We start from the raw sequence: 108,487 nt of genomic DNA, 5'->3' as shown, positions 1-108,487 counted from the left end.
CCCCGCTCACCTCTCCCTAACAAACCCCCCATCACCCCCTCCCCGGCCGCGCGCCGTGCCGCCGGACCACGGCACGGCGCGCGACACCGACCCGAAGGCACCGACATGTCCACCCCCCGCCACACCCACCGCCACACCCTCGCCCCGTCCAGGGCCTACGCACTCGCGACCGGCATCATCGGCCTCGCGCTCCTCGCCTCGGTGACCCCGTCGCCGATCTACCAGACCTACGCCGCGTCCTGGGGGATCTCGCCCCTCACCCTCACCCTCGTCTACGCCACCTACGCCGTCGGCGTCCTCGTCACCTTGCTCGTCGGCGGGTCGATCTCGGACGACGTCGGCCGTCGTCCGGTCCTGCTGGTGTCGCTCGGGGCGCTCCTGGTGTCCACCGTGCTCTTCGCGCTCGCGTCGTCGGTCGCCTGGCTGTTCGTCGCGCGCGGGTTGCAGGGCCTGGCCACCGGCCTCACGGTCAGCGCCGCCAGCGCCGCGGTGCTCGACCTGCACCCCCGGCGCGACCCGTGGGCAGCCGGCCTCGCCAACGGGGTGGCGAGCAGCGCGGGCATCGCCCTCGGCATCCTCAGCGCCTCGGCGCTGGTCCAGCTCGACCGGGCGCCACGGGTGCTCCCGTACGTCGTGCTGCTCGTGCTCCTCGCGGCGGCGATCGCGGGCGTCGTACGGATGCCGCAACCGGCCACGCCACGACGGGGCATCCGCCTGCACCCCGCCCGACCGCACGTCCCGGTCGAGGTGCGCGGCCCGTTCCTGCTCGCCGCGCTCACGGTGGTCTCGTCCTGGTCGCTCGGCGGCCTGTTCTTCAGCCTCGGGCCGGCGCTAGGCGCGCGGCTCCTCGAGACGACCAACGTCGTGCTCGCCAGCAGCGGCATCGTCGCCCTCACGACCGCGGCCACGATCGCCCAGCTCCTGGTCGGACGCACGGCCCCGTGGCTGTCCGCGCTCCTGGGCTCCGCGGCGCTCGCGGCGGGGGTCGCGCTCCTGGTCGTGGCGACGGCGACCGGCTCGGGCGCGCTCTTCCTCCTCGGCTCGTCCATCGGCGGCGCCGGGTTCGGCATCGGGTTCCTCGGCGGCCTCCGTGCCCTGGCGGGCGCGATCCCGGCACACCACCGGGCCTCGGTGATGGCGGCGTTCTACACGGTCGCCTACCTCGCGCTGTCGGTACCGGCAGTGCTCGCCGGGCTCCTCGTCGGACGCCTCGGGCTCGACACGACCTTCGAGGTCGTCGGGGCCGCCGTCGTGCTGGTGGCGAGCGCCACGGCGGTCGTCGCCTGGAGCACGCGCCCGGCCCGCACCCCAGTGGTCGCACCTGCGGCGACGGTCAGTCGTCGGCCTCGGCGCGGCGCTGACCACTGAGCAGCAGGAAGCCGCCGACGCCGACGAGGCCGAACCCCAGCAGCACCAGCCACCGCGGCAGTCCGCGGGGAGCCCCGGAGTCGGCCGGACCGTCCTGGTCGCCCTGGTCGCCCGGGTCGCCCTGGTCCTGCTGCTGGTCGGCGAACGACACGACCTCGGCGTACGTCGCCGGCCGGACCGTCGACGCCGAGGACGGACCTGTCGGCACGAGCACCAGCGTCAGCGTCGCGGCCAGGAGGACAGCCGCGACGGCTCCTCGTCGTGCGCGCACGTGCGGCCCCGCTCTCCTCGCGCGCCGACCCCCCGCCGGCGCGAGACGAGGGTGGCACGGATCACACCGGTCCCTCAGTCGTTCGGCGCAACACGTGTCTAGAGCGGGCTCTCGGCCGGCGGCGTGCGACCGCGTTCGCCCTTGGAAGCAAAGGTGCGGTCGGGGAGCCAGACCACGAACGTGCTCCCCTCGCCGGTCTCGCTGAACACCGCGAGCCGTCCGTCGTGGGCCTCCACGATCTGGCGCGCGATCGCCAGGCCGATGCCGTGCCCGCCGTTGCCGTTGCGGCTGGTCGCGGCGTTGCCGTTGGCGGGGTGGTCGGTGCTGAAGAACCGGTCGAAGACCCGCGCCCGGTCGGCCTCGGGGATGCCGGGGCCCTGGTCCCGGACGGCGGCCCAGGCCCACCCCTGCCGGCTCCCGACGGCCACCGACAACCGGCCGCCCTCGGGTGAGAACCGGATGGCGTTGGAGATCAGGTTGCGCAGCGCGCGCACCAGGGCCTGCTCGTCGGCGTACACGACGGGTCCGGCGTCTAGCCGGACGCCGAGGTCGAGCCCGCGCTCGGTGATGAGGACGCCGTACTCGTCGACGGCACGCCGGGCCAGCTCGCCGAGCTCGACCTCGCGCTCCTCGAAGGCGCCCGAGCGCTGGCGGGCCGCCGCGAGCAGGTCCTCGATGAGCAGGGTCATGCTCGACGCCGCCGAGGAGACGACGGCGGCGGCGCGGGCGCGGTTCTCGGGGGTGGCGTCGGGGTCGGAGAGGACCGCGTCGACGTTGGCGGTGATGACGGCGACCGGGTTGCGCAGCTCGTGCGAGACGTCGTCGGTGAGCGCGCGCTGGGCCGCGAACTCCTCCTCGAGCCGCTCGAGCATCTGGTCGATGGTGTCGGCGAGCTCGCGCAGCTCGTCGCGGGGCCCGGTGGCCCCGATCCGCCGGCTGAGGTCGGTGGCGGTGATCTCGCGCGCCGTGGCGGTGACGGCCCCGAGGGGACGCAGCACGCGTCCCGAGACCCACCAGCCGACCAGCAGGCTGAAGACGAACAGGACGGCGAGCCCGCCGAAGGAGTACTCGCGCAGCCGGTCGAGGGTCCCGGCGTTGACGGCCTGCTGCACCAGGTCGAGGTCGGAGGCGCTGACCAGGTCGCCGTCGTCGCCCGACTCGTCGAGGAACTTCACCTTGCCCGAGTCGGAGACGTAGAACTTCTGCTGCTCCGCCTCCGACAACGGCCGGGCGTCGGTGGACGCGGCCACCGCGACGTAGACCAGCACCAGCACGACCGCGGCGATGCCGAAGACCAGACCGGAGTACGTCACGGCGAGCCGCACCCGCACGGTGGTGGCCCAGGCCGGCAACCGGTGCAGCACGCCGCTCAGCCGCTCTCGGCGAGCGGGGCCTCGCGCAGGCGGTAGCCGCGGCCGATCACGGTCTCCAGCAGCGGCGGCTCCCCCGCGGCGCCGAGCTTGCGCCGCAGGTTGCCGACGGTGACGCGGACGGTCTGGGTGAACGGGTCGGCGTTCTCGTCCCACACGTGCTCGAGCAGCTCCTCGGCCGCCACGACGTGCCCGGGCCGGCGCATCAGGTAGCGAAGCACCGCGAACTCCTTGAGCGTCAGCGGCAGCTCGCGGCTCCCGCGGAAGGCCAGCTGCCGCGCGCTGTCGAGGCTGAGCTCGCCCACCCGCGTCACCGCCGAGTCGGCACGCACCTCGCGGCGCAGCAGGGCGCGCACCCGCGCCGCGAGCTCGGGGAGCGCGAACGGCTTGACCAGGTAGTCGTCGGCGCCGACGTCGAGCCCCCGGACGCGGTCGTGCAGCGCGCCGCGGGCCGTCAGCAGCAGGATGCGCACGTCGCTGGGCGTCGCCGCCTCGTCGAGACCCTCCCCGCGGGCGGCCGACCCCGCGCGGACGTCCTCGGCCAGCGCGTAGCCGTCACCGTCGGGCAGGTTGACGTCGACGAGCAGGACGTCGTAGGCCACGAGCGCGATCTTGGCGCGCGCCTCGGTCTCGGTCAGGGCGACGTCGACGGCGTACCCCTCGCGGGCGAGCCCGATCTGCAGGGCGGAGGCCAGCCCCGCCTCGTCCTCGACCACCAGCACCCGCATGCTCCGAACCTAGTCGGCGCGGCCGGATCCGTCGCGCCCGCTTTCGATCGGCTTTCGTCGGCGCTTCCGCTCGATTTCGCGGCCGGAGGTTGGACTGAGGTCATCAGCCACGTCGAGAGAGGCCACCCGATGACCCAGGACCCAACCACCCCACTGCCCCCGCCGCTGCCCCACGAGAGCGCCGTTCTCGAACGCGCGCTCTTCGAGGTCAAGCGGGTCGTCGTCGGCCAGGACGCCATGGTCGAGCGGATGCTCGTCGGGCTGCTGGCCCGCGGTCACCTGCTGCTCGAGGGCGTGCCCGGCGTCGCGAAGACCCTGGCGGTCCGCACGTTCGCCGACGTCGTCGGCGGCACCTTCTCCCGCCTGCAGTTCACCCCCGACATGATGCCGGGCGACATCGTCGGGACCCGCGTCTGGCGGCCCTCGACCGAGACGTTCGACACCGAGCGCGGACCGGTCTTCGCCCACCTCGTGCTCGCCGACGAGATCAACCGGGCCCCTGCCAAGGTGCAGTCGGCGCTGCTGGAGGCGATGGCCGAGGGCCAGGTCAGCATCGGCGGGACGACGTACCGCCTGCCGCAGCCGTTCCTGGTGCTCGCGACCCAGAACCCGATCGAGTCGGAGGGCGTCTACGAGCTCCCCGAGGCCCAGCGCGACCGGTTCCTGCTCAAGGTCGACGTGCGCCTGCCCGACGGCGCCGAGGAGATGGCGATCCTGCAGCGGATGAGCGTCGCCCCACCGCGGGCCGCCCAGGTCCTCGACGTCGCGCAGGTGACCGCCCTCCAGGCCGCCGCCGACCGGGTCTTCGTCCACCACGCCGTCGCGCAGTACGCCGTCGACCTCGTGATGGCGACCCGCGACCCCGCCGCCCACGGCCTGCCCTGGCTCGGCGAGCTGGTCGAGTCGGGCGTCAGCCCCCGCGCCACCCTCGGCCTGGTCGCCGCGGCCCGCGCCCTGGCCCTGATGCGGGGGCGCGACTACGTGCTGCCGGCCGACGTCGTCGCGGTGGCGCACGACGTGATGGCGCACCGGCTGCCGCTGACCTTTGACGCCCTGACCGACGGCATCGACCCCCGGGTCGTGGTCGGCTCGCTGCTGGCCGCCGTGCCCCGGCCCCGGGTCGCCCCGCACGAGAACGACGCCGACGAGCCGGCCGAGTCCGCCGAGTCGGCGGCATGACCGCGCGACGCTCCCGCGACGCGGTCGCGGCGTTCCGCTCCGTCGGCCTCCCCGTACGCCGCCGCGCGGCCGGCCGGCTGCAGGGCGACCACCCCGGGCGTCGGCTCGGGCCGGGCAGCGAGCCCGAGGAGGTGGTGCGCTACCGGCCCGGCGAGGACGACGTGCGGCGCATCGACTGGAACGTCACCGCGCGCACGGGTGAGGTGCACGTCTGGCGCACCCGCGCCGACCACGAGCTGGCGACCTGGGTGCTCGTCGACGAGACCGCCAGCATGGACTTCGGCTCCGACGAGCTCGAGAAGACCGACCTCGCCCAGGCGGCGGTGGCCGCGGTCAGCACCCTCGTCGCCGCTCCCGGCAACAAGGTCGGCGTGCTGCACCTGCGCACGGACGGCCTGCGCTGGTCGCGACCGGTCGCGGCCTCGGCCGCGGCCCGACGCGCCGTCCGCGACGACACCGGCCCGCACGAGCGCGAGCTGCGCACCGGCGCGGCATCGACCTCGCTGGCGCACGCGCTCGCCGCCCTCGACCGGCGTCACCCGCGACCGGGGCTGCGGGTCGTGGTCACCGACCTGGTCGAGCCCGACGGCCGCACCGAGCGGCCGTTCCCCTGGGAAGCCGCGCTGCGCCGGCTCGCCTCCCGGCACGACGTACTGGTCGTGGAGGTCGTCGACCCGCGCGAGCTCGAGCTGCCCGACGTCGGGCCGCTGGTGGTGGTCGACCCCGAGTCGGGGCACCGCTGCGAGGTCTGGACCTCGATGCCCGGCCTGCGCGAGCGCTTCGCCGACACCGCCGCGGCCCACCGCGCCGCGGCCGCCGCCGCCGTCCGCGCCGCCGGCGCCGGGCACGTCGTGCTGCGCACCGACCGCGACTGGGTGCGTGACCTGACCCGGCACGTCTCCGCGCGTCGCCGCTCCCCCGCCCGCCCCGCGAGAGGACCCCGCCGATGACCCTGCAGTCGCCCTGGTGGCTCCTGCTCCTGCTGCCCGTCACCCTGCTCGCCGCGTCGTACGTCGTGCAGCAGCGCCGGCGCGGCCGCTACGCCGTCCGCTTCGCCTCCGCCCCCATGCTCACCCGGCTGCTGCCGCTGCGGCCCGGCTGGCGACGACACCTCCCGATGGCCGGGATCCTGGTCGCGTTCGGCCTGCTGTCCCTGGCCGCCGCACGCCCCGAGATGGACCTGCGCGTGCCGCGGGAGCAGGCGACCGTGATGGTCGTCGTCGACACCTCACGCTCGATGGAGAACGACGACGTCACCCCCACCCGGATCGAGGCCGCGTCGGAGGCCGCCTCGGCCTTCGTCGCCGACCTGCCCGCCGACTTCGCCGTCGGCATCGTCACCTTCTCCGACGGCGCAACCGTGCTCAGCCCGCCCACCACCGACCACGTCCGGGCCGCGGCGACCCTGCAGGACCTCGCCCTGCGGACCCAGACCGCCATCGGCGAGGGGGTGCTGGCCTCGCTCGACCAGATCGCCGCGGAGTGGCGGCTGGCCGGCAACGACGACATCCCCGCCCGGATCGTGCTGCTCTCCGACGGCCAGAACACCACCGGCCGCACGCCCGCCCAGGCCGCCCAGGCGGCGGCGGACGCCGGGGTGCCCGTCTCGACCATCGCCTACGGCGCCTCCAACGGCGGCAACGGCGGCGCCACCGGCGCCGACACCCTGGCCGCGCTCGCCGAGACCAGCGGCGGCACCGCCTACACCGCCGGGAGCAGCGACGAGCTCGAGGACGTCTACGCCGACGTGCGCACCCAGCTGGGCTGGCGCACCGAGGCGCGCGAGGTCACGCCGTACGTCTCCGCGATCGCGCTGCTCGCCGGCCTCGCCGCCGTCGGGCTGTCCCTCCGCTCCTCGACCCGACTCCCCTGACGACGACGACAAGGAACCCACCATGAGCGACCACCGGCACGACCAGACCTGGCCCGGCCTCGGCATCCCCTCCGGCCCGCGCTTCGAGCCCGCACCACCGCGCGCCACCGCGAACGCGACGGTGCTCCCACCGCCCCCACCGCCGTCGCCGCCGTCGGCCCCCGAGCCCGCCGCCGGCCCTGGCGCGACCGTGAGGAGGCGCCCGCGGCGGGCACCACGCGTCGCGGCCCTGGTCGCGGTGGCGGCGGTCGCGGGCGGGGCGACGGGCTACGCCGCCGGCGACCGTCCCGGGGAGCGGCCCGTCCCCGTCGCCGAGGGCGGCGTGCCGGGCGGCACGGCGGAGTCGGCGGCCGCCACCGTGCTGCCCAGCGTCGTGCAGGTCCGCGCCGGCTCGGGCACCGGGTCGGGCTTCGTGCTCGACGACCAGGGGCACGTGCTGACCAACCACCACGTCGTCGAGGGCGAGACCGAGGTCTCGCTGCAGCTGGCCGACAGCCGCGTCGTCCGGGCCACGGTGGTCGGGAGCGACGCGGCCAACGACGTCGCGGTGCTGCGCACCGACCCCGGTGGGCTCACCCCGGCGCGGCTGGGCCGGTCGACGACGCTGCGCATCGGTCAGCCGGTGATCGCGATCGGCTCCCCGTTGGGGCTCAGCGGGACCGTCACCGCGGGGATCGTCAGCACCACCGACCGCGACGCCCGTATCGGCGGCGGCTCCGGCCGGGTCGTGCAGACCGACGCGTCGATCAACCCGGGCAACTCGGGCGGACCGCTCGTCGACCTCGACGGCCGCGTGGTCGGCGTCAACACCGCCATCGCCACCCTCTCCGACGGCGAGTCCCGCGCCGGGAGCATCGGCATCGGGTTCGCCATCCCCATCGACCGGGCGGTCCGGGTGGCCACCGGCATCATCTCCGGCGCCTGAGGACCCGGGGCCTAGGGCTCGACCACCATGACGGGCGCCGGGCTCTCGCGCAGCACGGTGCGGACCACCGAACCGAGGTGCGACCCGACGGACAGGGCGCGGTTGCGTCGTCCGAGCACCAGCAGGCCGGCGGACTCGGCGGCGTCGGCCAGGGCGAGGGCCGGCGGCCCGTGGACCACGGTGGTCCTGGTGGCGACGTCGGGGTGGTCGCCCTGCACGGTCTCGAGGTCGGGGGCGAGGTCGTGGACGAACCGCTCCCGCTCCTCCTGGCGCATGGCGTCGTCGACGACGACGCTGTCGTAGCCGTTGGCGAGCCACCACGCGTGGACGACGCGGACGTCGGACCCGCGCTCGGCGGCCGCCTCGAAGGCCGCCCGCAGGATCTCGCGCGACCGGGCGGCCTCGTGCACGCCGACCACGACCGGGCCCGCGCCGTCGCCGTCGGCCGGCCGCGCCCAGGCCTCCGGCACCGACACGACGGGGGCGTGGGCGCGCGCCGCCACGCCGTGGGTCGTCGACGCGCTCGTCATCCGTCGTACGCCGGTGAGCTGGCGGCTCTGCAGCACGACCATCCGGGCGCCGGCACTGCGCTCGGCGAGGACCGACACGGGCGTCCCGGCGGTGACGAGCTCGGAGGTCACCGCGCCGGCGTCACCGACGCGGGCCGTCGCTGCGGCGACGGCGCGGCGCAGCACCTTGGCGCCGTACTCCTTGGCGGCGTTGTGGGCGACCGCGTAGGACTCCGGGAGGCTGGGTGGCATCCGGACGACGTGCACCAGGTGGAGGGGGCTGCCGCCGATCTCGGCCTCGCGGGCCGCGAAGTCGAGCAGCGCCTCGCTGCTCTCGGCGCCGACGGCGACCACGACGGGTCTACTGGTGGTGGTGTCCATGGTGCCCACTCTCCTGTCTCGGGTGGATGGCTTCAACCTGCCAGGCGCGCGGCTCGCACGGCAGGGACCGGCGACCCGCGTCGCGCCGGACACCTCGGGACCAAGGACCCGGTCGGACCGGTGACCCCTGGCCCTGCCGGTGACCGCCTCCAGTGGCGAGGGTGGAGCCATCAGCAACCGGCACCACCCACAGAGAGGCCTCGCCATGACCACGACCGCGCACCACGCCGCCCCCCAGCACGACACCGCAGGCCGGCCGGAGCACCAGGTCGTCGGGACCTTCGCCCGCCGCGCGCTCGCCGTGACCCGCCTCGGCTTCGGCCTCACCTTCTTGTGGGCCTTCCTCGACAAGCTCCTCGCCCTCGGGTTCTCCACCGGCCGCGACGAGACCGGCACGGTCGACCGGTTCGGCGACGCCGCCTGGGTCAACGGTGGCAGCCCCACCGAGGGCTTCCTCAAGTTCGGCACCGACGGCCCGTTCAAGGAGCTCTACAGCTCCATCGGCGGCACCTGGTACGCCGACACCCTCTTCATGCTCGGCCTGCTCGGCATCGGCCTCACGCTCACCCTCGGCATTGGGATGCGCGCAGGTGCCGCCGCCGGCGCCCTGCTCTACGTGCTCATGTGGACCGCCGTCCTGCCCCCGGAGAACCACCCGGTCCTCGACGACCACCTCCTCGGCGCCGCCACCCTCGTCGTCCTCGGCGCCCTCCTGGCCGGCGACACCTGGGGCCTCGGCCGGGTCTGGGGCCGCATCCCGTTCGTCGAGAAGAACCCCGTCCTCCGCTGAGGACGAGCCCCCACGAGCCCCCCGCACCGCTGCCCCCGACCGCCCCGCGGTCGGGGGCGGCGCTGTCCTGGGGCCGGCCGAGGTCCCGGTCACTGCGTGTCGACTACGCGTTGCGGCCCGTCTGCAGGTCGGCCAGGAGCCGCTGCAGCTCACCGAGGACGCGACCGACGGGGACGGAGTCGTCCGGGGTGAGGGTGTCGCTCCTGGTCCAGGTCTCGGCGGCGGCGTGCAGGACGGCCATCGCGTGCTGCCGCTGGTCGGAGCTCATGCCGGCGATGACGTCGGCCACCGAGCCCAGGGTCGCCACGATGCGGGGGTCGGCCTGGCCCAGGGCGGCCCGACCGGCCTGGACGGCCCGGGCGAAGGCGAGGTCAGTCATGACGGCACGCCAGCTGCGGTGCCGCTGCCCGGCGGCGCGGCCACTCCCGTGCGCCCGCCGTCGACGGCGGTCCGTCGACGTCCCGGGCGAGGGGTGGGTACGGCTCCGGCCAGCCGGCCTCGGCGTCGCGCGGTCCGAACCGCCACCGCTTCGTCACGCTCCCGTCGGCGTGCCGCTCGCGCCAGACCAGGACCTGGTGGAGGGCGTCGCGCTCCACGTCGAGGCCGACCGCCACGGCGTCGGGGACGACGCCGTGCTGGGTGAACCACCTCGCGAGGCGCAGCCGGGCCGGCGGGGCGATCTCGTCGAGGGGACGCAGGAGCCTCAGCACGTCGTCGTCGAGGCAGAAGTCGGGGGTCACCGGTGTCTCCGTGGGTGGGGGGCGGTGGTCGCGCGAAGGCGAGCGGGGGTGACCCGCTCCCGATGTCAACGCAGACGACCGGCCTTCGTTACGTGGTTCGGCGCCGGCGGCCACCCGGATGGGTGCGGAGATCGACGGATTCGCCGCTGGCTAGGACGGCACCGCCGGGAGGCTCGCGGGCAGGGTCGCGAAGCCGCGCAGGATGCGGGTGTCCCGGCGGCGGGCTCCGGCCTCGAGCCGGAGGTCGGGGTAGCGCTCGAACAACCGGCGCAGACCGACCTCGCCCTCCATGCGTGCCAGGGCGGCGCCGAGGCAGTAGTGCCGGCCGCTGGAGAAGGAGACGTGGTCCGCGGCGTTGGGCCGGGCGACGTCGAAGGTGTCGGGGTCGGTGAACACGTCGGGGTCGCGGTTGGCCCCGGCCAGCAGCGCGGTCACGACGGCACCGCGGCGCACCGGCGTGCCGGCGATCTCGGTGTCGCGCACGGCGGTGCGACCGGTGAGCAGCACGGGCGGGTCGACGCGGAGCACCTCCTCCACGGCGGCGGGCCACCGCTCGGGCTCCTGCCGCAGCGACGCGAGCTGGTCGGGGTGGTCGTGCAGCAGGGCGATGCCGTTGCCCAGCAGGTTGACCGTGGTCTCGAAGCCGGCCGCCAGGACCAGCCCGGCGGTGGCCCGGAGCTCGGCGTCGGTCAGGGCGACGCCGTCGTCGTCCCGGGCGGCGACCAGCTGGCTCAACAGGTCGTCGCCGGGCTGGCGACGCTTGAGCGCGAGGTGGTCGGTCAGCCAGTCGTCGAAGCGGGACAACGCGCCCTCGACGGTGCGGAACTCCGACCACGAGAGTCCGAGGTCGAGGCTCGGCGCCGCGCCGCTGCCGAGCTCGAGGACCCTGCCGCGCTCTGCCTCCGGGACCCCGAGGACCTCGGCGATCACGGTCACGGGGAGCAGGGCGCAGTAGGACTCGACCAGGTCGACCCGGTGCGCGCCGGGCTGACCCCCGCTCCCGGCCGCGGTCGCCAGCGAGTCGAGCAGCTCGTCGGCGATCTGCTCGGTGCGCTCCCGCAGGCCCTGGACGGCCCGGACCGTGAAGACCCGGGTGACGAGCTTGCGCATGCGGGTGTGGTCGGGCGGCTCGGTGACCAGCAACGACGGCGGGGTGAGCGGCCCGAGCGGAGCCGTCGTCGCGGCCCACCGGCCCAGCCGGCCCAGGGGTCCGGGCCCGCTGGCGAGGTCGACGCCGGCCCGCAGGTCGGGACTGGCGAGGGTCTCGCGCACCGCCGGCAGGCTGGCGGTGACGTAGGCGTACCTCGACCGCTGGACCGGACCGGCCGCCCGGATCTGCGCGAAGAGGTCCAGCGGGGCGTCGCTGCTCGCCCTGGTGGCGACCACGAGGCGCGCGTGCAGGTCGCCCCGGGCCGCGGCGCGGGACATCACCCACGTCGGCAGCGCGTGCTGCAGCCCCCAGCGGACCGCGGCGCGCAGGCGCTCGACCGGACGGGGCGGGAACAGGGCTGCGGTACGGGTGAGCATGGACGCTCCAGGGGCCAGGGGTTCGATACCGACGAGTATGCAGTACCCGTGGGTATCGTGCTCGGATGGCCGACACCCCTGCCCCTCCCGGTCGGCGCCGTCGACCGTCGCGGGACCAGGTACGACGGGCCCTGCTCGACTCCGCGGCCCGGCTCTTCGCCCGGCAGGGCATCGAGGGGACCTCCCTCGACGACGTCGCCACGGACGCCGGCTTCACCAAGGGAGCGGTCTACTCCAACTTCGGCAGCAAGCAGGGCCTTGTCGCCGCGCTGATCGAGGACCGCACCTCGGCCTACCTCGACCTCGGCATCCGAGCGGTCGACGGGCTCGAGGGGGCCGACCACCCGATGGCCGTCCGCGCCCAGGTACTGGGTGACCGGCTGACGGCGGCGGGCGAGGAGCAGCGCGACTGGCACCTGCTCTTCTTCGAGCTCTGGCAGCGCGCGGTGCGCTCCCCCGACCCCGACGGCGCCCTGCAGCACCAGCGCAGGTCCCTGCGGTCGGCGGTGACCGACGCGATCGGGGAGCACGCCGACAGCGCCGGCACCACCCTGCCCCTGCCGGCCGCCGACCTCGCCGTCGTCCTGATGGCCCTGACCAACGGCCTGGCCATGGAGCGGATGATCGCGCCCGACGACGTGTCCCCCGACCTGATGGGCCGCGTCCTGGCGCTCCTCGTGGGAGACGACGACCCCGTCCCGCACCCCGACGCCGCCCGCGCCGGCACGAGCCGGCAGTAGGACGCCGCCACGGCACTGCAGGTCGGGCCGTCGGCGTCCTGGTCGGATCGCGGCCGCGTCGCGCCACAGCCTGGGTTCACGGACAAGGGTTCGTGACATCCTCGCGGTGTGAGTGGGATCGAGCGTCGTGTCGAGGCTCTCCATGTGGAGCCCGACTACCAGTCGTGGACCTTCGACGAGACCGAGCGAGATGCGCGGCGCCACCGGTCCCGGGTCGGTGGCAGGTGGGACGAGATGGGCCGACTGCAACGCGACTTCCTCATCACCCAGGGACTCGCGCCCTCCATGCGATTCCTCGACGTCGGATGTGGGTCACTACGTGCCGGACGGCTACTCGTCCCCTACCTCGACCCTGGCCACTACTACGGCGTCGACATCGGTACCGACGTCGTCGAGGCGGGCTACGAGCGGGAGCTCGACGACGAAGCCCGGGCCCGTCTGCCGCTGGCGAACCTGCGTTCCACCGACCGGTTCGACGCCGACTTCGGCGTGAAGTTCGACATGGCCATCGCGCAGTCCGTGTTCACCCACGTGTCGCTGAACCACATCCGGCTCTGTCTCCACCGAGTCGCCCAGGTGATGAAACCCGGAGGCAAGTTCTACGCGACGTTCTTCGAGCGAGGGCCGAAGTACCCGATCGACGGGATCCGCGGCCGCTACTACACCGAGCGCAACATGTTCTGGTACTACCGGAACGACCTCCGATGGGCAGCTCAACGCGCGCCGTTCTCCTTTCGCTACATAGGTGACTGGGACCACCCGGTGAACCAGAAGATGGTCGAGTACACACGCCTCGAGGACTGAACAGCGCCGGGTGATCGGGTGCATTTGCCGATGGGTAGGCGCATACTCCAGGCATGGAGATCGACCGGGTCTTGTGGAACCAGGCCGCTACGAGGGTGCAACGCGCTCAACGGGTTTCCCAGCTGCTCTGTGTCACAGCAGTCCTGGTGCCACCACTCGTGGCGCTGACGTTCGTCGAGTCCTCCCTGGCGTCCTTCCTGGTGGCGCTGCTCATCTCCGCACTGTCGCTCGTCGTGGTGCGCCGCGTCGCCTTGGGTGTCCTTGCAGGCGGAACCCTCTCGACGATGCAGGATGCGACTCGACCGTCGGGATCCGACCTCAGTCGGCTCCAGGTCGCGCAGCTCCTCCGGGACGGCATGGCCCCAGGCGATGGCTGCCTGTGGGTCACGCGGCACGAGGGCGCCGTCGTCCACCTGACAGCGGAGGCGAGAGAACCCGGCACGATTCCCCGTTCGTCGTCGCCCTGGGTCTGGGCGATGGGCGGCGGAGGGGCGTAGCGCCGCGGACCGCCGCAACCGAGCGGTCGCGGCGTGACGGTTGCCGTCACGAGCGTCGACAGCGAGGGGTGCCGTACGAGCTCACGTCGACGAGATGCCGACGGGTCGGTCCCCGGCCCTACGCGCCGCTCGCGGGCAGCTCGGTCAAGGCGACCTCGGGGTGGTCGCGGGCGGTCGTGGAGGCACGCCACTTGTCCACGAACAGCGCGAGGTGGACACCGTCGGAGCGCAGCAGCACCTCGACCCCGCGACTCCCGCTCAGGGCGGCCGCGCCCTCGGCGTCGGTGGCCCGCGCCACGGTGTAGGACAGCGACTCGAGACGGACCGGCGTACCGAACTCGGCCTGCATCCGGGCCAGCACCACCTCGAACTGCATCGGGCCCACTGCGGCCAGGATCGGGCTCTGGTCGCCGCGCAGGTCCGAGCGCAGCACCTGGACGACGCCCTCCTGGTCGAGCTGCTCGATCCCACGGCGGAACTGCTTCGCGCGGCTGGTGTCGGGGGTCGTGGCGACGCTGAAGTACTCCGGCGCGAACGACGCGATCGGGGGGTACTGCACCGGCTCGCCGGCGTAGATGGTGTCGCCCACGCGCAGCGCTGAGGCGTTGACCAGCCCGATGACGTCGCCCGGCAGAGCTGTCTCGACCGAGGTGCGCTCGCGACCGAAGACCGCCTGGGCGTACTTGGTGGCGAAGGGCCGCCCGGTGCCGGCGTGGGTGACCACCATCCCGCGCTCGAACTGCCCCGACACCACGCGGGCGTAGGCGAGGCGGTCGCGGTGCGCGGAGTTCATCCCCGACTGGACCTTGAACACGAAGGCGCTGAAGTCGTCGTCCGGGTCACGGCTGGTGCCGTCGACCGAGGCGGTCGCCCGCGGCGGCGGAGCCAGCTCCACCAGCAGCTCGAGCAGCTGCGCGACGCCGAAGTTGAGCAGCGCCGAGGCGAACATCACCGGCGTCGTCCGCCCAGCCAGGAACCGGTCGTGATCGTGGTCGGCGCCATCGGCCGAGAGCAGGTCGTGCTCCTCCAGCGCGGCCCGCCAGGCCTCTCCCTCGGCCTCCTCCGCGGCCTCGGCGTCCATCCGGCGCTCGGGCGCCCTGGTCGCGCCGCCCGAGGTGCGGGCGTAGGCGATGAAGTCGCCGTGACGCCGATCGAGTACGCCGCGGAAGTCACCGGCGACGCCGACCGGCCACGTCAGCGGCGTGGGGCGCAACCCGATCTCCTGCTGGATGAGGTCCATCAGCTCCAGCGCGTCGAGCCCCGGCCGGTCCCACTTGTTGATCACGGTCAGCACCGGGATCCCCCGCAGGGCGCACACCTTGAACAGCTTCATCGTCTGCGGCTCGAGGCCCTTGGCCGCATCTACCAGCATCACCGCGGAGTCGACAGCTGACAGCACCCGGTAGGTGTCCTCGGAGAAGTCGCTGTGACCAGGGGTGTCGACCAGGTTGACCACGTGGCCGGCGTACTCGAACTGCAACGCGGCCGAGGTGATCGAGATGCCCCGCGCCCGCTCCATCTCCATCCAGTCCGACACCGTGCCGCGGCGACCGGCCTTGCCGTGCACAGCCCCGGCCTCCGTGATCGCCGCCGCATGCAGGGCCAGCGCCTCGGTCAGCGTTGACTTCCCGGCGTCGGGGTGACTGATCACGGCGAACGTGCGGCGGGGGCGCCCGTCCGGGTGCACTGACATTGAGCCAACGCTACCGCTGCGGTGACTGCCAGGATCACAGCCCAACTGGCAAGCCGTGGGGCAGGTTCGTGACCGACCACATCTTGGTCCGGCCGGCGAGAAGGGGTGGGCGCGGGCGTCGTGGACGAAACTCAGCCCTACGGCGGAGCGAGCGGAGGCGGGCACCTCGAGCCCTGCACGATCGTCGAGTCGCCGCGCGGGTTGGCCGCGAGGAGCTCGCCGGCCGCACGGGCAGCGTTGTTGTCGACCACGTCAGCCTGGGCATCTTCTGACCCGGCTGGTGCAGGCTGAGAAGATCGGCCCCGTGCCTGCCCTCCCCGCCCCCGGCGACGCCGTCGGCCGGTACCGGCTCGACGCGGTGATCGGGCGCGGCGGGATGGGCGTGGTCTATCGCGCGACCGACACCACCCTCGGCCGCACTGTTGCTCTCAAGGTGATCGCGGCCGCTCTGGGCGGCAACCGCGACTTCCAGCGGCGCTTCGAGCGCGAGGCCGCCGTCCTGGCCCGCCTGAACTCGCCTCACGTCATCGCCATCTACGCCTACGGCGACCACGAGGGCGCGGCCTACATCGCCACCCAGTTCGTCGGCGGTGGCGACCTCGGCGCGCTGCTGGCCCGCCACGGGCGGTTGGCCCCGGGGGTGGCGATGCCGCTGTGCGCGCAGGTGGCCGACGCGCTGGACGACGCCCACCGGGCCGGCGTGGTGCACCGTGACGTGAAGCCGACCAACGTGCTGCTGCGCGAGTCCTCCCGGGCCAGCGGTGCGCCCGAGCCCGGCCCCGACCTGCACGCCTACCTGTGCGACTTCGGCATCGCCCGCACCGCCGACGCCCACACCGACGCGCTCACCGACCAGGGCGCCGTCGCCGGCACCTGGAGCTACCTGGCGCCCGAGTGCGGCCGCGGCGAGCCGGCCACCGCCGCCTCCGACGTCTACGCCCTCGGCTGCCTGCTGTGGGCGTGCCTCACCGGCTCGCCTCCCTACGGCGGGAGCGAGGTGCAGATCGCGATCGCCCACCAGCGCGACCCGGTCCGACAGGCCCCGGGCGACGATGCGGCGACGCAGGCCGTCAACGAGGTGCTGCGCCGCAGCATGGCCAAGAGACCCGAGGACCGCTACCCCGACGCCGACTCGCTCCGCCGGGCTCTGCTCGCGGCTGCCGAGGTGCCGGGTGCCGACCGGCCGCTGTCCGCCGTCCCGCCGCTCGCGCCGACGTCCGCCGCGCCCCCTCCACCCGCTCCCACTGCGCCCCCGGTCACTGCGATCCCGCCGCCGATCCGGAGCCCGCGCCCCGCTGGACGACGCCGCGGCGCCCTCGCGGGTCTGGCGGTCCTGGTCACGGTCGTGGCTCTCGGCGCGGGCGGCTACGCCCTCGTCGGATCGGACCCGGCCCCGCGTGACGAGACCACCGACGAGGCCACCGAGGACGTCGCCCCGTCGACCTCTCCCGACACCGGCGGCGAGACCGCGGTCGCGCCGACCGCCGCGGGACCGACGACCGGCGACCTCGACGGCGACGGGCTCGGCGACCTCACGGTCGACTACAGCCCCCGCGACGCCGCGGAGACGGTGCGCAGCGCCACCTGGACCTCCACCGGCAAGGCGTTCGAACCGGACGGCGACCGCGAGCTCGCCTCCGCCGGCGAGGGCGACGGCGTGTGGCGCCTCGCCGGCCACCTCGACGACGACGAGACCACCGACGTGCTCACGTTCCGTCAGCCGGGCGGCACCGGGCCGGTCCGGGTCGCCGGCACCCTCTCGCGAGGTGGGCGGGTCGCGACGACGCTGCCCGGGGGTACGCGGCCCGAGCGCACCTTCGACGCACTCGCCGACGTCGACGGCGACGGGCTCGCCGACCTGCTCACGATCGAGGTCGCCGAGCGAGCCGGTCGGCAGCCGATCACCGTCAGCACCTGGCGCTTCGACGGCGAGAACTTCGACGCACCCACGTCCGGAGCCGTCGTGCAGCTCGCGCCTGTCACCGACCGCATCCGCGCCGACGACGTCGACGGCGACGACCGGGCCGACCTCGTGATCGTCGAGACGGCGTCGGAGCGGAACGCCGGCGGACGCCTCGACGCCCCGATCCGGGTGCTCCGGGGCGACGGCGCGGGAGGCTTCACCGACCTCGCCGAGGCCACCACCGACCTCGAGTCGAGGGATTTCGTGCTCCGCACGGGCGACGTCGACGGCGACGGCGCCGCCGAGATCATCACCGCAGACCCCGCCGAGGGCTACTTCGACCTCGGCGTCCACGACCTGGAGGACGGCGTGATCGAGACCAGACCAGCGGCCGGCAGCCTGTGGTTGTCCGAGGAGAGCGCGCTGCGCCCCGACCTGGCTGTGATCGACGTCGACGGCGACGGTCGCGACGACGTCGTCAGCGTGGACACCGTCCGGCAGGGCGGCACCGGGCGGGTCACCGTGGCCGTGGCCACGGAGGCCGGCACGCTCGTCGGACGTCGATGGCTCACCTGGGAGCAGCGCTTCGCCGACGGCTACGGGCCGGCGCGGTTCGAGGCCGTGGACGGTGCCCGATGGTGAGCGGGCCGTCCCTGGCACCCGGCGCCTCGTTCGGCCACTACCGGGTCGACCAGGTCCTCGGCGTCGGTGGCGCCGGGGTGGTCTACCTGGCCACCGACCTGCGCCTGGGCCGTCCGGTGGCCCTGAAGGCCCTGCTCTCGCTGCAGGGCCACGGGTCCGCGACGGCGCGCTTCGAGCGGGAGGCCGCGGCGCTGGCCCGGCTGGAGTCCCCGCACGTGATCCAGATCTTCGACCACGGCGTGCACGAGGGCACCGCGTTCCTCGCGATGCAGCACGCCGCGGGCGGCGACGTCGGCCGGGTGCTGCGCGAGCGCGGGCCCATGCCGCCGATGCTCGCCGTGCGGCTGTGCTCGCAGGTGGCCGAGGCCCTGCGCGACGCGCACGACGTCGGCGTGGTGCACCGCGACGTCAAGCCGGCCAACGTGCTGCTGCGCGACGGCCGGCTCGACCGACCGCACGCCTACCTGGGTGACTTCGGCCTCGCGCACACCGACGACGACCCGGCCTCCTCGCTGACGGCACCGGGCGTGGTGGCGGGCACCTGGAACTACCTCGCCCCCGAACGCATCGCCGGCCGACCCGCGACGGCCGTCAGCGACGTGTACGCGGTGGGGTGCCTGCTGTGGGAGACCCTCACCGGGCAGCCGCCCTTCGGGGGCTCCAACGTCGCGGTGGCGATGGCCCACCAGCACGCACCCGTCCCCCAGCTCGCCGGTGACGACGAGACCACCGTCCGGCTCAACCGCGTGCTCGCCGGGGCGCTCGCCAAGGACCCGGCCGTCCGGACGCCGTCGGCGGCGGCGCTGCGCGCCGAGCTGCGCGAGCTGGCCGGCATCGGCTCCACGTCGGGCGATCGGCCGCTGCCGTCACTGGCCTCGGCGAGCGGCGCCGCACCCATCGCAACCACGGCGGCTACCTCGGTACGCCCGCCGTCGTCGCCGCCCGGCACCGCGGCCACCGGCCGCCGGTCGAAGCGAGGTCGATGGGTGCTGCCGGCCGCCGCCGCCGTGGCGGTGGCGCTCGTGGCGGGCGGGATCGCGATCGTGGTGGGCTCCGACGACGGCGGCGACGCCCCGACCGCCGAGGCCGGCGCCAGCGAGTCCGGCGCGCCCGCCGATGCGACGGAGTCGGCGGACACCCCCGTCACGGACCGGCCGATCCGCGGTGATCTCGACCGCAACGGCTTCGGCGACGTCGCCCTGCTGACGCTCCGCAGCGGCCTGCAGGTGCTGCGCTCCGACGGCAGCAGCTTCCGCGACGCCCAGGTACGACCGGCCGTCGACGTCGTCGGCCTCGTCGGCGACGTCGACGCCGACGGCCGCAGCGACGTGCTCCGACTGCAGGGCGACCCGCCGCGACTGACTGTCTCGCTGGGGCTGCCCGGCTCGCCCACCTCCCCCGTCCGGCTCCCCGACAGCCCAGAGGTCCTCGGGCTGTTCGAGGTCCGGGCGGCACTCGGCGACGTGACCGGCGACGGCTTCCCCGACCTGGTGGTGATCACCCCGACCGGCGACGGCGAGCTGCAGGTCGACGTCTCCGTCGGCGACGGCGCCGGGGTCTTCGCGCCCGCCGTCCCCTGGTTCACCGGCACCCACCCGGCCCACCAGGTGGCCTCGGCCGACGTCGACGGCGACGGTCTCGTCGACCTGGTGCTGCTCGACGACGGCAGCGAGGGCGAGGGCGGCGTGCGCGGCGAGGTCTCGGCCACGGTCCTGGGGTCGACCGGTTCGGCGTTCGAGGCCCTCGGCGAGCAGAGCCCCGTCGAGGACGGCCTGTTCGGCATCCACGCGATGCGGGCGGGCGACCTCGACGGCGACGGCGTCGACGAGGTGATCGCGCTGTCCGGGGGCTATGCCCCCACCATCACGGCGTGGACCTGGGAGGATGGCGCGTTCACCGAGGAGCCGTTCATCGACGACGGGCACTCGCTGCTCGACGACTCCAGCATCCTCTCGTCCGAGCTCACCGTCTCCGACGTCGACGGCGACCGCCGTGACGACGTCGTTCTGGTGCTGCAGAGCAGCACGTTGGAGGACGGCGGGTTCGCGAAGCGGTTCGCGGTCTACACCTCCGACGGGCAGACCGTGACCCACGAACCCAGCTTCGACCGCGAGGTACCGGTGCCCGAGAACGAGTCCGTCAGCGTCCTGGACAGCGTCGCCGGCCCGAGCTGACGGCCGAACTGACGACGGGCCGACTCGTCAGACGAGGTCGTGGCGGACGATCGTGGCCGCGCGGGACGGGCCGACGCGACCACGAAGATCCGGGCGCCTGACGTGGCCTCGACGGCCTCGACGTACGCCGTCGCACTAGCCGGGAGCTCGTGGGCATCTCGTCCGCAGCGGCAGGGCCGGTCGGTCGGTCGGTCGGTCGTGGTGCTGTACTCGGCGCCGGTCTTGCGGAGGTGCTCGCCGGAGTCGTCGTGGAGCTCGGTGGGGAGGGGGCCCTCGCCGACGCGGGTCGTGCAGGCCGTGACCCCCCTGGCGCGCAGGGCGTCACGGATTTCTTCAGGACGTTCTGCGACGGCGCGCCTGGTGCTGGCGGAGCGTGCTCGTGCGCCCCCGTGCACGCAACTGCAACCGAAAACTGCAGCTGGACCAACCCTCTCGTGAGGGCTGATCCAGTCCACAAGGCTCTGACCTGCTGAAACTCTGAGCCGCCTGTCAGAATCGAACTGACGACCTAATCATTACGAGTGATTCGCTCTACCGACTGAGCTAAGGCGGCCTGCTGCGCACGGGCAGCGCGAACCACTATAGGGAGTGACCGCGACGCCGGGGAAACCGGCGGGCCCGGGCGGGCGGCGCGACCTCCCGAGCGCGTTGCCGGGGAGGGCTCCAGTCGGGGGCCGGACGTGCCGATGGACCTGGTGGACCCCCATCCGACCGCTCGACCCACCCCCGGAGCTGCTCGTGCCCCCCACTGCTGACCTGTCGACCCCGGACCTCGCCGAGGCCGAACCGCTGTCACGCCGCGGCCTGGGCCGCGGGCTCGTCGTCGGCCTGTCGACGGCCGCCGTGGTCGGTACGGCGACGGGCGGGGCCGAGGCCGCGGCGCCCAGGCCCCACCGGTGCCGGCACTGGCACCGGTGCGCCAAGCACCGCGCCCACACGTGCCGGCGCAAGCACCGCTGCAAGCACCGCTTCCACCGCGCCCCCACGACGACGACGCCGACCCCCGACCCGACCGACCCGACCGACCCGACCGACCCACCCACCGAGCCCGAGACCCCCGTCGACCCGCCGGCCGACCCCGACTTCGCCGACGCCCCGCTGCCGACGGCGGCGTCGCTGCACCTCGGCAACCGCTTCACCTACGCGATGACGCCGGCGCTGCACGAGCAGATGCGGGCGAGCGGGAGCCCCGAGGCGTGGTTCGAGGCCCAGCTCGACCCGCCGTCGATCCCGGACACCCGCACCGACGGGCTCCAGGGCTGGTGGCCCTCGATCGACCTCGACGCCGCGACCCTGTGGTCGCGCGACCAGGCGATGGTGGAGGGCGGGTGGAAGGCGATGGCCAACTACGCCCGCTGGTGCCTGCTGCGCCGGATCTACTCCGAGCGCCAGGTGCTGGAGGTGATCACGGAGTTCTGGGAGAACCACCTGCACGTGCCGCTGAACGACGACGGCGTCTTCACCTACCGCGCCGACTACGGCAAGGTCATCCGCTCGCACGCCCTGGGCCGCTTCGACCAGATGCTGGTCGCCGCGATCACCCACCCGGCGATGGGCATCTCGCTCGACAACGCCCGCTCGACCAAGCGGGCTCCCAACGAGAACCTCGGCCGCGAGCTCCTCGAGCTGCACACCGTCGGCCGCGGCCACCACGGCGAGGACGACGTCAAGGCGTCCTCGCGGATCCTCACCGGCTACCGCGTCGACCTGTGGACGGCGACCTGGCGCTCGTACTACGACCCGGCGAGCCACTGGACCGGCCCGGTCAGCGTCCTCGGCTTCAGCCACGCGAACGCCGACCCCGACGGGCGCGCGGTCACCGAGGCCTACCTCACCCACCTCGCCCGCCACCCGCGCACGGCGGAGCGGATCGCCCGCAAGCTGGCCAGGCGCTTCGTCTCCGACACGCCGTCGGACGCGCTGGTCGCGCAGCTGGCGCAGGTCTACCTCGCCCACGGCACCGAGATCCGCCCGGTGCTGCGGGCCCTGGTCGCCTCGGCGGAGTTCCGCGCCGCGGCCGGCGCCAAGGTGCGCACCCCCACCGACGACGTCGTCGCCACCCACCGCGTGCTGGGCACCTCGATCGCCCGGCCGGTCTCCGAGGAGTCCTCGGCCAACTCGATCCTGTGGCAGACCACCAACATCGGGCACTCGCCGTTCGCCTGGTCGCGCCCCGACGGGCCGCCGGAGGACAACCGGTCCTGGTCGTCGGTCTCGCGCCTGCTGGCCTCCTTCGACATGCACTGGTCGATGTCGGGCCGCTGGTGGCCGAAGACCGACATGACCTACCGCGCGCCCGTCGACTGGCTGCCGGCGCCCAGCGTCCGCTTCGACGACCTCGTCGACCACCTGTGCCGGCAGCTGCTCGGCAAGCCGGCGTCGCCGCGGCTGCTGCGGGCCTGCGTCGAGGCGCTCGCCGTCACCGCCGGTACGACGATCACCGCCGACCACGGCGTCGTGAAGTGGAACTTCCCCCTGCTGCTCACCACCCTGCTCGACACCCCGGACCACCTGCACCGATGACCACCTCGCGGAGACCCGACATGGACACCACCCCCTGCTGCGACGACATGCTGCGCGCGTCGCGCCGCGGCTTCCTGCGCGGCTCGATGGTGGTCGGCGGCGCCGCCGCGGTCACCCTCGCCCACGGCAGCGCGTTCACCGAGACGTCGTTCGCGGCCACCGGCACCGCCGAGCAGGTGCTGGTCGTGCTGTCCCTGCGCGGCGCGTGCGACGGGCTCAGCCTCGTCGTGCCGCACGACGACCCGGTCTACTACCAGGCCCGGCCGCGGATCGCCGTCCCGTCCGACCAGCTGCTCGCCAAGGACGGCATGTTCGGCCTGCACCCGGCGCTCGCGCCGCTGCTGCCGATGTGGGACGCCGGCACGATGGCCGCCGTGCACGCCGCCGGACTGCCGGCGCCCAACCGGTCGCACTTCTCCGCGATGGAGGAGCTCGAGGACGCCGACCCCGGCTCGGACGCCCGGGTGGGCTGGCTCAACCGGCTCGTGGGCCGGGACGGCACCGGGTCGCCGCTGGAGGCGGTCCAGCTCGGCGGCGGCGTGCCGTCGACGGCCGTGTCGGGTCCGCAACCGGTGCTGGTCACCCAGGGCGTCGGCGGCGTCAAGCTCGCCGGGCCGGGCGGCACGGGCGCGGCCGCCCGTCGCCGGGCGCTGCAGACCGCGTGGGCCGGCAGCACCACCGAGCTCGGCACCGGCTTCGCGTCCACGCTGGCCGTGGTCGACGACTTCGCACCCGTGCACGCCATCGCCGACACCCCGGCCAACGGCGCCGCCTACGCGAACAACGACCTGGCCAAGGCCCTGCGCGCCTCGGCCCGGATGATCCGGGCCGACGTGGGCGCGGAGATCATCACCGTCGACCACGGGTCGTGGGACCACCACACCAACATCGGCACGACGGCCGGCGGCAACCTGCGCACCCGTGCCGTCGAGCTGGCCGGCGCGATCGCGGCGTTCTTCACCGACCTCGGCCCGCTGGCCTCGAAGGTCACCCTGGTGACGATCAGCGAGTTCGGCCGCCGGGTGGTCGAGAACGCCAACCAGGGCCTCGACCACGGGCACGGCAACGTGATGTTCCTCTTCGGCGCCAGCGTCCGCGGCGGCCGCTACTACGGCCGGTGGCCGGGGCTGACCGCGACGAGCGACGCCGACCTGCTGGTGACCACCGACTACCGCGACGTGCTGTCGGAGGTCATCGTCTCCCGCTTCGACGCCTCGCCGGCCCAGGTGTTCCCGGGACTGCAGCCGACGTCGCTCGGCGTGATGCAGGCGGTCTGAGCCGCGTCAGGCGGCGTGGGCGGGCGCGGCCGGCGAGGAGGCGCGGCGTCCGGTGAGCATGGTCTGGGGCGCGTCGCACCAGCAGGTGAACGCGACGACGATGCCGTGGTCGGTGTTGGTCAGGCCGGTGATCTGGCTGGGGAAGATCAGCGTGCGCTGCTGGCAGGCGGTGCAGGTGTGGTCGAACATGACTCGAGTCTGACCGTCGGGCCGGCCAAGGGGTAGCCTTGCTTTCCGTTGCCACCCCAAGGATGAGCCTATGCTTTCGCTCCACCAGCTCCGGTGCTTCCTGGCCACCTACGAGCACGGGTCGCTCACCGGCGCCGCCGACGAGCTCGGCTACGCCCAGCCGTCGGTCTCCGAGCAGATCCGGGCGCTGGAGAAGACGCTCGGCGTCCCGCTGTTCCGCCGGGTCGGCCGCGGCGTCGTCCCGACCACCGTCGGCGACACCCTGCGCCCGCACGCCGAGCGGGTGCTGGCGGCGGTCCAGGAGACCCGGGAGGCCGTCGAGGGCGTCAAGGCGTTCGAGACCGGCACCATCCGGTTCGGCATGTTCGGCACCGCGCGCCTGTACGCCGGCGCCAGCCTGGTCGCCGACGTGCTCGAGCGCCACCCCGGCGTCCGGGTCGAGCTGGTCGGCCAGAACTCCAACGACGTCGCCGACCAGCTGCGCCGCGGGCACCTGGAGGCGGCCATGATCGCCGTGCCCAACGTGCAGAGCGAGGGCATGACCATCATCCCGGTGGTGCGCGACGAGCTCGTCTTCGTCAGCGCCGACCCCGAGCGGCTCCGCGGCCCGGTGACCGCGCGCCGGCTGGCCGAGGCGTCGCTGGTGATGCCCGAGACCACCTGGCGCTCGGTCGACTCCACCCGGATCGTGCTGCGCCGGATGCTCCACGAGACCGGCCACAACCCGCAGACGCGGATCGAGGTCGAGGACGTCGAGACGGCGGTCGAGCTGGCCGGGCGGGGGCTCGCCGACACCGTCATCCCCCGCGGTGCCGCCGCCCAGCTGCTGCCCCGCCTGGCGCCCGAGGCCGGCTGGGTTCCGCTGCGACCACGCCAGCACGACACGCTCGCGATCGTGCACCGGTCGGGCGCCACGCTCTCGCCGGCGGCGCGGCTGATGATCGAGCTGGCGAGCAAGCGGGTGCGGGCGGTGATCGAGTCCAGCTGAGCGACGCGAGCGCCGCCCAACCACCGTGATGAGAACCTAGGCGCATGTCGGCAGAACAGGAGCGCGAGGTCGCCGAGGCCTCGGCGACGCTCGAGCGGGCCCTGATCGAGGTCAAGAAGGTCGTCGTCGGCCAGGACGCGATGGTCGAGCGGATGATGGTGGGGCTGCTGGCCCGCGGTCACCTCCTCCTCGAGGGCGTGCCGGGCGTGGCGAAGACGTTGGCCGTGCGCACCCTGGCCGACGTCGTCGGTGGCAGCTTCGCGCGGCTGCAGTTCACCCCCGACCTGATGCCGGGTGACATCACCGGCACGCGGGTCTGGCGGGCCAGCACCGAGACCTTCGACGTCGAGCTGGGGCCGGTGTTCGCCAACCTGGTGCTCGCCGACGAGATCAACCGCGCGCCGGCCAAGGTGCAGAGCGCGCTGCTGGAGGCGATGGCCGAGAAGCAGGTCTCGATCGCCGGCAAGAGCCACCGGCTCCCCGACCCGTTCCTGGTGCTGGCCACCCAGAACCCGGTCGAGTCCGAGGGCGTCTACCGGCTGCCGGAGGCCCAGCGCGACCGGTTCCTGCTCAAGATCGACGTGCCCTACCCGACCGGTCAGGAGGAGTTCACGATCCTGCACCGGATGTCGGTCGACCCGCCCACGGCCGAGCAGGTGCTCTCCCCGGACGACGTGCGCCGGCTCCAGTCCGTCGCCGACGGGCTCTTCGTGCACCACGCGGTCGCCTCCTACCTGGTCAACCTGACCGTCGCCACCCGCTCCCCCGAGCGCTACGGCCTGGCCCACCTGCAGCCGGTCATCGAGCTCGGCGTCAGCCCGCGCGCCTCGCTGGGCATGCTCGCCGCCGGGCGCGCGCTGGCGCTGCTGCGCGGCCGGTCCTACGTGCTGCCCTCCGACATCGCCGAGGTCGCCTCCGACGTGATGAGCCACCGGATGCTGCTCTCCTTCGACGCGGTCGCCGACGGGGCCGACCCACGCGCGATCGTGCGCGAGGTCGTCGCCGCCGTCCCGCAGCCGAGCGTCGCGACCCGCGAGGACCCCGACGCGCGACATCACGAGAAGCCCCACGACGGGCACACCCAGCCCATCCCGGCGGGCCCGGCGCCGCAGTGACCCAGCCGCCCGACCACCTCCCCCCGCTCGGCGGCACGACCTCGCCCGAGGCGGTCTTCGCCTCGCTCGAGCTCGCTGTACGACGCCGGCTCCCCGGTCGCCTGCACGGCGACAAGCGCGGGTTGCGGCTGGGGTCGGGGTCGGACCCGGAGGAGGTGGTGCGCTACCGCCCGGGCGAGGACGACGTGCGCCGGATCGACTGGAACGTGACGGCCCGCGCCGGCGAGGCCCACGTGTGGCGCCCGCTGGCCGAGCACGAGCTCGAGACGTGGGTGCTGGTCGACGACTCCCCGAGCATGGCGTTCGGCAGCGTGGCCCTGGAGAAGCGCGACATCGCCGCCGGTGTCGTCGCGGCGGTCGCGCTGCTCACCCAGGGTCCCGGCAACCGCCTCGGCACCGCCCACCTCACCGGCTCGGGGCTGGTCTGGGCGGCACCCGTGCCGTCGCGGGCCGCGGCCCACCGGGCCCTTCGTCGCCGCCCTCCGGCCCCCGAGCGGGGCGGGCCCGACCTGGCCACCGCCATCCGCACCTTCGCCGCCCGCCACCAGCGCCCAGGCGTCCGCGTGGTCGTCACCGACCTCGTCGAGCCCGACGGTCGCGCCGCGCGGCCGTTCCCGTGGGAGCAGGCGTTGCGCAGGATGGCCGCCGTCCACGAGACGCTGCTCGTCGAGGTGGTCGACCCGCGCGAGCTCGAACTGCCCGACGTCGGCACGATCACCCTCGAGGACCCCGAGACCGGCCGCCGCCAGGAGGTCTGGACCTCCGACCGCAGGCTGCGCCGCCGCTACGCCGCCGAGACCGCCGCGCACCGCTCGGCCACCGCCGAGGCCGTCCGGGCCTGCCGCGCCGGCCACGTGCTGCTGCGCACCGACCGCGACTGGGTCCGCGACCTCGCGCGCCACGTCAACGGCGCCCCCGTACGCCGGGTGGTCCCCGCGTGACGCCCCCGACCCCCCTGCTGGCCCTCGCGTCGCCGGCGTGGCTGTGGCTGCTGGTGCCGGTGGCCGCGCTGCTGGTGCTCTACCTCCTCGCCCAGCGCCGCCGCACGACGTACGCCGTGCGGTTCGCGACGCTGCCGATGCTCGAGCGGCTGGCCCCCAAGCGGCCCGCCTGGCGCCGGCACGTGCCCGCGGCGCTGCTGCTGGCGGCGTTCGTGGTGCTGGCCTTCGCCGCGTCCCGTCCCCAGGTCGACCGGCAGGTGCCGCGCGAGCGCGCGACGGTGATCGTCACCGTCGACGTGTCGCTGTCGATGATGGCCACCGACGTCTCCCCCGACCGCCTCACCGCGGCGCGCGAGGCGGCGCAGTCCTTCGTCGAGGGCCTGCCGTCGGGGTTCAACGTCGGCGTGGTCGAGTTCGCCGGGTCGGCCGCGGTGCTCGCCGAGCCGAGCCCCGACCACGACGAGGCGATCGCGGCCCTCGACCGCCTCGAGCTCGCCGAGGGCACCGCCATCGGCGACGGCGTGCTCACCTCGCTGGCCCAGATCGAGGCGCTCGGCGACCAGTCCGAGACCGACCCCGACGCGCCGGAGGGCACCGAGAGCGAGCCCGTGCCGGCCCAGATCGTGCTGCTCTCCGACGGCACCAACACCGTCGGCAGCACCGTCGACCAGGCCGCCGGCGCGGCGACCGAGGCCGACGTGCCGGTCTCGACGATCGCCTACGGCACCCCCGACGGCACGGTGGAGGTCGACGGCCGGATCGTCCCGGTGCCCGTCGACCAGCCCTCGCTCGACGCCCTCGCCGAGGCCACCGGCGGCAACGGCTACTCCGCCGAGACCGCCGACGAGCTCGACCAGGTCTACGACGACATCCAGTCGTCGATCGGCTACCGCACCGAGCCCCGCGACGTGACGCCGTACGTCGTCGCGCTGGCGCTGCTGCTCGGCCTGCTGGCCGCGGGCCTCAGCCTGCGCTGGTTCTCGCGGCTGCCCTGAGCCCGGCGGGCCGAGACCTCAGCACTCGGTGCCGTCGGCCGGCACCTCGCCGTCGACGAGGTAGCCCTCGACCGCCTCGTCGATGCAGTCGTTGCCCTTGTTGTAGGCCGTGTGGCCGTCGCCGTCGCGGGTGAGCAGGACGCCGCTCTCGAGCTGCTCGGCCAGCGCGACCGCCTCCTCGTACGGCGTCGCCGGGTCGCGCGTCGTCCCGATCACCACGATCGGCGCGGCTCCCTCGGCCCGGATCTCGGGCGTCGGCTCGGCCGCCTCGACCTGGATGCCGTGGCAGCCGACCAGGCCCCACGCGAAGACCTGCCCGAAGGTGGGCGAGGCCTCCTCGAACGCGGGGATCTCGGCGGGCACCTCCTCCGGCTCGATGGCCGAGGGGTCGTCGAGGCAGTTGATCGCCAGGATCGCCTCGAGGCTGTTGTCGTCGTAGCCGCCGGAGGCGTTGCGCGAGCCGTAGAGGTCGGAGAGCAACAGGAGCGTGTCGCCCTGGCCGTCGAGGGCCTCCTCGAGCGCCTGGTCGAGGTAGGACCAGCTGTCGCGGCTGTAGAGCGGGGTGACGATGCCGTAGAAGGCGTTGCCGATCTCGAGGTCGCGGTCCTGGTCGGTCGGCAGCGGCGACTCCTCGATGTCGGCGAGCAGGTCGTCGATGGTGGCCAGCGCCGCGTCGCGGTCGTCGCCGAGGAGGCAGTCGCCCTGCGCGACGCAGTCGTCGACGTAGGCGTCGAGGGCGGTCTGGAAGCCGGCCGCCTGGCTCAGCGCGTTGGCCCGGAAGTCGAGGGTGGGGTCGGTGGCGCCGTCGAGGACGAAGCGGCCGACGTTGGCGGGGAACAGCTCGGCGTACGTCGACCCGAGCGTCGTGCCGTAGGAGAAGCCGAGGTAGCTCAGCTGCTCCTCGCCGAGCGCGGACCGCAGGACGTCCATGTCGCGGGCGGCCTCGACGGTGGAGACGTGCCCGACCACGGGGCCTGACTCGGCGACGCAGCCGGCGAAGAACTCGTCCTGGGCGGCGGTGATCTGCTCGCCCTCGGCGGCGTCGTCGGGCGAGGGGTCCTGGGCGACGAACTCGTCGAGCTCCTCGTCGGAGAGGCAGTCGACGGGACTGGACTCACCGGTGCCCCGGGGGTCGAAGGCGACGATGTCGACCCGCTCGAGCAGCTCGCCGCGGAAGTAGCCCTGGGCGTTCTCGGCCATCGAGGTGCCGGGCGCACCCGGGCCGCCGGGGTTGACCACGACCGAGCCCACCCGGCCGTCCTCGTCGCCGGCCGGGACCCGCTGCAGGTTGAGCTCGATCGTCTCGCCGTCGGGCTGCTGGTAGTCGACGGGCACCGTCATGGTCGCGCACTCGGTCGAGCCGCACTCGGACCAGTCGAGCTGCTGGGCGTAGAACTCCTCGAGGCCGGCCGGCACCGGGCCGACGGGACCGACCGGCGCCTGCGACGTCGTGTCGTCGCGGTCGTCGCGGTCGGCCGGCTCGGTGCGCTCGGACGTCGTGGGCTCGTCGTCGTCGTCGGCGACCACGGCGGCCACGACGCCGCCGCCGATGCCGAGCGCCATGACGGCGACGATCGCGATGACGACCACCAGGTTCTTGTTCACCGGGTCATTCTGTCCGACCGGACCACGCCCCGCTCGACGACCACGCGTCGACCGGGTCAGTCGCCGGTGCGGCCGGGCACCTTGAGCGCCACCATCATCGACTCCAGGGCCAGCGCTACCGGCACGTTGAACTCGACCATCTGCTCGCGCGCCTCGAAGATCCAGTCGATCCGGCGCAGGTTGAGCTCGGGCGTGGAGTCGCGGACCAGGTCGACGATGTCGCCCCGCATCTCCTGGTTGACCAGGACCCGCTGGTCGCCGAGCGCGACCGCGATCGCGTCGCGGTAGACCGAGACCAGGTCCATCAGGCCGCGGTCGACGACGTCGAAGACCCGGCGCCGGGCCCGTCGCTTCTGGTCGTCGAGCAGCTCCTTGAGGGCGCCGGCGTATTCCCGGGGACGACGGCCGCGCTCCTCCACGCCGTAGGCCGCATCGAGGGCGACCTTCTCGCGGGCGTCGAGCTCGCTGGTGATCGCCTCGGCCTCCTCCTTGGCGACCTCGGCGAGGTTGGACGCCGCGGTCATGCAGGCGCCGAGCGAGGTGAGCCGGGTGGGCAGGGAGACGACCTCGCGCCGCCGGTTGCGGGTGGCCTCGTCGAGGGCCAGAGCGCGGGCGCGGCCGATGTGGCCCTGGCTCGCGCGGGCGGCGTAGGAGGCCACGGCCTCGGGGACGCCCTCGGTGCGCACCAGGAACGCCGCCACCTCGGGCGTCGCAGGCGTGGCCAGGTTGACCTGGCGGCACCGGGACCGGATGGTCGGCAGCACGTCCTCCAGCGTGGGCGCGCAGAGCAGCCACACGGTGCGCGGGTGCGGCTCCTCGATGGCCTTGAGCATCGCGTTGCCCGAGCTGTCGTTGAAGCGGTCGGCGTCCTCGATCACGAACACCTGGCGGGAGCCGACCGGGCTGAGGCCGGCCTTGCGGACCAGGTCGCGCGCCTCGCGGATCGGCAGCTGGGTGCCCTCGGTGCGGTGCACCGTGACGTCGGCGTGGGTGCCGGCGAGGGAGGTGCGGCAGTCGTGGCACGTGCCGCAGCCGCCCTGCGGGCACTGGAGGGCGGCGGCGAAGGCGATCGCGGCGTTGGACCGGCCCGAGCCCGGCGGGCCGGTGAACAGCCACGCGTGGGTCATGCCGTCGCCGGCGACGGCTCGCTTGAGGGCGGTGACCGCGCGGGGCTGGCCGACGAGGTCGTCCCAGACCGAGGCAGGGGCGGCGGGGGCGGCGGTCATCGGCGTACGGCCCGGTCGAGCAGGGGGCGGACGGCGTCGCGGACCGCGGACGCGATCGACTCGACGTCGTCGCGGGCGTCGAGCACGAGGTAGTGGTCGGGGTCGGCGGCCGCCATCTCGACGAACGCCTGCCGGACCCGCTGGTGGAACTCGGCCGACTCGCCCTCGATGCGGTCACGGCCGGTGAAGCGGCCCAGCCCGGCGGCCGGCTCGAGGTCGAGGACGACGGTGAGGTGGGGCCGCAGCCCCCCGGTGGCCCACCGCGCGACCGCCTCCACCTCGGCGACGTCGAGCACCCGGCCGGCGCCCTGGTAGGCCAGCATCGAGTCGACGTAGCGGTCGGTGATGACCACGGCCCCGCGGTCGAGGGCGGGCCGGACGACGGTCTCGACGTGCTCGGCCTTGTCGGCGGCGTAGAGCAGGACCTCGGTGCGGTGGTCCAGCGCACCGGTCTCAGGGCTGAGCACGATGCGCCGCAGCTCCTTGCCCACGGCGGTGTCGCCCGGCTCGAAGGTGAGCACGACGTCGTGGCCCTCGCCCTCGAGCCACGCCTCCAGGCGTCGCGACTGCGTGGACTTGCCCGACCCCTCCCCGCCCTCGAAGCAGACGAAGACGCCGGAGGCGGAGTGCTCGGCGGGCGGGACGGTCGGGGACACAGGGCGAATCTACGAGGTGGCGCCGACACCGGCGCTCCGCGGGTGTGGGACCCCCGGTGGCGGGGTACGCCTGCCCCTGCCCCGGCACCGGTCGGGGAGGACGCGAGGAGAGCAACGCATGTCGATGACGGAGGCGGTCCGGACCGTCCTGGGGAAGTACGCGACCTTCTCGGGCCGCGCCCGCCGCGCGGAGTACTGGTACTGGGCGCTGGCGCAGGCGATCCTCTGGATCCCGCTCTACGCGGTCAGCCTCACGCTGACCGCCGGCGGGAACGAGGTGGCCGGCGGCGCCGTCGGGGTGGTCTTCCTGCTCCTGATCCTGGTCACGTTCGTGCCTTCGCTGGCCGTGATGGTGCGGCGCCTGCACGACACCGGCCGCAGCGGGTGGTGGTACTTCATCTCGTTCGTGCCGTTCGTCGGCTCGATCCTGCTGCTGGTCTTCCTGGCCACCGACAGCACGCCCGACAACCAGTACGGCCCGAACCCCAAGACCGGCGGGTACGGCGGCGGGTACGGCGGGTACGGCGGTCCCCCGCAGGTCGGCTACGGCCAGCCGCAACCCGGTTACGGCACGCCGCCCCCGCCGCCGTACGGCTACGGGCAGCCGCCGCAGCAGGGCTACGGCACCCCGCCCCCACCCCCGCCGTACGGCCGCTGAGCAACGCTGCGGGGGTCTCGACTCGCCCTCGCTGGCGCTCGGGCGGCTCGACCACCGTCAGGGACGCCGGTCGAGCCCCGGGGAGGCGCGCACCGTCAGGGACGCTGGTCGAGCCGGGCGAGGAACGAGCCCGAGTCGAGACCCGGCGAGGTGACCGCCCCCGTCAGGTCAGGCCTTCTTGGCGGCGGCCTTCTTCGCGGGCGCCTTCTTGGCGGCGGTCTTCTTCGCCGCCGTCTTCTTCGCGGCGGTCTTCTTGGCCGGGGCCTTCTTCGCGGCCTTCTTGGCCGTCTTCTTCGCCGGACCGCGCTCGCGGCGGTCGGCGAGCAGCTCGGAGGCGCGCTCGGTGGTGATGGTCTCGACCGAGTCGTCCTTGCGGAGCGTGGCGTTGAACTCGCCGTCGGTGACGTACTCGCCGAAGCGGCCCGACTTCACCACGATCGGCTGGCCCGAGACGGGGTCCTTGCCGAGCTCCTTGAGCGGCGGGGCGGCCGCGGCGCGGCCGCGCTGCTTGGGCTGGGCGTAGATCGCCAGCGCGTCCTCGAGGGTGACCGTGAACAGCTGCTCCTCCGAGGTGAGCGACCGGGAGTCGGTGCCCTTCTTCAGGTAGGGACCGTAGCGGCCGTTCTGGGCCGTGATCTCCTCGCCCGACTCGGGGTCGGCGCCGACCACGCGGGGCAGCGACAACAGCTTGACGGCGTCGTCGAGGGTGATCGTGTCGAGCGACATCGACTTGAACAGCGAGCCCGTGCGGGGCTTGTCGTTCTTCTTCGCGTCCTCCGGCAGCAGCTCGGTGACGAACGGGCCGTAGCGACCGTTCTTGGCCACCACGGCGAGCCCGGTCTCCGGGTGGTTGCCGAGCTGGATCTCCTCGCCGGCCGGGTTGGCGAACAGCTCCGTGGCCTTCTCGAGCGTCAGCTCGTCGGGCGGGAGGTCGTCGGGCACGTTGGCGCGCTTGCCGACCGGGTTGCCCTCGTCGTCGGGTCCCTCCAGGTAGGGGCCGTAGCGCCCCACCCGCAGGTTGATGCCCGAGTCGGGGCCGCCGACCGGGAACGTCGCCAGCTCGCGTGCGTCGATGTCGCCCAGACCGTTGACCAGGTCGTGCAGGCCCTGCACGTCGTCGGAGCCGTAGTAGAACTCGGTGAGCTCGGTGACGCGGCTCCTGCGACCACCGGCGATCTCGTCGAGCACGTCCTCCATGGCGGCGGTGAACTCGTAGGAGACCTGCCGCGGGAAGTGGTCCTCCATCAGCCGGATGACCGAGAACGCCAGCCACGCCGGCACCAGGGCGGTGCCCTTCTTGTAGACGTAGCCGCGGTTGAGGATGGTGCCGATGATCGAGGCGTACGTCGACGGGCGGCCGATCTCGCGCTCCTCGAGCTCCTTGATCAGCGTGGCCTCGGTGTAGCGCGCCGGCGGCTTGGTCTCGTGGCCGTTGGCGCTCAGCGACGCGGCGTTGACGGCGTCGCCCTCGACCAGGGCGGGCAGCCGGGTCTCCTGGTCGTCCTTGGCGCCGTCGTCGTCGGTGCCCTCGACGTAGGCCTTGAGGAAGCCGTGGAAGGTGATCACTCGGCCGGACGCCGAAAAGACGACGTCCTCGCTGCGACCGTCGGCGTGCCGGGCGGCACCGCCCACGCGCACCGAGACCGACTGCCCGGTGGCGTCCTTCATCTGCGAGGCGACGGTGCGCATCCAGATCAGCTCGTAGAGGCGGAACTGGTCGCCGGTGAGCCCGGTCTGCGCCGGGGTGCGGAACGACTCCCCGGCGGGGCGGATCGCCTCGTGCGCCTCCTGGGCGTTCTTGACCTTGGAGGTGTAGGTGCGCGGCGCGTCCGGCACGTACTCGGCGCCGTAGAGCTCGCGGGCCTGGGTGCGCGCCGCCCGGATCGCCCCGTCGGACAGGGTCGTGGAGTCGGTACGCATGTAGGTGATGTAGCCGTTCTCGTACAGCCGCTGGGCGACCGACATCGTCACCGACGCGCTCATCCCGAGCTTGCGCCCGGCCTCCTGCTGCAGCGTGGTGGTGCGGAACGGCGCGTACGGCGAGCGGCGGTAGGGCTTGGCCTCCACCGAGCGCACGTCGTACGTCGTGTCGGCCAGCGCGCCGACCAGGGCCTCGGCGCGGGTGCGGTCGAGGTGGACGACCTCGGTCTTGCCCTTGAGCTGACCGTCGGGGCCGAAGCTGGCGCCGGTGGCGACGCGGGTGCCGTCGATGCTGTGCAGCTTGGCGGGGAACATCCGCTGGTCGTGCTTGCTGCCGGCGTCGAAGGTGCCCTCGAGGTCCCAGTAGGAGGCGATCTTGAACGCGATCCGCTGGCGCTCCTTGTCGACGACGAGCCGGGTGGCGACCGACTGCACACGACCGGCCGAGAGGCCCGACATCACCTTCTTCCACAGCACGGGGCTGACCTCGTAGCCGTAGAGCCGGTCGAGGATGCGCCGCGTCTCCTGCGCCTCGACGAGGTCCATCGCCAGCTCGCGTGGGTTGTCGGCGGCGTCGAGGATCGCCTGCTTGGTGATCTCGTGGAAGACCATCCGCTTGACCGGGATGCCCTTGGGCTTCAGCTCGTCGAGCAGGTGCCAGGCGATCGCCTCGCCCTCGCGGTCCTCGTCGGTGGCGAGGTAGAGCTCGTCGGCGTCCTTGAGCAGGCCCTTGAGCTTGGAGATGTGGGCCTTCTTGTCCCGCGGGACGACGTAGTAGGGCGTGAACTCGTTGTCGACGTCGACCGCGAGCCGCCCCCAGGGCTTGTCCTTGATCTTCGCCGGGGTGTCGGCGGCGTTGTTGGGCAGGTCGCGGATGTGCCCGATGGACGACTCCACGACGTAGTCCTTGCCGAGGTACCCGCCGATCGTGCGGGCCTTCGCCGGGGACTCGACGATCACCAACTTGTGTGCCACTGGACTTCTCAGACTCCTCGACGCTGCCCCTCTCTGAGGCTCACGGCCGATCACGGTAGCGCGTGCTGTCCAGCACTCCCCTCACCCGACCTCCCCCGTGCCTCCGCGGGAGGCCGCGCCGGGAGGTGCTCCGAGGTCAGCCCCGAGGTCACCCGAGGTCGATGAACGCCTGCTGCGAGCGCTGCTGCCCGATGAGCTCGGCGTCACCGATCGGGACGACGCTGACGAACAGCCCGTAGTAGTCGGGGTTGCCGGTGTCGACCACGATCACCGAGGCCACGTCGCCCTCGACCGTCGTCACGAGCGGGTTGTCGATGCGGATCTCGGCCTCCATGATCCAGGCCGGGGCGTCGCCGACCGTGGTGGCACGGGAGTTGATGACCTGACCGCCGGTGAAGCCGTCGTAGAACGTCTTCGACAGCGCCATGCACTCCAGCACGGTGCTCGCGGCCTGGCCGGGGTCGGTGAAGCCGTTGGCCCGGGGCAGGCCGCCGAGGGCGTAGACCGCGACCCACGTGTTCTCCTCGATCACCCGGGACTCGGTCGTGATGCCGTCGGCGAAGACGAACGCCTCGGCCTGGTCGGGGCGCTTGGCGAACCCCTGCACCTGGGGCATCGTGAGCCCGCCGCCGGTGTGCTCGGCGCCGCGGAAGCCGGTCGCCCCCTCGGTGGGCGTGCCGCCCTCGCACTGCTCCTTGGTCGGCTCGCCGGGGTCGCGGAACGGGTCGACGGGCTCCTCGAGCGGGTCGTCGGTGGGCTCGGTGGGCTCGGTGGGCTCCGTCGGTTCGGTCGGCTCCGTGGGCTCCGTCGGCTCGGTGGGCTCCGTCGACTCCGTCGTCGGCTCGGTCGTCGGGTCGCCGCTCTGCGAGGTGCCGTCGGTGGCGGTCGAGTCGTCGTCGTCGGTCAGGGCCCGCACCACGAAGAAGGTGCCGACGCCGAGCGCGACCGTGAGCAGCACCGCGAGCACGGCGAGTCCCACGGTCTTTCCCGTGCCGCCGCCCGTGCGCCCCGGTCCCGGCGGGGCCGGCTGCGGGGACCAGGCCGGCTGGTAGGGCTGGGGCGCGGGCTGCGCGGGGCCGGCGTCGTAGGACGGGTACGCCGGCGAGCCCGGCGTCGGGGCAGCCGGCGGCGGCGTACCGGCACCGGGGTGCACCGTGGGCGCGTCGAAGGGGTCGGCAGACCCCGGGGCCGGGGCGTACGGGTTGTCGGTCACGTCGGCACCCCACGACTGGCCGTCCCAGTACCGGTACCAGCCCTGCTGCCCGGAGGGGTCCGGGTACCACCCTGGCGTCGCCACGCCGGAACCCTATGCGAGCGGGGCCCTTCCGGTCGCGTCGTCCGCGGGGTGTCAGGTCGCGGACGCCGGGCTGAGGTACCCCTCGGCGACGAGCTCGACCGCGACCGGCAGGTAGGCCTCCCGCGTCGCGGCCGGGTCGGCGTCGAGCAGCACGGCGACCGCGTCGAGGATCGCGCCCAGCGACAGCTCCCCGTCGCAGGCCCCCACGAGCGCGGCCTCGACGGTGTCGGCGGGGCGGGCCCGGCGGAACCCGCGCTGCTGGCGGAGCACGATGGTCTCGGGGTCCTCCACGCCGACCGCGCCGTGGGTCTCCTGCACGACGTCGGGCCGGACGACCAGGTGGTCCTCGGGACCGACCTCGGTCTGCGCGGCGCGGCCCCACGCGTGGATCGCGGGCGCGATCGGCTGCTCGACGTCGTAGGGCCACTCGAGGAGCTCGTGTCGAGCACCCGCCCGCCCGGTGGCGTGCAGGTTGACCCACCCGAAGCCGACGGCCTCGATGCCCTGCTCGTCGAACCACGACAGCCAGGTGTCGTAGCGGGTGAGGTAGTCGGGGGCGCCGTGGCGGCCGGCGTCCTTGAGCCACAGCTCGACGTACGCCGCCGGGTCGAGCACCTCGCGCTGCACCACGAGCGCGTCGTGGTCGTCGGGCAGCCAGGTCGCGAGGCGCTCGTCCCAGGGACGGCCGCGCTCGATCACCCAGTTGGCCAGCACCTGGCACCAGCCGCCGGGGTTGAGGTGGCGCGGGGCCGTGCGCACGACGTGCTCGACGACCTGGTCGCCGGGCAGGCCGGAGTCGCGGTAGACCAGGCGCTCGCCGCGGGCCAGGGCCGGGGAGATGACGAACGGCGGGTTGGTGGCGACCAGGTCGAAGCGTTCACCGCGCACGGGCTCGAAGAACGAGCCGTCGCGCACGTCGACGTCGACCTCGTTGAGCGCGGCGTTGAAGCGGGTCACGTCGAGCGCCCGGGCGTTGACGTCGGTGGCGACGACGTGCCGGGCGTGCCGGGCCAGGTGCAGCGCCTGGACGCCGCAGCCGGTGCCGAGGTCGAGCGCGCTGCCGACGGGCTCGCGGATCGTCAGCTGCGCCAGCGACGTCGACGCCGGGCTGATGCCGAGCACGTGGTCGGCGCCGACCCGCTGCGGGCCGCCGTCCAGCCCCGGGGTGAGGTCGCTGACCACCCACAGGTCGTCGCCGTCGGGACCCGACACGGCGTACGGCCGGCAGTCGAGGCGGGCGGCCACCTCGCCGACGCTGCGCTCGAGCAGGCCGTCGACCGCGAGCCGGTCGACGAGGCCGGGCAGGGCCCGCTCGGCGTCGGCCAGCGGCACCGTCGTCTGCAGCAGGAACAGCCGGACCAACGTCTCGAGCGGGCTGCCGCCCCGCGTCCGCGCCAGCCCGGGGCTGGTCTCGTTGCGGGCCAGGGCCTCGTGGGCGCGGGGCCCGAGCAGCTCGGCCACGCCGTCGTAGGTGAAGCCCGCCGCGACGAGGGCGTCGCGCAGGGCCGGGGCGTGGGCGGGATCCATCCGCCCATCCTCCCCGACCGGGCTCCACCGACGCCGACCCGTCGTACATGTGCGACGGGTCAGCGCGAATCCTGCGCTGACCCGTCGCATCGTTGCGACGGGTCAGCGTGGATGGGGCCGTCAGTCGTGGTGGCCGCCGGGGCCGAAGCCGCCGAGTCCGCCGAGTCCGCCGGGGCCCGGGCCGCCCCGGCCGAAGGGACCGGGGCCGTCGCCCCAGTGGTCGCGGAGGTCCTCGGCGTGCTCCTGCGCCTCGGCGCCGTAGTCACCGGCGAGGGCGCGGTCGCGGATGCCCTCCAGGGCGTCGCGGAGCGCGTCGGGGTCGTCGAGGTCGCGGGCGGCCTCGAGGTCGGAGCGCAGCGCGGCGGGGAGCTCGTCGAGCCACTCCTCCACGCGGTCGCGGACCTCGCGGGCCTGCTCCTGGACCTCGGCGCCGTAGTCGCCGGCGAGGGCGGCGTCCTTGAGGCCCTCGATCGCGTCCCTGGCCGCGGCGGGATCGTCGAGGTCGCGCAGTGCCTCGACGTCCTCGCGCAGGGCGTCGGGGAGGTCGTCGGGCCACCAGCCGCCGGGACCGCCCCAGCCGCGTGCGTCGGGATCGTCGTCCCGCTGGTCGTCGCCGTCGGTGGCCGCGACGTCGTACGCCGCCGGCTCGGTCGAGCCCTGCGCGTCGGGCGTGGCGTCGTCGTCGTCGAGCGCGACCGCGGTCACGGTGGCGCCGATCGCCAGGGCGGCCACGCTCGTGGCCACCCGGGTCGTGAAGCTCTGCAGCAACATCTCGTGTTCCTCTCGTGGGTTGGTCAGACCCACGTTCGGCGAGCCGGGTGGCGGCCGTGTCAGGCGCATGTTCGGGCTGTGCAAGGACGCGCCGTCAGGCGGCTGCGGCGCCCGGCGGCGCCCTACGGTGGGCGCATGAGCGAGGCGCGCGGCCTGGTGCTGGTGGTCGAGGACGAGCCGGCGATCGCCGACGTCGAACGCCGCTACCTGGTGCAGGAGGGCTTCGGCGTGCACGTCGAGCGGGACGGCGCCGCGGCACTGCGGGCCGTCGAGCGGCACCGGCCGGTGGCCGTGGTGCTCGACGTCGGGCTGCCGGGCCCGGCCGAGCTCGACGGGGTCGGCGTGTGCCGCACCCTGCGCGCGCGCGACGACTGGACGCCGGTGCTCTTCGTGACCGCCCGCGACGACGAGGTCGACCGGGTGCTGGGCCTGGAGATGGGCGCCGACGACTACGTGACCAAGCCGTTCTCGCCGCGGGAGCTGGTGGCCCGGGTGAAGGCCGTGGTCCGCCGCTCGGAGGAACGGGTGGTGGCGCGGCCGCTGGTCGCGGGGCCGGTACGGCTCGACCCGGGCTCCCGCCGGGTGCGGATCGGGGCTGCCGAGGTGGCGCTGACGGCGACGGAGTTCAACCTGCTCGCCGCGCTGATGCGGGCCGCCGGGCGGGTGGTCGAGCGCTCCGAGCTGCTGTCGACGGTGTGGGGCGTGGCCGACTACGGCTCGAGCCGGACCGTCGACGTCCACGTCGCCCAGCTGCGCACCAAGCTGGGCGCGGCCAGCCCGATCGAGACCGTGCGCGGCGTCGGCTACCGCGTCCGCACGTGAGGCTCGCCCGGTCGCTCACCGGCCGCCTCGCGCTGGCGATGGCCGGGGTCGCCCTGGGCTCGGCGCTCCTGTCGGCCCTGCTCGTGGCCCCGCTCGTGCGCTCGGCGGCCGAGGACGCCGTCCGCGAGCCGCTCGGTCGCCAGGCCGGGTTCCTGGCGCAGGTGCCGGGGGCGGTCGACATGAGCCGGCGGTTCGGGATGGTCTCCCGCCGCGTCGACGTGCAGCTGGGAGCCGTCACGGCCGACGGCACGCGGACCGGGCTCGCGGGCGCACTCGACGACGACGCCGTCGCCCGGCTGCTCGACGGCGACCCGGTCTCGACGACCGTCGAGGACGACGGCACCGAGGTGCTGGTGGAGGCCCGACCGACCCTCGACGGCGGCGCCGTCGTGCTCGGCACCGACGCCGACGTCGTCACCAGCGCGACCGACGCGCTGCTGCGCCGCGTGCTGCTGGCCATCGCGCTCGGGCTCGCCGCCGCCGTCGCCGCGGCCTGGCTCGTGGCCTCGCGGCTCGGCAACCCGCTGAGCCGCACCGCGCACGCGGCCCGCCGGCTCGCCGCCGGCGAGCGGGGCATCGACCTGCCGCCGTCGGGGACCACCGAGGTCGCGGAGGTCACCGCCGCCCTCGGCGCCCTCGACACCGCGCTGGCGACGAGCGAGAGCCGACAGCGCGAGTTCCTGCTCTCGGTCTCCCACGAGCTGCGCACCCCGCTCACCGCGGTCCGCGGGTACGCCGAGGCCCTCGCCGACGGCGTGGTGCCGCTCGACGAGACCCCGGACGTCGCGCGGGTGATGGTCGCCGAGACCCGGCGCCTGGAGCGCTACGTCGCCGACCTGCTCGCCCTCGCCCGGCTCGAGGCCGACGACTACCGGGTGGCCTCCGAGCCGGTCGACGTCGGCGCGCTGCTCGCCGAGGCCGCGGCCGCCTGGGCCGAGCGCGCCGCGCGGGGCGGGGTCGAGGTGACGTCGTCCTCGGGTCCCGGCGTCGTCGCGACGTCGGACCCCACCCGGCTGCGCCAGGTGGTCGACGCCCTGCTCGACAACGCGGTGCGGGTCTGCGACCGCGGCGACCAGGTGCGGCTCACCGCGACCCGGGAGGCCGACGGCGTCCGCCTCGAGGTGCGCGACTCGGGTCCCGGGCTCACCGACGACGACGCCGCGGTCGCCTTCGAGCCCGGGGTGCTGCACGACCGGTACGCCGGCGTCCGTCCCGGCGGGCACGGCCTGGGTCTCGCGATCGTCCACCGGCTCGTCACCCGGCTCGGCGGCACGGTCACCCTCGACGCCGCGCCCGAGGGGGGTGCGCGGTTCACCGTGCGCCTGCCGGGCGGGGTCGACGTCACCCCGGACGACACCGACCCGCCGTAGGGGCTACGGCGGGTCGGTGTGCGGATGGTGCTGTGGTGCGGGTCAGGCCGTGGGCGGCCTGAGCATCGGGTCGGCCGTCGGCGCCGGCGGGGTGGGCGGCGGCGCGTCGTCGCCGATCATGCTCTCGCGCTGCTTGGAGATGTAGACCGCGACGGCGATGATCGCGGCGGCCACCAGGGCGATGATGATCCGGACGACGTCGTTCTCGTCGTCGCCCACGCTGAGGGAGACCACCGCGCTGGCGATCAGCAGGGAGACCAGGTTCATCACCTTGAGCAGCGGGTTGATGGCCGGGCCGGCGGTGTCCTTGAACGGGTCGCCGACCGTGTCGCCGATGATCGTGGCGGCGTGGGCGTCGGAGCCCTTGCCGCCGTGGTGGCCGTCCTCGACGAGCTTCTTGGCGTTGTCCCAGGCACCACCGGCGTTGGCGAGGAAGACCGCCATCAGGGTGCCGGTGCCGATCGCGCCGGCCAGGAACCCGGCCAGGGCGCTGAACCCGAGGCCGAAGCCGACCGCGACCGGGGCCATCACCGCGAGGACACCGGGCGTGATGAGCTCACGCAGCGAGTCGCGGGTGACGATGTCGACGACCTTGCCGTACTCGGGGCGGCCGGTGCCCTCCATGATCCCGGGGATCTCGCGGAACTGGCGGCGCACCTCGTAGACGACCGCGCCGGCGGCGCGGGCCACGGCGTTGATGGCCAGGCCGGAGAACAGGAACACCACGGCCGAGCCGAGCAGCACGCCGACCAGCACCGAGGGGTCGAAGACGAACAGGCTCAGCAGCTCGGACTCGGCGTTGGCGGCCTCCAGCTCCTCGAGGACCGTCGTGGCGTAGGACCCGAACAGGGCGGTCGCGGCCAGCACCGCGGTGGCGATGGCGATGCCCTTGGTGATCGCCTTGGTGGTGTTGCCGACGGCGTCCAGGTCGGTGAGGATCTGGGCGCCCTCGGGCGAGACGTCGCCCGACATCTCCGCGACGCCCTGGGCGTTGTCGGAGACCGGACCGAAGGTGTCCATCGCCACGATGGACCCGACGGTGGTGAGCAGGCCGCAGCCCGCGAGCGCGACGGCGAACAGCGAGATGGCCAGCGAGCCGGTGCCGAGCAGGAACGCGCCGAAGACGGCGGCGCCCAGCACGAGGGTCGTGTAGACCGCCGACTCGAAGCCGACCGAGAGGCCGGAGAGGATGACGGTCGCCGCGCCGGTGAGGGAGGTCTTGCCGACGTCCTTGACCGGCTTGTACTCGGTGCCGGTGAAGTAGCCGGTCAGCGCCAGGATCGCCGCGGCGAGCAGGATGCCGATGACGACCGCGATCGAGGCGATGAGCGCCGGGTTGCCGTCGAACGTCGGGTCCCTGGAGATGTCGGTCAGGGACCCGCCGAGCTCGCCGAAGTCGGCGAAGCTGGTGGGCAGGTAGATGAAGCTGATCACGACGCTGGCCAGGGCACCCACGGCCGCGGAGATGTAGAACCCGCGGTTGATGGTGGACAGGCCGTTGACGCCGGCCTTGGGCTTGGTGATGTAGACGCCGAGCACCGCGGTCAGCGCGCCGATGGCGGGGATCAGGAGCGGGTAGACCAGGCCCTTGTCGCCGAACGCCTGGGAGCCGAGGATCAGCGCCGCGACGAGCGTGACGGCGTAGGACTCGAAGAGGTCGGCGGCCATGCCGGCACAGTCGCCGACGTTGTCGCCGACGTTGTCGGCGATGGTGGCGGCGTTGCGCGGGTCGTCCTCGGGGATGTTCTGCTCGACCTTGCCGACCAGGTCGGCGCCGACGTCGGCGGCCTTGGTGAAGATGCCGCCGCCGACCCGCATGAACATGGCCAGCAGGGCGGCGCCGAAGCCGAAGCCCTCCAGCACGTCGGGCGCGTCCTCCTGGAAGCAGATGACGACGACGCTGGCGCCGAGCAGACCGAGACCGACGGTGAGCATGCCGACCATGGCCCCGGTGCGCAGGCCGATGGTCATGGCCGGCTCGCGGCCGACCGTGTTGGCCGCGGCCGCGACCCGGAGGTTGGCGCGCACGGCCAGGCTCATGCCGAGGTAGCCCACGGCGGCGGAGAAGCCGGCGCCGATGATGAAGAACACCGAGCGGAAGATGCGCACGGCCACGTCGTCGGCCGGCAGGGCGAGCAGGGCGAAGAACGCGATCACCGCGAAGATCGCCAGGGTGCGGAACTGGCGCTGGAGGTAGGCGTCGGCGCCCTCCTGCACCGCCTGGGCGATGTTCTTCATGTTGTCGGTGCCCTCACCTGCAGCAAGGACCTCCTGGCGGAACACGTACGCCATCGCCAGCGCGCCGAGCGCGATCAGGGCGACGACGATCACCAGGACGAGGTTGCCGCCGGTGACCTCGACGGCATCGGCAGCTGCGGGATTGATCCCGACCATGTAGTCCTCCTGCGTAGTGGGAGCGCCTGCGGGCCGACTGTGACCCCGGTCTCGGTAGACCGCAGCGGAGTTTACGCACGCAAGCGCCCTGTCAGGACAGGGGGTGTGACGTGGACCACGCCGCGGGACGAGGCGTGGGACGGGCCGTGGTGTCGGGGGCCTGGTGCGGCCCCCGGCGGGCGACTAGGCGAGCGCCGCCTCGGCGGACTCGTGGATGACGAAGACCTTGGCCAGGCCGGTGATCCGGAAGATCTTGAGCAGCCGGTCCTGGTTGCAGATCAGGCTCAGCGACCCGTCGTGCGCGCGGACCTTCTTCAGCCCGCCCACCAGCACCCCGAGCCCCGTGGAGTCGAGGAACTCCACCGCCTCCATGTCGACCACCAGGTGGTAGGTGCCGGCCGCGACGAGCTCGGTGATCTTGTCGCGCAGCTTGGGAGCCGTGTAGACGTCGATCTCACCGCCGACGGCGACGATGGTGCGTCCATCGACGTCGCGCGTCTCAAGGCTCAGGTCCACGTGATCTCCCATGTAGGACGTGCCGCGGGGCTGGGGGTAGGCATGACAGGGCGGCAACATCAAACCATGCGACGCCTCGCGGACATAAGTAAAGGGTGCGGCTCGGCGTCCGCGCCCCGGCGCCGCGGGGCAGGACGGCCGCCCCAGCGAGCGTGTCGCCGCCCTGTGCCACCATCGCCAGCATGTCCGCCGCCGCCCTCGAGCCGCCCCGGCCGGGGGTGCCGAGCGTGCCGCGCCGGCCGGTGGCCGACGTGCTGGCCCGGCTCGCGGCGGTGCCGGGACGTGAGGGGCGGCTGACCCACGTCGAGGTGCGCCCGTCGCGCCCGGCCGAGCCGGTCGACTGGCCGTCCTGGGCCGACCCGGCGGTGGTCGCGGCGCAGGTCGCGCGCGGCGTCGTACGCCCGTGGTCGCACCAGGTCGCCACCGCCGAGGCGGCCTGGCAGGGCCGCGACGTCGTGGTCTCCACCGGCACGGCGTCGGGCAAGTCGCTGGCCTACCAGCTGCCGGCCCTCTCGGCCGCTGCGACCGGGCGTGGCGACCGGGGGCGCCGCGGCGCCGCCACCCTCTACCTCGCACCCACCAAGGCGCTGGCGCACGACCAGCTGGAGTCGCTGCTCGCCCTGGGGCTCGAGACCCGGATCACCACCTGCGACGGCGACAGCAGCCGCGACGAGCGCGACTGGGCCCGGGCCCACGCCGAGTACGTGCTCACCAACCCCGACATGCTGCACCGCTCGATCCTGCCGGGCCACGAGCGGTGGGCGGGGTTCCTCGGGTCGCTGCGCTACGTCGTGGTCGACGAGTGCCACCACTACCGCGGCGTCTTCGGCGCCCACGTCGCGCATGTGCTGCGCCGCCTGCGGCGGGTCTGCGAGTCCTACGGCGCCTCCCCGACCTTCGTGCTGGCCTCGGCGACCACCGCCGAGCCGGCCGCCACCGCCGCGCGCCTGACCGGTCGCGACGTCACCGCCGTGACCCACGACGGCTCGCCGCGCGGCGAGGTCACCCTGGCGCTGTGGGAGCCGCCGCTGACCACCCACACCGGCGAGAACGGCGCGCCCGTACGCCGCTCGGCGATCTCCGAGACCGCCGACCTGCTCGCCGACCTGGTGGCCGAGGACGTGCACACGCTGGCGTTCGTGCGCTCCCGCCGCGGCGTCGAGCAGGTGGCCCTGACCGCCGCCGACCTGCTCGCCGAGGTCGACCCGGCCCTGGCGCCGCGGGTCGCGGCCTACCGCGGCGGCTACCTGCCCGAGGAGCGCCGGGCGCTCGAGGCCGCGCTGCGCCGCGGCGACCTCGTCGGGCTGGCCGCCACCAACGCCCTCGAGCTCGGCATCGACGTGAGCGGGCTCGACGCCGTCATCGTCGCCGGCTTCCCCGGCACCCGCGCCGCGCTCTGGCAGCAGGTCGGCCGCGCCGGCCGCGACGCCCAGGACGCGCTCGGCCTGCTGGTCGCCCGCGACGACCCGCTCGACACCTACCTCGTGCACCACCCCGACGTGCTGCTCGGCCAGCCGGTCGAGGCGCAGGTCTTCGACCCCGACAACCCGCACGTGCTCGGCCCGCACCTGTGCGCCGCCGCCCAGGAGCGCCCGCTGACCGAGGACGACCTGCCGGTCTTCGGCCCGCGGGCGGCCGAGGTCGTCGAGGCGCTGACCCGGGCCGGGCTGCTGCGCCGCCGGCACCGTGGTTGGTTCTGGACCGACCGCCGCCGCGCCGCCGACCTGACCGACATCCGCAGCGCCGGCGGGTCGCCGGTCGCCCTCGTCGAGGACGTGACCGGTCGCGTCGTCGGCACTGTCGACGCGGGCCGCGCCCACGGCACGGCCCACACCGGCGCCGTCTACCTGCACCGGGGCGACACCTGGTTGGTCGAGTCGCTCGACCTCGAGGAGCGGGTGGCCACGATCGTTCGCCACGACCCCGGCTACACCACCAGCGCCCGCGAGGTCACCGACATCACGGTCCGCGCCGAGCGCGAGCACCGCACGTGGGGCCGGTGCCGGCTGTCGCTCGGCGAGGTCGAGGTGTCGCACCAGGTCGTGTCGTTCCTCAAGCGCCGCCAGCCCTCGGGCGAGGTGATCGGCGAGCAGCCCCTCGACCTCCCGGCCCAGGCACTGTCGACGTCGGCCGTGTGGTGGACCGTGCCCGACGACGTCCTCGTCGAGGCCGGGCTGGACGGCTCGATCGACCTGCCCGGCGCGGCGCACGCCGCCGAGCACTGCTCCATCGGCCTGCTGCCGCTGGTGGCGACCTGCGACCGCTGGGACATCGGCGGGGTCTCGACCGCCCGGCACGCCGACACCGGGGTGCTCACGGTCTTCGTGCACGACGGGCAGCCGGGCGGAGCCGGGTTTGCCGAGCGGGGCTACCGCGCCGCCCGCCGCTGGCTCGGCGCCACCCGCGAGACCATCGCCTCGTGCGCCTGCGAGCAGGGGTGCCCCTCGTGCGTGCAGTCGCCCAAGTGCGGCAACCAGAACAACCCGCTCGACAAGCCCGGCGCGCTGCGGCTCCTCGACGTGCTGCTCGCCGACGCCGACGAGGACCCCGACCCCGAGCCCGGCACCGCCGCCGGCGCCGGGTCGCCGTCACGGTGACGGTCCGGCGCGGGCCTCGGCCTCGAGGTCGCCGCGCTGCCCGAGCCACCGCGGGCCCTCGACGACGACCCGGACCCGCACCTCGCGGCCGGTGACCACGCACCCGGTGACCGCGGCGGCGTTGGCGGTCGCCACCGCGGACGCCGTGCCGCACGCGTCGCGTCCGTCGGCGAGCGCCTGGGCGGCGGCCAGGGCGGCGAGATCGGCGGCCGACTGCGACTGGCGGTGGGCGACGAACATCGCGGCCACCACCGCGAGGGCCGCGCCGACGAGGAGCAGCACCCCGGCCAGGGCCAGGGTCAGCACCGTCGCCGCCCCGCGCTCACCGCAAGTGCCGACGGGCCGCCTCACGGGTCGTCCTCGGCGAGCGCGACCGCCTCGGCGCGGACCGTCACCGCCGGCAGGAACGCGAACAGGCCGCCCGGGCCGTCGACCCGGGCCGTGGCCGAGGCGACCACCCGGTCGCCGTCGGTGGTGACGGTGACCCGGCCGCCCGGCGGCACGACCCGCTGGCCGGCGGCGACCGCGGCCCCGTGGTCGTCGCCCCGCGCCGCGGCGCGGGCGCTCTCACGGGCGGCGTCGACGGCACGGACCTGGGCGGCGCCGACCGAGAGCAACCACACCAGCCCGACGGTCACGGCGAGCAGCAGCGGCAGTGCCATCGCGAGCTCGGCCGTCACCGCCCCGCGCTCGCCACGCCGGCCACGGGTGCTCACCCGATGCCCAGCAGCCCGAGCACGTGGTCGAACAGCGTCTTGAGCAGGCGGTCGCCGAACCCGCCGGTCAGCAGCTGGTAGAGCAGCCCGGCCAGGCCGGCGCCGGCAGCGGTGCCGACGGCGTACTCGGCGGTGGTGATGCCGCGCTCGCCGCGCGGGCGGGTCGTCAGGATGCGCATGGGTCGTCCCCTCGTCGTGGGCCACCCGGTGCGGCCCTCGGCGGAGAACACTGCGGCGGCCCACCGACGGTCGACGACCGCCGACGCCGCCCCTGTGGAGGGACGTGCCCGCGCCGGGTCCTGTGGACGACTCCGGGACGATTCCACAGCCCTCACCACGCCTCACCAGGCGAGGGAGCGCAGCAGGCCGGCAGCCAGCGGGACGATCCCGATCAGCACGAACGCCGGCAGCAGGCACAGCCCGAGCGGGACGGCGGCCTTGACGCCGACCGCGCGGGCGCGGTCCTCGACGGCCGCGCGGGCGCGACGGGCGAGGTCGTCGGCCAGCCGCTCGACGGCGGCGACGACGGGCGCCCCGGAGTCGTGCGCGCGCGCCATGGTGCGGCCGAGCGGGGCGAGGTCGGGGTCGGCGGCCAGGTCGGACCACACGGTGGGGGCCGGCACGCCGAGGGTCAGCCGGGCCACGACCGGGACGAGCCGGTCGGCGGCCGCCCCGGGCAGGGCTCGCACGACGAGCCCGACGGCGTCGCCCGGCGCGGCGCCCGACCTCAGCGCCGCCGCCAGCAGGGTCACCACGGCGGGCAGGTCGCGGCGTACCTCGGCGCGCCGGCGGCGGGTCGCCGGGGTCTCGGAGCGCCCGATGAGCACCCACACGGCCACCGCGGCGCCGGCCGCCACCGCGGGCGAGGCCGGACCGCCGACGAAGGTCGCGCCCGCCGCGCCGGCCAGGAGCGACCACAGCGCGCGGTGCCGACGCAGCCAGCCGGGGTCGGCAGCGACGTCGGGGACGGACCGGTCGGCGCCCGCGGGCAGCCGGCTCCGCGACGGCACCAGCAGCGCCCCGGCGAGGGCTGCACTGCAGACGCACAGCACGGCGAGGCCGGTCACGGCCGCTCGACCTCGCGGGCGAGGGCCTCGATCCACGCGAGCCCCGCGAACGCGAAGGCCAGCCCGAGCGCCAGGCACCCGAGCCCGACCGGGTGGCCGAGGAGGAAGCCCCAGGGGTCGCCGCCCGCGCCGTTGCCCATGGCCAGGGCGAGCAGGGGCAGCGCGGCGACGAGCTTGGCGGTGGCGCGCGCCGAGGCGAGCTCACCGTCGACGACGCGACGGGTCGCGGCCGCCTCGCGCAGGCCCTGGGCCACCCGGTCGAGGGTGTCGGCGAGTCCCTCGCCGGTGCGGTGGGCGACCTGCCAGGCCGCGGCCACCACCCGCAGGTCGCCGGCCCCCGGCCGGGCGGCGAGGGACCGCCAAGCCGCCGGTACGTCGGCCCCGACCCGGTGCGCCTCGGCGACGGGTGCCAGGGCGGGCCAGTCGTCGACCGCGCGCCCCAGCGCCGTGCCCGGTGGTCGGCCGGCGCCGAGCTCGGCGGCGAGCGACTCGCAGGTCTCGAGCACCCGAACGGACGTCGCGGCCGCCGCCAGCCGGGCCGCCCGGGCCCGCCACAGGCGCGACCCGGCGACGCCGGCCCCGGCGACCACGCCGCCGAGCACCACCAGTCGCGGCGAGCCGCCCGCCACCACCAGCAGCACCGGGACGGCCAGCAGCGCGAGCCACGCCCGGTGCGGCACTCCGCGCTGCGGCGCCGGCGACGCCGGCGGCGCCGCCAGGCGGGCCGTCGGCGTCACGAGCAGACCGGCCGCGCCGGCGGCCGCGAGCGCCGCGACCACGGCCGCGGCCGTCGCGGTCACGCGGCGGCCCCGTCGAGCCGGGCCAGCAGGCGGTCGAGCCCCGGGCCCTCCTGCAACGCGAGGGTCGGGCCGGCCTCGACGGCGACCTCCATCGTCACCAGCCCCTGCGAGTCGCGGGCGGGCACCGCCACCTGGGCGACCCGGCGGGTGCCGTCGCGCCCGCGGGCGAGGTGGACGACGGCGTCGACGGCCGAGGCGAGCTGGCTGTGCGCCGCCTCGCGCCCGAGCCCGGCCGCCAGCGCGAGCGCCTCGACGCGGGCCGGTACGTCGACCGCGGAGTTGGCGTGCAGCGTGCCGCACCCGCCCTCGTGGCCGGTGTTGAGCGCGGCCAGCAGCTCGACGACCTCGCCGCCGCGCACCTCGCCGACGACGAGCCGGTCGGGCCGCATCCGCAGGGCCTGACGCACCAGCGTGCGCAGGTCGACCGCGCCGGCGCCCTCGGCGTTGGGCGGGCGCGCCTCCAGCCCGACCACGTGCGGGTGGTCGGGGCGCAGCTCGGAGGCGTCCTCGACGACCACGAGTCGCTCGCCCGGTGGCAGCCGGGCCAGCAGGGCCGCCAGCAGCGTGGTCTTGCCGGTGCCGGTGCCGCCGCTGACCAGGAACGCCAGCCGGGCCGCCAGGACGCGGTCGAGGAGCCGGGCCATCGGCTCGCCGAGCGCCCCGGCCGCGATCAGGGCGTCGAGGGTGAACCCGCCGTGCCGCGGCACCCGCAGCGAGATCGCCGTGCCGGGCCGGGCGATCGGTGAGAGCACCGCGTGGAAGCGGGTGCCGTCGGCCAGGCGCAGGTCGACGTGGGGCGAGGCGTCGTCGAGCCGCCGGCCGCCGAGGGAGGCCAGGCGCTGGGCGAGGCGGCGTACGGCGTCGTCGTCGGCGAACGAGACGTCGCTGCGCTCGAGCCCCTCGCCCCGGTCGAGGTAGACCTCGCCCGACCCGTTGACGACGACGTCGGTGACGCCGGGCATCGCCAGCAGCGGCTCGAGCGGGCCGGCGCCGACGACGTCGCGACGCAGCACCTCGTGCACGGCGAGGACCATCGCGTCGCCGACCGGCCGGCCGGTGTCGCGCAGCGCCTCGGCCACCCGGTGCGGGGTCAGGTCGCCGGGCCGCCGCGCCAGGCGCTCGCGGACGGCGTCGACGAGGCCGGCGGGGAGCTCCTCGATCACGCGGCTGCTCCCCGTGCGGCCGCCACGGCGGCCGGGTCGGCCAGCAGCCCGAGCAGCCGGGCACCCGACCGGCCCAGCGGTCCGCGGTGGGTGCGCACCGGACCGAGCCCGAGGTCGATGGCCTCGGCCAGCCCGCGCTGGTGGGGCACCGTCGCCAGCACGGGGACGCCGGCCGCGAGGGCGACGTCGCGCTCGGACAGGGCGGAGCCGCGCAGCACCAGTCCCACGGCGGTCCGACCCCGGTGGCGGGCGCAGACCCGGGCGGCCGAGGCCACGCCGACGACGGTGGCGACCGTGGCCACGAGCAGCACGTCGCAGCGCGCCACGACCTCGTCGACCAGCGGGTCGGGGGTGCGCGGCAGGTCGACCACGACCGTGTCGTGACCACGGCGGGCCGCCGACAGCGCCTCCCGGACCGCGAACGCCTGCAGCGTCGCCGTGGAGGCGGCGTACCAGGTGAGCACACCGAGCCGCCCACGCCGCGGCAGCGCCTCGCGCAGGGCGCGCGCGCTGAGCCGACCGGTGGTCTGGCACAGCGCGTCCCAGCGGAACCCGTCGGTGCGGTCGAGGCCCAGGACCCGGTCGAGTCCGGGGCCGAGCGGGTCGCAGTCGACGACGACGGTGTCGCCCGACCGGGCGGCGACCTGCCCGAGTGCGCACGCGAGCGTGGTGGCGCCGGCACCCCCGGACCCGCCGAGGACGCCGACCACCAGCCCGCGCGGGCGGCCGGCCTCGCCGAGGTCGGTGAGGGTCTCCACGACCCAGCCCTCCGAGCGCGGCAGCTCGGCGACGTTCTCGGCCCCGAGCGCGAGCGCGGCCCGGAACAGGTCGCTGCGGGTCGAGCCCCAGGTGACGACGTGCACGCCGTCGCGGCGGTCGGGGCACAGGTCGGCGAGCATCGGCGCCAGGTCGCCGCCGACCAGGACCACGGGCGCGCGGGCCCACGTGCGGAGGGCTTCACCGGGGTCGGCGACGACCTCGGGGGCGACCCCCGCCGCGGCGGCGAGCCGGAGCAGCTCGTCGCGCAGCACGGGGTCGGCGGTGACGACGAGAGGGACGGAGCAGTGGGAGGGGTGGATGGCACGGGGGCTCGGTTCGACGGTCATGGGACGGACGTGCCCGCCCGCCAGGAGCCACCACTCCCCGTCCGCGGCGGCCTGTGGACGACCGGCCCGGCCGCGCGACCTGTGGACGACTCGGGGACGTTCCCACAGGCGGCGCGACTCGTCGCCCACCTACGATGGCGGCATGGCTCGCGCCGCGGCGTTCTTCGACCTCGACAAGACGATCATCGCCAAGTCGAGCACGCTGGCGTTCTCCAAGCCGTTCCAGGCCGGCGGGCTGATCTCGCGGCGGGCGGTGCTGCGCTCGGCGTACGCGCAGTTCGTCTACCTCGTCGGCGGCGCCGACCACGACCAGATGGAGAAGCTGCGCCAGTTCATGTCGAGCCTGGTCGCCGGCTGGGACGTCGCCACGGTCCAGGACATCGTCGCCGAGACCCTGCACCACGTCGTCGACCCGATCGTCTACGACGAGGCGGTCGGCCTGATCGCCGAGCACACGCTGGCCGGGCGCGACGTCGTGATCGTCTCGGCATCGGGGACCGAGGTGGTCGAGCCGATCGGCGACCTGCTCGGCGCCGACCACGTGGTGGCCTCCCGGCTCGAGGTGGTCGACGGTCGCTACACCGGCGAGATCGACTACTACGCCTACGGCAAGGAGAAGGCGCGGGCCATCGTGCGGCTGGCCGAGGAGCGCGGCTACGACCTCGCGCAGTGCTACGGCTACAGCGACTCGGTGACCGACGTCCCGATGCTCGAGGCCGTCGGGTTCCCGCACGCGGTCAACCCCGACAAGGACCTGCGCAAGGAGGCCGCCGCCCGCGGGTGGCCGGTGCTGGTCTTCGTCAAGCCGGTCGCGCTGCGCACCCGCGTGCCGCTGCCGCCGACCGGACCGACCCTCGCGGCGCTGGCCGTCGGGGGCGCGGTCGCGGTCGGCGGCGTGCTGTGGGTCAACGCCCGCAAGACCCGGCGCGAGGCCTGAGGAGGCCTACGCCGCCGGGTGCTGGTACGCCGGGTAGTCGACGTAGCCGCGGTCGCCACCGGCGTACCAGGTGGCCTCGTCGTCGGGCGCGATCGGCAGGTTGCCGCGCAGGCGCTCGACCAGGTCCGGGTTGGAGATGTAGGCGCGACCGAACGAGATCACGTCGGCGCCGAGGCCGAGCCAGTGGTCGGCGGCCGCGCGATCGGCCTGCTTCGGACCCATCGGGAAGACCGGGTTGACGACCAGCACGCCCGGCCACGCGCGGCGCAGCTCGACCAGCAGCGCCTCCTCGGTCGTCGCCTCGAGGTGCACGTAGGCCAGGTCGAGCGCGGCGAGCTCGGCGAGGAGCGCGAGGTAGGTCTCGCGCACGTCGGTCTCCAGCGCCCCCCAGATGCCGGACCCCGGCGAGAGCCGGATCCCGGTGCGCGACCCGCCGATCGCGTCGACCACGCCCGCGGTGGCCTCGACGGCGAAGCGGATGCGGTTGGCCACCGAGCCGCCGTAGCGGTCGGTGCGCAGGTTGGCGCTGGTGGAGAGGAACTGGGTGATCAGGTAGCCGTTGGCGCCGTGCATCTCGACGCCGTCGAAGCCGGCGTCGACCGCGCGCCGCGCGGCGGCGGCGTACGACGCGGCCTCGCCCGGCACCTCGTCAAGCGCGAGCGCGCGCGGCACCGGCGCCGGGGCGAGCCCGGTCGGGGTGAAGACCTCGCCGGTGGCGGCGACGGCGGACGGTCCGACCGGCTGCAGGCCGTTGGTGTCGGGGTGCGAGACCCGGCCGCCGTGCATCAGCTGGGCGTAGATCCGCCCGCCGTTGGTGTGCACCGCGTCGGTCACCGGCCGCCACGAGGCGACCTGCTCGTCGGTGTGCAGTCCCGGGGTGCCCGGGTTGGACTGGCCCTGGAGGCTCGGCTGGACGCCCTCGCTGATCAGCAGGCCGGCGGTCGCGCGCTGGGCGTAGTACGTCGCCATGGACGGCGTCGCGAGCCCGCCGGCAGCGGCGCGCACGCGGGTCATCGGCGCCATCGCGACGCGGTTGGGCAGGACGAGGTCGCCGAGGGCGGTGGGTTCGAAGAGGCTTCGCTGGGTGGTCATGGTGCTAGCGTTAACCCTGACATCGACGTGAGGGTCAAGTCGTCGAGCAGGACTGAGAGGCAGGTCACCATGCGCATCGGGGAGCTGGCACGGCTGACGGGCGTCAGCGTCCGGTCGCTGCGCTACTACGAGGAGCAGGGCCTGCTCGCCAGCAGCCGCAGCACCTCCGGCCAGCGGCACTACACCGAGGCCGAGGTCGAGCGGGTCGCCTTCATCCAGCGGATGTACGCCGCCGGCCTCTCCAGCCGCACCATCGCCGAGGTGATGCCGTGCGTCGAGTCGCCCAGCGAGCAGAGCTCCGACGCCGCCCTCGCGCGGCTCGAGGTCGAGCGCCAGCGCATCACCGAGCACATCGACGACCTCGTCCGCACCCGCGACGCCCTCGACGAGGCCATCGCGGCCAACCGCCGCCACCGGGAGACGTTGCGCGAGGTGCTGCCGGCCTCGGCCTGACGGGCCCTCGAGGCTCGCTGCGCCCGCACCTCAGCCGGCGTCGCGGCAGGACGGAACGTTCCACCTGCCCGAGGACCCCGCGGGCTCCTAGCGTCGACGCATGAGCTTCGACCACCTCGGCTACACCGCGCAGAAGGCCGGCACCACCGCGCCCGACGCGCCGGCCGTCGCGCTGCGCCTCGTCACGACGTACGACGACCACACGCGGCGCGTCGACATCGCCCTCGCCGGCCAGGAGTCGGTGGCGATCGAGGACGGCGAGACCACCACGTTCCCCACCGAGCGGCTGTGGCCGGTGGTCCGCGACCTGCTGCCGCCGATGGCGCACCTGCAGGCCGATCCCGAGGGACGCCCGGCGACCCGGGACCGCGTGCCCGGGCCCGGGTTCGCCGAGGACTGCCGGGCGTTCGTGGCGCTGGCCACCGTCGTCGAGGAGCAGGTGAGCGTGCGCACCTGGCTGGCCACCGACGACGAGCTGTGGGCGGTGACCCCGCAGGCCGACGGCACCACCGACATCAGTCCGGCGCCCGACGGCGCGGTGGCCGACCTGCTGGTCTGGGACGTCACCTCCGCGCTCGAGGTCCTGGTCCACGAGGCCGAGCGGCGGGCGTCCTGACCATGACCACCCTGGGGATGGACACCGAGGCCGGGCTCGCCGCGAGCACCGAGCTCGACCAGGGCTCGCAGCGGATCGCCGACCTGGCCACCCGCCTCGACAGCGCACTGCGCTCCTTCGAGTGGACCGGCCTCGACGCCGACCGCACCCTCGACTCGTGGGCCTCGGTCGAGCGTCCCGCGCTCGACAACAGCGTCGCCCAGCTGGCCTCGATGGCCCTGCTGATCCGGCAGGAGGCCCAGGCCCAGGACGCCGCGTCCGGCGAGGGGGCCGCCGGTGGCGCGGGCTCCGGGGCGACGCCGTCCGGCCAGCAGCCGCAGGGTTTCCTGGCCCGCGTCGGCGACTTCCTCGGCAGCCGGCTCTCCGCGGCGTTCAACGGCATCACCCGCACCCTCGGTCACGCCGGCGACTTCCTCGGCAAGGTCGGCGACGTGCTGACCGGCCGCGAGAACCACTCGGTCTCCGAGATCGCCGCCAGCGCGATCGCCGCCGCGGGCTCGGCCGTCGGCACCGTCGTCGACGTGATCGACGGCGAGGACAGCAACTGGTTCGGCGAGGGCACCGGCGTTGCCGGCGTCCCCACCGCCGTCGCCACCGACCCGGCGCAGGCCGGCCCCTACTCCCCCGCGCTGGCCCCGCCGACCGACCTGCCCGGCCTGATGCAGGGCGTCACCGACGCCTACCAGGTCGGCACCAACCCCGACGTGGCCGGCGGCGACGTCCGGATCACCCAGGTCGACAACGGCAGCGGGCCGGCGTACGTCGTCTCGATCCCCGGCACCGAGACCTGGTCGCCCAGTGCCGGCGCCGAGCCGCGCGACCTCTCCGGCAACGTCAACCTGGTCGCCGGCAACCCCACCGCCGCGGCCGAGTCGGTGCGCGCCGCGCTCGACGCCGCCGGCATCCCGCCCGGCGCGCCGGTGATGCTCGTCGGGCACAGCCAGGGCGGCATCATCGCCGGGATGCTCGCCTCCGACCCGGCGTTCGTGCAGCAGTACGGCGTCACCAACGTGCTGACCTACGGCGCCCCGATCGACCACATGCAGCTCGCGCCCGGCGTCGAGGCGCTGCAGGTGCAGCACCGCTTCGACGTGGTGCCGCGGCTCGACCTCGGCGGGGTCGACGCGAGCGGCTCCAACCCCAACTCCGCGGTCACCACCGTCACCCTCGACAGCCCCGGCGGGCTGTTCGGCGTGGTGACCAACCACGACCACACGGCGTACATCAACTCGGTGCGCGACGCCATGGCCGGCGACACCGACGCCGGCCGTACCCTCCAGGAGTACCAGTCCACGCTGGCGCCGTTCCTCGTCACGCCGACGGGCAACGCGTCCGCGGTCGACGTGCCGGTCACCCGCCGGCCCTGACCCACCCGGAGCTGCACATGGGACTGCTGACGGGCCTGCTCGGCGGCCGCCCCGACGAGCGCGAGGTCGACGCGACCGTCGCCGAGGCCGTACGACGCCTCCCCGGCGTCACCGGCCACACGCTGCGCTACACCCACCAGCCGCACTCCTCCGGCGCGGTCTCGGGCGTCGTCGACGTCGCCGACTCCTCCACGTTCCTCGAGGTGCTGCGCACCGTGCGCCGCGCCCTCGAGGCCCGGCTCGGCTCCGGCGCCGACCGGATCACCTTCTACCTCACCGGCCGCACCCCCGACGGCGTCTCGGTCACCCCCGGCGAGCTCGGCCTCACCCAGCCGCCCACCGGCCGCGAGATCGCCCAGCGGCTGCTCTCCTGACCGACCCTCCACAAGTCAAGGCCCCGGGGGCTTGTGTCGTGGGTCACACCGGCGTAGACATGGACGCAGAGGGACAACTCAAGAGCAGCACGTGAGCCGGGTACCCACGCGGCGATCCACCCTTCCTTAGGGCGCCTGTCATCGGGTTCATCCCGGGGCAGCAAGCACAGTTGCACGCTTGGTAGCCATCGGTCTCACGTGTCAGCGGTGGCGCTCAGGTCCCAAGCGACCTGGGCGCCACCTGCACGTTTTGGTATGGCGCGAGGGTGTCGGCCGGCTTCGCGCGTCGTCGCCCGATCACCGAGGTCTGGGGTCCGGACCGCTCGGGCGACGCCGCGCGCGGCCGCCACCCTGCCGCGCTCGCGGTTGGCGTCGTCTTGCCTCGCGGTGGTCTGGCGGCGAGACCTTGGCCCGTTCGCCGCACCGACGGTGGTCGAGGCAGTCGGTCACGACCCCCACCGACGCTGGTCGAGGAGGTCGGTCACGACCGTCTCGAGACCACGCTGGTCGAGCCGGGCGAGCGCCAGCGAGCCCGAGTCGAGACCCGGTGAGGTGCGCGGGAGCGGTGATCGACCGCCCCCCTACCCGTCGGCGTCGCGACGGAGCGGGCTGGCCTCGGCGGCGGCGGCGTAGGCCTCGGCGGCGTAGAGGGCCCAGGCGTGGACGCCGGCGGCGCCGCCCTCGGCGTAGCCGCGCAGGTTGGACTCGTACGCCGCCCGCAGCGCGAGGTGGCTGGCCTCGGGGACGACCAGCGACTTGGCGTCGACGCCGCGGGCGACGAGCACCAGGCGCTCGACGGCGCGGGCCATGATCCCGTTGTGGGAGGGGAACGGCGCGGCCGTGACCAGCTCGGCGTGCACGAGCGCGGCGACGAGGAGGGCGGGCGCCTCGGTGGCCGAGGTGAGCACCGTGGCGACGTCACGCAGCCGGGCCGCCGACTCGGCGTCGCGCGGGCGGCCGAGGCGCTCGTCCTCGACCGAGCTCGCGCCGGCCAGCGCGTGGATGCGGGCGAGCGCCTGCAGCGGCGACCGGCCGATGGTCGGCACCAGCGACAGCAGCCCGGCCGAGACCCGCACGCTGTCGTCGGCGACGCCGTCGCCCTCGCCGGCGCGCACCTGCGCCAGCGTGGCCGTCGAGCCCTCGAGCACCGCGCTGGCGTGGGCGCCGCGCAGCAGCGACTCGGCCGTCGTCTCGGGAGACGTGCGGCGCAGGCCCCGGTCGCGCAGGACCACGTCGATGCCGTCGCGGGCGGCGGCGTAGGCGGACGGGACGCCGTCGAGGGTCACCAGCCAGGCCAGGGGGTCCGCAGTCACCGGGGTGACGGTACCGGTGGGCCCGCACGCCGCCGGGCAGCGCGTCGGGCGTCCGGGCGGTCGCGACCGCCGTACGATCGGCAGCGATGAGCGAGGACCTCCAGCGCCACGCCCGATCCTTCGGGGGCGTGGCCGACGCCTACGACCGCGGGCGCCCGTCGTACCCCGACGCGGCGGTGACGTGGCTGGTCGGCGAGCGCCCGGCGACGGTCCTCGAGCTCGGTGCCGGCACCGGCAAGCTGACCCAGCGCCTGGTCGCCCAGGGGCACGACGTGCACGCGACCGAGCCCGACGAGGCGATGCTCGCCGTGCTGCGCGCCCGGGTGCCCGGCGTCCGCACGTCGGCGACCGGCGCCGAGGAGATCCCGGTGGCCGACCGGTCGGTCGACGTGGTGGTCGCGGCGCAGTGCCTGCACTGGTTCGACCCCGAGACCGCGTACGCCGAGATCGCCCGCGTGCTCCGACCCGGCGGCCACCTCGCCGCGGTGTGGAACGTCCGCGACGAGCGCATCCCGTGGGTCCGCAAGCTCGGCCGGGTCATCGGCACCCACGACAGCACCACCGACAGCAGCACCGACAGCAGCACCGACGCCGTCGCCGCCGTCGCCGGGTCGGGCGAGTTCCACGCCGCCGAGCACGCCTCCTTCAAGCACTGGCAGGTCGTCGACCGCCGCTCCATCCAGGACCTGGTCCGTTCCCGCTCCCACGTCGCGCTGCTCGACGAGCCGGCCCGCGAGCGGCTGCTGGCCGACCTCCTCGCGCTGTACGACGACTACGGCCGCGGCATGGACGGCATGCAGCTGCCCTACGAGGCCCGCTGCCTGCGCGCCCGGGTCACCGAGCGCGCCGCGCCCGTGCCGCCGGCCCCCGAGCCGGTGCTCGAGCCGACCGTGCCGATCGCCCTGGCCGGCGACGACCCGTTCCGCGACTCCGCCGACACGATCCCGCGCGTCGCCGCCGAGGACACCGGCACGCTCCTCATCGACTTCCGCTGAGTCCGATGGCGCGGTTGTGGCGGCGCACGCACCTCGGCACGGAGGCCGACCGCGCGACCTTCCGCACGCTGCACCGCGCGTCGCTGGCCTCGCCGGCGCTGCGCGAGGGGCTCACGGCCGACAGCGCCGAGCGCGCGGCCGGCCACCTCCGCGCCCTCCTCGGTACGCCGGCCCTCGCCGTCAGCGACACCGCCGGGTGCCTGGCCTGGGACGGCGCCGGCGGGCACCACGCCGAGCAGGTGCCCGCACTGGTGGGCGCCATCCTCGAGCGGGGCCGTCCGCGCACGTTCGACCGCGGTGACCTCGGGTGCGACACCGCCGGCTGCGAGGTGCGGACCGCCGTGGTGACGCCGCTGGTCGTCGACGACCGGATCGTCGGCACCCTCGCCGCGTTCGCGCCGTACCAGACCGCGGGGCTGGCGCGCGCCGCCGAGGAGGTGGCCACCTGGGTCTCGGGGCAGCTCGCGCTCGCCGAGCTCGAGCTGTCGCGCACCCGGCTGGCCGAGGCCGAGGTGCGGGCGCTGCGGGCGCAGATCAGCCCGCACTTCGTCTACAACTCGCTGGGCGCGATCGCCAGCTTCGTGCGCACCGACCCCGACCGGGCGCGCGAGCTGCTGCTCGAGTTCGCCGACTTCACCCGCTACTCCTTCCGCCGCCACGGCGACTACACGACGCTCGCCGAGGAGCTGCGCTCGATCGAGCGCTACCTGCTGCTCGAGCAGGCCAGGTTCGGCGACCGGCTGCAGGTGACCCTGAGCGTCGCGCCCGAGGTGCTGGGCGTCGCGGTCCCGTTCCTGTGCATCCAGCCGCTGGTCGAGAACGCCGTGCGGCACGGCCTCGAGGGCGTCGACCGCGCCGGGCACGTGCGGATCACCGCCCGCGACCGCGGCCAGGACTGCGTGATCGAGGTGGAGGACGACGGCGCCGGCGAGGACCCCGATCGGGTACGCCGCGCGCTCGCCGGTGACTCCGCCCTCGACTCCGTGGGGCTGGGCAACGTCGACGCGCGGCTGCGGGCGACGTACGGCGACGACTACGGGTTGGTCGTCGAGACCGCGCCGGGCGCGGGGACCAAGGTGGTGGTGCGGGTGCCGAAGTTCGCGGCGGGGGTGAGCGCATGACCGGGCTGCGGGTGCTGGTCGTCGACGACGAGCGACCATCGCTCGACGAGCTGGAGTGGCTGCTCTCGCGCGACGAGCGGGTCGCCTCGGTGCGCACCTGCGACTCCGCGACCGACGGGCTGCGGGTGCTGCGCGAGGACGACGTCGACTGCGTCTTCCTCGACATCCAGATGCCGGGGCTCACCGGGCTCGAGCTGGCCGAGGTGCTGAGCCGCTTCAAGGAGCCGCCGCCGATCGTCTTCGTCACCGCCCACGAGGCCCACGCGGTCGACGCCTTCGACCTGCGCGCGGTCGACTACGTGCTCAAGCCGGTGCGGGCGGAGCGCCTGGCCGAGGCCGTACGCCGGGTGGTCGACGGCGGCGGCCGCGCCGACGCCGCCGGGGCGGCCCCGCCCGACCTGCAGATCCCCGTCGAGCGCGGCGGCGTCACCCGCTTCGTGCCGCGCTCGAGCGTGACCCACGTCGAGGCCCAGGGCGACTACGCGCGCCTGCACACGCCGTCCGGCAGCCACCTCGTGCGGGTGCCGCTGTCGACCCTGGAGGAGGAGTGGGCCGAGGCCGGCTTCGTGCGCATCCACCGCTCGGTGCTGGTGGCACTGGCCCACGTCTCCCAGGTGCGGATGGAGTCGGGCCGGTGCACGGTCGTCGTCGGCCCCGACGGCACCGAGCTGCTCGCCAGCCGCCGCAACACCCCCGAGCTCCGCGAGCGGCTGACGCGGCGGTGGGACTCGTGACCACGACCCAGCCGGAACCACCGCGGCGGGTGCGGGTGACGGGGCCCGACCGGCAGGCGCGGGCGCGGCCGCGGTCGCGGACCGGCGACATCGACGAGGAGACGCCGCTGGGCGGGGTCTACCTGGGGTCGCTGCTGCGCGAGCAGCTGCTGCTCGCGGCGCGGATCCTGGGTCTGCTCACGGTCACGGTGGGCAGCCTGCCGCTGGTGTTCTTCCTCGCGCCCGGGCTCGACGACGTCCGCGTGGCGGGGCTGCCGCTGGCCTGGCTGGTGCTCGGCCTGCTCGTCTACCCGTGGCTGGTGCTGCTCGGCTGGCGCTACGTGCGCCGGGCCGAGCGCAACGAGCGGCACTTCGCCGAGCTGCTCGGCGAGCTCGAACGGTGACCCCCGGGTGAGCAGATGAGCACCGTCCCCGGCTTCGTCGCCGTCGTCGCCGTCACCCTGGCCACGCTGGCGATCGGCACCTACGGCCTGCGGATCTCCCGCACCACCAGCGACTTCTTCGTCGCCTCGCGCACGGTGCGCCCCGGGCTGAACGCGAGCGCGATCGGCGGGGAGTACCTCAGCGCGGCGTCGTTCCTCGGCGTCGCCGGGCTGCTGCTCACCTTTGGCGCCGAGATGCTGTGGTACCCGATCGGCTGGACGGCCGGCTACCTCGTGCTGCTCGTCCTGGTCGCCGCTCCCCTGCGCCGCAGCGGCGCCTACACCCTGCCCGACTTCGCCGAGGCGCGCCTCGACTCCCGGCAGGTCCGCAACGTCTGCAGCCTGCTCGTGGTGGCGATCGGGTGGCTCTACCTGCTCCCCCAGTTCGAGGGCGCCGGGCTCACGCTCGCCGCCGCCATCGACGCGCCGCGCTGGGTCGGCCCGGTCGTCGTCTCCCTCGTCGTGCTGGTCAGCGTCGGCTCCGGCGGCATGCGCAGCATCACGTTCGTCCAGGCGTTCCAGTACTGGCTCAAGCTCAGCGCCCTGCTCGTCCCGGCCGCGGTGCTGCTCGTCGTCTGGGCCGGCGACAGCGTGTCAGGGCCAGCCGCCACCTCCGGCGGCTGGTCGGTGCCGCTCGGCGACGGCGGCGCGCAGGGCCTCTACACGACGTACTCGCTGGTGCTGGCGACGTTCCTCGGCACCATGGGCCTGCCCCACGTGGTGGTGCGCTTCTACACCAACCCCGACGGCCGCGCCGCCCGTCGTACGACGCTCGCGGTGCTGGCGCTGCTCGGCGCGTTCTACGTCCTCCCGCCCGTCTACGCCGCCCTCGGCCGCGCGTACGGCGCCGACCCGGCCACCGCCGACAGCCTGGTGCTCGAGCTGCCCCGGCTGGTCGTGCCCGGGCTGCTGGGCGACGTGCTGACCGGGATGGTGACCGCCGGGGCGTTCGCGGCGTTCCTCTCCACGTCGTCGGGCCTGGCGATCGCCGTCTCGGGCGTGCTGACCCAGGACGTCACCTCACCCCGGCTGCCCCGGCTCGGCGACCTCGCCGCGTTCCGGGTCGCGACGGTGGCCGCGGTCGCCGTACCGCTGCTCGCGTCGCTGGTGCTGCCCGACTTCGGCGTCGCGCGGGCGGTGGGCCTGGCCTTTGCGGTGGCGGCGTCGACGTTCTGCCCGCTGCTGGTGCTGGGGATCTGGTGGCGCGGGCTGACGGCGGCGGGGGCGGTCGCGGGGCTGCTCGCCGGTGGCACCGGGTCGGTCGCGGCGGTCGCCTGGACCCTCGCCCACGACGACGCCGACGGCTGGTTCGACGTGATCGTCGGCCAGCCGGCGGCGTGGTCGGTGCCGCTGGCGTTCGCAGCGATGGTGCTGGTGTCGCGGCGGACGACGGCTCCCGGCCACGCGCGCCGGTTCATGGTGCGCCTGCACACGCCCGAGACGGTCGAGCTCGACCGGTCCTGAGCGGTCAGGCCTCGCAGCGGACCGCGGCCTCGACCGCACACCGGTCGCGACCGCCCCCGCCGTCGGCGCTGTCGCGCCCGGGGCCGCCGACCAGGTCGTCGTCCCCGCGGCGGCCGTCCAGCCGGTCGGCGCCGGGCCCGCCCCGGAGCAGGTCCCGCCAGGTGCCGCCGCTCAGGGCGTCGTCGCCGCGCTGCCCGAACAGCCCGACCACGCCGGGACGGCGGTAGCAGGCGACCACCTCGCGGTAGGCCAGGAGCGGCACCACCAGCTGGTCGGCACCGCCACGGCCGTGGACCGATCCGCCGCACGCCCGGACCCGGAACACGTCGGGTCCGGAGGTGCCGACCAGCCGCACCTCCCGGGCCTGCACCTGCACGGCCTCGAACGCCGCCACCGAGGCGGTGGTGTCGGTGTCGTCCGAGTCGTCGGTGACGCACGAGCCGGCCCGCCGGGCGAGGTCGAGGCCGAGCTCCCCCTCGCACCTGGCCAGCGCCAGCACGTCGCGCCCGGCACCGCCCGCCAGCGCGCCCGTGACCCGGGCACCGGAGACGAAGACCTCGTCGTCGCCGGCCCCCGTGGCGGCGCGCGCGAACCGCCGCGCCTCGACCGACTCGTCGAGGCGGCTGCCCGTGAAGTCGACCGGGCCGTCGACGTACATCTCGAAGTCCTCCAGCCCGGTCCACGTGGCCCGCACCTCCCCGTCGGCGGCGACCTCGCCGCCGGACGGGGCGTTGACCACCGTCCAGGCGGCACCGGCGAGCTCGGTCCGGGCGTCGAGGAAGCGGACGCTGTCCCGGCCCGGCCCGCCGACCAGCCGGCCGGCCGCGCCCATCACGGGAGCCCCCGACGCCGCGTCGTCCCCGGGCCCGAGGTCGATGTCGTCGACCCACAGCTCGTTGCGGGTGGTGTACACCGCGTCGTCCCCGGCGCCGGTGCGGATCACGTCGGCCGGGTCGTCGGAGCTGGGGGCGGTGGGGTCGTAGGGCTCGAGCCCGGCCAGGACCGTCTCGCCCCCGCTGCCGCCCTCGAAGCGGTCGGCACCGGTGTCGAGGTCGACCTCCCAGTCGGCCGTCCCCCCGTGGACGACGTCGTCACCGGGACCGGCGTACGCCGTGGGGTCGTCGGGCAGCGGACCGGTGAGGCAGATCAGGTCGGCGCCGCTCCGCGCGATGACGGTGGCGCCGCCGGCCACGATGACGTCGTCGCCGGTGGTCCCCCGCACCACGCCGCCCGGCGTGCCGACGTGGGTCGCCGGCTGGCCGGCGCAGCTGGCCGGGGCCGCCGGCGCCGCCGGGTCCGCCGACGCCGCCGGCGCCGCCGTGACGTCGTACGCCGTCAGCAGCGCGGGGAGCAGGACGAGGGCGGGGAGCAGACGGGTCCTCATGCTGGGCCAACGGTGACCGGGGCCCCGGTGTTGACCCCACCGGTCGATCCGTCGCCAGGTCTAGCGGTCAGCCGCCGCCGTCGGGGTCGGGGACCCAGGCCTCGTCGGCCGCGGCGTCGCCGAGCTCGTCGGCACCCAGCGGCGGCTCGGGCAGGTCGACACCACCCCGGCCGACGCAGGCGCACACCACGAGGGTCACCGCCCAGCCGTCGTCGCGGAAGACCGTCGCGGCGCGGACCGGGGCGGTGGGGGCGGCCCCCTCGAGCCGAGCCAGGCGGTGGAGGGGGTCGAGGACGACGCCGCCGGCGGTCGAGTCGGTCACGCGCACGACCTCGCCGTCGGAGGTGGCACTGCACGACGCGGTCGCTGCGGGGTCGTCCACCTCGGTCTCGAGGACCAGGGCCTGGCAGGCCTCGGCGGCCGTGCCGTCGTACCTCTCGATCGCGGCGCCGGCGAGCACGGGCGCCTCGCTGTCGACCTCGGGCCACCACAGGAACCGGGCGTGGTAGCGCTCGCCCGGTGCGTCGCGGTACTGGATCTCCTGCCCGAGCGCGCGACCGCCGAGGAGGTCGGCGAAGAACGCTCCGGGGCGGGTGCCGTCGGCGCCCTCCGTGGGCGACGGCGGGCCGGCCGGGGTGGCCACGGGGTCGTCGCCGAGCTGCAGGCCGCCGACCACGGCGGCCGGGACGAGGACGGCGGCGGCAGCCACGCCGGCGACCGTGCCGAGGACGCGGCGGCGCCGGCGGCGGCGGCCGACCTGGTGGCGCACGACGGTCAGCGCGTCCGCCCGCGGGTGGATGCCGGACACGCCGGACCGGACGCGCTCGAGGACGTCGTCCATCTCGCGCTGGGTGGGTTCGCGCTCGTCAGCCACGGTCGATCACGCTCCCCCCGTCGGCCCGGGTGAGCTCGTCGCGGAGCCGGGCCAGGCCCCGCATCAGGTGGGTCCGGGCCGTCGCCGGCGTGCAGCCGAGCAGGTCGGCGATCGCGGCGTGGTCGAGGTCCTCGATGGTGCGCAGCACGACCGCGGCGCGCTGCTGGGGCGAGAGCGACGCCAGGGCCTGCACCAGCACCGGGTCGAGCGACGCGAGCATCTCGACGGGCCGGTCGGCCGCGTCGCGGGTGGACTCGACGGGAGTCTCGCGCTTGAGCCGTCGGTAGCGGTCGATGTTGAGCCGCACCAGCACCGTCTGGGCGTAGCCGCCGGGGTTCTGGGACCGCAGGCGGTGCCACCGGACGCCGAGACGCACCAGCGTCTCCTGCACCAGGTCCCAGGCGTCGTGGGGGTTGCCGGTGAGGCCGTAGGCGACGCGCAGCAGCCGCGGGGTCTCGGCCGCAGCGAACTCCTCGAAGTCGAGCAGGTGGGTCACCACGGAACGCTCCTCGGCGGCCACGGCGACGGCGACCGGGGTCGGGACACGGTCGGGTCCTCCCCTCGCGGTGCGTGCGGAGTCCCAGACGATAGTCACCCTGGACCAACGCAGCAGCGCGTCCCGGTGTTGACGGCCGGCGTGTCCGGTTTCCCGGGAGGTCAGGCCAGCTGCCGGTAGCGCTGCACGACGAGGTCGACGACCAGCCCGTGCACGCCGATCACGTCGGCGACCACGGCGTCGGGGGGTGACTCCTGGCGGACGCGGTCGTGGAAGAAGCCGGGCGAGAGCAGGTACGGCGAGACCGCGTCGCCGGGACGCACCACCTCTGCCGGGCGCGACCCGCGACCCGACAGGGTGGCCAGGTCGACCGGCCCGTCCCAGGCCTGGGCCAGGAGCGCGGCCGCGCCCGCCTGGTCGCCGGTGGCGGCCTCGTCGGTGGAGCCGGCGGCCACCAGCACCACCCGCTGCCCCGGCGTGGCCCCGGCCTCGCGGAGACGCGCGACCTGGGCCGCGGCCAGCAGCGGGTCGGGACCCAGGGGCCCGCCGAGGCGCACCGGCACCGAGGCGGTCGCGACGGCCTCGGGCAGGTCGCTGCGCACGTGGAACCCGGTCGAGAGCAGCAGCGGCACCACCACGGTCGCCGCGTCGGCGGCGGCCATCACGTCGGCCAGGAGCGGCTCGGAGAGCTCGACGTACGACGCCAGGGCAGGTACGCCGAGCCGGGCCCCGGCGGCCGCGGTGATCTCGCGCGCCACCGCGTTGCCGTCGACGTTGCGGGTGCCGTGGGCGACCGTCACGAGGTTCATGCGCCGACCGCCAGCCGGTAGCCGCGCTTGACCACGGTCTGCACCATCCGGGTGCCGACGGCGGCGCGCAGCCGCGCCACCGCCATCTCGACGGCGTGCTCGCTGCCGGCGGTGCCCGACGGCAGCGCGGCGAGCAGGTCACGGCGGGAGACGACGTGGCCGGGGTTGACGACCAGCGCCTGCAGCACGGCCAGCGGGGCCGGCGACAGCCGCACCTCGACACCGTCGACGAGCAGGACGTCGCCGTGCAGCAGCAGCGTGCGCCCCGCGACCTCGAGCTGGAGGCCGGCGGAGCGCGAGGGCAGCTCGGTCTCGAGCTGCTTGACCATGGCCGCGAGCCGCGAGCGCTCCGGGAAGATCGACGGCACGCCCCACATCTCGAACGCCGCCGCGGTCACCGGTCCGACGCAGGAGGCGACGACGTCGGCCTGGAAGGCGGTGACGACGTCCTCGCGGCGCCCGGTCGAGGCGGCGGCCTCCATCAGCGCGGCGACGGCCGGGGCGCTGGTGAAGGTGACGGCGTGCACGGTGCGGTCGGCGACCTCGTCGATGAGGTGGAACATCGGCTCGGGGTCCTCGGCGCTCTCGACCCGGTAGACGGTGACGGTGAGCACGTCGGCCCCGCGGCGGCGCAGGGCGTGGGCCACCATCGACAGCGACTGCCCATGCTCCTGGACGACGATCCGCTTGCCGCCGAGGTCGCGGCCGCGCAGGTGCTCCAGGACGTCGTCGAACTCCTCCGACTCCGGCGCCCACAGCTCGCGCAGCCCGCGCCGGCGCAGCGCGCCGACGCTCTTGGGGCCGCGGGCGAGGATCTCGGTCTGCCCCAGGTGGGCCAGGAGGGCGTCGAGGGTGCCGTCGGCCTCGGCCGCGGCGAACCAGGTCTTCATGCCGATCCCGGTCGTGGCCAGGAACAGGTCGACCGGTCGGCTCAGCACCTCCGCGGTCGCGGCGCGCAGCTCGTCGGCGTCGACGTGGTTGGGGTGCGCCGACAGCGCCGGCGCCCGGACGACGGTCGCGCCGCGGCGCTCGAGCAGGCCCACCTGCTCGTCGACCTTGCGGGCGGCGGTGACGCCGATCCGGTAGCCGGCCAGGGGCAGGTCGGCGGCCGCGGCGGGGGTGGGGGTCGGGGTGGAGGTCATCGGGGGCCCACGCGCGAGTAACTCACCGTTCGACCGACTTCCCCGCCCGTGTTCGGGCGGGGAAGTGCACCGGACGGTGAGTTACAGCCGCCGGTCACGACCGCGCCACCGCCCCCGCCGCGACCAGCACCAGGCCGTCGCGGACCAGCACGTCGTAGGTCGGCACGCGCACCTCCGGGTCGTCGAGGCACTGCCCGGTGCGCAGGTCGAAGCCCTGCTTGAGCAGCGGCGAGGCGACGTACGGGACACCGCCTCGCGTCCCCACGATCCCACGCGCCAGCACGCAGGCTCGCCCGAAGGGGTCCCACGGAGACAGCGCGAGCACCTCGTCGTCGTGGGTGCGGAAGACCGCGACGGCCTCGTCGCCCACCAGCGCGAGCACGCCGCCCTCGCGGCCGATGTCGTCGACCCGGCAGACCGTGACGTACGTCGCCTCCCGCTGGTCGGTGGTCACGGTGCCCCCACGGGGATGGTCGAGCCGAGACCGACCGGCCCGGTGGCGTCGGCCGGGACCTGCTGGCCGCGCTCGTCGCGGAAGCTGATGCTGGGGTCGGGCACGTCGGGAGCGTTGACGAACGAGACGAACCGGCGCAGCTTCTCGGGGTCGTCGAGCGTCGCCCGCCACTCGTCGAAGTAGCCGTCGACGTGCCGGGCCATCGCGGCCTCCAGCTCCGAGCCCAGCCCCAGCACGTCGTCGACGACGACGGCGCGCACCCGGTCGAGACCGCCGTCGAGGGAGTCGACCCAGGGGGCGGTGCGCTGGAGGCGGTCGGCGGTGCGGATGTAGTACATGAGGAACCGGTCGAGGTAGCGCACCAGCGTCTCGGTGTCGAGGTCGCCGGCCAGCAGCCGGGCGTGCACGGGGGTGGCGCCGCCGTTGCCGCCGACGTAGAGGTTCCAGCCCTTCTCGGTGGCGATCACGCCGAAGTCCTTCGACCGCGCCTCGGCGCACTCACGGGCGCACCCGGAGACGCCGCCCTTGAGCTTGTGCGGCGAGCGCAGCCCGCGGTAGCGCAGCTCGAGGTCGATGGCGAGCGCGGTGGAGTCCTGGACGCCGTAGCGGCACCAGGTCGACCCGACGCACGACTTCACGGTGCGCAGCGACTTGCCGTAGGCGTGCCCGGACTCGAACCCGGCGTCGACCAGCCGCTGCCAGATCGCGGGCAGCTCCTCCATCCGGGCGCCGAACAGGTCGATGCGCTGGCCACCGGTGATCTTCGTGTAGAGGCCGAAGTCGCGGGCGACCTCGCCGATGACGATCAGGCCCTCGGGCGTGATCTCGCCGCCGGGCACGCGGGGCACGACCGAGTAGGTGCCGTTGCGCTGGATGTTGGCGAGATAGGCGTCGTTGGTGTCCTGGACGACCGCGTTGGCGCCCCCGAGGACGTGGTGGCCGAGCTGGCTGGCCAGGATCGAGGCGACGGCCGGCTTGCAGACGTCGCAGCCGCGGCCGCCGGCGCCGTGCCGGTCGAGCACCTGGTCGTACGTCGTGTGGCCGTGCACCGCGACCACCTCGAACAGCTCCTGGCGGGTCAGCGCGAAGTGCTCGCACAGGCTGCGGTCGACGACCTTGCCCTGGGCGGCGAAGTGGTCCTCGATGATCTTCTTGACCAGCGACTTGCACGACCCGCAGGTCGAGCCGGCCCGGGTGGTCGTGCCGTCGTCGGCGGCCACGACGACGTCGGCCTTGCTCACGTCGTTGCACGAGCAGACCTGGGCCTCGTCGGGCAGCACGACCCCGGCGCCACCGGAGGTGACGGGCAGGATCAGCTCCTCCGGGTTGGCCGGCAGCGGCAGGCCGGGGCTGGTCGCGGTGGCCACCATCGGCCGCAGCACGCCGTACGCCGACGCGTCACCGACCAGCACGCCGCCGAGCAGGCGGGTGCCGTCGTCGCTGACGACCAGCTTCTTGTACACCCCGGCGACGGCGTCGGCGTAGACGAGCTCGAGCGCGCCCTCGGTGGCGGCGAAGGCGTCGCCGAACGACGCCACGTCGACGCCCATCAGCTTCAGCTTGGTGGAGGTGTCGGCGCCGGTGAAGGCGCCGTCGCCGCCGACGAGCGCGTCGACCGCCACCTCGGCCATCGCGTAGCCGGGGGCGACCAGGCCGTACATCCGGCCGCCGGGCGCGGCGCACTCGCCGACGGCCCACACGTGCGGGTCGGAGGTCCGGCACTGCTCGTCGACCAGGACGCCGCCCCGCTCGGCGATCCCGAGCCCGGCGGAGCGGGCCAGGGCGTCGCGGGGGCGGATGCCGGCGGAGAAGACGACCAGGTCGGCCTCGATCGGGTCGGCGTCGCGCAGGCCGAGGCCGGTGACGCGGTCGTCGCCGAGCACCGCGGTGGTCATCGCGCCGGTGTGCACGACCAGCCCGAGGCCCTCGACGTGGCGGCGCAGGCAGGCGCCGCCGGCGTCGTCGACCTGGACCGCCATCAGGCGCGGCGCCATCTCGACCACGTGCGTCTCGAGCCCGAGGTCGGCCAGGGCCTTGGCGGCCTCCAGCCCCAGCAGCCCGCCGCCGACCACGGCGCCGACGCGGGCTCCGGCCGCGGCGTCGCGGATGGCCTCGAGGTCCTCGATCGTGCGGTAGACGAACGCACCCGGCAGGTCGTGGCCCGGCACGGGCGGCACGAACGGCGCCGCCCCGGTCGCCAGCACCAGCTCGTCGTAGACCAGCACGTTGCCGTCGTCGAGGAGCACCGTCTGCGTCTCGGGGTCGAACCCGCGCACGGCGGTGCCGAGGCGCAGGGTGACGCGCGGGTCGTCGTACCGGCCCTCGGGCAGCAGCGACAGGGCGTCGGTGCCGACCTCGAACCACGACGTGAGGCCCACCCGGTCGTACGCCGGGCGCGGCTCCTCGCCGATCACCACGACGTCGTGGGTCTCGGTGAGGCCGCGCTCGATCGCGGCCTGGACGAAGCGGTGACCGACCATGCCGTGGCCGACGACCACGAGCTGCCTGCGGAGGTGAGGACTCATCGGGAGGGGGTTCCTTCCAGGGTGGGGCGGGCCGCCAGGAGCTGGCGGACGGAGGGTGCGCAGCCACCGCAGCCGGTGGTCGCGCGGGTGGTCTCGACGACCTCGGCGAGCGACCCGCAGCCGCGGACCCGCCCGGCGGTGACACCGGCGCAGGCGCACACCTCGGCGTCGTCGCCGAGGACCGGCGGGCCGGCGGTGGGCTCGGGCAGCAGCAGGGCGCCGGGCTCGTGCGGGGCGAGGCGGGTGCGGCGGTCGAAGTGCTGGGTGATCAGGCCGACGCGCGACAGGTCGCCGACCAGGGTGGCGGCGACGATGCGGCCGCCGTCGTCGACGACCAGCCGGCGGTGGCTGCCGGCCACCGGGTTGGTCATCTCGACCACCTCGCCGGTGGCGTCGGGGTCGCCGAGCACGGCGACGTCGAGGCCGGTGGCGCGCAGCCGGGCAACGACGCGGCTGCCGGCGTACGCCGCGTCCTGGCCGGCGAGCACCGCGGCCAGCACCTCGGCCTGCTCCCAGGCCGGCGGCACGAACCCGGTGGTGCGGTCGCCGCGCTGGGCGCAGTCGCCGAGGGCGTGGATCCGCGGGTCGCTGGTGGTGAGCCGGTCGTCGACGACGACCCCGCGGCGTACGTCGAGGCCGGCCCGGCGGGCCAGCGCGGTGGACGGCCGCCCGCCCGCGGTGAGGACGACGAGGTCGCTGTCGAGGGTGTGGCCGTTGTCGAGACGCAGGCCGTCGTCGGTGAGCCGGGTGGCGCGCGACCCGGTGTAGACCTCGGTGCCGAGGCGCCGCAGGTCGCGGGCCAGGATCGCGCCGGCCTTGGCGTCGACCTGGCTGCGCAGCAGGTGCCCCGCGCCCTCGACCACCTCGACCGCCAGCCCCCGCACGCCGAGCGCCCGGGCGACCTGGAGGCCGAGCAGCCCGCCGCCGACCACGACCGCGCGGCGGGCGGAGGGCACCGCGGCGTCGAGGCGCGCGCAGTCGTCGAGGCTGCGGAACGCGTGCACCTTCGGGTGCAGGGTGCCGTCGACCCGCACCAGCCCGCGGATCGGCGGGAGGGTCGGGATCGCCCCGGTGGCGAGGACGAGCCGGTCGTAGGCCAGCCGGCTGCCGTCGACCAGCACCACCTCGGCGGCGCCGCGGTCGACCTCGAGCACCCGGGTGCCGAGCCGGAGGTCGACGCCGTGGTCGGCGTACCACCGCGCGGAGCGGAGGGTGAGCGCATCGGGGCTGTGGGTGCCCTCCAGCACCGCCGACAGCAGGATCCGGTTGTAGGGCAGGTGCGGCTCGTCACCGACCACGGTGATGCCGGTGACCCCGTGTGCCACCAGGAGCTCGACGAGGCGGACCGCGGCCATGCCGTGGCCGACGACGACGGTCCGGGGCGGGGTGGGTGGGGGCATCGGGGTCATCGGGGTCATCGGGTGGCGCCTGCCGTTCCGGCGCGATCGAACGGCAATGACAGTTCCTGCGGGCCAGGATCTGTCGTTGCCGTTCGATCGCGCGGCAACGGCAACCCCGGCCCAGCGCCCACCGGAGCCACCGCCGCGGCGCAGACCTTGAACTCCGGCATCCGGCTCGACGGGTCGAGGGCGTCGTTGGTGAGCCGGTTGGCGCCGACCCAGTGGAACGGCACGAAGACGGTGTCGGGCCGGATCGTGGTGACCACCCGGCACGGCGCCTTGAGCTCGCCGCGGCGCGTGGAGACCACGACGAGGTCGCCGTCGCGAGCACCGATCCGTTCCGCGAGCACCGGGTGCAGCTCGACGAAGACGCCGTCGTCGGGCAGGGCCGCGACGCGGCGCGTCTGGGCGCCGGACTGGTACTGCGCGAGCACCCGCCCGGTGGTCAGGTTCAGCGGGTAGTCGCCGTCGGGCTGCTCGGCGGCGCCGACGTGGTCGACGGCGACCGCGCGGGCCCGGCCGTCGGGGGTCGGGAAGGTGTCGGCGAACAGCCGGGGCGTGCCGGGGTGCGCGGCGTCCGGGCAGGGCCAGAAGACGCCGTGCTCGGCGCGGATGCGGTCGTAGGTGATGCCGGCGTAGTCGGCGCGGCCGCCGGCCGAGGCGCGGGCCAGCTCGGCGAACGCCTCCTCCGGGTCGGTCGGGAACGCCGCGGTCGAGCCGAGCCGCTGCGCGAGCCCGGCGATCACGTCGAGGTCGGAGCGCACCCCGGAGGGCGGCGCGACGGCCTGCTGGCGCAGCACGACCCGCCCCTCGAGGTTGGTCATGGTGCCGCTCTCCTCGGCCCACTGCGTCACCGGCAGGACGACGTCGGCCAGCGCGGCGGTCTCGCTGAGCACGATGTCGGCGACGACGAGGAGGTCGAGCGCGGCGAGCCGCTCGGTGACGTGGGTGGCGTTGGGCGCCGAGACGACGATGTTGCTGCCGTGCACCAGCAGCGCCTTCGGCCCACCGTCGGTACCCAGCGCGTCGAGCAGCTCGTACGCCGACCGCCCCGGGCCCGGCAGGCTGTCGGCCGGCACGCCCCACACCCCGGCGACGTGGTCGCGCGCGGCCGGGTCGTCGATCATCCGGTAGCCGGGCAGCTGGTCGGCCTTCTGGCCGTGCTCGCGCCCGCCCTGGCCGTTGCCCTGTCCGGTGAGGCAGCCGTAGCCGGCCGCGGGCCTGCCGCACATGCCAAGCGCGAGCGCGACGTTGATCCAGGCCAGGACGGTGGCGGTGCCCTGGGAGTGCTGCTCGGCGCCGCGGGCGGTGAGCACGGTGACCCGCGGGCTGCCGGCCAGCAGCGCGGCGAGGGCGCGCACCTCGGTGGCCGCGACGCCGGTCACCCGCTCGACACGCTCGGGCCACCAGGCGGCGACCGAGCGGCGTACGTCGTCGAAGCCGGTGGTGCGGGCTGCGACGTAGTCCTCGTCGACGGCGCCGGTCGCGTCGAGCAGGTGCAGGACGCCGAGCGCGAGCGCGAGGTCGGTGCCGGGCACGGGCTGGACCACGAGGTCGGCGCGGTCGGCAGTGGCGGTGTGCCGGGGGTCGATGACGACCACCCGGCCACCGCGCTCGCGGAGCCGGTCGAGGTGGCGGGCCGCCGGCGGCATGGTCTCGGCGAGGTTGGACCCGACGAGCACGAGCACGTCGGTCTGCTCGACGTCGGCCAGCGGGAACGGCAGGCCGCGGTCGAGCCCGAACGCCTGGTTGGACGCCGACGCGGCCGAGCTCATGCACCAGCGGCCGTTGTAGTCGATCTGGCTGGTGCCGAGCGCGACCCGGGCGAGCTTGCCGAGCAGGTAGGCCTTCTCGTTGGTCAACCCGCCGCCGCCGAAGACGGCCACGCTGTCGGGTCCGTGCTCGGCCTGCAGCGCGGTGATCCGCGCCGCGACCAGGTCGAGGGCCTCGTCCCAGCCGGCCGCGCGCAGCTCACCGGTCGCGGGGTCGCGGACCAGTGGGGTGGTCAGCCGCTCCCGGTGCCCGCGGAGGCCGGTGGCCGTCCAACCCTTGCGGCACAGGCCCCCCTCGTTGACCGGGAACTCCGGCCACGCCTGCACCTCCAGGGTGCGACGCCCCTCCAGCCGCATCCCGCACTGGAGGCTGCAGTAGGGGCAGTGCGTGGTCGTCATCAGATCCCAGCGGTCGCCAGGCTGGTGGCGCCCGCGCCGCGCCGCAGGAACACGGCGTACACCACGACCGCGCAGACGGCGTAGAAGACGGTGAAGACCAGGAACGCGCCCTTGGTCGCGGACATCGGGTCGTCGACCCACGGCGCCGAGAACGCCAGCGGGATGAGGAACCCGCCGAGCGCGCCCACCGCCCCGATCACGCCGATGGCGGCCGAGGACTGCTTGGTGGCCTCGTGGACGGCGGTCTCGCGCTCCGGCGTGTGCGGCGTCGTCGCGCGCACGGCCTCGGTGCGGAAGATCGCCGGGATCATCTTGTACGTCGACCCGTTGCCGATGCCGGTGCTGGCGAAGACGCACAGGAAGAACGCCAGGAACCAGGGGAACCACGACTTGTTGTCGAGCGCGACGGCCGGGTCCTGGGTCGGGTTGGGCGTGAGCTGGGTGAGGGTCCAGAGCACCAGGAGCGTGAAGACGATCATCCCGGTGAAGGCGCCGAGGGTGACCCGCGCGCCGCCGTACCGGTCGGCCAGCCAGCCGCCGAGCGGGCGGGTGATGGACCCGATGCCGGCGCCGAGGAAGGCGTAGTAGGCGAAGAAGATGCCGGTGCCGAGCGGCGCCGGGTCGGCCACCCAGAAGTTGAGCTTGATCAACAACGGCATCGCGGCGGAGTAGCCGATGAACGAGCCGAACGTGCCGATGTAGAGGAACGACATCACCCAGGTCTGTCGGTGGCGCACCACGCGCAGCTGCTCGCGCGGCTTGGCCACCGCCGAGGTGAGGTTGTCCATCCGCAGCGCCGCGGCGACGACGGCGACGACGGCCAGGACGGCGTACACGTAGGCCGCGACCTGCAGGTCGACGCCGCCCTCGCGGGCCTGGACGAGCCCGAAGATCCCGGCGCCGCCGACCATGACCGGCAGCAGCAGCTGGATCAGCGAGACCCCGAGGTTGCCGCCGGCGGCGTTGAGGCCGAGCGCGGCGCCCTTCTTGGCGGCGGGGTAGAAGAAGTTGATGTTGGCCATCGAGCTGGCGAAGTTGCCGCCGCCGAGGCCGGCGGTGGCGGCGATCACGCAGAAGACCCAGTACGGCGTGCCCGGCTGCTGGACGACGTAGGCGAACAGCAGCGTGGGCACCAGGAGCAGCGCGGCGCTGACCATCGTCCAGTTGCGGCCGCCGAACACCGGCACCGCGAACGTGTACGGCAGCCGGAGCAGCGCGCCGACCAGGTTGGGCAGGGCGACGAGGAAGAACAGCTGCTGGGGGCTGAACGCGAACCCCTGCGCCACCAGGAACGCCGAGCTCACGCTCCAGATCAGCCACACCGAGAACCCGAGGTGCTCGGCGAAGATCGACCACACCAGGTTGCGCCGCGCGACCTGCTTGCCGCCGTTGTCCCAGAACTCCGGGTCCTCGGGACGCCAGTCGTCGATCCAGTGCGAGCCGCGGCGGGCCGCGGGCGTGGCGGCCGAGGAGGGCGCCGGGGCAGTCGTCGTCATGCCCCCGAGTCAAGGCAACCCAGGTTTCACCCCGCCGCGCGTCACCGGAAACCTTGTGTCACCGCGACCTCACAGCCTCACGTCCCTCACGACCTCACACGGCCGACAAGGGTCGAGCCGGGCGAGCGCCGTACGACGGCCCTGTCGACGACCCACGCTGGTCGAGCCGGGCGAGCGCCAGCGAGCCCGAGTCGAGACCCGGCGAGGTGACCACGCTGCGGGGGTCTCGACTCGCGGAGACTTCGTCCCCGCGGCTCGACCACCGTCGACGCTGGTCGAGCCGGGTGAGCGCCAGCGAGCCCGGCACCGACGGTGACCGACGCTGGTCCAGGAAGGCCGCGTAGCGGCCTGTCTCGAGACCACCGCCGCTGCTGCCGACAGCAGAACCGCTTGCCCCCACCGACCGGCTCGGCCACGGTGGAGCGCATGCGACTGCTGGTGCTGGGCGGCACGGTGTTCCTGTCCGAGGCGGTGGCGGCCGAGGCCGTCGCCCGTGGCCACGAGGTGGTCTGCGCCTGCCGCGGCGAGTCGGGGCCGGTGCCCGACGGCGCCCGGCTCGTGCGCTGGGACCGCGCCGCCGGCGACCCCGCGCCGGTCGGCGAGATCGGCGCGGTCGACGCCGTGGTCGACGTGGCGCGGCACCCGTCGTGGGTGCGGGCCGGGGTGGCGGCGTACCCGGACGCGCACTGGGTCTTCGTCTCCACGATCAACGTCTACGCCGACGACGCCACGCCCGGCGGGCCGGGCGACACCCCGCTGCACGAGCCGGTGCTGACCGACGAGGACGCCACCGCCTCCCCCGAGCTGTACGGCGCGATGAAGGTCGGCTGCGAGCAGCTGGTCCGGGAGGGCACGGCGTCCTCGATGCTGGTCCGACCGGGGCTCATCGTCGGGCCGGGCGACCCCACGGGCCGCTTCACCTACTGGCCGGAGCGCATCGCCGAGGGCGGCGAGGTGCTGGCCGGCGGCGACCCCGACGACCGGGTGCAGGTGATCGACGTCCGCGACCTGGCCGCCTGGATCGTGACCGCGGCCGAGACCCGCACCACCGGCACGTACGACGGCACGGGCTCGGCCACGGCGATCGCCGACCTGCTGGCCGAGGTCGCCGCGGGTGTCGGTTCCGACGCGACCCTGACCTGGGTGCCGAGCGCGTTCCTCGACGGGCACGACGTCGAGCCGTGGGCCGGGGAGAAGGGCCTGCCGCTCTGGCTCCCCCGGCCCGACCACGACGGGATGATGGGCCGCGACGTGTCGACGTCGTACGCCGCCGGGCTGACGACGCGCCCGGTCGCCGACACCGCCCGCGACACCCTCGCCTGGCTCCGCGACCACCCCGACGCCACCCGCACCGGCCTCTCCCGCGAGCACGAGGGGAGGGTGTTGGCCGCCTGGCATTCGGGTTAGCGTGCTCGCGTGCATCGCGCTCCGCACCAGAACGTGGCGACCGTGCTGGTCGAGCCTGCGATGCTGCGTGAGCTCGAGCTCGACCTGATGCCGCTCGACCTCTGGGTCTGGCCGATCGCGACCGCCCCGATCTGCGCCGACGGCCCGCGCCAGGCGTTCCAGGTACGCCGCCGCCTCGTCGAGGCCCGCCGCGGCGGGTGGGACGACGCCGCCACCTGGACGGCGGTGTGGGTCTCCTTCGGCGACAGCTGGTACGCCGGCGACGACCCGCTCCCCTGGGCCGCCCACGCCGCCCTGTGGGCCAAGCTCGCCGAGCACGCCGCCCACGTGCGCTACGCCAAGCGCCTCGGCGGCGTCCCCAAGCTCACCCTCCCCCTCGACCGCGCCGGCTGACTGGGGGCGCCCACCGGCGCCACGACGTCATCGGCGGCGGCTCGGCGGTTCGTGCTCAGCCCGGCGGCGCGAGGGCCGGGAACGGCGGGTCGCCCCACCACTGCACGCCGTTGACCGGCTGGGTGGCCGTCACGTCGGGGACGGGCTCGACCTCGGCGTACCAGATCTCGGTCGCCAGGTCGCTCGCCGCGGGGGATCCGTCAGCCGGCCCATCGACGACGACCTGGCGGTAGCCGAAGACGCCAGGGGCGTGGCGGTGGCGGTAGAGGACCATCACCGACGCGTCGTCGCCCACCACGTCGAGCACGTCGACATCGGGACCGTGGTTGCGCCCCTGGTCCTCGCTCAGCCGGGCGAGGGCCCGGACGACCTGGTCGACCTGGTCGACCTGGTCGACCTGGTCGACCTGGTCGACCTCAGGCCGGCACAACCCGGATCCCGTCCGTGTGGCCGGCAGCGGACCTCGGCAGGTAGCCGGTGTTGACCCAGCCGGGGCACCTGACCTTGCCCACGCAGTACATCGTGATCGCGCCCTTGTTGTTGGCGGTCTGCTGCACCAGGCGGACCAGCTCGGCCTCACCGGTCGGCGTGCACGCCCCATCCACGCACCGCACGTGCAGGATCCGCGCCTGGTAGATGTAGGTGGTGCTCACGCCGCCCTCGGGGGCCCCGCAGGACGCCTCGACGACCCGGCGCCAGACCTTGATCTTGCTGATGTTGTGCTTGAGCGCGATCTTGCGGTACCCCCAACCGCGCGTGCCGTTGTAGGTGCCACGGCGCAGCACCTGGACCGAGTCGCACTTGTTGGTCGCGCGGGCGACGACGTAGTAGGCGCCGTCTGCGGCCCTGGTCGCGACGCCCGCCGGGGCGGAGCCGGGGGCGCTCGCGGCGGTCCCCGTGGTCACGGGCGGCGGCGCGGCGCTCGCCGCTCCCGTCGCCGAGCCGGGCACGAGGGCGAGCAGGAGGAGCACGAGCAGACCCGAGAAGGGCTTCATGCCGCCACCCTAGGTGCGCGTCCACCCACGGGGAAGACGTCCGCCCGTGCGGCTCGAGCGTCCCTGCGGTCGGCACGGCCCGGTCGTGGGGACGCGCGAGGACTAGCCTGCGCGCCATGTCGCGCCCATCCGCCCGAGACCTGATCGACCTCGTCCTGGACGAGGGGTCCTGGACGTCGTGGGACGTGCCTCCCGACCGGAGCGGCACCCCCATCAGCGACGAGTACGCCGCCGAGCTCGCCGCCGCAGCGGAGGCGTCGGGCGTCGACGAGTCGGTCATCACCGGCGAGGGCTCGCTGCGGGGGCGGCGGATCGCGGCGATCGTCGGCGAGTTCGGCTTCCTGGCAGGGTCGATCGGCCGGGCCAGCGCCGACCGGGTGGTGGCGGCGGTCGAGCGCGCGACGGCGTCCGGGCTGCCGCTGGTCGCGGCGACGGCCAGCGGCGGCACCCGGATGCAGGAGGGCACGCCGGCGTTCGTGCAGATGGTGCGGATCTCGCAGGCGATCGCGGCCCACAAGAGCGCCGGGCTGCCCTACCTGGTCTACCTGCGCGACCCGACCACCGGCGGCGTGATGGCCTCGTGGGGCTCGCTGGGCCACGTCACCGTCGCCGAGCCCGGCGCGCTGGTCGGGTTCCTGGGGCCGCGCGTCTACGCCGCGCTCTACGGCAGGGACTTCCCCGCGGGCGTGCAGACCTCGGAGAACCTCTACGCCCAGGGCATCATCGACGCCGTCGTCGCCGTCGAGGACATCCCCGACATCCTCGACCGCGCCCTGGCCGTGCTCATGGCCCCGCGGGCCGGGGTGCCGACCGTGCCGGACCCGCCCGACGAGCCGGTGCCCGACGTCGACCCCTGGGACGCCGTCACCCGCTCGCGGCGCCCCGACCGGCCCGGCGTACGCCGCCTGCTGCGGTACGCCGCCACCGACGTCGTCCCGCTCAACGGCACCGGCCAGGGCGAGCAGGACCCCGGGCTGCTGATCGCGCTGGTGCGCTTCGGCGGCGCGCCGTGCGTGTTCCTCGGCCAGGACCGCCGCGGCCAGACCGCCGACCACCCGATGGGTCCGCAGGCGCTGCGCGAGGCGCGGCGCGGGTTCCGGCTGGCCAGCGAGCTGGGGCTGCCGCTGGTGACCGTGATCGACACCCAGGGCGCCGCCCTGTCGCCGGAGGCCGAGAACGGCGGGATGGCCGGCGAGATCGCCCGCTGCCTCGCCGAGCTGGTCTCGCTGCCCGCCCCGACCCTGTGCCTGATGCTCGGCGAGGGCAACGGCGGCGGCGCGCTGGCGTTCCTCCCCGCCGACCGCGTCGTGGCCGCCCAGCACGCGTGGCTCTCGCCGCTGCCGCCCGAGGGCGCGAGCGCGATCGTGCACCGCGACCTCGACCACGCGCCCGAGATGGCCCGCCGCCAGCAGGTCCGCGCCGTCGACCTGCACCGCCTCGGCGTCGTCGACCGCATCGTCACCGAGCGCCCCGACGCCGCCGACGAGCCCGAGGCCTTCTGCCAGCGCGTGGGCGCAGTGCTCGAGCACGAGCTCGCCGCGCTGCTGCAGACCGGGCCGGGGTCGCCCGCCGACCGGGCGCGGCGGTACGCCTGAGGGGTCGTGGCGACTACCTCACCCGGAGACCGACTTTCCCGCCCGGATGCGGGCGGGGAAGTGCGCCGAACGGTGAGTTACTCGCGGCCCGGCCGGCCCACGCTAGAACGTGTTCTACCCTGACCCGATGACCAGGACGTACGTCGTGAGTGGGGCGGCGAGCGGGATCGGCGCGGCGACGACCGACCTGCTCCGCGCGCAGGGGCACCGGGTGGTCACCGTCGACCGGGCCGGGCTCGACGGGGAGCACGTGACCGCCGACCTCGGAACGCACGAGGGCCGCAGCGCAGCAGTCGGCGGTGTCCGGGCGCTGGCGGACGTCGTCCACGGCGTGGTGCCGGCGGCCGGCATCGCGGGGATGACCGGGGTCGACCCGGCGCTGGTGGTGTCGGTCAACTTCTTCGGCGCGGTGGCGCTGGTGCGCGGCCTGCAGCCGCAGCTGGCCGCGGCCGGCGGTGCGTCGGTGGTGCTGGTGGCGTCGAACTCGATCACCGGGATGCCGGGCTGGACGGTCGAGGCCGCGGCCGCCTGCCTGCGCGAGGACGAGGACGAGGCCCGCGCGGTCGCCTCGGCCGTCGAGGCCGTGATGGTCTACCCCGCCAGCAAGGCCGCGCTCGCCTGGTGGGCGCGGCGGGAGGGCGTCAAGGCGGAGTGGATCGGCGCCGGCGTCCGGCTCAACTCGGTCGCGCCCGGCAAGGTCGCGACCGCGATGACCGAGCGGCTCGCGGCCGACCCCGTCCTCGGGCCGCTCCAGGCCGACTACCCCACCGCGATCGGTCGCGACGGCCGGCCCGAGGAGGTCGCCGCCGCGATCGCGTTCCTGCTCTCCGACGCGGCGTCGCTGATGGTCGGCACCTGCCTGTACGTCGACGGCGGCACCGACGCGATCCTGCACCCCCTCTCCCCGGAGGGCTGGGCGGTCGGCCCGGTCGAGGTCTAGGACCCGCCCTGGCGACTCAGGGGGTCGGGTTGGTCGCGCCGATCTCGTCGTAGCAGGCGAGGGTCACGGTGAGGATCGGCTGGACCAGCTCGGTGACCTGAGACGGGTCGCCCTGCTCCTGGTTGGCCTCGAGGTCCTCGGTGAGGAGGCCGACCTCGACGAGCCGGTCGACCCCGACCTCGGCGACCAGCTCGGTCGCGACGCAGTCGGCAGCCTCGGACGTGTAGCTCGGCTGCTTCTCGAACTCGGTGCGCAGCACCGCCGCGGCGCGCTCCTCCCGGGTCCCCTCGGCGACGGTCGTGGTGGTGACGGCGCTGCTCCCGTCGTCGCCGGAGCCGGCCCCGTCGTCGCCGTTGGCGAGCACCACCGCCGCGACGATCCCGCCGACGCCGAGGACCAGCACCAGGATCGCGGCGATGATCCAGCCGGTCCGGCCGCTGCGACCGCCGCCGTGGCGTCCGGCCGTCGGGGGCTGGTGGTGGTAGCCGCCCGGCGGGGGCGTGGCGAACGACGCCGGCTGCGGCGTGGGCGTCCGGAACGGCGGCGCGGGCGGGGCCTGCGAGACCGGACCCGGCATCGGGGTCGGCGTCGGCGTCCGCGGGGTCGTGACCGACCACGGCTGCGGCGACGGCTCGGGTCCCGGCGTCGCGTCGGCCGGCCGCACGGGCGAGGGGTCGTCGGGCAGGCGGACGACCCGCTTGAGGTCGTCACGCATCGACGCCGCCGTCGGGTAGCGCGCGCCGGGGTCCTTGGCCATCGCGGTGCGCAGCACGCGGTTGAGCTCGGCGGCCAGCGGACCGGTCGGGGCGAGCTGCGGGACCGGCTGCTCGACGTGCGCCATCACGACCTGGTAGTCGGTGCTGCCGACGTACGGCGCCTTGCCGCTGAGCGTCGCCCACAGCAGGCAGCCCAGGGAGTAGATGTCGGACGCCGGCCCGGCGTCGCCGCCCAGGTGCAGCTCGGGCGCCATGTACGACGGGGTGCCGACCGCCGAGCCGACCTGGGTCAGCTGGGACTGCCCCACCTGGCGGGCGATGCCGAAGTCGCCGAGGTAGGCGTGCAGCTGCTGGTCCCGGTTGCGCAGCAGCACGTTGGCCGGCTTGATGTCGCGGTGGATCAGCCCCGCGGTGTGGGCGTCGGTGAGCCCGTCGGCGACCTGGGACATCAGGTTGGCGGCGATCCGCGCCGGGGGGCGGCCGTGCTTGGTGAGCATCTGGCCGAGGTCGCCGTCGGGGATCAGCTGGGAGGCGATGTAGAGCTGGCCGTCGGCCTCGCCGAAGGAGTAGACCTGCACGACGTGCGGCGAGTCGAGCGACGCCTGCGCCTGCGCCTCCCGGGTGAACCGGGCCCGGAACTCCGGGTCGTCGCCGATGTGCGGCGTGATCACCTTGAGCGCGACCTGCCGGTTGAGCTGGGTGTCGAGCGCCTGGAAGACGATGCCCATGCCGCCGACGCCGAGGCGCTTGCCGAGCCGGAACGGACCCAGCTCGGCGCCGGGCTCGGGGTGGCCGGACGACCCGGTGCTCATGGACACAGGACCCTATCTGCCCACGATGGCCCCGGCGCATGCCTGCCCGGGCGAGGTTGCCCGCCGCGGGGCCTGAATTGCCGTTGCCGCGCGATCGAACGGGAACGGCAGATCTGCTGGCGCGAAAACTGCCGTTGCCGTTCGATCGCGCGGAAATGACCAGCTCGCCGTCCGGCGACCTAGAACAGCAGCGCGGAGGCCGGGTCCTCCAGGATGCCGGCGACGTCGGCCAGGAACCGCGAGCCCTTCTCACCGTCGATGTGCCGGTGGTCGAACGAGAGCGCCAGCGTGGTCACGTGCCGGGCCACGATGTCGTCGCCCACGACCCAGGGCTGCTTCTTGATCGCGCCGAAGCAGAGGATCGCCGACTCGCCGGGGTTGATGATCGGGGTGCCGGCGTCGACGCCGAAGACGCCGACGTTGGTGATCGTGAACGTGCCGCCGCTCATCTCGGCCGGCTGGGTGCGGCCCTCGCGGGCGGTGGCGGTCAGCTCGCCGAGGGCCTCGGCGAGCTCGACCAGGGAGAGCCGGTCGGCGTCCTTGACGTTGGGCACGACGAGCCCGCGGGGCGTGGCGGCGGCGATGCCGAGGTTGACGTAGTGCTTGAGCACCACCTCCTGGGCCGCCTCGTCCCAGTAGGAGTTGATCTCGGGCGTACGCCGCACCGCCAGCAGCACCGCCTTGGCCAGCACCAGCAACGGGCTGATCCGGACGTCGCGCAGCTCGCGGCGCTTGCGGAGGCGCTCGACCAGCTCGACGGTCGCGGTGGCGTCGAGGGTGACCCACTCGGTGACGTGGGGCGCCGTGAACGCCGACTGCGTCATCGCGCCGGCCATCATCTTGCGGACGCCCTTGATCGGCTCGCGCGTCTCGCGCCCACCCCTGACGTCAGAGGACAGCGACAGCTCGGAGGAGTAGACCTCGGGGTTGGCGGAGGGGACGCCGTTGCCGGCGTCCATCACGTCGGCGCGGGTGACGGTGCCGTTCGGACCGGAGGCCGTGACCGAGCGCAGGTCGACCCCGAGGTCCTTGGCCAGCCTGCGCACCGGCGGCTTGGCCAGCACCCGGACGTCGCCGGGCTCCGCGGCCGGGGAGGACGGCTCCGGCGCCACCGAGGTGGCCGGCACCGCCGGCTCGAGGTCGGCGGCCTCCACCATCGGGGAGGCCAGGCCGGTCTCGAACGACGCCTGGGTCTGGATGTGGGCGGCCAGGGTGCCGCTGGCGACCTTGCGGGCGCGGCGTACGGGACCGCGGTCGGCCTTGTTGCGGCCGACCAGGCTCTCGCCCTCGCCGCCGCCGCTGGCGGCGGGGTTGGAGAGGTCGATCTCCATCGGGGCGTCGGGCGGGGTCGGGTCGCCGCCGGCGGGAGCCTCGTCGGGGGCGCCGATCCGGATGATCGGGGTGCCGACGGCGATCATCTCGCCCTCGGGCACGAGCAGCGCGGTCACCTCACCGGCGTACGGCGAGGGCAGCTCGACCAGCGACTTGGCGGTCTCGATCTCCACGACGATGTCGTTGATGGCGATGACGTCACCGACCTTGACCTTCCAGGTCACGATCTCGGCCTCGGTGAGGCCTTCGCCGACGTCGGGCAGGAGGTACTCGGGCATCGGGGTGGTCTCCTAGAAGTCGAGGCTGCGGTCGACGGCGTCGAGCACCCGGTCGAGGTCGGGGAGGAAGTCCTCCTCGATCCGCGACGCGGGGTAGGGCGTGTCGAACCCGCCCACGCGCAGCACCGGGGCCTCCAGGGAGTAGAAGCACTCCTCGGTGATCCGGGCGGCGAGCTCGGAGCCGAGGCCGAGGTTGACGTGGGCCTCGTGGACCACGACGGCGCGGCCGGTGCGGCGTACGGAGTCGAGGACCGGGGCCATGTCGAGCGGCGAGAGGGTGCGCAGGTCGATCACCTCGAGCGATCGGCCCTCGGTGGCGGCGGCCTCGGCGGCCTTCATCGCGGTCTTCACCGTCGGGCCGTAGGCGAGCACCGTGGCGTCGGTGCCCTGGCGGACCACCCGCGAGGCGAACAGCGGCTCGGGGGTCGCGGTCTCGTCGAGCTCGGCCTTGTCGGCGTGGTACTGCCGCTTCGGCTCGAGGAAGATCACCGGGTCGTCGCAGGCGATGGCCTGCTGGATCATCCAGTAGCCGTCGACCGGGTTGGAGCAGGCCACGACCTTGAGGCCCGGGGTGTGCGCGAACTGCGCCTCGGGCGACTCGCTGTGGTGCTCGACCGCGCCGATGCCGCCGCCGAACGGGATCCGGATGACGATGGGCATCTTGGTGCGGCCCTTGCTCCGGTAGTGGATCTTGGCCACCTGGCACACGATCTGGTCGTAGGCGGGGTAGACGAAGCCGTCGAACTGGATCTCCACCACGGGGCGGTAGCCGCGCATCGCCATGCCGACGGCGGTGCCGACGATGCCGGACTCGGCGAGCGGGCTGTCGATGACGCGGTCCTCGCCGAAGTCCTTCTGCAAGCCGTCGGTGATCCGGAAGACGCCGCCGAGCTTGCCGACGTCCTCACCCATGAGCAGGACCTTGGGGTCGTCCTCCATCGCCTTGCGCAGGCCCATGTTGAGGCCCTTGGCGAGGGTGATCTTCTGGGTGCTCGCCTGGGTGCTCGCCTGGGTGCCGGTCTGGGTGGCCATCAGTGTGCTCCCTCGAACGTCGCCTGGTAGGCCGCGAAGCCCTCGCGCTGGACGCGCAGCTCCTCGGTCTCCTCCGCGTAGACGTGCTCGAACATCGCCGACGGCTGCGGGTCGGGCATCGCCTTGCAGCCCTCGCGCAGCGTGTGGCCCAGCTCGTCGGCCTCGGTCGCGATCTCCGCCATGAACGCGTCGTCGACCAGGCCGTTGCGGCGCAGGTAGACCTCGACGCGGGCGATGGGGTCCTTGAGCTTCCAGCTCTCGACGTCGTCGGAGAGCCGGTAGCGGGTGGGGTCGTCGGTGGTCGTGTGGGCGCCCATTCGGTACGTGTAGGCCTCCACCAGCGTCGGGCCCTGGCCGTCGCGGGCGCGCTGCAGCGCGGCCTGGGTGACGGCGTACGTCGCGAGGACGTCGTTGCCGTCGACGCGGACGCCGGGGAACCCGAAGCCGAGCGCGCGCTGGTAGAGCGGGATCCGGCTCTGCCGCTCGATCGGCTCGGAGATCGCCCACTGGTTGTTCTGGCAGAAGAAGACCACCGGCGCGTTGTAGGAGGCGGCGAAGATGAACGCCTCGTTGACGTCACCCTGGCTGCTGGCGCCGTCACCGAAGTGGGCCACGACGGCCGCGTCGCGCTCGGGGTCGCCGGTGCCGATGACGCCGTCGCGCTGCATGCCCATCGCGTAGCCGGTGGCGTGCAGGGTCTGCGCCCCGATCACGATCGTGTACTGCGCGAAGTTGGCCTCGGCGGGGTCCCAGCCGCCGTGGTCGACGCCGCGGAACAGGCCGAGCAGCTTGAGGGGGTCGAGCCCGCGGCACCAGGCGACGCCGTGCTCGCGGTAGGTCGGGAAGACGTAGTCCTGGGGGCGCAGCGCGCGGCCGGCGCCGATCTGCGCGGCCTCCTGGCCCAGCAGCTGGGCCCAGATGCCGAGCTCGCCGTGGCGCTGCAGCGCGGTGGCCTCGGTGTCGAGGCGCCGGGTGAGCACCATGTCGCGGTAGAACCCGCGCAGCTGCTCGGCCGAGAAGTCGAGGTCGAACTCCGGGTGGTGCACGCGCTCGCCCTCGGGTGTGAGGAGCTGGACGAGCTCGGGGCCGCCGTCGCTCTGGCTGGGTCCGAAGACCTCGACCAGGTCGGGCCCGAAGGCAGGGTCGGGGGGTGCAGTCATCTCGCGCTCCTTGTCGTCGCCCGGTGCGCGGGGTCTCCGCTACGGGTGGCTCGGCCCCGGCTGCCGCGGGTCTCCGCAGGGGTGGCGCGGCTGTGACCCGGGACACAACGGGATGCGGGTCAACCTACCGCCGGGCACCACCTGGTCGCGAACCAGGTCCGGGCGGCGCCCTAGGCTCACCGCATGGGCACCCGGAGCAAGTCCGCCAGCACCACCATCGACGCGCCCCCCTCGGTGGTGTTCGCGATCCTGGCCGACCCCCGTCAGCACCCGCGCATCGACGGGTCGGGCTCGGTCAGGGGCAGCATCTCCGGACCCGAGCGGCTCGAGCTCGGCTCGGAGTTCGGCATGCGGATGAAGCGCGTCGCGCCGTACCGGATGAAGAACCGGGTGGTCGAGCACGAGACCGACCGGCTCATCGCCTGGCGCCACCTCGGCCCGCACCGCTGGCGTTACGAGCTCGCCCCGACCAACGCCGGCGGCACCCTCGTCACCGAGACGTGGGACCTCTCCCCCTATCCCGCCCCGCTGCGCGTCGTGCTCGACAAGGTCTTCGGCAAGGACACCCAGCGCGCCCTGGACGCCACCCTGGTCAACCTCAAGGACGCCGCCGAGGCCGACGCCCGCGGCTGAGGTGGCTCCCCCGCCGGGATGGCGCAGCGGCCCCAGCGCGCTGGCACCCTCGGGTCCATGAAACGCGGCGCCGGTGGACTCGTGACCCTGCTCGTCGTGGTCTGGCTGGCGATCGGCGTGCTCGCGGCGGGCCAGCGCGGCTACTTCGGCGACGAGCGCGACGTCTCGTGCAAGACCTTCGGCGACACCGCGTTGACGATCGTCGCCGGCCCGCTCAACTACATGGGCGTCAACCCCGAGGTGGAGTGCCGGGTGCCGCAGCCGTCGAAGTGACGGTGCCGGTGCCCGGCGGGCCGGTCAGCCGGTGAGCGGGAACGAGTGGTGCTCGTGCGCCACGACCCAGCCCTGCGGCTCGCGACGCAGCCCGAGGGTGAGCCGCAGCAGGTACGACGGGTCCTCGCGCAGCCCCTCCGGCGTCGCGCAGCGGAGCAACCCGAACGCGTAGGCGACGTCCCCGCCGACCGTCACGTCGAGCTCGGCGACCTCGAAGCACGCCCCCGACGCCTGCCAGGCGAAGAACCCGGGCCAGGCGTCGCGGTAGGCCCCGATCCCCCGGACCCCCTCGTTCGGCGGTGGGACGTCGAACATCACGATGTCCTGGGCATGGCGCGCCACCACGCCCTCGATGTCGCCGTCGTGGACGGCACGCGTCCACCGCTCGACCAGGCTGCGGATCTCGGTCTCGTCGGTCTCGTCGGTCACGTCGGGCCTCCCACTCGGCGTCGGGGCGCTCGCCCCGTCAGCGGGTGGACTACCCCACGGCCCGGTCCTCATCGCGCGCCCCTCGCGCCGGCGCCGGTCGCCGCCTACGCTGCCCGCACCCGACCCCGGAGGTGGCCATGTCCTGCGCCGTGTGCGGTAGCCCCCGCCTCACCGCCCCCAGCCCGTACCTCACCGAGGACGCCGTCCGCGTCGCCGACGACCGGGTCCGCGTCCCGATCCTCGGGTCCAAGCAGATCCTCGCCCGACCCCGCCTGGCCCGCGCGTGCGGGGACTGCGGCCACGTCATGCTCTTCCTCGACCCGAAGGACCTCGCCAAGATCAACGCCGTCCTCCCCTGACGCACCGAGCGCAGCGCCACCGGGCGGAGGTGACCTGGAGACCGAGTGCGAATCCAGAACGGTCCCCACCTCACCGCTCCCCGGAGCGCCACCGGGCGGAGGTGACCTGGAGACCGAATGCGAATCCAGAACGGCCCCAGGATCACCTCCCGAGGACCCACCTCGTGCCGCCAGCAGAGCGCAACGAACGCCGACGACAACCGCGCGCGCGGCAGCGTGGCGGTCCGCGTGTCGCCGCTCGTACGGTCCGGGCCACCACTCCCACAGCAATCGAGCGGCGACACGCGAAAGGACCGACACGCTCGCGCAGTTCAAGGCCGCGCGGCAGCGTGGCGGTCCCGCGTGGCGCCGCTCGAGCGGTCCGGGCCACCACTCCCACAGCAATCGAGCGGCGACACGCGAACAGGACCGACACGCTCGCGCAAATCCAGCTCAGTGCAGCTCGCCCAGGTCCTCGTGCGCCTCGTGGGAGACGGGTTCGACCTGGAACGTCGAGTGCCGCACGTCGAAGTGCTCGGAGACGCACTCGCACAGCTCGTCGAGGATGGCGCCGACGCCGCGGGTGGCGAGGGCCTCGTCGGTCACGGTGACGTGGGCGGAGAGGCTGGGAAGGCCGCTGGTGATGGTCCAGGCGTGGAGGTCGTGGAGGTCGACGACGCCGTCGACGTGGCGCAGGTGGTGCTCGACGTCGTCGAGGTCGAGGCCGGTCGGGGCGATCTCGAGCAGGACGACGCCGGCGTCGCGCATCAGCAGCACGGCGCGCGGCAGGATCATCACCGCGATTAGCAGGGAGGCGACGGGGTCGGCGCGCTGCCAGCCGGTGGCCAGGATCACCACGCCCGCGGCGACGGCGAGCACGGAGCCGACCAGGTCGGCGAGGACCTCGTTGGCGGCGCCGCGCAGGTTGAGCGACCCGGTGTCGCCGCGCTGCAGGATCGCCAGCGAGACGCCGTTGGCGGCGAGGCCGACGGCGGCGAAGACGACCATCGGGCCGGCGTCGACGTCGGGCGGGTCGGCGAGCCGGCTGATGCCGGCCCAGGCGAGGTAGGCGCACACGCCCAGCAGCACCAGCGCGTTGACCAGCGCCGCGAGCACCTCGGCGCGGTGGTAGCCGAACGTCGAGCGCCGCCCGCCCGGCAGCGAGGCGACGTACGACGCCCCGAGGGCGAGCACGACGGCCCCGGCATCGGTGGCCATGTGGCCGGCGTCGGCGAGCAGGGCCAGCGACCCGGTCACCAGGGCGCCGACGACCTCGACCACCAGCACCGAGGCGGTCACGGCCAGCACCCACCGCAGCCGGCGCCGGTCGGCGGCCCGCGTGACCGCGTGGCCGTGCCCGTGTCCGTGCCCGTGCCCGTGCCCGTGCCCCACCGGGGTCAGCCCGCGCCGCTCAGCCGCGCCCGTGCGGCTCGAGCCACACGGCAGGGTCGGGCCCGGCCGGCACGACGCCGGTCGGGTTGATGTCGCGGTGGACGACGTAGTAGTGCGTCTTGATCTGGTCGAAGTCGATCGTCTCGCCGAAGCCGGGGGTCTGGAACAGGTCGCGCGCGTAGCCCCAGAGCGCCGGCATCTCGGTCAGCTTCTGCCGGTTGCACTTGAAGTGGCCGTGGTAGACGGGGTCGAAGCGCGCCAGCGTGGTGAACAGCCGGACGTCGGCCTCGGTGAGGGCGTCACCCATCAGGTAGCGACGGTCGGTGAGCCGCTCCTCGAGCCAGTCGAGGGCGACCCAGAGCCGCTCGTAGGCCTCGTCGTACGCCGTCTGGGAGCCGGCGAACCCGCAGCGGTAGACGCCGTTGTTGACCTCGGTGAAGACGCGCTTCATCACGGCCTCCATCTCCTCGCGGAGATCGGCCGGCCAGAGGTCGGGGGCGTCGGGCCGGTGGTGCTCGCGCCACTCGTGGAAGAAGTCGTGGGTGATCCACGGGAAGTCGTTGGTGACGAGCCGCCCCGTCGACTCCTCGACGATCGCCGGCACGGTGATCCCCCGCGGGTAGTCGGGGAAGCGCCGCAGGTAGGCCTCCTGGAGCCGCTCCATCCCGAGCACGGGGTCGCGCCCGTCGGGGTCGAGGTCGAAGGTCCACGACCTGTCGTCGTGCGTCGGCCCGCACAGCCCCAGGGAGATCACGTCCTCCAGGCCGAGCAGCCCCCGCACGATGATCGCCCGGTTGGCCCAGGGGCACGCCTTGGCCGCGACGAGGCGGTAGCGACCCGGTTCGACGGGCCACAGCTCTCCCTGGACCGGACCGTGCTCGGGGCGCCGTCCGGCACGCGTGATCCGGTCGGGCACGTAGGACATGTCCCGGTCGAACCCGCCCTCCTCGACGTACGACTGCTGCCCGCCACCCTGGTCACCCATGCCGCGAGCCTACGAGGCCCGCCGGGAGGCCGGGTCCCCCGTCAGGCAGCGTTGGCGATGCGCCAGTCGCCGTCCTCCTCGACGAGGTCGAACGACGAACCGCTCTCGTTGCTGGACTCGTCGTCGCAGCCGGTGATCTCGTACTCCACCGTGGCCTCGGCACCGTCGACCTGCTCGTCGGTCACCTCGATCTCGCAGCCGTCGCTCTCGCCCTGGCTCACGAACTCGCCGCCGGCGTCCTCGCACTCGGACTTGGCCTGGTCGATCGCCTCGTCCCGTCCCGCGGCGTCGGTGCCGATGAACTCGTTGCTGAAGTACTCCACCGCCTCGCAGTCGTTGTCGACCGCGGCCTCGAAGAAGTTCTCGACGGCCGCACCGGGGCTGTCAGCGCTGGGACCGCCACCCCCGTCGCCGTCGTCGTCGCCGCCGAGCAGCACGACCAGGAGGATGATCCCGACGACCAGGGCGAGCGCGGCGCCGCCGAGGATCGCGAGCAGCTTGCCGCGGCCACCGGAGCCCGACGAGGTCTGCTGCCACCCCGGCTGGCCGGTCGCGCCGTAGGCCCCCGGGGGCGGGTAGCCGCCCTGGGGCGGGTAGCCGCCCTGCTGGCCGTAGCCGCCCTGCGGCGGGTAGCCGCCCTGCTGGCCGTACCCGCCCTGCGGACCGGCGGGCGGGGCGCCGTACGGCGGCTGGCCCGGGGGCGTGGCGGCGCTGCCGGCCACCCTCGTGACGTCGCTCGAGGGGGCCTGCGGATCGGCGGGGGGCGACGGGGTGCCCTTGTCGAGCCCGACGCCCTGGCCGGGCGTGGGGTTGGCGACCCGCGTCACCTCCGAGTGCGGGTCGGTGGCGGGCGGGGTGCCCGGGTCGCCCGTCCCGCCGCCCGCGGACGGCTGGGTGTGGTCGGTCCACTGCGAGCCGTCCCACCAGCGCTGCTGGCCCTGACCGTCGTCGTACCAGCCGGGTGGAGTGGTGCCGTGCGTCATGGTCGGGGGCCTTTCGCCGTGGGTCAGAAGCTGTCGAGGTCGTCGAGGGGGGTGTCGTCGGGCTGGTCCGCGCAGGCCAGGCGCAGCAGGTCGACGAACGAGCGCCGCTGCTCCGGCGGCAGGTCCAGGTACTCCTGGGCGTCGGCCTCGCCCTGCGCCACCGCGGCCCGTGCGGCCGCGTCGAGCAGCGCGACCAGCTGGTCGGGCGTGAACGAGCGGATCTGTCCGCAGGTCGTCGCACCGGGGTCAGCGGGGTCGAGCCCGGTGGGTGGCGGGTCGGGCTCCGGCTCCGGCTCCGGCTCCGGCTCCGGCTCCGGCTCCGGCACGGTCGCGGAGGAGGGCTCCGGTGCCGGGGTGGCCTCCGTGGTCGGCGGCGCGGTGGCCGGGTCGCCGCCGCTCTCCCGCGGGTCGTCGTCGTCGCTGCCGAGCAGCAGGACGGCCCCGAGGACCACCGCGGCGACCAGCAGCACCCCGGCCGCGACCGCCGCCAGGAGCGGGCCGGTGCGGCGACCGCGACCCGGCCCGCCGTACGGCGCCTGCGGCGGCGGCTGCCACGACGGCGCGGCGCCGAGCACCTCGGTGCCCGGGGACCGCTCGGGGTGGACGGGTTGGGCGGGGTGAACGGGCTGGGCGGGCTGGGTGTGCTCGGACCAGCCGCTGCCGTCCCACCAGCGACGCGCGCCCTGGCCGTCGTCGTACCAGCCCGGCGGAGTGCCCTGGGACATCGGGCCTCCTCGTCACGTGGCTCGGTCGGCGCATCATCTCACGGCCGCAGCCGCGCGAAGCACGGGAACCAGGCCGCGCGGACCCGCCGCGTCAGCTGGGCAGGTCGCTCGGGCTGATGCCGTACTCCTCGAGCTGCGACTCCAGGTCGTCGAGGTAGGACTCGAGGTCGTCGGGGTCGGTGGGGAAGTCGGTCGGCAGGTCGGTCGGCAGGTCGGTCGGGACGTCGCTCGGGAGCTCCGGGGTGGGGAAGTCGCTGGGGTCGATGGTCGGGACGTCGACCGACGGGGCGTCCAGGTCGAAGCCCTCGAGGCGGAAGTCGTCGATCAGCCAGGCGCCGTCCTCCTTGACCAGCGCGTACTCGACCGTGATCGGCTCCTGACCGGGCGCGCTGACCTCGACCGGCACCGTCGCCTCGTCGCCGTCCTCCTCGGCGTCCTTGACGTCGAACTCGACGTCCTCGGGGTTCACGCCGGAGGCCTCACCGGCCGCCGCCTCAGCCTCGCACTCGAACTCCTGCCGGGCGTTGTCGGTGAGGAACTCCTCGGCCGCGTCGCAGTCCTGGTCGCGGGTCGCCTCGGCGAAGGACTCGACGATCTCGGCCGGGCCCTCGGCCGGGTCGTCGGTCGACGTCTCGTCGTCGCCGCCCAGGATCAGCACCAGGGCCACGATCGCGCCGCCGAGCAGCACCAGACCGGCCACGATGCCGATGATCAGGCCGGTCTTGCGCCGGCGCGGTCCGCCCTGGCCGGGCTGTCCGTACGGCTGCTGGCCGTACGGCTGCTGGCCGTACGGCTGCTGTCCGTACGGCTGCTGGCCGTACTGCTGCTGGCCGGGCTGCTGACCGGGCTGGCCGTACGCCGGCCCACCCTGCGGGGCGTCGTACTGCGGTCCGGGCTGGGCGGAGCCGTAGCCGGACGGCTGCGCCGGCAGCTGCTGGGTCGGCGGCGGGGTCGTGGGGGCCGGGCCCTGACCGGGCGCGGCCCACTGCGAGCCGTCCCACCACCGCTGGCCGCCCTGACCGTCGTCGTACCAGCCGGGGGGTGTGGTGCTCATCGCGGAACTCCTGGGATGGGGAACGGGTTCAGGGCCGTGCGGTGATGCCGTCGACCAGCCAGCCCCGAGCAGTGTCCACCAGGACCAGGGTGAACCTGAAGGGGGGCGAGGGCGACGGGCCCGACGTCGCGTCGCGGACCAGCGTGCCCACGACCGTGGCCCGCCCACCTCGGACCACCGCCGGCCCCGCGGTGGCGCGGAAGTCGTCGAGCGAGCCCGGCGACAGGTCGGCCTGGGCGCAGCCGCCCTCGCGGCGCAGGAAGCCGATCGTCGAGAGGTCGTCGACGGTGCGGCAGTCCGAGGCCAGCACGGCCCGCAGGAAGGTGTCGGCGACCGTCCCGGGCCCGGGGCCGGGGTCCGGCTTCGGCGGCGCCGACGTCGGTGGGGGCTCGGACGTCGGGTCGGAGGTCGGCTCGGACGTCGGGTCGGAGGTGGGCTCCGTGGTGGGCTCGGAGGGCTCTGCCGACGGCTCGGACGACGGCTCGGACGACGGGCTGGTGCTCGGGTCGGCGGCGGTGCGGTCGTCGTCGCGCCGGCCGACCAGCACGGCCGCGACCACCAGCCCCGCGAGCACCAGCAGGACCAGGGCCCCGAGGCCGACGACGACGGGGGTGCTCGGACGCCGGCGCCGCTCCTCGCGGTGCTGGACCGGCGCCTGCGAGGGCGGGTACGCCGGGGGCGGCGGCACCGAGTCCGGCTGCACCCGGTCGGTCCAGCGCTGGCCGTCGTACCACCGGACGACGCCGAGGGCGTCGGGGTACCAGCCCGGTGGCGTGCCGGTCACGGGCTGCTCGAGGGGCCGGGACCGTCGAGGGCGTCGATGCCGCGCCGCACGCGGGCCGACTGGTCCGGGCCGGGGGCGGCGTAGGCGACGACGTTGCCCGCCAGGTAGGCGTCCTTGTCGCTCTCGGCGGCGTCGTCGGCGAAGACCTCCGGCGCCTCGGCGGCGAAGACCGCGGCCGCGGCGGGGTCGGTGAAGACCAGGACCACCGCGGAGGCGTCGTCGGCGACGACCGAGATCAACCCGGCCACCGCGGTCGGGTCGAAGGCCACGGCACCGTCGGGCACGTCGGCGGGCCGGGCCGCCTCCACTCCCTGCACCTGGGCGCGCTCGAGCGCCGCCACGACGTCGGTGGCGGTGGCGTCGGCCGGCGAGTCGGCCGCCAGCACCTCGACCCCCGCCGCCTCCACCTGCGGCCCGAGGCCGGCCAGCGGCACCCCCTGGGCCCCGTCGTCGGGCGTCTCCTCCTCGCCGCCGCAGGCCGCGGTCAGCCCGAGGAGGGTGACCAGGAGGACGGCGGGAGCACGGCGGAGCACGCCGCCATCATGCCGGGTCCGTGTTCGCCCCCGGCGGGTACGCGGTTTCCGGCTGGCGGTGGTCGAGCCGCTGGGACGGCGCCACCGCGTGACGGTCATCCCCCGGGTCAGCCGCACTCCGAGCCGGCGGTGGCGACCCGGATCGCGACCGTGGTCCCGGTCTTGCTGCGCGCCTCGAACAAGGCGTCGTCGGCGTCGTGGGCCAGGACCAGGATCGCGCCGCCCGGGTCGTTGCCGATGACGGGCTCGTCGAAGCCGGAGCCGGCCAGCACCGGGGCGAGCGTCTGCTGCAGCGACGAGGGATCGCTCGGACCGGACCCGGTGCCGACCCGCTCGAGGGTGAGGGCGCAGACGTCGTCGTACTCCTCGGTCGTCACCTGCGGCGCCGTCCACGACAGGTCGCCGCCGAGCGAGTCGACCGCGGCGGCGAGCACGGGACCGTAGGCGGCGATCCGGTCGGGCTCGACCGGGCTGTCGGGCAGCGGTGGCTGCCAGGTGGGCTCCCGGGGCTGCGGTTCCGCGACCGGCGACGTCGTGGGGTCGCCGCCGCGACCGTCGCCGCCGGGGTCGTCGTCGCCGCCACAGCCGGCCAGCCCGAGCGTCGCGACGACGGCGAGCGCCAGGCCCGCGACCCGGGCACTCACAGCGGGTGGTCGACCCAGGCGTCGACCGTGGACTTGATGTGCACGGTGAGCTCGGCGCCGGCGTCGTCGACCGCCTCGCAGACCAGGTGCCCCGAGGGACTGCCGGTCATCGGCGGCTGCTCGGGGAAGCCCCGGCGGCGCAGCACGGCGTTGACCGCGCGCGAGAGCGCGGGCGGGTCGAGCTCGGCGGTCGCGACGCCGATGGCGTGGATGGCCCCGACCCGCAGGGCGCGGCTCCCGTCGGGGCGGACCGCCTCCCCGGCGTCGCTGCGCGGGGACCAGGTGACCGGTCCGAGCTCGGCCTCCAGCGCGTCCTGCAGCGCGTCGAGCACCGGCCCGTAGGTGCGGGCGAGCTGCTGCACGCCGTCGGCGTGGTGGTCGGTCATGGTCTCCACTTCCCTGGTCTCTTGCCTGGTCCCGCGCTCGTCAGAACGGCGGGTCGACCCGGACGCCGCCGCCGAACCACCGGTCGTACTCCTCCGGCGTCAGGTGCACCTCGCCGGGGTAGTAGGTGCCGTCGAGCCACCCGCCGTTGGGGCCCCACGGGTTCTGCAGGACGACGTTGCCGTCGGCGTCGATGCCCTCCACGGAGTAGTGGTGCGACGGCACCACGCGCTTGGCGGGGTCGACGTCGTCCGGCTGCGGCTCGCCGCCCCCGGTGCCGGCGGTCATCGCCGACGGCGGGTCGGTGCTCGAGCCCTCTTCGATGTCCTCGACCGTGGGCGGGCCGTGGCCGTCGGGCTCGTCGCCGGTGAGCCGCTGGATCGGCACGTCCGGGACCTGGCCGTCCTCGATGTCGCCGAACTCCTGCTCGATGGCCTGCTCGTAGATCGAGAGCCAGCTGTCGTCGCCGGTACCGGCCTGCTGCGACCCGTCCTCGGGCAGCGTGTCGGGGTCGACCTCGACGGTGACCGGGTTGCCGTCGTCGTCGTAGAGGGTGACCTGGTAGGTGCCGGACGCGGGGTCCCACCGCAGGTGCTCGCGGACGAACCCCGGGTCGGCCTCGGCCAGCGAGATCAGCTGGGAGAGGGTCACGCAGCTGCCGTAGGCGTCCTGCTCGTTGAGGTCGGCCTGCCGCAGGATGCCCTCGTCGCTGAGGTCGATCGGGCCGTCGTCGCTCGGGGGCAGGTCGATGCCGATCAGCGCCATCAGGGCGATGGTGGCTGCGCGGTCGCTGCCGTCGGCCTGGGCCAGCAGCTCGCGCGCCTGCTGGGTGAGCTGGCCGGCGTAGACCCGCCAGCGGAGGAACTCGACGACCTTGAGGAGGTCGAGGGGGAACGTCGACTCGACGAGGCCGGAGTCGTCGGGCCCGGTCAGGTGCCGCTGGCTCGCGACGACGGCCTGCAGCGCGACGATCTCGACCTGGAGCGGCGTGGTCTCGCGCACGGCCTCGTCGATGACGGTCGCGCCGTCGCGGTGGACCGTGGCCAGCTCGCCGTGGGACGCCGCCAGCTCGCGGAGCTCCGCGGCGGCCAGGGCACCGGTCTGGTCGGGCCAGGACTTCTCGATCGCGGCCGCCTGCTCGTCGAGCTCCTGCTGGACGGCCTCGGCGGTCCGGGCCTGGCGCCGCGCCCAGTCGGCGCCGGCCTCCCAGCCAGCCGGGTCGAACGCGGTGAGCTGGCTGACGGTGATCACGAGCCCGACCCCCCGCCCCGCGACCACATGGCGCGGGCGGCCTCCGCGGCGTCGTCGTCGACCCGCTGCAGGAACAGCGCCGAGGCGTCGAGCCGCTCGGCCGTCGCCCCGGTGGCGTCGGCGCGCCGGCTCGAGGCGCGGTCCATGTCAGCCGCGTAGCGGGTGATGGCCTCGCTCAGCGTGAAGCCGTCGTTGCCGGGGTGGCCGGCAACGTCGCTGCGCGCCAGTCGCTGTGCCGCCGCGTCGACCGCGTCCGCGGACCGCAGCACCTCGGTGGGACTGATCTCGATGGCCACCCCCGGGTGCTACCCGGCCGGACGGCGGTGAAACGGGGCGGGGGGCTGGCGCCCGTCAGCCGACGAACCCGCGGGCGACCTCGAGCAGCCGGTCGTTGCCCTCGGGCTCCCCGATGGAGACCCGGGCGCCCTCGCCGGCGAAGGGGCGGACGACGATGCCGGCCTGGTCGGCGGCGGCGGCGAAGTCGGCGGTGCGGTCGCCGAGCGCGAACCAGACGAAGTTGCCCTGCGGCACGGGCACGTCCCAGCCCATCTCGACCAGGGCGGCGTGCACGCGGGCGCGCTCGGCGGTCAGCGCCTCGACCCGCTCGAGCAGCTCGGCCTCCGCCTCGAGCGAGGCGATCGCCGCGGCCTGGGCGACGGCGGAGACGCCGAAGGGCAGCGACACCGCGCGCAGGGCGGCGGCGATCGGCTCCTGGGCGACGGCGTACCCGACCCGGAAGCCGGCCAGCCCGTAGGCCTTGGAGAAGGTGCGGAAGAGCACGACGTTGGGGTGGGCGCGGTAGGTCGCGAGGCCGTCGACGGCGTCGTCCATGCGCACGAACTCGACGTAGGCCTCGTCGACGACCGCCACGACGTGCGGCGGCACCGCGGCGAGGAACTCGTCGAGCTCGGTCTGGGTCACGGCCGGACCGGTCGGGTTGTTGGGCGTGCAGACCATCACGACCCGGGTGCGGTCGGTGATCGCGGCGAGCATCGCGGGCAGGTCGTGCCGCCCGTCGGTGGTCACCGGCACCTGCACCGAGGTCGCGGCGGCGGCCGCGGCCGCGATCGGGTAGGCCTCGAACGAGCGCCAGGCGTGGACGACCTCGTCGCCGGGCTCGCAGAACGCGTGCAGCAGCTGGTAGATCAGCGCGACGCTGCCGGTGGCGACCGCCAGGTCGGTCGTCGGCACGTCGAGGCGCTCCGCGAGCGCGTCGTACAGCGCGCTCGAGCCCATGTCGGGGTAGCGGTTCATCACCGCGACCGCCCGGGTCGCCGCCTCCACCACGCCGGGCAGCGGCGGGTAGGGGTTCTCGTTGCTCGACAGCTTGTACGCCGTCATCCCCGGCCGCACGGTCGGCGGCTTGCCGGGCACGTAGGCGGGGATCTGCAGGACGTTGGGGCGCGGCTGCGGGTGGGCCATGCGCGTCAGGCTAGTGGGGTCGTGGCGAGGCGGGACGCCCCGGCGTCAGCGGGCGGCGTAGGTGAGCAGCGCGAGCCCGCAGTCGAAGCGGCGCGACTCCAGCAGCCGCAGTCCCGAGGCCCGGAACCCGTCGGGGAACAGGCGTCCGCCCCGACCCTGGACGACGGGGTGCACCCACAGCCGGTACTCGTCGACGAGCCCGGCCCCGATCAGCGTCGGCAGCAGGGTGAGGCTGCCGGTGCACACGATGTCGCCGCCGGCGGCCTCCTTCAGCGCCGTCACCTCCTCGACGACGTCGCCGCGCAGCACCGTGGAGTGCTGCCAGTCGAGGTCGTCGTCGGCGAGCGTGGAGGAGGCGACGTACTTCCGGACGCCGTCGAGGTAGTCGGCGATGCCGGTGGCGTCGTCGGTCAGGTCGCGCCAGTAGCCCCGGAAGTCGGTGAACGTCTGCCGGCCGAGGACGAGGGCGTCGCACGCCTCGTCCTGGCGGTGCTGCTCGGCCTGGTAGGCGTCGTCGTCGGTCCCGGCCTGGTCGTCGAACCAGTCGTCGAGCATCTGGATCGAGCCGTCGAGGGTCATGTTCTGGGTGATCGCGAGGGTGCGGGTCATGAGGAGTACCGACTGCGCCAGGGGCGCAGGATCATCGCCAGCACGATGCCGGCCAGCACCCCGAGCGCGGCCCCGGTGACGTTGTCGACGATGTCGGTGACGTCACACGCGCGGTCGATGCGGGCCAGCTCGAGCTGGGTCCACTCGATGCCCACCGAGTACGCCGCCAGCGCCGCCAGCCCCAGCGGCACCGTCACGGTCGTCCAGGCCCGCCACCGCGCCGCGGCGACCACGAGCAGTGCGCCCGGCGGCACGAACACGGCAACGTTGAGCAGCCGCTGGCCGCCGGAGAAGATCCAGAAGCCGTCGGGCGCGGGGCCGCCGATGTCCCACGAGCAGGTCGCGAGCCGGCTGTCGGCCGGCACGACCCCGGGCGCACCGTTGGCCGGGAGCAGGGTGATCAGCCCGATCACGACCACCGACCACGCCAGCCCGCCGAGCGCGAACGCCGTCACCACCCCCAGGCGGGGTCGCAGCGCGAACGCCGGCAGCGCGCACAGCAGGCCCGCGAGCACGACGCCCACGAGCATGACGCCCACACCACCGACCGGGAACACCGGCTAGACGTTAGCGAGCGCCTCCAGTGCCCAGCACCCGTGGTCGAGGACCACTCATTCGGGCGGGAGCAGCACCTCGCCGCCCGCGACCACGGGCAGGTCGCGGCCGAGGGTCACGTCGACCGGGTTGGTCAGGCAGCGGATCGAGCCGCCGCCCTTGTGGAACTCCGACACGTCGACGACGACGACCTCGAAGCCCCACTCCTCGAGCCGGGCGCGGACCCGGTCGGGGCAGGCCGGCATCACCACGGTGCGGCCGACGACGACGGAGTTGGCGCAGAACGTCGTCAGCGCCTCCTCCTCGGTGAGCACCAGCGGCTCGGGGACCAGGGCCAGCAGCGCCGCCGCCGAGGCGTCGTCGAGCGCGCTGGGGCAGACCATCGCCCGGCGCTCGTCGAGCGGGCAGAAGGCCAGGTCGAGGTGGTACATGCCGGGGTGGGTGATCCGGACGCCGCGCACCCGCACGCCGAGGTCGGTGGCGAGGTGCTTGAGGGCGAGCTCCTCGGTGCGGGGGCCGTAGCCGACGACGAGCGCGTCGCCCCAGGCGAACGCGTCGCCGGCCTCGAGGTGGGCGCCGACGCCGTCGCGGCCGACGGTGGAGGTGGTGTAGCCGTGCTCGGCGAACCACGGCTGCGCCGAGCGGCCCTCCATCCGGCGCTCGGGGTGGCGCATGTGCGACATCACGACGTGCGGCCCCGCGGGCAGCACCATGCCGAGGCCGAGGTTCATCGCGTAGACCATGTCGGGGGCGTCGCAGCGCTGCGGGAGGACGTCGACCCGGGCGCCGAGGCCGCGCAGGACCTCGACCATCTCGTGCCACTGCCGCCAGGCCAGCACCCGGTCGGGCTGCACGTCGGGATCCATGAACGGGTTGATGGCGTAGTCGATGCGGAAGTGCGTCGGCTCCACGGCGACGTAGTGGTGACCCCAACCCAGCTGGCTCAACGTGTCCTCCTGCGGTGATTGTCAGACAATCTGACAGACACATGGTGTCGCAGGACGACGGGAAGAGCAAGAAGGCGCGGCATGATGGGCGCATGGCGCACCCCGGGACGACGTCCACCACCGTCGTCGACCCACCCGGACCCTTCGCCTCCCTCCACGTCGAGCACACCTCCACCGTCGAGCGGGCCGCCGACGAGCTGCGCCGGGCGATCTTCGAGGGCGAGGTCGAGAGCGGTACGGCGCTGCGCGAGGTCGCCCTCGCCGACTCCCTCGGCGTCTCCCGGCCCACGATCCGCGAGGCGCTCGGCATCCTGGTCGCCGAGGGCCTGGCCACCCGCGAGCCCCACCGCGGCGTGCACGTCGCGACGCCGGAGAAGGAGTCGGTCCACGACGTCTGCGCCGCCCGCTGGGTGCTCGAGGGCGCCGGCGTGAGCCGCTGGCGCCAGGCGACCGACGAGCAGCGCGACCACGTGCGCCGGGCGCTGCGCCGCTACACCGACGCCGTCCGCGCCGAGGGCACCTACCAGGAGCTCAACACCCTCCACCTGGCCTTCCACGTCTCCCTGGTCGGCCTCGCCGGCAGCCCCCGCCTGGTCGCGATGGCCGAGAACCTGGTCGCCGAGCTCAAGCTCGCCCTCGCCCAGGTCGAGCGGATCGCCCGCAACGCCCACGACCAGGCCGACACCCACGTCGCGCTGGTCCAGCTCCTCGAGGACGACCACGTCGACCGCGCGATGGCGTTCCTCCAGGCCCACCTCGAGGACGCCGAGACCGAGATCGTGGCGGCGCTGCGGCTCTGAGGCCCGGGGGTGGCCGGGGGTGGCCGGGTGGCTCCCGGCCCTGGCACCGCCTGCCATGCTCGGCCCCATGCGCATCGTCCTCCGGCTGGTCACCACCGCCCTCGGGCTGGCGGCGGCGGCGTGGCTGCTCGACGGGATCGCGTTCCCGGGCGGGCCGCAGCGCGGCTGGGCCGAGGTCGAGCACGACCTGGTGCCGCTGCTGCTGGTCTCGGCCATCCTCGGCCTGGTGACGGCGGTGGTGAAGCCGGTGCTCAAGGTGCTGGCGTTCCCGCTGGTCGTCGTGACGCTCGGGCTCTTCCTGCTCGTCATCAACGCCGCGATGCTGCTGCTCACCGGCGCGCTGGCCGAGGCGCTCGACATCTCCTTCCGCGTCGACGGCTTCTGGACCGCGGTCGGCGGCTCGATCATCATCACCGTCGTGACCTGGGCCGTCGACGGGCTCGTCGACGACCGCGAGGACCGCTCGTGAGGCTGCCCCCGCCCCGCGAGCCGGGCCGCTACCGCGTCGGCATGGTCTGCCTGGGCAACATCTGCCGCTCGCCGATGGCCGACGTCGTGCTCCGGGCCAAGGTCGCCGACGCCGGCCTGGCCGACCGGGTCGAGGTCGACAGCTGCGGCACGGGCGGGTGGCACGTCGGCGGGCCGATGGACCCCCGCGCCGCCGACACCCTGCGCGCCGGCGGCTACGACGGCAGCGCGCACCGCGCCCAGCAGTACGCCGACCGCTGGCTCGACGACCACGACGTCCTGCTGGCCATGGACGAGCAGAACCTCACCGACATCGGCGGCCGCTCCGCGCGGGTGCTGATGCTGCGCGACCTCGACCCCGACGGGCCCGGCGACGTGCCCGACCCGTACTACGGTGGGGACGGCGGATTCCTGGAGGTGCTGGCGATGGTGGAGCGCTGCTGCGACGCGCTGGTCGCCGAGCTGCGCGGGCTGGCCGACGGCACCGACGGCACCGTGGCTCGATGACCCGTCGCCCCCACGTGGCCCGCCGCGCCGAGCAGCTGCTCGACGCGGCCGTCGTCGCGACCGCCCCGGTCGCCGGCGGCGACGTCTCGACCGCCACCAAGCTGCGCCTGTCCAACGGCACGACCGCGGTGATGAAGACCCTCCCCCAGGCGCCGACCGGGTTCTTCGAGCACGAGGCGTGGTGCCTGCGCTGGCTCGCCGAGGCCACGGCCGACGGCGGCGTCCACGTCCCCGAGGTCCTCGCCGTCGACACCGACTGCCTGGTGCTGGCCTGGGTCGAGACCGGCCGCGCCACCGGCGACGAGGCCGCCGACCTCGGGCGCCGGCTGGCCGTCACGCACGCCGCCGGCGCACCGTCGTACGGCGCCGGGCGTGACGGGTTCATCGGCCGGCTCACGCTGCCCAACCGCCCCACCGACACGTGGCCCGAGTTCCACGCGACCCGGCGGTTGCTGCCGTTCGTGCGGCAGGCCGTCGACCGCGGCGCCCTCGAGCCCGACGACGCCGCGGCCATCGAGGCGGTGGCCGAGCGGCTGCCGTCGCTGGTCCCCGACGAGCCGCCCGCGCGGATCCACGGCGACCTGTGGAACGGCAACGTCCTGTGGGGCACCGACGGTCAGGCCGCGCTGATCGACCCCGCCGCCCACGGCGGCCACCGCGAGACCGACCTGGCGATGCTCGAGCTCTTCGGCCTGCCCCACCTCGCCCGGGTGCTCGACGCCTACGCCGAGGTCGCCCCGCTCGCCGAGGGCCGCGCCGAGCGGGTCGGTCTGTTCCAGCTGTTCCCGCTGCTCGTGCACGCCTGCCTGTTCGGCGGCGGGTACGGCGCCCGGGCGGCGCAGGTCGCGCGCAGCTACGCCTGAGGTGCGCCGCCCCGCCATCCTCGGGGCGAGAGCCTTCTCAGTGCGGCCTCAGGGCTGCGTGCGACAGTGGACGTCGTGTCCGCACCACCCAAGCCGCGCGTCCTCGTCGTCGACGACGACAAGGCCGTCCGCGAGTCGCTGCGCCGCTCGCTGGAGTTCAACGGCTACGACGTGCACCTCGCCGGCGACGGGGCCGAGGCGCTCGCCGGGATCGGCGCGGTCACGCCCGACGTCGTGGTGATGGACGTGATGATGCCGCGCCTCGACGGGCTGGAGACGACGCGCGCGCTGCGCACCGCCGGCAACGACGTGCCGATCATCGTGCTCACCGCCAAGGACGCGGTCGGTGACCGGGTCGAGGGCCTCGACGCCGGTGCCGACGACTACCTGACCAAGCCGTTCGCGCTGCCCGAGCTGCTCGCGCGGCTGCGCGCGCTGCTGCGCCGCGCCGTACCCGCCGACGACGACGCCGAGGAGACGCTGGGCTTCTCCGACCTGAGCATGAACGTCACCACCCGCGAGGTGCGCCGCGCCTCCCGCTCGATCGACCTGACCCGCACCGAGTTCACGCTGCTCGAGCTGTTCCTGCGCCGCCCGCGGCGGGTGCTCGACCGCTCGTTCATCCTCGAGGAGGTCTGGGGCTACGACTTCCCGACCACCGCCAACTCCCTCGAGGTCTACGTCGGCTACCTGCGCCGCAAGACCGAGGCCGAGGGCGAGCCCCGCCTGCTGCACACCGTGCGCGGCGTCGGCTACGTGCTCAAGGAAGCATGAGCGGGCCAGGGCCCGACCGTGGCTGGCACTACCGGAGGTCCCTCGCGAGCAGGGTCACCCTGCTGACCACCGTCGCCGTCGGCCTGACGGTGGCGGTGATGGCCGCCGGCACCTACGCGGTCGCGCGGATGCAGCTGCAGGACCAGCAGGACGCCTCGCTGCTCAAGCGGGCCAGGGTCGCGGCGGAGGGGTCGTCGAGCGCCCAGTACCGGGTGGACCCCGCCTACGTCGGCGCGGCCGACGTCAAGCTGGCGCGGATCGAGGCCGGCACCAGCCAGATCTTCATCAACCAGACCGACCTGCCGCTCGGCGAGACCGAGCTCGCGGTCGCCCGGCGCGACCTCGGGCAGAGCCTCCGCACCGTCGAGATCGACGGCGAGTCGTGGCGCATGGTCACGGTGCAGGCGCCCGACGCCGGCACGGCGACGGTGATCGCGCAGTCGATCGAGGACCAGGAGGAGTTCCTCGCCAAGCTCGGCTGGGTGAGCCTGATGTTCGGGCTCGCGGGGGTGCTCGGCGCCACTGCCGCCGGCTTCGGCGTGGCCCGCAACGGCCTGCGCCCCGTGCGCCGCCTCACCGCCTCGGTCGAGACGATCGCCCGCACCGAGCGGCTCGACCCGCTGCCGGTCGAGGGCGCCGACGAGCTGGCCCGGCTCGCGACGGCGTTCAACGAGATGCTCGCGGCGCTGTCGGCCTCCCGCGACCGCCAACGACGACTGGTCACCGACGCCGGCCACGAGCTGCGCACCCCGCTGACCTCGCTGCGCACCAACGTCGACCTGCTCGTCCAGTCCGACCAGGAGCAGGTGGCGATCGACCCCGGTGCGCGGGCCGAGCTGCTCGACGACATCCGCGCCCAGACCGACGAGCTCACCACGCTGATCGGCGACCTCACCGAGCTCGCCCGCGACGAGCCGCTGGCGCCCGTCGTCGGCGAGGTCGACCTGAGCGAGGTCGTCGACGCCGCGGTCCAGCGCGTACGCCGCCGCGCCGGCGACAAGACGTTCGACATCGACGCCGAGCACTGGCTCGTCGTCGGCGAGGCCCCCGCGCTCGAGCGGGCGGTCACCAACCTCCTCGACAACGCCGCCAAGTGGGGCCCGCCGGGCAGCACCATCACGGTCCGGCTGCGCGCCGCCGACGACATCGGGGTCCTGACGGTCGACGACCGTGGGCCCGGGATCGCCGCGGCCCACCGCGACCGGGTCTTCGACCGGTTCTGGCGGGCCGAGGAGTCGCGCAGCATGCCCGGCTCGGGCCTCGGCCTGTCGATCGTGCGCCAGGTCGTCGACCGCCACGCGGGCTGGGTCCGCGCCGAGGAGGCACCCGGCGGCGGCGCGCGGCTGGTGCTCCAGCTCCCGGGGAGGTCCGGTGCGTAGCGCGACCGCAGCGGTGCTGCTGGCGCTCGGCCTGGGGTCCGGCCTGGTCGCCGGGTGCGGTGGCGACGAGGAGGCGCCGGGCGACCGGCCCGACCTGCCCACCACCCCGCCCGCCCTGTGGAACCCCTGCGACGGGCTCGACCCGGCCGCGGTCGACAGGACCTTTGCGACGGAGCTCACCGCGAGCACCGGCACGCCCGAAGCGCCCGTGTGCTCCTTCGCCCCGGCCACCGAGGGCGACCCCGCGGTCGAGGTCAACTACCAGCTGTACGCCGGCACCCTCGACGACCTGCTCGAGTCGTTCGGCGACGTGGTCGAGGAGGGCCGCACCCAGGTCACCGAGCCCGAGGTCGCCGCGGCCGACGACGCCCGCGTCATCTCCGACGTCAACCACGGCACGCTCGCCGTGACCGGGTTCGTCCGCAACGGACGACTCGTCCAGGTCGTCAACGCGATCGACCCCGCACCGTTCCAGGACGCGCGGCTGCGTCGAGGCGTCGAGGCGCTCCTGGGCGACCTGGCGGCCCGCGCCGACGAGTCCGGCCTCGGCGACGGCATGGACCACCCGCCCACGGACTGACGACGGCTGTCGGCGTCCGGGCTACGCGCGCAGCGCGCGCAGCACCCGGTCGGCCTTGACCGCCGACTCCGCCCACTCCTCGCCGACGTCGGACAGCACGGTGATCCCGCCGCCGGTGCCGAGGCGGTAGGTGCCGTCCCCGGTGGTCGTCAGGCTGCGGATCACCACGCCGAGGTCGGCGCGCCCGTCGGCGGCCACCCAGCCGAACGCGCCGGCGTACGCGCCGCGTGGTGTCGCCTCCACCTCGCCGATCACTCGCATCGTGCGCAGCTTGGGGGCGCCGGTCATCGACCCGGCCGGGAACAGCGCGCGCAGCGCCGCCACCGTCGAGACGTCGTCGCGGAGTCGCCCGCGGACGGTCGAGACCAGCTGGTGCACGGCGGCGTACGACTCGACCGCCATCAGCTCCGGCACCTCGACGCTGCCGACCTGGCACACCTGCGCCAGGTCGTTGCGCAGCAGGTCGACGATCATCAGGTTCTCCGCGCGGAACCGCGGGTCGGTGGCCAGCCGGCGCCGGTGCTCGTCGTCCTCGGCCGGCGTCGCGCCCCGCGGCGTGGTGCCCTTGATCGGCTTGGTCTCGAGGGTGCGGTCGGCCGTGACCAGGGCGTAGCGCTCGGGGCTGGAGCTGAGCAGCCACGCCCGCGCCCCCTCGACGTCGTGCTGCAGGAACCCGGCGTACGGCGCGGGGTTGAGCTCGCGCAGCCGCAGGTACGTCGCCGCCGGGTCGCCCCCGCCGGGCTGCTCGAGGCGGTAGGTGAGGTTGACCTCGTAGGTGTTGCCGGCGTGGAGGTGTTCCTGGACGCGGGCGAAGGCGGTGGCGTAGGCGGGGTCGACGGGGGCGTCGGCGCAGGATTCCCCGGTGCACCGGGGAATCCCGCACTCCGGGGGCAGAACTTCCCCCCCGAACCGAGAGTTCTCCCCCCGAAGCGGGTGGTCGAAGGCGCGGACGTGGGAGGGGCGCATCCAGACGGCGTCCGGCAGCCAGGGGTCGGGGGTGGCGGGGAGGTCGGGGCGGGCGGCGTAGCCGAGGTAGCCGAACCACTGGCCGCGGTCGCCGCCGGCGGCCAGCTCGGCCTCGAGCACGTCGAAGACGTCGTCGCCGACCACCTCGGCGCGGCCGCCCGCCCACCGGGTCACCTCGCGGCGGGCGGCGGAGTAGGTGAGCGACACGTCGTCGGGGTCGAGCCAGCCGACGATGGAACGGCGTCCCGACCACTCCCGCGCGCCGCCGCCGTCGAGCCAGAAGCACCGCGGGTGCCGCGCCGCCACCGACGCGAACACGTCCTCCACCGCGGTCACGGCCCCACCGACCCCAGGAAGTTCGCGACCATGGCGGCCCCGTGCTCCGACAGCACCGACTCGGGGTGGAACTGCACGCCCTCCAGCGGCAGCGTCCGGTGGCGCACCCCCATCACCACGCCGTCAGGCGTGCGGGCCGAGACCTCCAGCACGTCGGGCACGGTCACGGCCGCGAGCGAGTGGTAGCGCACCACCGTGAGGTCCTGGGGCAGACCGGCGAAGACGCCGCGCCCGTCGTGCTCGACGCAGCCGACGGTGCCGTGGGCGGGGGTCACCCGCCCGACCACCCCGCCGTACGCCGTGACCAGGCCCTGCATCCCCAGGCACACCCCCAGCACCGGGCGGGTGCCCGCCCGCAGCACCTCCGAGCCGACGGCGAAGTCGGCGACCACGTCGGGCGCGCCCGGTCCCGGCGACAGCACGACGTGGGAGTGGGCGAGCACGTCCTCGGCGGAGACCTCGTCGTGCTGCACGACCCGCGGCAGCACGCCGGTGACCGAGGCGACGAGGTGGACCAGGTTCCACGTGTAGGAGTCGTGGTGGTCGACCACCACGACGTCCGGGCGTCCCTGGTTCACGAGGAGTCACCGTATCGACCAGCCCCGGGTGCCGCCCGTTCACCGTCGGGCCACACAGCGGCCAGTCGGTCCCGCGAGGTTCGTCACGCTCCTCCCCGTCCACTCGGAAGGCCTCCCGTGACACCCGTGCGCCTGAACGTGCTCGCGCTCCTCGCCCCGCTCCTCGCCGTCCCGGCCCTCGCCGCGACGTCCGCCGCGCCGTCGTACGCCGGGGAGCCGATCGCCCCCAGCCAGGTGCTGATCAGCGAGGTCGCCAACGGCGGCCCCGGCGCCGACTCCAACGCCAACCGCGTCTCGGCGGACAACTTCATGGAGGTCACCAACTACGGCGCCGCCCCGGCCGACATCTCCGGGTGGCGGCTGCTGCGGTGCGGTCAGACCGGCGACGCCTACGGGCCGCAGAAGGTCTTCCCGGCCGGCACCGTCCTCGCCCCCGGCGACACCTACACCGTGGCCGGCCCGACGGCCAACGTCACCAAGATCCCCCGCGACGCGGTCTACGACGAGACCGGCTCCAACCTCCACGACTTCGGCGTGGGCGCCTGGCTGGAGAAGCCCGACTACACCGTGGTCGACCGGGTCGGGTTCTACCACGAGTCGGTCTTCTCCGACTGCGGCCAGGACGACCGGGCGCTCGAGCGCACCCTCGACCACCGCCTCGGCCAGAGCCACCAGCGGGTGGCCGCCACCGGCGACGTCGAGACCGACTGGGTGGTCGCCACCCGCACCCCCGACGCCGCCAACGCCAGCACCGGCGTCGACGACCTCGTCGAGACCGGCATCAAGATCACCGAGGTCGCCAACGGGTCGGCCACCGCCGACGCCGACCAGTACGTCGAGCTCACCAACACCGGCTCGGCGCCGGTCGACGTCACCGGCTGGAAGCTCTACCGGTGCGGCGAGAACGGCACCGCCTACGTGCAGAACGCCGCCCTGCCCGCCGGCTCGGTCGTCGCGCCGGGCGCGTCGTACGTGGTCAGCCACGTCGCCGCCAACGCCTCCATCCCGCGCCAGGCGACCTATCCCTCGGGCATGCACTGGCGCGACTACGGCGCGATGATCGTGCGCCCCGACGACAAGATCGCCGACCGGGTCGGGTTCTACGAGAACCGGGTCAGCATCTGCACCTCCGGTGACCCGGTCACCGCCAACAACGACCAGCTGCAGGCCGAGAGCTACCACCGCGTCGCCGACACCGGCGACAACGCGGCCGACTTCGTGCTGGCCCAGGAGCGCTCGCCCGGCTCCGTGTCGGCGCCCGGCAGCCTGACGCCGCCGGCGGCGTTCGAGCGCGGCCCCGTCCGGATCAGCGAGATCGTGGGCGCCGGAGCAGGCGGCAGTGCCGACGAGCTCGTCGAGATCGGCAACTACGGCACCGAGCCCGTCAGCCTCGCCGGCTGGTCGCTGGTGCGCTGCGAGGGCACCGGCAAGGGCAACGCCGGCACCCAGGTCGCCGACCTGGGCGCCGTCACGCTCGCGCCCGGCGAGGCCTACCTGGCCGTCGACGACAGCGCCCCCGCCGCGCTCAAGGCGATCGCCGACGCGCAGTACGTCACCGGCATGAACGAGACCGACGGCTACGGCGCCTACCTGCGCAGGCCCGACGGCTCGCTGGCCGACGCGGTCGGCGTCTACGAGACCGTCGACTACAGCCCGTGCGTGGCGTTC

General features: G+C 74.6%; 107 protein-coding genes, 1 tRNA gene and 1 pseudogene (1 of these 109 cut by a window edge). 46 read left to right on the top strand and 63 right to left on the bottom strand.

The genetic code is table 11. From position 1 onward, the window contains the following. The first annotated feature begins 105 nt into the window (after window positions 1–105). Window positions 106–1,368: an MFS transporter gene (locus tag AC4MBH_RS17725; RefSeq protein ID WP_491796497.1), complete on the top strand. Its 1,263-nt coding sequence runs from the start codon at window positions 106–108 to the stop codon at window positions 1,366–1,368. Here the strand turns inward: AC4MBH_RS17725 and AC4MBH_RS17720 are convergent. The 3 genes from AC4MBH_RS17720 to AC4MBH_RS17710 form a co-directional block, all read right to left on the bottom strand. After that, window positions 1,334–1,639 carry a hypothetical protein gene (locus AC4MBH_RS17720; RefSeq protein ID WP_491796496.1) on the bottom strand — a complete coding sequence of 102 codons (306 nt, stop codon included), beginning with the start codon at window positions 1,637–1,639 and terminating at the stop codon, window positions 1,334–1,336. The genes AC4MBH_RS17725 and AC4MBH_RS17720 overlap by 35 nt on opposite strands. Window positions 1,640–1,737: 98 nt before the next feature. After that, window positions 1,738–3,003: a sensor histidine kinase gene (locus AC4MBH_RS17715; RefSeq protein WP_491796495.1), complete on the bottom strand. Its 1,266-nt coding sequence runs from the start codon at window positions 3,001–3,003 to the stop codon at window positions 1,738–1,740. Between the two features lie 5 nt (window positions 3,004–3,008). Beyond that, window positions 3,009–3,737, bottom strand: coding sequence for a response regulator transcription factor (locus tag AC4MBH_RS17710; RefSeq protein ID WP_491796493.1), 729 nt, complete (start codon window positions 3,735–3,737; stop codon window positions 3,009–3,011). Between the two features lie 129 nt (window positions 3,738–3,866). Between AC4MBH_RS17710 and AC4MBH_RS17705 the strand changes: the two genes are divergently transcribed. The 4 genes from AC4MBH_RS17705 to AC4MBH_RS17690 are packed head-to-tail and all read left to right on the top strand — an operon-like array spanning window position 3,867 to window position 7,714. Beyond that, the gene (locus tag AC4MBH_RS17705; RefSeq protein ID WP_491796491.1) at window positions 3,867–4,916 is read left to right on the top strand and encodes an AAA family ATPase; all 1,050 of its coding nucleotides are present in this window, start codon (window positions 3,867–3,869) and stop codon (window positions 4,914–4,916) included. Next, a complete protein-coding gene (locus AC4MBH_RS17700; RefSeq protein WP_491796490.1) occupies window positions 4,913–5,866 on the top strand; it encodes a DUF58 domain-containing protein in 954 nt (317 codons plus the stop codon). The genes AC4MBH_RS17705 and AC4MBH_RS17700 overlap by 4 nt, the downstream gene beginning before the upstream one ends. Continuing rightward, window positions 5,863–6,789 carry a VWA domain-containing protein gene (locus AC4MBH_RS17695; protein ID WP_491796488.1) on the top strand — a complete coding sequence of 309 codons (927 nt, stop codon included), beginning with the start codon at window positions 5,863–5,865 and terminating at the stop codon, window positions 6,787–6,789. The genes AC4MBH_RS17700 and AC4MBH_RS17695 overlap by 4 nt, the downstream gene beginning before the upstream one ends. Window positions 6,790–6,811: 22 nt before the next feature. Then, entirely contained in the window at window positions 6,812–7,714 is a 903-nt protein-coding gene (locus tag AC4MBH_RS17690) for a S1C family serine protease (protein WP_491796487.1), read from the top strand. An 11-nt stretch (window positions 7,715–7,725) separates the two neighbouring features. Here the strand turns inward: AC4MBH_RS17690 and AC4MBH_RS17685 are convergent, their stop codons facing one another. Beyond that, on the bottom strand, window positions 7,726–8,604 hold the full coding sequence (locus AC4MBH_RS17685) for a universal stress protein (RefSeq protein ID WP_491796485.1): 879 nt from the start codon (window positions 8,602–8,604) through the stop codon (window positions 7,726–7,728). A gap of 205 nt (window positions 8,605–8,809) precedes the next feature. On the opposite strand from AC4MBH_RS17685, the gene AC4MBH_RS17680 reads away from it, so the two are divergent. After that, window positions 8,810–9,394, top strand: a complete 585-nt coding sequence (locus AC4MBH_RS17680) for a hypothetical protein (RefSeq protein WP_491796483.1) — start codon at window positions 8,810–8,812, stop codon at window positions 9,392–9,394. A gap of 103 nt (window positions 9,395–9,497) precedes the next feature. Here AC4MBH_RS17680 and AC4MBH_RS17675 read toward each other — a convergent pair whose 3' ends face one another. From AC4MBH_RS17675 to AC4MBH_RS17665, 3 genes are all read right to left on the bottom strand, one after another. Further along, window positions 9,498–9,773 (bottom strand): hypothetical protein, encoded by a 276-nt coding sequence (locus AC4MBH_RS17675; protein WP_491796481.1) that lies wholly within the window; start codon window positions 9,771–9,773, stop codon window positions 9,498–9,500. Next, entirely contained in the window at window positions 9,766–10,134 is a 369-nt protein-coding gene (locus AC4MBH_RS17670) for a hypothetical protein (protein WP_491796479.1), read from the bottom strand. Before AC4MBH_RS17670 ends, AC4MBH_RS17675 begins: the two co-directional genes overlap by 8 nt. A 150-nt stretch (window positions 10,135–10,284) precedes the next feature. Further along, a complete protein-coding gene (locus AC4MBH_RS17665; protein WP_491796477.1) occupies window positions 10,285–11,661 on the bottom strand; it encodes a cytochrome P450 in 1,377 nt (458 codons plus the stop codon). A gap of 65 nt (window positions 11,662–11,726) precedes the next feature. Here AC4MBH_RS17665 and AC4MBH_RS17660 point away from each other — a divergent pair, with 65 nt between their 5' ends. The 3 genes from AC4MBH_RS17660 (at window position 11,727) to AC4MBH_RS17650 (ending at window position 13,702) form a co-directional block, all read left to right on the top strand. After that, window positions 11,727–12,401, top strand: coding sequence for a TetR/AcrR family transcriptional regulator (locus AC4MBH_RS17660; RefSeq protein WP_491796476.1), 675 nt, complete (start codon window positions 11,727–11,729; stop codon window positions 12,399–12,401). 108 nt (window positions 12,402–12,509) lie between these two features. Continuing rightward, window positions 12,510–13,205 carry a class I SAM-dependent methyltransferase gene (locus tag AC4MBH_RS17655; protein WP_491796475.1) on the top strand — a complete coding sequence of 232 codons (696 nt, stop codon included), beginning with the start codon at window positions 12,510–12,512 and terminating at the stop codon, window positions 13,203–13,205. A 53-nt stretch (window positions 13,206–13,258) separates the two neighbouring features. Further along, entirely contained in the window at window positions 13,259–13,702 is a 444-nt protein-coding gene (locus AC4MBH_RS17650) for a hypothetical protein (RefSeq protein WP_491796474.1), read from the top strand. A 118-nt stretch (window positions 13,703–13,820) separates the two neighbouring features. Here the strand turns inward: AC4MBH_RS17650 and AC4MBH_RS17645 are convergent, their stop codons facing one another. Further along, the gene (locus tag AC4MBH_RS17645) at window positions 13,821–15,395 is read right to left on the bottom strand and encodes a peptide chain release factor 3 (protein ID WP_491796472.1); all 1,575 of its coding nucleotides are present in this window, start codon (window positions 15,393–15,395) and stop codon (window positions 13,821–13,823) included. Window positions 15,396–15,699: 304 nt separating this feature from the next. Between AC4MBH_RS17645 and AC4MBH_RS17640 the strand changes: the two genes are divergently transcribed. Together AC4MBH_RS17640 and AC4MBH_RS17635 are read left to right on the top strand one after the other, a co-directional pair. Further along, complete coding sequence (locus AC4MBH_RS17640) at window positions 15,700–17,940, top strand: protein kinase domain-containing protein (RefSeq protein WP_491796471.1); 2,241 nt, start codon at window positions 15,700–15,702, stop codon at window positions 17,938–17,940. Continuing rightward, window positions 17,937–20,114, top strand: coding sequence for a protein kinase domain-containing protein (locus AC4MBH_RS17635; protein ID WP_491796469.1), 2,178 nt, complete (start codon window positions 17,937–17,939; stop codon window positions 20,112–20,114). Before AC4MBH_RS17640 ends, AC4MBH_RS17635 begins: the two co-directional genes overlap by 4 nt. Before the next feature lie 27 nt (window positions 20,115–20,141). Here the strand turns inward: AC4MBH_RS17635 and AC4MBH_RS17630 are convergent. After that, a pseudogene (locus AC4MBH_RS17630) lies at window positions 20,142–20,410 on the bottom strand (adenylosuccinate synthetase); the annotation flags it as partial. Between the two features lie 184 nt (window positions 20,411–20,594). After that, window positions 20,595–20,667: transfer RNA gene (locus AC4MBH_RS17625), tRNA-Thr, on the bottom strand. A 185-nt stretch (window positions 20,668–20,852) separates the two neighbouring features. On the opposite strand from AC4MBH_RS17625, the gene AC4MBH_RS17620 reads away from it, so the two are divergent. Next, the gene (locus tag AC4MBH_RS17620) at window positions 20,853–22,637 is read left to right on the top strand and encodes a DUF1800 domain-containing protein (protein WP_491796467.1); all 1,785 of its coding nucleotides are present in this window, start codon (window positions 20,853–20,855) and stop codon (window positions 22,635–22,637) included. A gap of 20 nt (window positions 22,638–22,657) precedes the next feature. Continuing rightward, window positions 22,658–23,914, top strand: a complete 1,257-nt coding sequence (locus tag AC4MBH_RS17615; RefSeq protein ID WP_491796466.1) for a DUF1501 domain-containing protein — start codon at window positions 22,658–22,660, stop codon at window positions 23,912–23,914. A 6-nt stretch (window positions 23,915–23,920) separates the two neighbouring features. Here the strand turns inward: AC4MBH_RS17615 and AC4MBH_RS17610 are convergent, their stop codons facing one another. Continuing rightward, on the bottom strand, window positions 23,921–24,103 hold the full coding sequence (locus AC4MBH_RS17610) for a hypothetical protein (RefSeq protein ID WP_491796465.1): 183 nt from the start codon (window positions 24,101–24,103) through the stop codon (window positions 23,921–23,923). Window positions 24,104–24,173: 70 nt separating this feature from the next. On the opposite strand from AC4MBH_RS17610, the gene AC4MBH_RS17605 reads away from it, so the two are divergent. Genes AC4MBH_RS17605 through AC4MBH_RS17590 form a run of 4 tightly spaced genes read left to right on the top strand, consistent with a single transcriptional unit; the run spans window position 24,174 to window position 28,142 of the window. Continuing rightward, complete coding sequence (locus AC4MBH_RS17605) at window positions 24,174–25,091, top strand: LysR family transcriptional regulator (protein WP_491796464.1); 918 nt, start codon at window positions 24,174–24,176, stop codon at window positions 25,089–25,091. A 44-nt stretch (window positions 25,092–25,135) separates the two neighbouring features. Beyond that, the gene (locus tag AC4MBH_RS17600) at window positions 25,136–26,206 is read left to right on the top strand and encodes an AAA family ATPase (protein WP_491796462.1); all 1,071 of its coding nucleotides are present in this window, start codon (window positions 25,136–25,138) and stop codon (window positions 26,204–26,206) included. Next, window positions 26,203–27,147, top strand: a complete 945-nt coding sequence (locus AC4MBH_RS17595) for a DUF58 domain-containing protein (RefSeq protein ID WP_491796461.1) — start codon at window positions 26,203–26,205, stop codon at window positions 27,145–27,147. The genes AC4MBH_RS17600 and AC4MBH_RS17595 overlap by 4 nt, the downstream gene beginning before the upstream one ends. Then, complete coding sequence (locus AC4MBH_RS17590) at window positions 27,144–28,142, top strand: VWA domain-containing protein (protein ID WP_491796460.1); 999 nt, start codon at window positions 27,144–27,146, stop codon at window positions 28,140–28,142. The genes AC4MBH_RS17595 and AC4MBH_RS17590 overlap by 4 nt, the downstream gene beginning before the upstream one ends. An 18-nt stretch (window positions 28,143–28,160) precedes the next feature. Here AC4MBH_RS17590 and AC4MBH_RS17585 read toward each other — a convergent pair whose 3' ends face one another. From AC4MBH_RS17585 to tmk, 3 genes are read right to left on the bottom strand one after another with little or no spacing between them, the layout of a single operon-like run. Next, window positions 28,161–29,747 carry an alpha/beta hydrolase gene (locus tag AC4MBH_RS17585; RefSeq protein ID WP_491796458.1) on the bottom strand — a complete coding sequence of 529 codons (1,587 nt, stop codon included), beginning with the start codon at window positions 29,745–29,747 and terminating at the stop codon, window positions 28,161–28,163. 56 nt (window positions 29,748–29,803) lie between these two features. Then, the gene (locus tag AC4MBH_RS17580; protein ID WP_491796457.1) at window positions 29,804–30,973 is read right to left on the bottom strand and encodes a DNA polymerase III subunit delta'; all 1,170 of its coding nucleotides are present in this window, start codon (window positions 30,971–30,973) and stop codon (window positions 29,804–29,806) included. Beyond that, a complete protein-coding gene (gene tmk, locus AC4MBH_RS17575; RefSeq protein ID WP_491796455.1) occupies window positions 30,970–31,629 on the bottom strand; it encodes a dTMP kinase in 660 nt (219 codons plus the stop codon). Before tmk ends, AC4MBH_RS17580 begins: the two co-directional genes overlap by 4 nt. Window positions 31,630–31,747: 118 nt before the next feature. Here tmk and AC4MBH_RS17570 point away from each other — a divergent pair, with 118 nt between their 5' ends. After that, entirely contained in the window at window positions 31,748–32,287 is a 540-nt protein-coding gene (locus tag AC4MBH_RS17570; RefSeq protein WP_491796453.1) for a DUF805 domain-containing protein, read from the top strand. A 168-nt stretch (window positions 32,288–32,455) separates the two neighbouring features. Here AC4MBH_RS17570 and topA read toward each other — a convergent pair whose 3' ends face one another. From topA to AC4MBH_RS17550, 4 genes are all read right to left on the bottom strand, one after another. Continuing rightward, complete coding sequence (gene topA, locus AC4MBH_RS17565) at window positions 32,456–35,182, bottom strand: type I DNA topoisomerase (RefSeq protein ID WP_491796451.1); 2,727 nt, start codon at window positions 35,180–35,182, stop codon at window positions 32,456–32,458. Window positions 35,183–35,330: 148 nt separating this feature from the next. Then, window positions 35,331–36,479, bottom strand: coding sequence for a DUF2510 domain-containing protein (locus tag AC4MBH_RS17560; RefSeq protein ID WP_491796449.1), 1,149 nt, complete (start codon window positions 36,477–36,479; stop codon window positions 35,331–35,333). A 51-nt stretch (window positions 36,480–36,530) separates the two neighbouring features. Further along, window positions 36,531–38,006 carry a DUF7059 domain-containing protein gene (locus tag AC4MBH_RS17555; protein ID WP_491796447.1) on the bottom strand — a complete coding sequence of 492 codons (1,476 nt, stop codon included), beginning with the start codon at window positions 38,004–38,006 and terminating at the stop codon, window positions 36,531–36,533. A gap of 120 nt (window positions 38,007–38,126) precedes the next feature. Further along, window positions 38,127–38,777: a hypothetical protein gene (locus tag AC4MBH_RS17550; RefSeq protein WP_491796446.1), complete on the bottom strand. Its 651-nt coding sequence runs from the start codon at window positions 38,775–38,777 to the stop codon at window positions 38,127–38,129. A 135-nt stretch (window positions 38,778–38,912) separates the two neighbouring features. Between AC4MBH_RS17550 and AC4MBH_RS17545 the strand changes: the two genes are divergently transcribed. Together AC4MBH_RS17545 and AC4MBH_RS17540 are read left to right on the top strand one after the other, a co-directional pair. Continuing rightward, entirely contained in the window at window positions 38,913–39,599 is a 687-nt protein-coding gene (locus tag AC4MBH_RS17545) for a response regulator transcription factor (protein ID WP_491796445.1), read from the top strand. Beyond that, entirely contained in the window at window positions 39,596–40,969 is a 1,374-nt protein-coding gene (locus AC4MBH_RS17540; RefSeq protein WP_491796443.1) for a sensor histidine kinase, read from the top strand. The genes AC4MBH_RS17545 and AC4MBH_RS17540 overlap by 4 nt, the downstream gene beginning before the upstream one ends. A 42-nt stretch (window positions 40,970–41,011) precedes the next feature. Here the strand turns inward: AC4MBH_RS17540 and AC4MBH_RS17535 are convergent, their stop codons facing one another. Beyond that, window positions 41,012–43,363 carry a sodium-translocating pyrophosphatase gene (locus AC4MBH_RS17535; RefSeq protein WP_491796441.1) on the bottom strand — a complete coding sequence of 784 codons (2,352 nt, stop codon included), beginning with the start codon at window positions 43,361–43,363 and terminating at the stop codon, window positions 41,012–41,014. 183 nt (window positions 43,364–43,546) lie between these two features. Then, window positions 43,547–43,879, bottom strand: a complete 333-nt coding sequence (locus tag AC4MBH_RS17530; RefSeq protein ID WP_491796440.1) for an anti-sigma factor antagonist — start codon at window positions 43,877–43,879, stop codon at window positions 43,547–43,549. 182 nt (window positions 43,880–44,061) lie between these two features. Here AC4MBH_RS17530 and AC4MBH_RS17525 point away from each other — a divergent pair, with 182 nt between their 5' ends. Continuing rightward, a complete protein-coding gene (locus AC4MBH_RS17525; protein WP_491796438.1) occupies window positions 44,062–46,476 on the top strand; it encodes a DEAD/DEAH box helicase in 2,415 nt (804 codons plus the stop codon). Here the strand turns inward: AC4MBH_RS17525 and AC4MBH_RS17520 are convergent. The 7 genes from AC4MBH_RS17520 to ssd all read right to left on the bottom strand — a co-directional run bounded on the left by AC4MBH_RS17520 (window position 46,468) and on the right by ssd (window position 51,328). Further along, window positions 46,468–46,827: an Rv3654c family TadE-like protein gene (locus AC4MBH_RS17520; RefSeq protein WP_491796436.1), complete on the bottom strand. Its 360-nt coding sequence runs from the start codon at window positions 46,825–46,827 to the stop codon at window positions 46,468–46,470. The two genes, AC4MBH_RS17525 and AC4MBH_RS17520, sit on opposite strands and share 9 nt — an antisense overlap. After that, the gene (locus tag AC4MBH_RS17515) at window positions 46,824–47,192 is read right to left on the bottom strand and encodes a TadE family type IV pilus minor pilin (RefSeq protein WP_491796435.1); all 369 of its coding nucleotides are present in this window, start codon (window positions 47,190–47,192) and stop codon (window positions 46,824–46,826) included. The genes AC4MBH_RS17520 and AC4MBH_RS17515 overlap by 4 nt, the downstream gene beginning before the upstream one ends. After that, a complete protein-coding gene (locus AC4MBH_RS17510; RefSeq protein ID WP_491796434.1) occupies window positions 47,189–47,371 on the bottom strand; it encodes a DUF4244 domain-containing protein in 183 nt (60 codons plus the stop codon). Before AC4MBH_RS17510 ends, AC4MBH_RS17515 begins: the two co-directional genes overlap by 4 nt. A 162-nt stretch (window positions 47,372–47,533) precedes the next feature. Beyond that, complete coding sequence (locus tag AC4MBH_RS17505; protein WP_491796432.1) at window positions 47,534–48,259, bottom strand: type II secretion system F family protein; 726 nt, start codon at window positions 48,257–48,259, stop codon at window positions 47,534–47,536. Beyond that, window positions 48,256–49,059: a type II secretion system F family protein gene (locus tag AC4MBH_RS17500; RefSeq protein ID WP_491796430.1), complete on the bottom strand. Its 804-nt coding sequence runs from the start codon at window positions 49,057–49,059 to the stop codon at window positions 48,256–48,258. The genes AC4MBH_RS17505 and AC4MBH_RS17500 overlap by 4 nt, the downstream gene beginning before the upstream one ends. Next, window positions 49,056–50,219: a TadA family conjugal transfer-associated ATPase gene (locus AC4MBH_RS17495; RefSeq protein WP_491796502.1), complete on the bottom strand. Its 1,164-nt coding sequence runs from the start codon at window positions 50,217–50,219 to the stop codon at window positions 49,056–49,058. The genes AC4MBH_RS17500 and AC4MBH_RS17495 overlap by 4 nt, the downstream gene beginning before the upstream one ends. Continuing rightward, window positions 50,219–51,328: a septum site-determining protein Ssd gene (gene ssd / locus AC4MBH_RS17490; RefSeq protein ID WP_491796428.1), complete on the bottom strand. Its 1,110-nt coding sequence runs from the start codon at window positions 51,326–51,328 to the stop codon at window positions 50,219–50,221. The genes AC4MBH_RS17495 and ssd overlap by 1 nt, the downstream gene beginning before the upstream one ends. Before the next feature lie 142 nt (window positions 51,329–51,470). Between ssd and AC4MBH_RS17485 the strand changes: the two genes are divergently transcribed. Next, a complete protein-coding gene (locus AC4MBH_RS17485) occupies window positions 51,471–52,265 on the top strand; it encodes an HAD family hydrolase (RefSeq protein WP_491796426.1) in 795 nt (264 codons plus the stop codon). Window positions 52,266–52,271: 6 nt separating this feature from the next. Here the strand turns inward: AC4MBH_RS17485 and AC4MBH_RS17480 are convergent, their stop codons facing one another. Next, the gene (locus AC4MBH_RS17480) at window positions 52,272–53,357 is read right to left on the bottom strand and encodes an alkene reductase (protein WP_491796425.1); all 1,086 of its coding nucleotides are present in this window, start codon (window positions 53,355–53,357) and stop codon (window positions 52,272–52,274) included. A gap of 69 nt (window positions 53,358–53,426) precedes the next feature. On the opposite strand from AC4MBH_RS17480, the gene AC4MBH_RS17475 reads away from it, so the two are divergent. The 4 genes from AC4MBH_RS17475 (at window position 53,427) to AC4MBH_RS17460 (ending at window position 56,167) form a co-directional block, all read left to right on the top strand. Further along, on the top strand, window positions 53,427–53,810 hold the full coding sequence (locus tag AC4MBH_RS17475; RefSeq protein ID WP_491796423.1) for a MerR family transcriptional regulator: 384 nt from the start codon (window positions 53,427–53,429) through the stop codon (window positions 53,808–53,810). Between the two features lie 100 nt (window positions 53,811–53,910). Then, on the top strand, window positions 53,911–54,426 hold the full coding sequence (locus AC4MBH_RS17470) for a hypothetical protein (RefSeq protein WP_491796421.1): 516 nt from the start codon (window positions 53,911–53,913) through the stop codon (window positions 54,424–54,426). Between the two features lie 2 nt (window positions 54,427–54,428). Then, the gene (locus AC4MBH_RS17465; RefSeq protein ID WP_491796420.1) at window positions 54,429–55,793 is read left to right on the top strand and encodes a PGAP1-like alpha/beta domain-containing protein; all 1,365 of its coding nucleotides are present in this window, start codon (window positions 54,429–54,431) and stop codon (window positions 55,791–55,793) included. A 17-nt stretch (window positions 55,794–55,810) separates the two neighbouring features. Continuing rightward, window positions 55,811–56,167 carry a hypothetical protein gene (locus tag AC4MBH_RS17460; protein WP_491796418.1) on the top strand — a complete coding sequence of 119 codons (357 nt, stop codon included), beginning with the start codon at window positions 55,811–55,813 and terminating at the stop codon, window positions 56,165–56,167. Between the two features lie 581 nt (window positions 56,168–56,748). Here the strand turns inward: AC4MBH_RS17460 and AC4MBH_RS17455 are convergent. Further along, a complete protein-coding gene (locus AC4MBH_RS17455; protein ID WP_491796416.1) occupies window positions 56,749–57,480 on the bottom strand; it encodes a Fic family protein in 732 nt (243 codons plus the stop codon). Between the two features lie 86 nt (window positions 57,481–57,566). On the opposite strand from AC4MBH_RS17455, the gene AC4MBH_RS17450 reads away from it, so the two are divergent. Genes AC4MBH_RS17450 through AC4MBH_RS17430 form a run of 5 tightly spaced genes read left to right on the top strand, consistent with a single transcriptional unit; the run spans window position 57,567 to window position 62,216 of the window. Continuing rightward, complete coding sequence (locus AC4MBH_RS17450; protein ID WP_491796415.1) at window positions 57,567–58,475, top strand: class I SAM-dependent methyltransferase; 909 nt, start codon at window positions 57,567–57,569, stop codon at window positions 58,473–58,475. A 5-nt stretch (window positions 58,476–58,480) separates the two neighbouring features. Beyond that, a complete protein-coding gene (locus tag AC4MBH_RS17445) occupies window positions 58,481–59,596 on the top strand; it encodes a histidine kinase (protein WP_491796413.1) in 1,116 nt (371 codons plus the stop codon). After that, entirely contained in the window at window positions 59,593–60,330 is a 738-nt protein-coding gene (locus AC4MBH_RS17440) for a LytR/AlgR family response regulator transcription factor (RefSeq protein WP_491796411.1), read from the top strand. The genes AC4MBH_RS17445 and AC4MBH_RS17440 overlap by 4 nt, the downstream gene beginning before the upstream one ends. Continuing rightward, entirely contained in the window at window positions 60,327–60,713 is a 387-nt protein-coding gene (locus AC4MBH_RS17435; RefSeq protein ID WP_491796409.1) for a hypothetical protein, read from the top strand. Before AC4MBH_RS17440 ends, AC4MBH_RS17435 begins: the two co-directional genes overlap by 4 nt. 15 nt (window positions 60,714–60,728) lie before the next feature. After that, a complete protein-coding gene (locus AC4MBH_RS17430; protein ID WP_491796408.1) occupies window positions 60,729–62,216 on the top strand; it encodes a sodium/solute symporter in 1,488 nt (495 codons plus the stop codon). 4 nt (window positions 62,217–62,220) lie between these two features. Here the strand turns inward: AC4MBH_RS17430 and AC4MBH_RS17425 are convergent, their stop codons facing one another. From AC4MBH_RS17425 to AC4MBH_RS17380, 10 genes are all read right to left on the bottom strand, one after another. Next, window positions 62,221–63,600 carry a hypothetical protein gene (locus AC4MBH_RS17425; RefSeq protein WP_491796407.1) on the bottom strand — a complete coding sequence of 460 codons (1,380 nt, stop codon included), beginning with the start codon at window positions 63,598–63,600 and terminating at the stop codon, window positions 62,221–62,223. 67 nt (window positions 63,601–63,667) lie between these two features. Further along, window positions 63,668–64,474: a hypothetical protein gene (locus tag AC4MBH_RS17420; protein WP_491796406.1), complete on the bottom strand. Its 807-nt coding sequence runs from the start codon at window positions 64,472–64,474 to the stop codon at window positions 63,668–63,670. Next, a complete protein-coding gene (locus AC4MBH_RS17415) occupies window positions 64,467–64,973 on the bottom strand; it encodes a SigE family RNA polymerase sigma factor (RefSeq protein ID WP_491796404.1) in 507 nt (168 codons plus the stop codon). The genes AC4MBH_RS17420 and AC4MBH_RS17415 overlap by 8 nt, the downstream gene beginning before the upstream one ends. Before the next feature lie 158 nt (window positions 64,974–65,131). Next, window positions 65,132–65,779, bottom strand: a complete 648-nt coding sequence (locus tag AC4MBH_RS17410) for a sirohydrochlorin chelatase (RefSeq protein ID WP_491796402.1) — start codon at window positions 65,777–65,779, stop codon at window positions 65,132–65,134. After that, window positions 65,776–66,921 (bottom strand): uroporphyrinogen-III synthase, encoded by a 1,146-nt coding sequence (locus AC4MBH_RS17405; protein WP_491796400.1) that lies wholly within the window; start codon window positions 66,919–66,921, stop codon window positions 65,776–65,778. The genes AC4MBH_RS17410 and AC4MBH_RS17405 overlap by 4 nt, the downstream gene beginning before the upstream one ends. A gap of 94 nt (window positions 66,922–67,015) precedes the next feature. Next, window positions 67,016–67,375 (bottom strand): nitrite reductase small subunit NirD, encoded by a 360-nt coding sequence (gene nirD / locus AC4MBH_RS17400; RefSeq protein ID WP_491796398.1) that lies wholly within the window; start codon window positions 67,373–67,375, stop codon window positions 67,016–67,018. Then, window positions 67,372–69,900, bottom strand: coding sequence for a nitrite reductase large subunit NirB (nirB, locus tag AC4MBH_RS17395; protein ID WP_491796396.1), 2,529 nt, complete (start codon window positions 69,898–69,900; stop codon window positions 67,372–67,374). The genes nirD and nirB overlap by 4 nt, the downstream gene beginning before the upstream one ends. Then, window positions 69,897–71,318, bottom strand: a complete 1,422-nt coding sequence (locus AC4MBH_RS17390) for an FAD-dependent oxidoreductase (RefSeq protein WP_491796394.1) — start codon at window positions 71,316–71,318, stop codon at window positions 69,897–69,899. Before AC4MBH_RS17390 ends, nirB begins: the two co-directional genes overlap by 4 nt. Beyond that, the gene (locus tag AC4MBH_RS17385) at window positions 71,315–73,471 is read right to left on the bottom strand and encodes a molybdopterin oxidoreductase family protein (protein ID WP_491796393.1); all 2,157 of its coding nucleotides are present in this window, start codon (window positions 73,469–73,471) and stop codon (window positions 71,315–71,317) included. The genes AC4MBH_RS17390 and AC4MBH_RS17385 overlap by 4 nt, the downstream gene beginning before the upstream one ends. Further along, window positions 73,471–74,967: an MFS transporter gene (locus AC4MBH_RS17380; RefSeq protein ID WP_491796391.1), complete on the bottom strand. Its 1,497-nt coding sequence runs from the start codon at window positions 74,965–74,967 to the stop codon at window positions 73,471–73,473. The genes AC4MBH_RS17385 and AC4MBH_RS17380 overlap by 1 nt, the downstream gene beginning before the upstream one ends. Before the next feature lie 426 nt (window positions 74,968–75,393). On the opposite strand from AC4MBH_RS17380, the gene AC4MBH_RS17375 reads away from it, so the two are divergent. Together AC4MBH_RS17375 and AC4MBH_RS17370 are read left to right on the top strand one after the other, a co-directional pair. Next, window positions 75,394–76,374 carry an NAD-dependent epimerase/dehydratase family protein gene (locus AC4MBH_RS17375; protein WP_491796390.1) on the top strand — a complete coding sequence of 327 codons (981 nt, stop codon included), beginning with the start codon at window positions 75,394–75,396 and terminating at the stop codon, window positions 76,372–76,374. A gap of 9 nt (window positions 76,375–76,383) precedes the next feature. Then, window positions 76,384–76,767 (top strand): hypothetical protein, encoded by a 384-nt coding sequence (locus AC4MBH_RS17370; RefSeq protein ID WP_491796388.1) that lies wholly within the window; start codon window positions 76,384–76,386, stop codon window positions 76,765–76,767. A 55-nt stretch (window positions 76,768–76,822) separates the two neighbouring features. On the opposite strand, the gene AC4MBH_RS17365 is transcribed toward AC4MBH_RS17370, so the two are convergent. Together AC4MBH_RS17365 and AC4MBH_RS17360 are read right to left on the bottom strand one after the other, a co-directional pair. Further along, entirely contained in the window at window positions 76,823–77,197 is a 375-nt protein-coding gene (locus AC4MBH_RS17365) for a hypothetical protein (protein WP_491796387.1), read from the bottom strand. Beyond that, on the bottom strand, window positions 77,184–77,762 hold the full coding sequence (locus AC4MBH_RS17360; RefSeq protein ID WP_491796386.1) for a hypothetical protein: 579 nt from the start codon (window positions 77,760–77,762) through the stop codon (window positions 77,184–77,186). Before AC4MBH_RS17360 ends, AC4MBH_RS17365 begins: the two co-directional genes overlap by 14 nt. 116 nt (window positions 77,763–77,878) lie before the next feature. Between AC4MBH_RS17360 and AC4MBH_RS17355 the strand changes: the two genes are divergently transcribed. Together AC4MBH_RS17355 and AC4MBH_RS17350 are read left to right on the top strand one after the other, a co-directional pair. Then, a complete protein-coding gene (locus AC4MBH_RS17355; RefSeq protein WP_491796385.1) occupies window positions 77,879–79,357 on the top strand; it encodes a carboxyl transferase domain-containing protein in 1,479 nt (492 codons plus the stop codon). Between the two features lie 127 nt (window positions 79,358–79,484). After that, complete coding sequence (locus AC4MBH_RS17350) at window positions 79,485–80,297, top strand: SDR family oxidoreductase (protein ID WP_491796384.1); 813 nt, start codon at window positions 79,485–79,487, stop codon at window positions 80,295–80,297. Between the two features lie 16 nt (window positions 80,298–80,313). On the opposite strand, the gene AC4MBH_RS17345 is transcribed toward AC4MBH_RS17350, so the two are convergent. From AC4MBH_RS17345 to pdhA, 4 genes are all read right to left on the bottom strand, one after another. Continuing rightward, window positions 80,314–81,825, bottom strand: a complete 1,512-nt coding sequence (locus AC4MBH_RS17345) for a serine/threonine-protein kinase (RefSeq protein ID WP_491796383.1) — start codon at window positions 81,823–81,825, stop codon at window positions 80,314–80,316. A 179-nt stretch (window positions 81,826–82,004) separates the two neighbouring features. After that, window positions 82,005–83,435 (bottom strand): dihydrolipoamide acetyltransferase family protein, encoded by a 1,431-nt coding sequence (locus AC4MBH_RS17340; RefSeq protein WP_491796381.1) that lies wholly within the window; start codon window positions 83,433–83,435, stop codon window positions 82,005–82,007. Between the two features lie 12 nt (window positions 83,436–83,447). Next, window positions 83,448–84,467, bottom strand: a complete 1,020-nt coding sequence (locus AC4MBH_RS17335) for an alpha-ketoacid dehydrogenase subunit beta (RefSeq protein WP_491796379.1) — start codon at window positions 84,465–84,467, stop codon at window positions 83,448–83,450. Continuing rightward, complete coding sequence (gene pdhA / locus AC4MBH_RS17330; protein ID WP_491796378.1) at window positions 84,467–85,627, bottom strand: pyruvate dehydrogenase (acetyl-transferring) E1 component subunit alpha; 1,161 nt, start codon at window positions 85,625–85,627, stop codon at window positions 84,467–84,469. Before pdhA ends, AC4MBH_RS17335 begins: the two co-directional genes overlap by 1 nt. 183 nt (window positions 85,628–85,810) lie before the next feature. On the opposite strand from pdhA, the gene AC4MBH_RS17325 reads away from it, so the two are divergent. Together AC4MBH_RS17325 and AC4MBH_RS17320 are read left to right on the top strand one after the other, a co-directional pair. Then, a complete protein-coding gene (locus AC4MBH_RS17325) occupies window positions 85,811–86,260 on the top strand; it encodes an SRPBCC family protein (RefSeq protein WP_491796376.1) in 450 nt (149 codons plus the stop codon). Window positions 86,261–86,317: 57 nt separating this feature from the next. After that, entirely contained in the window at window positions 86,318–86,533 is a 216-nt protein-coding gene (locus AC4MBH_RS17320; RefSeq protein WP_491796374.1) for a hypothetical protein, read from the top strand. Between the two features lie 24 nt (window positions 86,534–86,557). Here AC4MBH_RS17320 and AC4MBH_RS17315 read toward each other — a convergent pair whose 3' ends face one another. Further along, window positions 86,558–86,962: a YybH family protein gene (locus tag AC4MBH_RS17315; RefSeq protein ID WP_491796372.1), complete on the bottom strand. Its 405-nt coding sequence runs from the start codon at window positions 86,960–86,962 to the stop codon at window positions 86,558–86,560. A 137-nt stretch (window positions 86,963–87,099) separates the two neighbouring features. On the opposite strand from AC4MBH_RS17315, the gene AC4MBH_RS17310 reads away from it, so the two are divergent. Continuing rightward, window positions 87,100–87,321 (top strand): hypothetical protein, encoded by a 222-nt coding sequence (locus AC4MBH_RS17310; protein WP_491796370.1) that lies wholly within the window; start codon window positions 87,100–87,102, stop codon window positions 87,319–87,321. 432 nt (window positions 87,322–87,753) lie between these two features. Here AC4MBH_RS17310 and AC4MBH_RS17305 read toward each other — a convergent pair whose 3' ends face one another. From AC4MBH_RS17305 to AC4MBH_RS17235, 15 genes are all read right to left on the bottom strand, one after another. Next, entirely contained in the window at window positions 87,754–88,692 is a 939-nt protein-coding gene (locus AC4MBH_RS17305; protein WP_491796368.1) for a cation diffusion facilitator family transporter, read from the bottom strand. Between the two features lie 19 nt (window positions 88,693–88,711). Further along, complete coding sequence (locus AC4MBH_RS17300; RefSeq protein ID WP_491796366.1) at window positions 88,712–89,677, bottom strand: glutathione S-transferase family protein; 966 nt, start codon at window positions 89,675–89,677, stop codon at window positions 88,712–88,714. A gap of 41 nt (window positions 89,678–89,718) precedes the next feature. Beyond that, the gene (locus AC4MBH_RS17295; RefSeq protein WP_491796365.1) at window positions 89,719–90,660 is read right to left on the bottom strand and encodes a DUF2510 domain-containing protein; all 942 of its coding nucleotides are present in this window, start codon (window positions 90,658–90,660) and stop codon (window positions 89,719–89,721) included. Window positions 90,661–90,683: 23 nt separating this feature from the next. Further along, window positions 90,684–91,385 carry a DUF2510 domain-containing protein gene (locus tag AC4MBH_RS17290; RefSeq protein WP_491796363.1) on the bottom strand — a complete coding sequence of 234 codons (702 nt, stop codon included), beginning with the start codon at window positions 91,383–91,385 and terminating at the stop codon, window positions 90,684–90,686. 91 nt (window positions 91,386–91,476) lie between these two features. Further along, window positions 91,477–92,439: an Rv0361 family membrane protein gene (locus tag AC4MBH_RS17285; protein ID WP_491796362.1), complete on the bottom strand. Its 963-nt coding sequence runs from the start codon at window positions 92,437–92,439 to the stop codon at window positions 91,477–91,479. Between the two features lie 28 nt (window positions 92,440–92,467). Next, window positions 92,468–93,223 (bottom strand): DUF2510 domain-containing protein, encoded by a 756-nt coding sequence (locus tag AC4MBH_RS17280; RefSeq protein ID WP_491796360.1) that lies wholly within the window; start codon window positions 93,221–93,223, stop codon window positions 92,468–92,470. After that, on the bottom strand, window positions 93,220–93,756 hold the full coding sequence (locus AC4MBH_RS17275) for a hypothetical protein (protein WP_491796359.1): 537 nt from the start codon (window positions 93,754–93,756) through the stop codon (window positions 93,220–93,222). The genes AC4MBH_RS17280 and AC4MBH_RS17275 overlap by 4 nt, the downstream gene beginning before the upstream one ends. A gap of 107 nt (window positions 93,757–93,863) precedes the next feature. Then, window positions 93,864–94,400, bottom strand: a complete 537-nt coding sequence (locus AC4MBH_RS17270; RefSeq protein ID WP_491796358.1) for a hypothetical protein — start codon at window positions 94,398–94,400, stop codon at window positions 93,864–93,866. After that, window positions 94,397–94,786: a hypothetical protein gene (locus tag AC4MBH_RS17265; protein WP_491796357.1), complete on the bottom strand. Its 390-nt coding sequence runs from the start codon at window positions 94,784–94,786 to the stop codon at window positions 94,397–94,399. Before AC4MBH_RS17265 ends, AC4MBH_RS17270 begins: the two co-directional genes overlap by 4 nt. A gap of 40 nt (window positions 94,787–94,826) precedes the next feature. After that, complete coding sequence (locus AC4MBH_RS17260) at window positions 94,827–96,035, bottom strand: calpain family cysteine peptidase (protein ID WP_491796355.1); 1,209 nt, start codon at window positions 96,033–96,035, stop codon at window positions 94,827–94,829. Next, window positions 96,032–96,331, bottom strand: a complete 300-nt coding sequence (locus AC4MBH_RS17255; RefSeq protein WP_491796354.1) for a hypothetical protein — start codon at window positions 96,329–96,331, stop codon at window positions 96,032–96,034. The genes AC4MBH_RS17260 and AC4MBH_RS17255 overlap by 4 nt, the downstream gene beginning before the upstream one ends. Window positions 96,332–96,386: 55 nt before the next feature. Continuing rightward, window positions 96,387–97,457, bottom strand: a complete 1,071-nt coding sequence (gene hisC / locus AC4MBH_RS17250; RefSeq protein ID WP_491796352.1) for a histidinol-phosphate transaminase — start codon at window positions 97,455–97,457, stop codon at window positions 96,387–96,389. Window positions 97,458–97,502: 45 nt separating this feature from the next. Next, on the bottom strand, window positions 97,503–98,066 hold the full coding sequence (locus tag AC4MBH_RS17245; RefSeq protein WP_491796351.1) for a dihydrofolate reductase family protein: 564 nt from the start codon (window positions 98,064–98,066) through the stop codon (window positions 97,503–97,505). Beyond that, window positions 98,063–98,623 (bottom strand): VanZ family protein, encoded by a 561-nt coding sequence (locus tag AC4MBH_RS17240; protein ID WP_491796349.1) that lies wholly within the window; start codon window positions 98,621–98,623, stop codon window positions 98,063–98,065. Before AC4MBH_RS17240 ends, AC4MBH_RS17245 begins: the two co-directional genes overlap by 4 nt. Before the next feature lie 54 nt (window positions 98,624–98,677). Next, complete coding sequence (locus AC4MBH_RS17235) at window positions 98,678–99,568, bottom strand: dimethylarginine dimethylaminohydrolase family protein (RefSeq protein ID WP_491796347.1); 891 nt, start codon at window positions 99,566–99,568, stop codon at window positions 98,678–98,680. 92 nt (window positions 99,569–99,660) lie between these two features. On the opposite strand from AC4MBH_RS17235, the gene AC4MBH_RS17230 reads away from it, so the two are divergent. From AC4MBH_RS17230 to AC4MBH_RS17200, 7 genes are all read left to right on the top strand, one after another. After that, window positions 99,661–100,368: a GntR family transcriptional regulator gene (locus tag AC4MBH_RS17230; RefSeq protein WP_491796345.1), complete on the top strand. Its 708-nt coding sequence runs from the start codon at window positions 99,661–99,663 to the stop codon at window positions 100,366–100,368. Window positions 100,369–100,435: 67 nt separating this feature from the next. Next, a complete protein-coding gene (locus tag AC4MBH_RS17225; RefSeq protein WP_491796344.1) occupies window positions 100,436–100,837 on the top strand; it encodes a phage holin family protein in 402 nt (133 codons plus the stop codon). Then, window positions 100,834–101,343, top strand: a complete 510-nt coding sequence (locus AC4MBH_RS17220; RefSeq protein ID WP_491796342.1) for a low molecular weight protein-tyrosine-phosphatase — start codon at window positions 100,834–100,836, stop codon at window positions 101,341–101,343. Before AC4MBH_RS17225 ends, AC4MBH_RS17220 begins: the two co-directional genes overlap by 4 nt. After that, a complete protein-coding gene (locus tag AC4MBH_RS17215) occupies window positions 101,340–102,206 on the top strand; it encodes a fructosamine kinase family protein (RefSeq protein WP_491796340.1) in 867 nt (288 codons plus the stop codon). The genes AC4MBH_RS17220 and AC4MBH_RS17215 overlap by 4 nt, the downstream gene beginning before the upstream one ends. Window positions 102,207–102,281: 75 nt before the next feature. Continuing rightward, window positions 102,282–102,980 (top strand): response regulator transcription factor, encoded by a 699-nt coding sequence (locus AC4MBH_RS17210; RefSeq protein ID WP_491796338.1) that lies wholly within the window; start codon window positions 102,282–102,284, stop codon window positions 102,978–102,980. Then, window positions 102,977–104,359 (top strand): HAMP domain-containing sensor histidine kinase, encoded by a 1,383-nt coding sequence (locus tag AC4MBH_RS17205; RefSeq protein ID WP_491796336.1) that lies wholly within the window; start codon window positions 102,977–102,979, stop codon window positions 104,357–104,359. Before AC4MBH_RS17210 ends, AC4MBH_RS17205 begins: the two co-directional genes overlap by 4 nt. Then, complete coding sequence (locus AC4MBH_RS17200; protein WP_491796334.1) at window positions 104,352–104,939, top strand: hypothetical protein; 588 nt, start codon at window positions 104,352–104,354, stop codon at window positions 104,937–104,939. The genes AC4MBH_RS17205 and AC4MBH_RS17200 overlap by 8 nt, the downstream gene beginning before the upstream one ends. A 21-nt stretch (window positions 104,940–104,960) precedes the next feature. Here AC4MBH_RS17200 and AC4MBH_RS17195 read toward each other — a convergent pair whose 3' ends face one another. Further along, complete coding sequence (locus AC4MBH_RS17195; RefSeq protein WP_491796332.1) at window positions 104,961–106,241, bottom strand: anthranilate synthase component I family protein; 1,281 nt, start codon at window positions 106,239–106,241, stop codon at window positions 104,961–104,963. Further along, window positions 106,238–106,819: an anthranilate synthase component II gene (locus AC4MBH_RS17190; RefSeq protein ID WP_491796330.1), complete on the bottom strand. Its 582-nt coding sequence runs from the start codon at window positions 106,817–106,819 to the stop codon at window positions 106,238–106,240. Before AC4MBH_RS17190 ends, AC4MBH_RS17195 begins: the two co-directional genes overlap by 4 nt. A gap of 126 nt (window positions 106,820–106,945) precedes the next feature. On the opposite strand from AC4MBH_RS17190, the gene AC4MBH_RS17185 reads away from it, so the two are divergent. Then, on the top strand, window positions 106,946–108,487 hold the start of the coding sequence (locus AC4MBH_RS17185; RefSeq protein WP_491796328.1) for a lamin tail domain-containing metallophosphoesterase family protein. 2,517 nt of this gene lie beyond the right edge of the window; only the first 1,542 of its 4,059 coding nucleotides appear in the window; the start codon lies at window positions 106,946–106,948; the stop codon falls past the right edge of the window.

The organism is Nocardioides sp. WJ219 (assembly GCF_058559815.1).
This window is presented reverse-complemented; position numbering and strand designations above follow the sequence as displayed.

Coding starts and splice junctions, on each gene's coding strand:
- AC4MBH_RS17230 (WP_491796345.1), top strand. CDS start 99,661: ATGGCGCACCCCGGGACGACGTCCACCACCGTCGTCGACCCACCCGGA.
- AC4MBH_RS17290 (WP_491796363.1), bottom strand. CDS start 91,385: ATGTCCCAGGGCACTCCGCCGGGCTGGTACGACGACGGCCAGGGCGCG.
- AC4MBH_RS17680 (WP_491796483.1), top strand. CDS start 8,810: ATGACCACGACCGCGCACCACGCCGCCCCCCAGCACGACACCGCAGGC.
- AC4MBH_RS17355 (WP_491796385.1), top strand. CDS start 77,879: ATGTCGCGCCCATCCGCCCGAGACCTGATCGACCTCGTCCTGGACGAG.
- AC4MBH_RS17320 (WP_491796374.1), top strand. CDS start 86,318: ATGAAACGCGGCGCCGGTGGACTCGTGACCCTGCTCGTCGTGGTCTGG.
- AC4MBH_RS17650 (WP_491796474.1), top strand. CDS start 13,259: ATGGAGATCGACCGGGTCTTGTGGAACCAGGCCGCTACGAGGGTGCAA.
- AC4MBH_RS17605 (WP_491796464.1), top strand. CDS start 24,174: ATGCTTTCGCTCCACCAGCTCCGGTGCTTCCTGGCCACCTACGAGCAC.
- AC4MBH_RS17460 (WP_491796418.1), top strand. CDS start 55,811: ATGGGACTGCTGACGGGCCTGCTCGGCGGCCGCCCCGACGAGCGCGAG.
- AC4MBH_RS17510 (WP_491796434.1), bottom strand. CDS start 47,371: ATGCGCATCCTGACGACCCGCCCGCGCGGCGAGCGCGGCATCACCACC.
- AC4MBH_RS17600 (WP_491796462.1), top strand. CDS start 25,136: ATGTCGGCAGAACAGGAGCGCGAGGTCGCCGAGGCCTCGGCGACGCTC.
- AC4MBH_RS17660 (WP_491796476.1), top strand. CDS start 11,727: ATGGCCGACACCCCTGCCCCTCCCGGTCGGCGCCGTCGACCGTCGCGG.
- AC4MBH_RS17480 (WP_491796425.1), bottom strand. CDS start 53,357: ATGACCACCCAGCGAAGCCTCTTCGAACCCACCGCCCTCGGCGACCTC.
- AC4MBH_RS17285 (WP_491796362.1), bottom strand. CDS start 92,439: ATGAGCACCACACCCCCCGGCTGGTACGACGACGGTCAGGGCGGCCAG.
- AC4MBH_RS17550 (WP_491796446.1), bottom strand. CDS start 38,777: ATGTTGCTGCAGAGCTTCACGACCCGGGTGGCCACGAGCGTGGCCGCC.
- AC4MBH_RS17485 (WP_491796426.1), top strand. CDS start 51,471: ATGGCTCGCGCCGCGGCGTTCTTCGACCTCGACAAGACGATCATCGCC.
- AC4MBH_RS17360 (WP_491796386.1), bottom strand. CDS start 77,762: ATGAAGCCCTTCTCGGGTCTGCTCGTGCTCCTCCTGCTCGCCCTCGTG.
- AC4MBH_RS17440 (WP_491796411.1), top strand. CDS start 59,593: ATGACCGGGCTGCGGGTGCTGGTCGTCGACGACGAGCGACCATCGCTC.
- pdhA (WP_491796378.1), bottom strand. CDS start 85,627: ATGACTGCACCCCCCGACCCTGCCTTCGGGCCCGACCTGGTCGAGGTC.
- AC4MBH_RS17690 (WP_491796487.1), top strand. CDS start 6,812: ATGAGCGACCACCGGCACGACCAGACCTGGCCCGGCCTCGGCATCCCC.
- AC4MBH_RS17245 (WP_491796351.1), bottom strand. CDS start 98,066: ATGACCCGCACCCTCGCGATCACCCAGAACATGACCCTCGACGGCTCG.
- AC4MBH_RS17380 (WP_491796391.1), bottom strand. CDS start 74,967: ATGACGACGACTGCCCCGGCGCCCTCCTCGGCCGCCACGCCCGCGGCC.
- AC4MBH_RS17695 (WP_491796488.1), top strand. CDS start 5,863: ATGACCCTGCAGTCGCCCTGGTGGCTCCTGCTCCTGCTGCCCGTCACC.
- AC4MBH_RS17385 (WP_491796393.1), bottom strand. CDS start 73,471: ATGACGACCACGCACTGCCCCTACTGCAGCCTCCAGTGCGGGATGCGG.
- AC4MBH_RS17725 (WP_491796497.1), top strand. CDS start 106: ATGTCCACCCCCCGCCACACCCACCGCCACACCCTCGCCCCGTCCAGG.
- AC4MBH_RS17685 (WP_491796485.1), bottom strand. CDS start 8,604: ATGGACACCACCACCAGTAGACCCGTCGTGGTCGCCGTCGGCGCCGAG.
- AC4MBH_RS17410 (WP_491796402.1), bottom strand. CDS start 65,779: ATGAACCTCGTGACGGTCGCCCACGGCACCCGCAACGTCGACGGCAAC.
- AC4MBH_RS17610 (WP_491796465.1), bottom strand. CDS start 24,103: ATGTTCGACCACACCTGCACCGCCTGCCAGCAGCGCACGCTGATCTTC.
- hisC (WP_491796352.1), bottom strand. CDS start 97,457: ATGGCCCACCCGCAGCCGCGCCCCAACGTCCTGCAGATCCCCGCCTAC.
- AC4MBH_RS17545 (WP_491796445.1), top strand. CDS start 38,913: ATGAGCGAGGCGCGCGGCCTGGTGCTGGTGGTCGAGGACGAGCCGGCG.
- AC4MBH_RS17430 (WP_491796408.1), top strand. CDS start 60,729: ATGAGCACCGTCCCCGGCTTCGTCGCCGTCGTCGCCGTCACCCTGGCC.
- AC4MBH_RS17570 (WP_491796453.1), top strand. CDS start 31,748: ATGTCGATGACGGAGGCGGTCCGGACCGTCCTGGGGAAGTACGCGACC.
- AC4MBH_RS17645 (WP_491796472.1), bottom strand. CDS start 15,395: ATGTCAGTGCACCCGGACGGGCGCCCCCGCCGCACGTTCGCCGTGATC.
- AC4MBH_RS17215 (WP_491796340.1), top strand. CDS start 101,340: ATGACCCGTCGCCCCCACGTGGCCCGCCGCGCCGAGCAGCTGCTCGAC.
- AC4MBH_RS17675 (WP_491796481.1), bottom strand. CDS start 9,773: ATGACTGACCTCGCCTTCGCCCGGGCCGTCCAGGCCGGTCGGGCCGCC.
- nirB (WP_491796396.1), bottom strand. CDS start 69,900: ATGAGTCCTCACCTCCGCAGGCAGCTCGTGGTCGTCGGCCACGGCATG.
- AC4MBH_RS17310 (WP_491796370.1), top strand. CDS start 87,100: ATGTCCTGCGCCGTGTGCGGTAGCCCCCGCCTCACCGCCCCCAGCCCG.
- AC4MBH_RS17205 (WP_491796336.1), top strand. CDS start 102,977: ATGAGCGGGCCAGGGCCCGACCGTGGCTGGCACTACCGGAGGTCCCTC.
- AC4MBH_RS17335 (WP_491796379.1), bottom strand. CDS start 84,467: ATGGCCACCCAGACCGGCACCCAGGCGAGCACCCAGGCGAGCACCCAG.
- AC4MBH_RS17710 (WP_491796493.1), bottom strand. CDS start 3,737: ATGCGGGTGCTGGTGGTCGAGGACGAGGCGGGGCTGGCCTCCGCCCTG.
- AC4MBH_RS17475 (WP_491796423.1), top strand. CDS start 53,427: ATGCGCATCGGGGAGCTGGCACGGCTGACGGGCGTCAGCGTCCGGTCG.
- AC4MBH_RS17580 (WP_491796457.1), bottom strand. CDS start 30,973: ATGACCGCCGCCCCCGCCGCCCCTGCCTCGGTCTGGGACGACCTCGTC.
- AC4MBH_RS17340 (WP_491796381.1), bottom strand. CDS start 83,435: ATGCCCGAGTACCTCCTGCCCGACGTCGGCGAAGGCCTCACCGAGGCC.
- AC4MBH_RS17300 (WP_491796366.1), bottom strand. CDS start 89,677: ATGGGTGACCAGGGTGGCGGGCAGCAGTCGTACGTCGAGGAGGGCGGG.
- AC4MBH_RS17375 (WP_491796390.1), top strand. CDS start 75,394: ATGCGACTGCTGGTGCTGGGCGGCACGGTGTTCCTGTCCGAGGCGGTG.
- AC4MBH_RS17325 (WP_491796376.1), top strand. CDS start 85,811: ATGGGCACCCGGAGCAAGTCCGCCAGCACCACCATCGACGCGCCCCCC.
- AC4MBH_RS17390 (WP_491796394.1), bottom strand. CDS start 71,318: ATGACCCCGATGACCCCGATGCCCCCACCCACCCCGCCCCGGACCGTC.
- AC4MBH_RS17345 (WP_491796383.1), bottom strand. CDS start 81,825: ATGAGCACCGGGTCGTCCGGCCACCCCGAGCCCGGCGCCGAGCTGGGT.
- AC4MBH_RS17465 (WP_491796420.1), top strand. CDS start 54,429: ATGACCACCCTGGGGATGGACACCGAGGCCGGGCTCGCCGCGAGCACC.
- AC4MBH_RS17405 (WP_491796400.1), bottom strand. CDS start 66,921: ATGACCTCCACCCCGACCCCCACCCCCGCCGCGGCCGCCGACCTGCCC.
- AC4MBH_RS17350 (WP_491796384.1), top strand. CDS start 79,485: ATGACCAGGACGTACGTCGTGAGTGGGGCGGCGAGCGGGATCGGCGCG.
- AC4MBH_RS17705 (WP_491796491.1), top strand. CDS start 3,867: ATGACCCAGGACCCAACCACCCCACTGCCCCCGCCGCTGCCCCACGAG.
- AC4MBH_RS17615 (WP_491796466.1), top strand. CDS start 22,658: ATGGACACCACCCCCTGCTGCGACGACATGCTGCGCGCGTCGCGCCGC.
- AC4MBH_RS17425 (WP_491796407.1), bottom strand. CDS start 63,600: ATGAGGACCCGTCTGCTCCCCGCCCTCGTCCTGCTCCCCGCGCTGCTG.
- AC4MBH_RS17535 (WP_491796441.1), bottom strand. CDS start 43,363: ATGGTCGGGATCAATCCCGCAGCTGCCGATGCCGTCGAGGTCACCGGC.
- AC4MBH_RS17225 (WP_491796344.1), top strand. CDS start 100,436: ATGCGCATCGTCCTCCGGCTGGTCACCACCGCCCTCGGGCTGGCGGCG.
- AC4MBH_RS17470 (WP_491796421.1), top strand. CDS start 53,911: ATGAGCTTCGACCACCTCGGCTACACCGCGCAGAAGGCCGGCACCACC.
- AC4MBH_RS17295 (WP_491796365.1), bottom strand. CDS start 90,660: ATGACGCACGGCACCACTCCACCCGGCTGGTACGACGACGGTCAGGGC.
- AC4MBH_RS17445 (WP_491796413.1), top strand. CDS start 58,481: ATGGCGCGGTTGTGGCGGCGCACGCACCTCGGCACGGAGGCCGACCGC.
- AC4MBH_RS17525 (WP_491796438.1), top strand. CDS start 44,062: ATGTCCGCCGCCGCCCTCGAGCCGCCCCGGCCGGGGGTGCCGAGCGTG.
- ssd (WP_491796428.1), bottom strand. CDS start 51,328: ATGACCGTCGAACCGAGCCCCCGTGCCATCCACCCCTCCCACTGCTCC.
- AC4MBH_RS17450 (WP_491796415.1), top strand. CDS start 57,567: ATGAGCGAGGACCTCCAGCGCCACGCCCGATCCTTCGGGGGCGTGGCC.
- AC4MBH_RS17665 (WP_491796477.1), bottom strand. CDS start 11,661: ATGCTCACCCGTACCGCAGCCCTGTTCCCGCCCCGTCCGGTCGAGCGC.
- AC4MBH_RS17555 (WP_491796447.1), bottom strand. CDS start 38,006: ATGGATCCCGCCCACGCCCCGGCCCTGCGCGACGCCCTCGTCGCGGCG.
- AC4MBH_RS17265 (WP_491796357.1), bottom strand. CDS start 94,786: ATGACCGACCACCACGCCGACGGCGTGCAGCAGCTCGCCCGCACCTAC.
- AC4MBH_RS17700 (WP_491796490.1), top strand. CDS start 4,913: ATGACCGCGCGACGCTCCCGCGACGCGGTCGCGGCGTTCCGCTCCGTC.